This is a genomic window from Streptomyces sp. NPDC037100 (genome assembly GCF_055606225.1).
In genome coordinates, this window is record NZ_JBVJSX010000003.1 from 247,360 (window position 1) to 362,702 (window position 115,343).

At 70.3% G+C, this 115,343-nt stretch carries 93 protein-coding genes and 3 tRNA genes (2 of these 96 only partly in view); 59 read left to right on the top strand and 37 right to left on the bottom strand.

Annotation, left to right across the window (positions count from 1 at the left end; all coding sequences use genetic code 11):
- Positions 1-44, bottom strand: the beginning of a protein-coding gene (locus ACZ7EG_RS11205; RefSeq protein ID WP_471075482.1) for a CCA tRNA nucleotidyltransferase. Its footprint begins 1,402 nt before the window's first position; the window shows 44 of its 1,446 coding nt (coding positions 1-44); it begins with the start codon at positions 42-44; its stop codon lies beyond the left edge, outside the window.
- 264 nt (positions 45-308) lie between these two features.
- On the opposite strand from ACZ7EG_RS11205, the gene ACZ7EG_RS11210 reads away from it, so the two are divergent.
- From ACZ7EG_RS11210 to trxA, 7 genes are all read left to right on the top strand, one after another.
- Entirely contained in the window at positions 309-2,714 is a 2,406-nt protein-coding gene (locus ACZ7EG_RS11210) for a DUF6049 family protein (protein WP_471075484.1), read from the top strand.
- A gap of 43 nt (positions 2,715-2,757) precedes the next feature.
- On the top strand, positions 2,758-5,052 hold the full coding sequence (gene murJ, locus ACZ7EG_RS11215) for a murein biosynthesis integral membrane protein MurJ (RefSeq protein WP_471075486.1): 2,295 nt from the start codon (positions 2,758-2,760) through the stop codon (positions 5,050-5,052).
- 140 nt (positions 5,053-5,192) lie between these two features.
- Entirely contained in the window at positions 5,193-6,908 is a 1,716-nt protein-coding gene (locus ACZ7EG_RS11220) for a protein kinase family protein (protein WP_471075489.1), read from the top strand.
- Positions 6,909-6,932: 24 nt separating this feature from the next.
- Positions 6,933-7,658, top strand: a complete 726-nt coding sequence (sigM, locus tag ACZ7EG_RS11225) for an RNA polymerase sigma factor SigM (protein ID WP_471075492.1) — start codon at positions 6,933-6,935, stop codon at positions 7,656-7,658.
- Positions 7,655-8,623, top strand: coding sequence for an anti-sigma factor family protein (locus tag ACZ7EG_RS11230; protein WP_471075495.1), 969 nt, complete (start codon positions 7,655-7,657; stop codon positions 8,621-8,623). The genes sigM and ACZ7EG_RS11230 overlap by 4 nt, the downstream gene beginning before the upstream one ends.
- A 166-nt stretch (positions 8,624-8,789) precedes the next feature.
- A complete protein-coding gene (trxB, locus tag ACZ7EG_RS11235) occupies positions 8,790-9,758 on the top strand; it encodes a thioredoxin-disulfide reductase (RefSeq protein WP_471075498.1) in 969 nt (322 codons plus the stop codon).
- A gap of 55 nt (positions 9,759-9,813) precedes the next feature.
- Positions 9,814-10,146: a thioredoxin gene (trxA, locus tag ACZ7EG_RS11240; RefSeq protein WP_030847066.1), complete on the top strand. Its 333-nt coding sequence runs from the start codon at positions 9,814-9,816 to the stop codon at positions 10,144-10,146.
- Between the two features lie 89 nt (positions 10,147-10,235).
- On the opposite strand, the gene ACZ7EG_RS11245 is transcribed toward trxA, so the two are convergent.
- From ACZ7EG_RS11245 to rpmH, 9 genes are all read right to left on the bottom strand, one after another.
- Positions 10,236-10,853 (bottom strand): GNAT family N-acetyltransferase, encoded by a 618-nt coding sequence (locus tag ACZ7EG_RS11245; protein WP_471075501.1) that lies wholly within the window; start codon positions 10,851-10,853, stop codon positions 10,236-10,238.
- A gap of 324 nt (positions 10,854-11,177) precedes the next feature.
- Positions 11,178-12,278: a ParB/RepB/Spo0J family partition protein gene (locus ACZ7EG_RS11250; protein WP_471075504.1), complete on the bottom strand. Its 1,101-nt coding sequence runs from the start codon at positions 12,276-12,278 to the stop codon at positions 11,178-11,180.
- Entirely contained in the window at positions 12,275-13,351 is a 1,077-nt protein-coding gene (locus ACZ7EG_RS11255; protein WP_344460899.1) for a ParA family protein, read from the bottom strand. Before ACZ7EG_RS11255 ends, ACZ7EG_RS11250 begins: the two co-directional genes overlap by 4 nt.
- A 347-nt stretch (positions 13,352-13,698) precedes the next feature.
- Positions 13,699-14,415, bottom strand: a complete 717-nt coding sequence (gene rsmG / locus ACZ7EG_RS11260) for a 16S rRNA (guanine(527)-N(7))-methyltransferase RsmG (RefSeq protein WP_471075507.1) — start codon at positions 14,413-14,415, stop codon at positions 13,699-13,701.
- A gap of 125 nt (positions 14,416-14,540) precedes the next feature.
- Positions 14,541-15,053 (bottom strand): Jag family protein, encoded by a 513-nt coding sequence (locus tag ACZ7EG_RS11265; protein WP_471075510.1) that lies wholly within the window; start codon positions 15,051-15,053, stop codon positions 14,541-14,543.
- Positions 15,054-15,068: 15 nt separating this feature from the next.
- Positions 15,069-16,358, bottom strand: a complete 1,290-nt coding sequence (gene yidC, locus ACZ7EG_RS11270) for a membrane protein insertase YidC (protein WP_471075513.1) — start codon at positions 16,356-16,358, stop codon at positions 15,069-15,071.
- A 3-nt stretch (positions 16,359-16,361) separates the two neighbouring features.
- Positions 16,362-16,736, bottom strand: coding sequence for a membrane protein insertion efficiency factor YidD (gene yidD / locus ACZ7EG_RS11275; protein WP_471075515.1), 375 nt, complete (start codon positions 16,734-16,736; stop codon positions 16,362-16,364).
- Positions 16,733-17,104, bottom strand: a complete 372-nt coding sequence (gene rnpA, locus ACZ7EG_RS11280; protein ID WP_078615240.1) for a ribonuclease P protein component — start codon at positions 17,102-17,104, stop codon at positions 16,733-16,735. The genes yidD and rnpA overlap by 4 nt, the downstream gene beginning before the upstream one ends.
- Positions 17,105-17,125: 21 nt before the next feature.
- The gene (gene rpmH / locus ACZ7EG_RS11285) at positions 17,126-17,263 is read right to left on the bottom strand and encodes a 50S ribosomal protein L34 (RefSeq protein WP_005482975.1); all 138 of its coding nucleotides are present in this window, start codon (positions 17,261-17,263) and stop codon (positions 17,126-17,128) included.
- A gap of 374 nt (positions 17,264-17,637) precedes the next feature.
- On the opposite strand from rpmH, the gene dnaA reads away from it, so the two are divergent.
- The 10 genes from dnaA to ACZ7EG_RS11335 all read left to right on the top strand — a co-directional run bounded on the left by dnaA (position 17,638) and on the right by ACZ7EG_RS11335 (position 31,934).
- Complete coding sequence (gene dnaA, locus ACZ7EG_RS11290) at positions 17,638-19,755, top strand: chromosomal replication initiator protein DnaA (protein ID WP_471075519.1); 2,118 nt, start codon at positions 17,638-17,640, stop codon at positions 19,753-19,755.
- 1,060 nt (positions 19,756-20,815) lie between these two features.
- Positions 20,816-21,946, top strand: coding sequence for a DNA polymerase III subunit beta (dnaN, locus tag ACZ7EG_RS11295; protein ID WP_388166514.1), 1,131 nt, complete (start codon positions 20,816-20,818; stop codon positions 21,944-21,946).
- Positions 21,947-22,154: 208 nt separating this feature from the next.
- Positions 22,155-23,030 (top strand): phosphogluconate dehydrogenase (NAD(+)-dependent, decarboxylating), encoded by an 876-nt coding sequence (gene gnd, locus ACZ7EG_RS11300; protein WP_471075523.1) that lies wholly within the window; start codon positions 22,155-22,157, stop codon positions 23,028-23,030.
- 54 nt (positions 23,031-23,084) lie between these two features.
- Positions 23,085-24,206 carry a DNA replication/repair protein RecF gene (gene recF, locus ACZ7EG_RS11305; protein ID WP_352097338.1) on the top strand — a complete coding sequence of 374 codons (1,122 nt, stop codon included), beginning with the start codon at positions 23,085-23,087 and terminating at the stop codon, positions 24,204-24,206.
- Complete coding sequence (locus tag ACZ7EG_RS11310) at positions 24,203-24,799, top strand: DciA family protein (protein WP_471075527.1); 597 nt, start codon at positions 24,203-24,205, stop codon at positions 24,797-24,799. Before recF ends, ACZ7EG_RS11310 begins: the two co-directional genes overlap by 4 nt.
- A gap of 432 nt (positions 24,800-25,231) precedes the next feature.
- Entirely contained in the window at positions 25,232-27,292 is a 2,061-nt protein-coding gene (gene gyrB / locus ACZ7EG_RS11315; protein WP_471075530.1) for a DNA topoisomerase (ATP-hydrolyzing) subunit B, read from the top strand.
- A 42-nt stretch (positions 27,293-27,334) separates the two neighbouring features.
- Positions 27,335-29,929 carry a DNA gyrase subunit A gene (gene gyrA, locus ACZ7EG_RS11320; protein WP_471075532.1) on the top strand — a complete coding sequence of 865 codons (2,595 nt, stop codon included), beginning with the start codon at positions 27,335-27,337 and terminating at the stop codon, positions 29,927-29,929.
- Between the two features lie 19 nt (positions 29,930-29,948).
- Positions 29,949-30,743 carry a DUF3566 domain-containing protein gene (locus ACZ7EG_RS11325; protein ID WP_471075535.1) on the top strand — a complete coding sequence of 265 codons (795 nt, stop codon included), beginning with the start codon at positions 29,949-29,951 and terminating at the stop codon, positions 30,741-30,743.
- 112 nt (positions 30,744-30,855) lie between these two features.
- A tRNA-Ile gene (locus ACZ7EG_RS11330) sits at positions 30,856-30,932 on the top strand.
- Between the two features lie 249 nt (positions 30,933-31,181).
- The gene (locus tag ACZ7EG_RS11335) at positions 31,182-31,934 is read left to right on the top strand and encodes an SCO4651 family lipoprotein (protein ID WP_471075538.1); all 753 of its coding nucleotides are present in this window, start codon (positions 31,182-31,184) and stop codon (positions 31,932-31,934) included.
- A gap of 405 nt (positions 31,935-32,339) precedes the next feature.
- On the opposite strand, the gene ACZ7EG_RS11340 is transcribed toward ACZ7EG_RS11335, so the two are convergent.
- On the bottom strand, positions 32,340-32,702 hold the full coding sequence (locus ACZ7EG_RS11340) for a DUF6344 domain-containing protein (RefSeq protein ID WP_471075541.1): 363 nt from the start codon (positions 32,700-32,702) through the stop codon (positions 32,340-32,342).
- A 338-nt stretch (positions 32,703-33,040) separates the two neighbouring features.
- Here ACZ7EG_RS11340 and ACZ7EG_RS11345 point away from each other — a divergent pair, with 338 nt between their 5' ends.
- Positions 33,041-33,169, top strand: coding sequence for a DLW-39 family protein (locus ACZ7EG_RS11345; RefSeq protein ID WP_003999697.1), 129 nt, complete (start codon positions 33,041-33,043; stop codon positions 33,167-33,169).
- A gap of 231 nt (positions 33,170-33,400) precedes the next feature.
- The gene (locus ACZ7EG_RS11350; protein ID WP_471075544.1) at positions 33,401-34,684 is read left to right on the top strand and encodes a hypothetical protein; all 1,284 of its coding nucleotides are present in this window, start codon (positions 33,401-33,403) and stop codon (positions 34,682-34,684) included.
- Between the two features lie 243 nt (positions 34,685-34,927).
- Here the strand turns inward: ACZ7EG_RS11350 and ACZ7EG_RS11355 are convergent, their stop codons facing one another.
- The gene (locus tag ACZ7EG_RS11355) at positions 34,928-36,400 is read right to left on the bottom strand and encodes a serine/threonine-protein kinase (protein WP_471075547.1); all 1,473 of its coding nucleotides are present in this window, start codon (positions 36,398-36,400) and stop codon (positions 34,928-34,930) included.
- A gap of 362 nt (positions 36,401-36,762) precedes the next feature.
- Positions 36,763-37,311, bottom strand: a complete 549-nt coding sequence (locus ACZ7EG_RS11360; RefSeq protein ID WP_030846998.1) for a helix-turn-helix domain-containing protein — start codon at positions 37,309-37,311, stop codon at positions 36,763-36,765.
- Positions 37,312-37,492: 181 nt separating this feature from the next.
- Here ACZ7EG_RS11360 and ACZ7EG_RS11365 point away from each other — a divergent pair.
- Positions 37,493-37,565: transfer RNA gene (locus ACZ7EG_RS11365), tRNA-Ala, on the top strand.
- A 204-nt stretch (positions 37,566-37,769) separates the two neighbouring features.
- Here the strand turns inward: ACZ7EG_RS11365 and ACZ7EG_RS11370 are convergent.
- Positions 37,770-38,471: a DUF5324 family protein gene (locus ACZ7EG_RS11370; protein ID WP_471075552.1), complete on the bottom strand. Its 702-nt coding sequence runs from the start codon at positions 38,469-38,471 to the stop codon at positions 37,770-37,772.
- A gap of 338 nt (positions 38,472-38,809) precedes the next feature.
- On the opposite strand from ACZ7EG_RS11370, the gene ACZ7EG_RS11375 reads away from it, so the two are divergent.
- Entirely contained in the window at positions 38,810-39,337 is a 528-nt protein-coding gene (locus ACZ7EG_RS11375; RefSeq protein WP_344460668.1) for a peptidylprolyl isomerase, read from the top strand.
- A gap of 112 nt (positions 39,338-39,449) precedes the next feature.
- Positions 39,450-40,340, top strand: a complete 891-nt coding sequence (locus tag ACZ7EG_RS11380) for a rhomboid family intramembrane serine protease (RefSeq protein ID WP_471075555.1) — start codon at positions 39,450-39,452, stop codon at positions 40,338-40,340.
- Between the two features lie 254 nt (positions 40,341-40,594).
- Here ACZ7EG_RS11380 and crgA read toward each other — a convergent pair whose 3' ends face one another.
- Positions 40,595-40,849: a cell division protein CrgA gene (gene crgA, locus ACZ7EG_RS11385; protein WP_030846986.1), complete on the bottom strand. Its 255-nt coding sequence runs from the start codon at positions 40,847-40,849 to the stop codon at positions 40,595-40,597.
- A 139-nt stretch (positions 40,850-40,988) separates the two neighbouring features.
- Here crgA and ACZ7EG_RS11390 point away from each other — a divergent pair, with 139 nt between their 5' ends.
- Genes ACZ7EG_RS11390 through ACZ7EG_RS11415 form a run of 6 tightly spaced genes read left to right on the top strand, consistent with a single transcriptional unit; the run spans position 40,989 to position 45,251 of the window.
- Positions 40,989-41,771 carry a DUF881 domain-containing protein gene (locus ACZ7EG_RS11390; RefSeq protein ID WP_471075560.1) on the top strand — a complete coding sequence of 261 codons (783 nt, stop codon included), beginning with the start codon at positions 40,989-40,991 and terminating at the stop codon, positions 41,769-41,771.
- Positions 41,772-41,791: 20 nt separating this feature from the next.
- Positions 41,792-42,469, top strand: coding sequence for a class E sortase (locus tag ACZ7EG_RS11395; protein WP_471075563.1), 678 nt, complete (start codon positions 41,792-41,794; stop codon positions 42,467-42,469).
- Between the two features lie 17 nt (positions 42,470-42,486).
- A complete protein-coding gene (locus ACZ7EG_RS11400; protein ID WP_033309918.1) occupies positions 42,487-42,684 on the top strand; it encodes a hypothetical protein in 198 nt (65 codons plus the stop codon).
- Positions 42,681-43,319 (top strand): aminodeoxychorismate/anthranilate synthase component II, encoded by a 639-nt coding sequence (locus tag ACZ7EG_RS11405; protein ID WP_471075566.1) that lies wholly within the window; start codon positions 42,681-42,683, stop codon positions 43,317-43,319. The genes ACZ7EG_RS11400 and ACZ7EG_RS11405 overlap by 4 nt, the downstream gene beginning before the upstream one ends.
- Positions 43,316-44,488: a class E sortase gene (locus tag ACZ7EG_RS11410; protein ID WP_471075569.1), complete on the top strand. Its 1,173-nt coding sequence runs from the start codon at positions 43,316-43,318 to the stop codon at positions 44,486-44,488. Before ACZ7EG_RS11405 ends, ACZ7EG_RS11410 begins: the two co-directional genes overlap by 4 nt.
- Before the next feature lie 13 nt (positions 44,489-44,501).
- Positions 44,502-45,251 (top strand): class E sortase, encoded by a 750-nt coding sequence (locus tag ACZ7EG_RS11415; RefSeq protein WP_471075572.1) that lies wholly within the window; start codon positions 44,502-44,504, stop codon positions 45,249-45,251.
- Positions 45,252-45,345: 94 nt separating this feature from the next.
- Here the strand turns inward: ACZ7EG_RS11415 and ACZ7EG_RS11420 are convergent, their stop codons facing one another.
- The 7 genes from ACZ7EG_RS11420 to ACZ7EG_RS11450 form a co-directional block, all read right to left on the bottom strand.
- Positions 45,346-46,377, bottom strand: a complete 1,032-nt coding sequence (locus ACZ7EG_RS11420) for a restriction endonuclease (RefSeq protein WP_471075575.1) — start codon at positions 46,375-46,377, stop codon at positions 45,346-45,348.
- Positions 46,378-46,566: 189 nt separating this feature from the next.
- Positions 46,567-48,597, bottom strand: coding sequence for a Stk1 family PASTA domain-containing Ser/Thr kinase (gene pknB / locus ACZ7EG_RS11425; RefSeq protein ID WP_471075578.1), 2,031 nt, complete (start codon positions 48,595-48,597; stop codon positions 46,567-46,569).
- Positions 48,598-48,766: 169 nt separating this feature from the next.
- Positions 48,767-50,245 carry a peptidoglycan D,D-transpeptidase FtsI family protein gene (locus tag ACZ7EG_RS11430; RefSeq protein ID WP_471075581.1) on the bottom strand — a complete coding sequence of 493 codons (1,479 nt, stop codon included), beginning with the start codon at positions 50,243-50,245 and terminating at the stop codon, positions 48,767-48,769.
- Positions 50,242-51,699 carry an FtsW/RodA/SpoVE family cell cycle protein gene (locus tag ACZ7EG_RS11435; protein ID WP_471075584.1) on the bottom strand — a complete coding sequence of 486 codons (1,458 nt, stop codon included), beginning with the start codon at positions 51,697-51,699 and terminating at the stop codon, positions 50,242-50,244. The genes ACZ7EG_RS11430 and ACZ7EG_RS11435 overlap by 4 nt, the downstream gene beginning before the upstream one ends.
- 22 nt (positions 51,700-51,721) lie before the next feature.
- Positions 51,722-53,284 carry a Stp1/IreP family PP2C-type Ser/Thr phosphatase gene (locus ACZ7EG_RS11440; RefSeq protein ID WP_471075587.1) on the bottom strand — a complete coding sequence of 521 codons (1,563 nt, stop codon included), beginning with the start codon at positions 53,282-53,284 and terminating at the stop codon, positions 51,722-51,724.
- Positions 53,285-53,424: 140 nt separating this feature from the next.
- Complete coding sequence (locus ACZ7EG_RS11445) at positions 53,425-53,937, bottom strand: FHA domain-containing protein FhaB/FipA (protein WP_033309926.1); 513 nt, start codon at positions 53,935-53,937, stop codon at positions 53,425-53,427.
- 10 nt (positions 53,938-53,947) lie between these two features.
- Complete coding sequence (locus tag ACZ7EG_RS11450) at positions 53,948-54,814, bottom strand: FhaA domain-containing protein (RefSeq protein WP_471075591.1); 867 nt, start codon at positions 54,812-54,814, stop codon at positions 53,948-53,950.
- Between the two features lie 472 nt (positions 54,815-55,286).
- Here ACZ7EG_RS11450 and ACZ7EG_RS11455 point away from each other — a divergent pair.
- Positions 55,287-55,373 (top strand) — tRNA-Leu (locus ACZ7EG_RS11455).
- 331 nt (positions 55,374-55,704) lie between these two features.
- On the opposite strand, the gene ACZ7EG_RS11460 is transcribed toward ACZ7EG_RS11455, so the two are convergent.
- The gene (locus ACZ7EG_RS11460) at positions 55,705-56,649 is read right to left on the bottom strand and encodes a ScbA/BarX family gamma-butyrolactone biosynthesis protein (protein ID WP_471075594.1); all 945 of its coding nucleotides are present in this window, start codon (positions 56,647-56,649) and stop codon (positions 55,705-55,707) included.
- A 173-nt stretch (positions 56,650-56,822) separates the two neighbouring features.
- Between ACZ7EG_RS11460 and ACZ7EG_RS11465 the strand changes: the two genes are divergently transcribed.
- The 4 genes from ACZ7EG_RS11465 (at position 56,823) to ACZ7EG_RS11480 (ending at position 60,635) form a co-directional block, all read left to right on the top strand.
- Positions 56,823-57,488, top strand: a complete 666-nt coding sequence (locus ACZ7EG_RS11465; protein ID WP_471075597.1) for a ScbR family autoregulator-binding transcription factor — start codon at positions 56,823-56,825, stop codon at positions 57,486-57,488.
- Entirely contained in the window at positions 57,485-58,474 is a 990-nt protein-coding gene (locus ACZ7EG_RS11470; RefSeq protein WP_471075600.1) for an NAD-dependent epimerase/dehydratase family protein, read from the top strand. Before ACZ7EG_RS11465 ends, ACZ7EG_RS11470 begins: the two co-directional genes overlap by 4 nt.
- A 165-nt stretch (positions 58,475-58,639) precedes the next feature.
- Positions 58,640-59,290 (top strand): TetR family transcriptional regulator, encoded by a 651-nt coding sequence (locus ACZ7EG_RS11475; RefSeq protein ID WP_471075603.1) that lies wholly within the window; start codon positions 58,640-58,642, stop codon positions 59,288-59,290.
- 139 nt (positions 59,291-59,429) lie between these two features.
- Positions 59,430-60,635, top strand: coding sequence for an IS701 family transposase (locus ACZ7EG_RS11480; RefSeq protein ID WP_471075606.1), 1,206 nt, complete (start codon positions 59,430-59,432; stop codon positions 60,633-60,635).
- 159 nt (positions 60,636-60,794) lie between these two features.
- Here ACZ7EG_RS11480 and ACZ7EG_RS11485 read toward each other — a convergent pair whose 3' ends face one another.
- The 4 genes from ACZ7EG_RS11485 to ACZ7EG_RS11500 are packed head-to-tail and all read right to left on the bottom strand — an operon-like array spanning position 60,795 to position 67,430.
- On the bottom strand, positions 60,795-63,845 hold the full coding sequence (locus ACZ7EG_RS11485; protein WP_471075609.1) for a condensation domain-containing protein: 3,051 nt from the start codon (positions 63,843-63,845) through the stop codon (positions 60,795-60,797).
- The gene (locus ACZ7EG_RS11490) at positions 63,842-65,506 is read right to left on the bottom strand and encodes a condensation domain-containing protein (protein WP_471075612.1); all 1,665 of its coding nucleotides are present in this window, start codon (positions 65,504-65,506) and stop codon (positions 63,842-63,844) included. Before ACZ7EG_RS11490 ends, ACZ7EG_RS11485 begins: the two co-directional genes overlap by 4 nt.
- Complete coding sequence (locus ACZ7EG_RS11495) at positions 65,503-66,600, bottom strand: MupA/Atu3671 family FMN-dependent luciferase-like monooxygenase (RefSeq protein ID WP_471075615.1); 1,098 nt, start codon at positions 66,598-66,600, stop codon at positions 65,503-65,505. Before ACZ7EG_RS11495 ends, ACZ7EG_RS11490 begins: the two co-directional genes overlap by 4 nt.
- Positions 66,601-66,626: 26 nt before the next feature.
- Positions 66,627-67,430, bottom strand: a complete 804-nt coding sequence (locus tag ACZ7EG_RS11500; protein WP_471075618.1) for a class-II aminoacyl-tRNA synthetase family protein — start codon at positions 67,428-67,430, stop codon at positions 66,627-66,629.
- Between the two features lie 228 nt (positions 67,431-67,658).
- Here ACZ7EG_RS11500 and ACZ7EG_RS11505 point away from each other — a divergent pair, with 228 nt between their 5' ends.
- The gene (locus ACZ7EG_RS11505) at positions 67,659-69,047 is read left to right on the top strand and encodes a condensation domain-containing protein (protein ID WP_471075621.1); all 1,389 of its coding nucleotides are present in this window, start codon (positions 67,659-67,661) and stop codon (positions 69,045-69,047) included.
- A gap of 92 nt (positions 69,048-69,139) precedes the next feature.
- On the opposite strand, the gene ACZ7EG_RS11510 is transcribed toward ACZ7EG_RS11505, so the two are convergent.
- Entirely contained in the window at positions 69,140-70,336 is a 1,197-nt protein-coding gene (locus tag ACZ7EG_RS11510) for an FAD-dependent oxidoreductase (protein WP_471075624.1), read from the bottom strand.
- 138 nt (positions 70,337-70,474) lie between these two features.
- On the opposite strand from ACZ7EG_RS11510, the gene ACZ7EG_RS11515 reads away from it, so the two are divergent.
- From ACZ7EG_RS11515 to ACZ7EG_RS11550, 8 genes are all read left to right on the top strand, one after another.
- On the top strand, positions 70,475-71,941 hold the full coding sequence (locus tag ACZ7EG_RS11515; protein WP_471075627.1) for a class I SAM-dependent methyltransferase: 1,467 nt from the start codon (positions 70,475-70,477) through the stop codon (positions 71,939-71,941).
- Between the two features lie 55 nt (positions 71,942-71,996).
- Positions 71,997-72,911 (top strand): VOC family protein, encoded by a 915-nt coding sequence (locus ACZ7EG_RS11520; protein ID WP_471075630.1) that lies wholly within the window; start codon positions 71,997-71,999, stop codon positions 72,909-72,911.
- The gene (locus ACZ7EG_RS11525; RefSeq protein WP_471075633.1) at positions 72,908-73,702 is read left to right on the top strand and encodes an SDR family oxidoreductase; all 795 of its coding nucleotides are present in this window, start codon (positions 72,908-72,910) and stop codon (positions 73,700-73,702) included. The genes ACZ7EG_RS11520 and ACZ7EG_RS11525 overlap by 4 nt, the downstream gene beginning before the upstream one ends.
- 202 nt (positions 73,703-73,904) lie before the next feature.
- A complete protein-coding gene (locus ACZ7EG_RS11530; RefSeq protein ID WP_471075636.1) occupies positions 73,905-74,897 on the top strand; it encodes a ParB/RepB/Spo0J family partition protein in 993 nt (330 codons plus the stop codon).
- A gap of 88 nt (positions 74,898-74,985) precedes the next feature.
- Entirely contained in the window at positions 74,986-76,059 is a 1,074-nt protein-coding gene (locus tag ACZ7EG_RS11535; RefSeq protein ID WP_471075639.1) for a substrate-binding domain-containing protein, read from the top strand.
- A complete protein-coding gene (locus ACZ7EG_RS11540; RefSeq protein WP_471075642.1) occupies positions 76,053-76,952 on the top strand; it encodes an HAD family hydrolase in 900 nt (299 codons plus the stop codon). The genes ACZ7EG_RS11535 and ACZ7EG_RS11540 overlap by 7 nt, the downstream gene beginning before the upstream one ends.
- Positions 76,934-78,166, top strand: coding sequence for a glycogen synthase (gene glgA, locus ACZ7EG_RS11545; protein WP_471075645.1), 1,233 nt, complete (start codon positions 76,934-76,936; stop codon positions 78,164-78,166). The genes ACZ7EG_RS11540 and glgA overlap by 19 nt, the downstream gene beginning before the upstream one ends.
- 232 nt (positions 78,167-78,398) lie before the next feature.
- Entirely contained in the window at positions 78,399-79,175 is a 777-nt protein-coding gene (locus ACZ7EG_RS11550) for a thioesterase II family protein (protein ID WP_471075648.1), read from the top strand.
- Between the two features lie 74 nt (positions 79,176-79,249).
- Here the strand turns inward: ACZ7EG_RS11550 and ACZ7EG_RS11555 are convergent, their stop codons facing one another.
- Complete coding sequence (locus ACZ7EG_RS11555) at positions 79,250-80,674, bottom strand: aminobutyraldehyde dehydrogenase (protein WP_471075651.1); 1,425 nt, start codon at positions 80,672-80,674, stop codon at positions 79,250-79,252.
- A gap of 68 nt (positions 80,675-80,742) precedes the next feature.
- Entirely contained in the window at positions 80,743-82,020 is a 1,278-nt protein-coding gene (locus ACZ7EG_RS11560; protein ID WP_471075654.1) for a cytochrome P450, read from the bottom strand.
- 227 nt (positions 82,021-82,247) lie between these two features.
- Here ACZ7EG_RS11560 and ACZ7EG_RS11565 point away from each other — a divergent pair, with 227 nt between their 5' ends.
- From ACZ7EG_RS11565 to ACZ7EG_RS11615, 11 genes are all read left to right on the top strand, one after another.
- Complete coding sequence (locus tag ACZ7EG_RS11565; RefSeq protein ID WP_471075657.1) at positions 82,248-83,606, top strand: aromatic ring-hydroxylating oxygenase subunit alpha; 1,359 nt, start codon at positions 82,248-82,250, stop codon at positions 83,604-83,606.
- Positions 83,599-84,180, top strand: coding sequence for an aromatic-ring-hydroxylating dioxygenase subunit beta (locus tag ACZ7EG_RS11570; RefSeq protein WP_471075660.1), 582 nt, complete (start codon positions 83,599-83,601; stop codon positions 84,178-84,180). Before ACZ7EG_RS11565 ends, ACZ7EG_RS11570 begins: the two co-directional genes overlap by 8 nt.
- Before the next feature lie 24 nt (positions 84,181-84,204).
- Complete coding sequence (locus ACZ7EG_RS11575; RefSeq protein WP_471075663.1) at positions 84,205-84,474, top strand: hypothetical protein; 270 nt, start codon at positions 84,205-84,207, stop codon at positions 84,472-84,474.
- On the top strand, positions 84,471-85,331 hold the full coding sequence (locus ACZ7EG_RS11580) for an FAD binding domain-containing protein (RefSeq protein ID WP_471075666.1): 861 nt from the start codon (positions 84,471-84,473) through the stop codon (positions 85,329-85,331). The genes ACZ7EG_RS11575 and ACZ7EG_RS11580 overlap by 4 nt, the downstream gene beginning before the upstream one ends.
- Positions 85,328-85,804, top strand: coding sequence for a (2Fe-2S)-binding protein (locus tag ACZ7EG_RS11585; RefSeq protein ID WP_471075669.1), 477 nt, complete (start codon positions 85,328-85,330; stop codon positions 85,802-85,804). The genes ACZ7EG_RS11580 and ACZ7EG_RS11585 overlap by 4 nt, the downstream gene beginning before the upstream one ends.
- Positions 85,801-88,143 carry a xanthine dehydrogenase family protein molybdopterin-binding subunit gene (locus tag ACZ7EG_RS11590; protein WP_471075672.1) on the top strand — a complete coding sequence of 781 codons (2,343 nt, stop codon included), beginning with the start codon at positions 85,801-85,803 and terminating at the stop codon, positions 88,141-88,143. Before ACZ7EG_RS11585 ends, ACZ7EG_RS11590 begins: the two co-directional genes overlap by 4 nt.
- Before the next feature lie 45 nt (positions 88,144-88,188).
- Positions 88,189-89,757 carry a benzoylformate decarboxylase gene (gene mdlC, locus ACZ7EG_RS11595; protein WP_471075675.1) on the top strand — a complete coding sequence of 523 codons (1,569 nt, stop codon included), beginning with the start codon at positions 88,189-88,191 and terminating at the stop codon, positions 89,755-89,757.
- Positions 89,758-89,875: 118 nt separating this feature from the next.
- Positions 89,876-90,157, top strand: a complete 282-nt coding sequence (locus tag ACZ7EG_RS11600; RefSeq protein ID WP_471075678.1) for a hypothetical protein — start codon at positions 89,876-89,878, stop codon at positions 90,155-90,157.
- Complete coding sequence (locus ACZ7EG_RS11605; protein WP_471075681.1) at positions 90,154-96,588, top strand: condensation domain-containing protein; 6,435 nt, start codon at positions 90,154-90,156, stop codon at positions 96,586-96,588. Before ACZ7EG_RS11600 ends, ACZ7EG_RS11605 begins: the two co-directional genes overlap by 4 nt.
- 44 nt (positions 96,589-96,632) lie before the next feature.
- A complete protein-coding gene (locus ACZ7EG_RS11610; RefSeq protein WP_471075684.1) occupies positions 96,633-96,917 on the top strand; it encodes an acyl carrier protein in 285 nt (94 codons plus the stop codon).
- Complete coding sequence (locus tag ACZ7EG_RS11615; RefSeq protein ID WP_471075687.1) at positions 96,914-99,238, top strand: amino acid adenylation domain-containing protein; 2,325 nt, start codon at positions 96,914-96,916, stop codon at positions 99,236-99,238. The genes ACZ7EG_RS11610 and ACZ7EG_RS11615 overlap by 4 nt, the downstream gene beginning before the upstream one ends.
- A gap of 64 nt (positions 99,239-99,302) precedes the next feature.
- Here the strand turns inward: ACZ7EG_RS11615 and ACZ7EG_RS11620 are convergent, their stop codons facing one another.
- A complete protein-coding gene (locus ACZ7EG_RS11620; protein WP_471075690.1) occupies positions 99,303-101,216 on the bottom strand; it encodes a KedN5 family methylcobalamin-dependent radical SAM C-methyltransferase in 1,914 nt (637 codons plus the stop codon).
- 127 nt (positions 101,217-101,343) lie between these two features.
- On the opposite strand from ACZ7EG_RS11620, the gene ACZ7EG_RS11625 reads away from it, so the two are divergent.
- Complete coding sequence (locus ACZ7EG_RS11625; protein ID WP_471075693.1) at positions 101,344-102,069, top strand: thioesterase II family protein; 726 nt, start codon at positions 101,344-101,346, stop codon at positions 102,067-102,069.
- A 26-nt stretch (positions 102,070-102,095) separates the two neighbouring features.
- Here ACZ7EG_RS11625 and ACZ7EG_RS11630 read toward each other — a convergent pair whose 3' ends face one another.
- The 6 genes from ACZ7EG_RS11630 to ACZ7EG_RS11655 form a co-directional block, all read right to left on the bottom strand.
- Positions 102,096-103,109 carry a ferritin-like domain-containing protein gene (locus ACZ7EG_RS11630; RefSeq protein ID WP_471075696.1) on the bottom strand — a complete coding sequence of 338 codons (1,014 nt, stop codon included), beginning with the start codon at positions 103,107-103,109 and terminating at the stop codon, positions 102,096-102,098.
- Positions 103,106-104,440, bottom strand: a complete 1,335-nt coding sequence (locus tag ACZ7EG_RS11635) for a condensation domain-containing protein (protein WP_471075699.1) — start codon at positions 104,438-104,440, stop codon at positions 103,106-103,108. Before ACZ7EG_RS11635 ends, ACZ7EG_RS11630 begins: the two co-directional genes overlap by 4 nt.
- Positions 104,441-104,444: 4 nt before the next feature.
- Positions 104,445-104,768: an MbtH family protein gene (locus ACZ7EG_RS11640; protein WP_471075702.1), complete on the bottom strand. Its 324-nt coding sequence runs from the start codon at positions 104,766-104,768 to the stop codon at positions 104,445-104,447.
- A 38-nt stretch (positions 104,769-104,806) separates the two neighbouring features.
- Entirely contained in the window at positions 104,807-106,531 is a 1,725-nt protein-coding gene (locus ACZ7EG_RS11645) for an AMP-binding protein (protein ID WP_471075705.1), read from the bottom strand.
- Between the two features lie 30 nt (positions 106,532-106,561).
- Entirely contained in the window at positions 106,562-107,827 is a 1,266-nt protein-coding gene (locus ACZ7EG_RS11650; protein ID WP_471075708.1) for an MFS transporter, read from the bottom strand.
- Positions 107,828-107,934: 107 nt separating this feature from the next.
- Positions 107,935-108,633: a 4'-phosphopantetheinyl transferase family protein gene (locus ACZ7EG_RS11655; protein ID WP_471075711.1), complete on the bottom strand. Its 699-nt coding sequence runs from the start codon at positions 108,631-108,633 to the stop codon at positions 107,935-107,937.
- Positions 108,634-108,913: 280 nt separating this feature from the next.
- On the opposite strand from ACZ7EG_RS11655, the gene ACZ7EG_RS11660 reads away from it, so the two are divergent.
- The 5 genes from ACZ7EG_RS11660 to ACZ7EG_RS11680 all read left to right on the top strand — a co-directional run.
- On the top strand, positions 108,914-110,359 hold the full coding sequence (locus ACZ7EG_RS11660; protein WP_471075714.1) for an MFS transporter: 1,446 nt from the start codon (positions 108,914-108,916) through the stop codon (positions 110,357-110,359).
- Positions 110,356-111,912, top strand: coding sequence for a glycogen synthase (locus tag ACZ7EG_RS11665; protein ID WP_471075717.1), 1,557 nt, complete (start codon positions 110,356-110,358; stop codon positions 111,910-111,912). The genes ACZ7EG_RS11660 and ACZ7EG_RS11665 overlap by 4 nt, the downstream gene beginning before the upstream one ends.
- Before the next feature lie 28 nt (positions 111,913-111,940).
- Positions 111,941-113,062: an XdhC family protein gene (locus ACZ7EG_RS11670; RefSeq protein WP_471075720.1), complete on the top strand. Its 1,122-nt coding sequence runs from the start codon at positions 111,941-111,943 to the stop codon at positions 113,060-113,062.
- Between the two features lie 111 nt (positions 113,063-113,173).
- Entirely contained in the window at positions 113,174-114,412 is a 1,239-nt protein-coding gene (locus ACZ7EG_RS11675) for an aspartate aminotransferase family protein (RefSeq protein ID WP_471075723.1), read from the top strand.
- 4 nt (positions 114,413-114,416) lie between these two features.
- Positions 114,417-115,343: the 5' portion of a zinc-dependent alcohol dehydrogenase gene (locus ACZ7EG_RS11680; RefSeq protein ID WP_471075726.1), read on the top strand. It continues 144 nt past the right edge of the window; 927 of the gene's 1,071 nt are visible here — the first part of the coding sequence; its start codon is at positions 114,417-114,419; its stop codon lies off the right edge, out of view.

Genomic DNA, 115,343 nt, shown 5'->3' on the forward strand with positions numbered 1-115,343 from the left:
ACCTGGCTCAGGGCACTGGACGTTTCTTCGTTGGCGTTCGGCACAACAGAAGAGGGTACGTGGCTCGGGCCACCGTGAGCTCCTCCTATTCCTCGTGCGCAGCCATGGGGACCCGCCCGCTTTACGCGCACAAGTGGAACTTTTGGTCCGTAAAGAAGCGTCCTCCTCTTCAGCCCTGTACCGGACTGTGTGGTGCCCATACGCGATCTTGTGGAGCGGACCGCGGCACTTCCCCTCAGCGGGCATCGTTACCATGCGTGGACGCACATTCCGACGACCACTGACGACGACGAGGGACGGACGAGCGCGTGGCCGAGGCGGCAGACTTCCAGGGGGCCAGTGCCTCACCTGCCCGCCGCTGGCTGCGGCGCACCGGGGCACTGCTCGCCGGCGCGCCGCTGCTGGCCGGACTCCTCCAGCTGCCCGCCGCGACGACGGCGGAAGCGGCCGGGCAGGAGTCCTCGCAGACTGCCGCCGGCACCGGCTCGGTGTCGGTCGCGGTCAATTCACTCAGCCCCAGTGCCCCCTCCGAGGGGGACACGGTGACCGTGTCGGGGACGGTCACCAACAACGGCAAGCAGACGGTGACCGGCGCCCACGTCGACCTGCGGGTGGGGCCGCCGCTCGGCACCCGTGCGGCGATCGACACCCTGGCCAAGAAGAGCGACGACCTCCAGGGGCCCTCCGGCGAAAAGGTCGGCGGCAAGTCCACCGAGAAGTTCTCCGCGCTCACCCCCGGCGTCGCGGAGCCCTTCAGCATCTCCGTGCCGGCCGACAAGCTGGACCTCGGCCGGGACGGCGTCTACCAGCTGGCCGTCACGCTCTCCGGGGAGACCGCGGCACAGCCCTGGGACCAGGTTCTCGGCGTCCAGCGCACGTTCCTGCCGTGGCAGCCGGAAGAGGCCGGCACCAGGACGAAGACCACGTTCCTGTGGCCCCTCGTCTCCGGCGCCCACATGGCGGCCGAGACGGGATCGAACGAACAGCAGACCCCGGTCTTCCGTGACGACGAGCTCGCTGAGGAGATCGCCCCGGGCGGCCGCCTCGACCAGATGGTGTCGCTGGGCAAGGGCCTCGACGTCACCTGGGTGATCGACCCGGACCTGCTGGCGTCCGTGGACGCGATGACGCGGAGCTACGAGGTCCGCGACGCGGACGGCACCACTACCCCTGGCAAGAACCAGGAGCTCGCCAAGCACTGGCTGGCCGAGCTCCAGCAGGCGGTGACGGGCGAGGAGATCGCCGCCCTGCCGTTCGGCGACCCGGACCTGGCCTCCCTCGCCCACAACGGCACGAACGTCACCGGCTCACTGAACCACCTCAAGGAGGCCACCGACGTCGCCGACGACACGGTGAACACGATCCTCCACGTGAAACCGTCCACGGACTTCGTGTGGCCGGTGGACGGCGCCATCGACCCGTCGATCGTGAAGGTCGCCACATCCGCGGGAGCCGACAAGGTGATCACCCGCAGCGACAGTCTCCAGGACAACCTGTCGTACACGCCCTCCGCCGCCCGGCCGATCGGCGGCGGCACCACGGCCGTCGTCGCGGACTCCCGGATGTCCGCGGCGTTCCAGGGCGATCTGACCAAGGCCTCCGCCTCCACGCTCGCCGTACAGCGTTTTCTGGCCCAGAGCCTGACGCTCGGCCTGCAGACCGGCAAGCAGCGCAGCGTGGTCGTCGCCCCGCAGCGCATGCCGTCCGTGAGCCAGGCACAGGCCATGGCCGAGGCGCTGGGGGCCCTCCAGGTCGGGAACTGGTCCGAGTCGCAGGACCTCACGGCCGCCGCCAAGGCCAAGCCGGACCCGTCCGCCAACACGAAGGTGCCGTCGGCGTCCGCGTACCCCTCCTCGTTGCGCAAGCAGGAGCTGCCGCGGGCCGCCTTCGAGCAGATCGCCGAGACGCAGGGCAAGCTCGACAAGTTCCAGGTGATCCTCACCCGCCAGTCCCGGGTGGTGACCCCGTTCGGGCGGGCCATGAACCGCGAGATGTCCACGTCGTGGCGCGGCCGGGGCGTAGCGGCGGGGGGGTACCGCGACGGCATCGAGTCGTACCTCAACGGACTCATCGACGGGGTCAAGCTGATCCAGAAGTCGGAGACCAAGCTCTCCGGCCGCAGCGCCACGATCCCCGTGACCGTCCAGAACAACCTGGTGCAGGGCGTCGAGCACCTGGAGCTGCGGCTCACGTCGAAGAACCCCACGCGGCTCAAGATCGGCGGCGACGCCTACGAGGAGCAGCGCGTCGCCGTCAACGGCGGCCACGCCCAGTCGGTGAAGTTCACCACGTCGGCCAACGCCAACGGCCGGGCGGAAGTCGTCGCCCAGCTGTACACGGAGGACGGCCAGAAGTACGGCGCCCCGGTCACCTTCGACGTTCGGGTCACCGAGGTCACGCCCACCGTGATGCTGGTCATCGGCGGTGGTGTCCTGCTCCTGGTCCTCGCGGGCTTCCGGATGTACACCCAGCGCAAGCGTGCCGCCGCACGTGAGGCCGCCGAGGAAGAGACCACGGAGGCGGACGACGAGGTCGACGAGCCGCAGAGCCGGGCCGACGCTTCGCGGAACCCGGAGACCTCCGGCGCTCGTCTCGAGGAGGAGTCCGGAGCCGGCTCGCGGGCGGACACCCCCGAGCAGCCGAGTGACCCGGCCCCGGACACCGCAGCGGAAAGCGCCGACCCGTCCGGCACGGGTGAGAGAGTGGACCGTTGAGAAATCGTGGCCGGTGGGCCCGGGACGATGAGGTGGGGTAACCATGAACGCGCCGTACGACGGTGACCGCGGCCGTGCCGCGGGCAGCTCGGGCTACCCCGATGCGGGCGGGCCCGAGGGCTCACCGCCCGAGCACGGCCAGGTGCCGCCGCAGCCGCCCACGGACATCTACCTCCAGGACGCCTACGGCCAGGACCCCTACCACGCGCAGGACCTCGCCGCGCAGGACCCGGTCGGCGAGGCGCTCTACGACCGTTCCGCGCACCCGCCGCCCGCTCCCGGCACCTACCAGCCGCAGCAGCAGCTGTACGGGCCGCCCGCGCAGTCGCCGTACGCTCCCGACCCGCAGGTGTGGGCGCAGACGCCCGCCCCGGAGCCGGAGGGCCCGACGCGGCATCTGCCGTACGGCGACGACCCCCGCACCACCCAGTTCGTGGGCGTGGACGACCTCGTCTCCCAGGCGGGCGAGCCGCGCCAGGAACCGGACGCGTTCGCGCATCTCTTCCGGGACCAGCAGCAGAGCAGCGGTCACCCGTCCTACGAGTCGCCGTCCGTCCCCGGCCCGTCCCCGGCACCGGGGCAGACGGCACAGGGCCCCTACGCGCCGCAGGGCGCGTACGCGGCCGCCGACCAGACCGTGGCGGTACCGCCCCTCGTGGACGAGACGCAGGAACCTGAGCCCGATACCTCGCCCGCTCCGAAGAAGAGCGGCCGCGCGGCGGGCCTGATGAAGTCCAGCGCCGTGATGGCCGCGGGCACGATGGTCTCCCGCCTCACGGGCTTCATCCGCTCCGCGCTGATCGTGTCGGCGCTGGGCGTCGGCCTCCTCGGTGACACCTTCCAGGTCGCCTACCAGCTGCCGACGATGATCTACATCCTCACCGTCGGCGGTGGTCTCAACTCCGTCTTCGTGCCGCAGCTCGTGCGTGCCATGAAGGAGGACGACGACGGCGGCGAAGCGTACGCCAACCGCCTGCTCACCCTGGTCATCGTGACGCTCGGCGCACTCACGGCGCTCTCGGTCATCGGCGCGCCGCTCCTGATCCGCGTGCTGTCCGACCCGGTCGCCAGCGACCCGGCGGCGAACCGGGTGGCCGTCACCTTCGCCCAGTACTTCCTGCCCACGATCTTCTTCATGGGCATCCACGTGGTGATGGGCCAGATCCTCAACGCCCGCGGCAAGTTCGGCGCGATGATGTGGACGCCGGTCCTGAACAACATCGTCATCATCGTGACGCTGGGCATGTTCATCTACGTCTACGGCACCGCGGCCGACTCCGGGATGAAGACCGCGAACATCCCGCCGGAGGGCCAGCGCCTGCTCGGCATCGGCGTGCTGCTCGGTCTCGTGGTCCAGGCGCTCGCGATGATCCCCTACCTGCGCGAGACCGGCTTCCGGCTGCGGCTGCGCTTCGACTGGAAGGGCCAGGGCCTCGGCAAGGCCGTCACGCTCGCCAAGTGGACGGTGCTGTTCGTCCTCGCGAACCAGGCCGGCGCCATGATCGTCATCCAGCTGTCCACCGCGGCGGGCAAGGCCTCGCCGGTCGACGGCACCGGCTTCGCCGCCTACGCCAACGCACAACTGATCTGGGGCCTGCCGCAGGCCATCATCACGGTCTCCCTCATGGCCGCCCTGCTGCCGCGCCTGTCGCGCTCGGCGGCGGAGGGCGACGGGGGAGCCGTCCGCGACGACATCTCCCAGGGCCTGCGCACCACGGCGGTCGCGATCGTGCCGATCGCGTTCGGATTCCTCTCCCTCGGCATCCCGATGTGCACGCTGATGTTCGGCTCCTCGGGCACCAGCGAGGCCACCAACATGGGCTTCATGCTGATGGCGTTCGGCCTCGGCCTGATCCCGTACTCCGTGCAGTACGTGGTCCTGCGTGCCTTCTACGCCTACGAGGACACCCGAACTCCCTTCTACAACACGGTCATCGTGGCCGCGGTCAACGCCGGCGCCTCGGCGATCTGCTTCTTCGTCATCCCGTCCCGCTGGGCCGTGGTCGGCATGGCCGCCTCGTACGGCCTGGCCTACGCGATCGGCGTCGGCGTCGCCTGGCAACGGCTGCGCAAGCGCCTGGGCGGGGACCTCGACGGCGCCCGGGTCCTGCGGACTTACGCCCGGCTGTGCATCGCGTCCGTCCCGGCCGCCCTGCTCAGCGGCGCGGCCTGCTACGGCATCGGCCACGCGCTCGGCCAAGGCCCCGGCGGCTCGCTCGTCGCGGTCCTGGCAGGCGGCGCCGTGCTGCTCGGGATCTTCTTCGTCGCCGCCCGCCGCATGCGGATCGAGGAGCTCAACTCCCTGGTCGGCATGGTCCGCGGACGCCTGGGACGCTGAGTCGGGGGGTAGGCGCACAACCATCGTCAGCCACCGCGTGTCGTGCATAGCGGCGGACTGTGGGCACAATTGGTTTCGGTGTCGCTCGGCGCGCATGGGACGCCGGCCGGCGCGTAATGGATGGGGAGGCAGGAACGACGGTGGCGGAACGGAGTACGGCTGCCGTCGACGTGGCAGACAACAGCGACGAGGCGTCGCTGACCGCACAGGCGGACCAGTCCACGGCCGACGGGGTGGCCAAGAACCGGGAGCGGGACACGGACAGCGACGAGGTACAGGAGAGCACCAGGTCCGACGGTGCCGGAACGACCTCGCCTCCCGAACTGCACAGTGGTCACAAGCTCGCCAGACGCTACCGCCTCGAGGAGTGCGTCACCCGTCTGGACGGTTTCAGCAGTTGGCGGGCCGTGGACGAGAAGCTCCGCCGTGCCGTCGGCGTGCACATCCTGCCCGCGGACCACTCGCGGGCCCGCTCCGTCCTGGCGGCCGCCCGCTCCTCCGCCCTCCTGGGTGACCCGCGTTTCGTCCAGGTGCTGGACGCGGTGGAGGAGAACGACGTCGTCTACGTCGTCCACGAGTGGCTCCCCGACGCTACGGAACTGACCACGCTCCTCGCCTCCGGTCCCCTGGAGCCCTACGACGCCTACCAGATGGTCAGTCAGGTCTCCTCCGCCATGGCGGCCGCCCACCGCGAGGGCCTTGCCCATCTGCGACTGAATCCCAACGCCGTGTTGCGCGCCTCGACCGGCCAGTGGCGCATCCGCGGCCTCGCGGTCAACGCCGCCCTGCGCGGCGTCTCCTCCGACACCCCGCAGCGCACAGACACCGAGGCCATCGGCGCCCTGCTGTACGCGGCGCTCACTCAGCGCTGGCCGTACGAGAGCGACGCCTACGGTTTGTCGGGCCTGCCGAAGGACATCGGCCTGATCGCGCCCGACCAGGTGCGGGCCGGTGTGCACCGCGGTCTGTCCGAGCTCTCCATGCGCGCGCTCGTCAACGACGGCGCCACCGCGTCCCGGCACGAATCGCCGTGCACCACTCCGGAGGAGCTGGTGAAGGCGATCGGCGAGATGCCCCGCATCCGCCCGCCGGAGCCGGCGTTCACCGCCCCGCCCGAGTACCAGCGCACGACGTACCAACAGGGCACCTACGGCCGTCAGGCCCCGCACGCCGGTGCCACCCCGATCGCGACCCCACCGCCCCCGCTCCAGAGCCGCACGGGCAAGGCCCTGAAGTGGGCCGTCTCCGCACTCCTGATCGCAGCGCTGGGCCTCGGCAGCTGGCAGCTGGCAGACGCGCTGATGGACCAGGGCGGCAAGAACGACGAGCCGACCAAGACGCAGAACCACGAGGGCGGCGACAAGAACAAGAACGCAGCGCCCTCGAGGCCGATCCCCATCAAGGGCGCCGAGGAGTACGTCGCCAAGGGTGACGCCCAGCACCCCGCCGATGTGGGCGAGACCTATGACGGCAACCCCTCCACGGGCTGGCGGACCAGCAGCTACCTGGACGGTCCCGAAATCGTGATAAAGCCGGGTGTCGGCATCGTCTACGACCTCGGATCCGAGCAGAAGGTCTCAGCCGCGACCCTGTCGCTGCGGTACGGCAACGACCACACCACGGCCGAGCTGTACGCGACGGATTCCCTGGGCTCGTCGACGCCGCTGAGCTCCATGCGGAAGCTCGGCACAGCGACGACAAGCGGCACATCCCTCAAAGTGAGCGTCGACAAGCCTGTGAAGAGCCGGTACGTCCTCGTGTGGCTTACTGCCCTGCCGTACTCGGGCGACGACCCGGCCAACTACAGCAACAAGGGATACAAGCAGGCCATCACCGAAGTGAAGTTCACTGGCTGAGCGCCGACCGAGGGAGGGGGTCCGATGGCAGACAGCACCGAGCACAGCGGTGCCAGTGATCAGGATCTCCTCGCACGGCACGTCGAAGGCGACCCCGATGCCTTCGGCGAGATCGTGCGGCGGCATCGCGACCGGCTCTGGGCCGTGGCCCTGCGGACGCTCGGTGACCGCGAGGAGGCCGCTGACGCCGTGCAGGACGCCCTCGTGTCCGCCTACCGGGCCGCCCACACCTTCCGGGGCCAGTCGGCCGTCACGACCTGGCTGCACAGGATCACGGTGAACGCCTGCCTGGACCGCGCCCGCAAAGCGGCCTCCCGGAAGACCTCCCCCGTGGACGACACCGAGCGCCTGGAGCAGCTGCTGGAGCCGCACGAGTCGGCCTCGGCCCCCGCCGAGCGCAACGATCTCCACCGGCAGCTCATCGAAGCCCTGGGGACCCTGCCGGCCGACCAGCGTGCCGCGCTCGTCCTGGTGGACATGCAGGGCTACCCGGTCGCGGAGGCGGCCCGGGTTCTGGATGTGCCCACCGGCACGGTGAAGAGCAGATGTGCGCGTGGAAGGGCCAGACTTCTGCCGCTGCTCACCCATCTGCGGCCGGACAGCGGCGGTGAGGGCAAGAACCCGGGCGGAGAACGGAACCGGACGCAGGAGCCAGCCGTCCCACCCGCAGCGGGCCCGCGCACGGCGGGATCCCCGGACACAGGACCGACCGACTCAGCTGCCGTGAAGGGCGGAGGTGGACGAGCGTGACGTCGACGACAGACATGGCCGGGCACCCGGACGTCGCGGAGATCTCCGACCTCGCCGAGGGGCTTCTCCCACCGGCCCGAACCACCGATCTTCGCGGGCACCTCGACGAGTGCGAGCTCTGCGCGGACGTCTACGCCTCCCTGGAGGAGATTCGCGGACTGCTCGGCACGCTGCCGGGTCCGCCGCGTATGCCCGCCGATGTCGCGGGCCGCATTGACGCCGCTCTCGCCGCCGAGGCCCTGCTGAACGCCAACGGTCCGGAGTCCGCGGAGAGCCCCGACCCGATGAGTGCTCCCCGTTCCGGCGCTGCCGCTTCCCCCTCCGGGGACGACAGCACTGCCGGTTCCCCCTCCAGGGACGACAGCGGTGCGCATGTTTCACGTGAAACGCCGACGCCCGCCGACCGGCCTGCCGGCCGCCCGCGCTCCTCCACCACCGGTCCGGGCCGCAAGGGCCGCACACGCATGGGACGCCGCAGGGTCGCCGTCCTGGGAACCGTCTTCACCGTGGCCGCCCTGGGACTGGGCTCCGTCCTGCTGTCATCCCTCGGCGACAACAAGCCCTCTCATGAGACGGCAGGCGGACGGCAGACCACCGCGGCGGACACCTTCTCCGAAGGAAAGCTGCAGAAGCAGGTCACCGATCTCCTGGCCCAGGACAAGACCAAGGGTGGCGGCTCCCGCACCCCCTTCGGCGCGGCGACGGCCCCCGGCACCAATCAGCCCAAGGTCTTCAAGGAACCCGTGGTGCCCGGCTGCGTCCGCGACGGCATCGGGCGGGACGATCCGGCACTGGCCACCGAGAACGGCGTCTACCAGGGGCAGAAGGCCATGCTCGTGCTGCTTCCCGACGCTTCCGACGCCACTCGGGTCACCGCCTACATCGTCGACGCGACGTGTGTGGATCACGCGGCGTCCACTGCCACCGGCGAAGTGCTCTTGGAGCGCACCTACCCCTCCGTCTGAGCGAGCGCTCGTCTTCTCTCCCCTCGGGGTCACCGCTTGGTGCCGTATCTCCGTGTGCCCGGACACAGTGGGAATGCGCGCCCCTTAGGATCCGTTGGGTGGGTGAGAGGTCCTAGAGACGCTCCCACCGGTCGAACGACGCAGTCCAGAGACGAGGAATCAAGCCGTGAGCGACGTCCGTAACGTGATCATCATCGGCTCCGGGCCCGCCGGCTACACGGCGGCGCTCTACACCGCGCGCGCGTCGCTGAAGCCCCTGGTGTTCGAGGGCGCTGTCACCGCTGGTGGTGCGCTCATGAACACCACCGACGTCGAGAACTTCCCGGGCTTCCAGGACGGCATCATGGGCCCCGAGCTCATGGACAACATGCGCGCCCAGTCGGAGCGCTTCGGAGCCGAACTCGTCCCGGACGACATCGTGGCCGTCGACCTGAGCGGTGAGATCAAGACCGTCACGGACACGGCGGGCACCGTGCACCGGGCGAAGGCCGTCATCGTCGCCACCGGCTCGCAGCACCGCAAGCTCGGCCTGCCGAACGAGGACGCCCTCTCCGGCCGTGGCGTGTCCTGGTGCGCCACCTGTGACGGGTTCTTCTTCAAGGACCAGGACATCGCTGTGATCGGTGGCGGTGACACCGCGATGGAGGAGGCGACCTTCCTCTCGCGGTTCGCCAAGTCCGTGACCATCGTCCACCGTCGTGACACCCTGCGCGCCTCCAAGGCCATGCAGGAGCGCGCCTTCGCCGACCAGAAGATCTCCTTCGTCTGGGACAGCGAGGTCGCCGAGATCCAGGGCGACCCGAAGCTCTCGGGTCTGAAGCTGCGGAACCTCAAGACCGGTGAGCTCTCGGACCTGCCCGTCACCGGACTGTTCATCGCCATCGGCCACGACCCGCGCACCGAACTCTTCAAGGGTCAGCTCGACCTGGACGAAGAGGGGTACCTGAAGGTGCAGGCACCGTCGACACACACGAACCTGACCGGTGTCTTCGGTGCCGGTGACGTGGTCGACCACACTTACCGTCAGGCGATCACCGCGGCCGGGACCGGCTGCTCCGCAGCTCTTGACGCCGAGCGTTACCTCGCCGCCCTGGCGGACGAGGAGCAGCCCGAGCCCGAGAAGACCTCTGTCTGACCTCTGTCTGACCTCCCCCTACCCGCCCCACGCACCAACAGTTAAGGAGCCCGCCGTGGCCGGCACCCTGAAGAACGTGACCGACGACTCCTTCGAGCAGGACGTCCTCAAGAGCGACAAGCCTGTTCTGGTGGACTTCTGGGCCGCCTGGTGCGGTCCGTGCCGCCAGATCGCCCCCTCCCTCGAGGCGATCGCCTCCGAGTACGGCGACAAGATCGAGATCGTCAAGCTGAACATCGACGAGAACCCGGGTACGGCCGCCAAGTACGGCGTCATGTCCATCCCGACCCTGAACGTCTACCAGGGTGGCGAGGTCGCCAAGACCATCGTGGGCGCGAAGCCGAAGGCCGCGATCGTTCGCGACCTCGAGGAGTTCATCGCCGAGTGACTCGGCTGAGCCGTCGCACCGACGGAGCATGTTTCACGTGAAACACGAAGGGGCCAACCCGGCAGGGTTGGCCCCTTCGTCTGACTGCACTACAACGGTCGCAGCGCCGGCTCCTTCTGCACGGCTCCCAGGAGCCGGTCCAGTGCCATCTCGACGTCTTCCTTCCAGGAGAGCGTCGACCTCAGTTCCAGCCTCAGCCGGGGGTGGGTGGGGTGCTGGCGGACCGTCTTGAAGCCCACAGCCAGAAGATGATCGGCAGGCAGGACGCAGGCAGGTTCTTTCCAGCGCGCGTCCCCGAAGGCTTCGATCGCCTTGAAGCCGCGCCGCAGAAGATCCTTGGCGACCGTCTGCACCATCACCCGCCCGAGTCCCTGCCCCTGGTAGCCGGGAACGATGAAAGCGGTCATCAACTGCACCGCGTCGGGCGCGACAGGACTCGTGGGAAACGCCGTGGAGCGGGGAACGTAGGCGGGCGGGGCGTAGAGCACGAAGCCCACTGGCACGTCGTCGACATACACGACCCGCCCGCAGGAGCCCCAGTCGAGCAGAACCGCCGAGATCCAGGCTTCCTTCTCCGAAGCGGACGTGCCGGCCTCTACCGCGGCCTCACCGCTGACTGGGTCGAGTTCCCAGAAGACACACGAGCGACAACGCTTGGGAAGGTCCTGGAGGTTGTCCAGCGTGAGCGGTACGAGCCGGCGGCCCATGAAGGCTGATCCTCGCTTCCTTCGCCCGCCGCCACGTCGCGGGCGGCTGTCAGAGCACTCCGTTCCCTGAGGAGGCTGCCGATGAACCCACCGACTGCTCCCAGCCCCAAGCCGGCGCTCACCAATCCGGTGCGCCTCGTGGTTCGCATGGCCCCTGCCTCCCTCTCAGAGGTGCTGCCAAGTGGTTGCGCCGTACCCAACGCATCGTATCCACGATGCGATTCCATCGATACCGCCAGAAAGGAACAGAGCGGGCCACGTTCCGGCACACACCGGACATGGCCCGCTCCGTCTCCCGTACTGCGGAGGTTCCTTGCCGGAGGCTCAGGACTCGTTCTCCTCGGAGTCACCCTCCAGGAGACTCTTCTGCAGGACTGGCCCCTCGCCAGGAGCGAGTGAGCCGAGGATGCGCTCAAGGTCCTCCATCGAGGCGAACTCGACGGTGATCTTGCCCTTCTTCTGGCCCAGGTCGACCTTCACCCGTGTCTCGAAGCGGTCGGAGAGCCGCGTGGCGAGGTCGGACAGCGCGGGAGAGACTCGCGCCCCGGCACGCGGGCCCTTGGGCTTCTGAGCCTTCTGGGGCCGTGACCCCATCAGGGTCACGATCTCCTCGACGGCCCGCACGGAGAGCCCTTCGGCCACAATCCGGTGAGCGAGCCGGTCCTGCTCCTCCGAGTCCTCGACGGAGAGCAGGGCCCGCGCATGGCCGGCGGAAAGCACCCCGGCAGCGACCCTGCGCTGCACGGCCGGGGAGAGCTTCAGCAGACGCAGGGTGTTGGAGACCTGAGGACGGGATCGGCCGATGCGGTCCGCCAGCTGGTCATGTGTGCAGTTGAAGTCCCTCAGCAACTGGTCGTAGGCGGCCGCCTCTTCCAGCGGATTCAGCTGGGCGCGGTGCAGGTTCTCCAGCAGGGCGTCCAGGAGGAGCTTCTCGTCCTCCGTGGCGCGCACGATGGCCGGGATCGCCTCCAGCCCCGCCTCACGACAGGCCCGCCAGCGGCGCTCACCCATGATGAGCTCGTATCGGCCGGGACCCGCCTGCCGTACGACGACCGGCTGGAGGAGCCCCACTTCCTTGATGGAAGTGATGAGCTCGGACAGCGCGTCCTCGTCGAAGACGTCACGTGGCTGGCGCGGGTTCGGCGTGATGGAGTCGAGGGGGATCTCGGCGAAGTGCGCACCGATGGGTGCCGCAGGCGCGGCAGGAGCAGTCGACTGCGCCGGCTCCTCTGTTTCACGTGAAACAGGCGGCAGCGTTGCCACCTTCGCCGCGGCCACCCCACGATCGTTCGGCAGCACAGGCACTGCCGCGGGGGACGTGGACACAGCGTTCCCCGCCGCGGCCTGGGCCACCGACTTCTCCGTCGGTGCGGCAGGGATCAGTGCGCCGAGACCACGGCCCAGCCCCCTCCGTCGCTCGCTCACTGGATGCCCTCCACCATGCTCGGGTCGTTCTGCTGTACGCCGATATGGGCGTGCGTCGCGTCATAGCTGATGCCGACGCCCTTCAGCGCGATCTCTCGTGCCGCCTCAAGATAGGAGAGGGCACCACTCGATCCAGGATCGTAGGTCAGTACCGTCTGCCCGTAACTCGGCGCCTCCGAGATACGGACGGAGCGGGGGATGCTCGTCCGCAGTACCTCGTCGCCGAAGTGGGTGCGCACCTCTTCCGCGACCTGGGACGCGAGGCGCGTCCGGCCGTCGTACATGGTGAGCAGGATGGTCGACACATGCAGGGCGGGGTTGAGGTGCCCCCGCACCAGGTCGACGTTACGCAGCAGCTGCCCGAGGCCTTCCAGCGCGTAGTACTCGCACTGGATGGGAATCAGAACTTCCTGGCCCGCCACGAGGGCATTGACCGTCAGAAGACCGAGCGACGGCGGGCAGTCGATGAGGATGTAGTCCAGCGGCTGTTCGTACGCCTGGATCGCGCGCTGCAGCCTGCTCTCCCGTGCCACCAGGGACACGAGCTCGATCTCCGCACCGGCGAGATCGATCGTGGCGGGGGCGCAGAAGAGTCCCTCGACATCGGGGACCGGCTGAACGACCTCGGAGAGCGGCTTGCTGTCGACCAACACGTCGTAGATGGACGGAACTTCGGCGTGATGATCGATGCCCAGGGCGGTCGACGCATTGCCCTGTGGGTCGAGGTCGACCACTAGGACCCGGCCACCGTGCAGCGCCAGCGATGCGGCGAGGTTGACGGTCGTCGTCGTCTTCCCCACACCGCCCTTCTGATTGGCGACCACGATGATGCGCGTCTGCTCGGGCCGTGGCAGGCCTTCGCCGGCACGCCCCAGAGCCTCCACCGCCAGTTGGGCAGCACGACCGATGGGAGTGTCGTCCATCGGAGGCGGTGTTTCACGTGAAACATCCGCCCCCATCGACTCGGTACGGGGACCGGGGACCGGATCGGTCATCGGTCCCGCGATGTTGGCGTCGGACCGCAAGGATTCACTCTCCTCGACTTCAGGCTCGCAATGAACAGAGCCTCCCATGTCTTCGGGGTCGTGAACCAGTGAGGCCTGGCGTTCTGTGGAGAAATCCACCTCTGTGGATACCTCAGGTCCCTCATCGAGGGAACCAAGAGGCTTTCGGTCGCGGGGTTCGGCCGCAGCGCGGCCACGACTGATGATGCCGTGCAGCAGTGAGCGACGTTTCACGTGAAACACGATGCACAGCAGCCGTGGCCGGACTGTCGCGACACTCCGGCATGCATGGGTTTGGCAGCTTGTGTGGAGTACGTCTCTTCCTCAGGACGGATCAGCGTCGCGAGGGTCCACCAGCACCGCATGGACGAATCAGCATCGCAAGGACGGGTCAACACCGCCCACACGAAATCGGCTCAGCGCCGACGGCGCGTCCGCCCTGTGCGAGCCGCTTTCGCGCGCTTCGCAGCGAAGCGCACACCGCCGGGGCTCTCCCCGACCTCGACCCGTACGACGGTGGAGGTCGGATCCACTACGCCCTCACCCACATGCAGGATGGACGTCTCCACCGCACCCAGCTTGCTCAGCGCCGCCGACGCGCTCTTCAGCTCCTCCTCGGCGGTGTCACCCTTGAGCGCGAGCATCTCCCCGTACGGCCGCAGCAGCGGAATGCCCCAGGTGGCAAGCCGGTCGAGGGGCGCGACGGCTCGGGCCGTCACGACGTGGACGGGCTGAATCTTCCCCATGACCTCTTCGGCCCGGCCGCGCACGACCGTCACATGGTCGAGGCCGAGCAGCTCCACGACCTCGTTGAGGAAGTTGGTACGCCGCAGCAGCGGCTCCAGGAGCGTGATCTTCAGGTCGGTGCGGACCAGCGCCAGCGGAATGCCGGGAAGCCCGGCGCCGGAGCCCACGTCGCACACGGTCACGCTGTCCGGCACGACCTCCGAGAGCACCGCGCAGTTCAGCAGGTGCCGCTCCCACAGGCGGGGCACCTCTCGCGGGCCGATGAGACCGCGCTGCACGCCCGCCTCTGCGAGCAGCTCGGCATACCGCACCGCATCCGCGAAGCGATCACCGAACACCTCGCGCGCCTGCTCGGGCGCGGGGGGAAGCTCCGCTGCCTCCGTCACGGGGGACCGTCCTTCCGTACCGCGTCAGCGCACCCGGCGCCGACACCAGAACCACCAGAACTATCAGGCTGACAAAGTTCGGCCCCGCCTGCGCAACAGACGGGGCCGGGGAACGTTAGGGCCGATCAGGCAGGCAGCACGACGACGAAGCGCTGGGGCTCCTCGCCCTCGGACTCGCTGCGCAGACCCGCGGCCTTGACCGCGTCGTGCACGACCTTGCGCTCGAAGGGCGTCATCGGCTTCAGCTTGACCGCCTCACCGCTGCTCTTGGCCTCCGCGGCGGCCTTGGCACCGAGCTCGGACAGCTCGGAGCGCTTCTGTGCCCGGTACCCAGCGATGTCGAGCATCAGGCGGCTGCGGTCACCGGTCTCCCGGTGCACAGCCAGACGGGTGAGCTCCTGGAGCGCTTCCAGCACCTCGCCGTCCCGGCCGACCAGCTTATGCAGATCGCGGCCGCCCGTGTCACTGATGATCGAAACGGAGGCGCGGTCGGCCTCGACGTCCATGTCGATATCGCCGTCGAGGTCGGCGATGTCGAGCAGACCCTCCAGGTAGTCCGCCGCGATCTCGCCTTCCTGCTCCAGGCGAGTCAGGGTGTCTGCACCCTCGGCAGCGGCGGAGGTGGTGCCTTCCGTCACGGGATGGACTCCTTCTTACTTCTTGGACGGGGACTTGGGCCGCTGCGGACCCTTGCGCTGTCCGGACTGGGCCTTGCTGCGAGTACCGCCGGCGGGCTTCGCGCCGCCCTTCTTGGCAGCGGCGGCGGGCTTGGCGTCCTCGGGCTCGTCGGACTTGGTCAGCGACGTCTTCGGCTCGTTCTCACCGGCCGCCTTCGGAACGACGGCGGCGCCGTGCTGCCGCTGCGACTTGCTCTGCCGCTTGGGCTGCTGACGCTTCGGGGTGCCGGCGGCGGTCGTCGGCGTACCGTCCTCGGCCTGGGCTGCGGCCGCGGTGTCGCTCTTGATCACGGTGCCGTCGGCCTGAGCGGCCAGTCCGGCCTTGCTCAGGCCGTTGATGAACTTGCGCTCGTACTCGTTGCGGTCGCGGCCCTTGGCGACGATCGCCTTCACGATGGCACGGTCGCGGCGCCGACCCACCTTCTCGTGCTGCGTGACGTGCTTGGTGAGGCGGTCGAGGTACGAGGCCTGGGCCTTGGAACCCGGGGTCGGGTTGTTGTGAATGACGTACATCTGCTGGCCCATGGTCCACACGTTGGTGGTCAGCCAGTAGACGAGGACACCGACCGGGAAGTTGATGCCGAAGACGGCGAACATGACCGGGAAGACGTACATCAGCATCTTCTGCTGCTGCATGAACGGGGTCTTCACCGTGGTGTCGACGTTCTTCGTCATCAGCTGGCGCTGGGTGAAGAACTGCGACGCCGACATCAGGACGATCATGATGGCGGTGACGACGCGGACGTCGGTGAGGGAGGCACCGAGTGCTTCCACCTTCGACGAGCTGTCGGTGAACTTCGCCGCCAGCGGCGCACCGACGATGTGGGCCTTCTGAGCGCTCTGCAGCAGGCTGTCGTTGATGACGCCGATGGTGTCGTTCGACGCGATGCTGTTGAGCACGTGGTACAGGGCGAAGAAGAACGGGGACTGCGCCAGGATGGGAAGGCACGAGGAGAGCGGGTTGGTGCCCGTCTCCTTGTACAGCTTCATCATCTCTTCGGACTGACGCTGCTTGTCGTTCTTGTAGCGCTCCTGGATCTTCTTCATCTCGGGCTGCAGCGTCTGCATGGCCCGGGTCGCCTTGATCTGCTTCACGAAGAGCGGGATCAGGCAGATGCGGATCAAGATCACCAGGGACACGATCGACAGGCCCCAGGCCCAGCCGGTGTCAGGGCCGAAGAGGGCGCCGTACACCGAGTGGAACTGGACGATGACCCAGGAGACGGGTGTGGTGATAAAGCTGAAGAGGCTGGCAATCGTGTCCACTAATCATGCTCCTTGGGCATGGGACGGTGTCTCTGCGGCCGGGCTCGAAGGACTCGACGGACTGGTGGGAGAAGTCCGTCCCTCGGCGGCCGGTCCGACGGCGGAGGGCCCGCCCTTGCGTGCATGCCACGCGTTGCGCAGCATTTCGTGCCACCGCGGGCGCTTGCGCGGGGGGACATGGTCCACACCGCCCAGCGACCACGGATTGCACCGCAGGATGCGCCAGGCCGTGAGTGCCGTTCCCTTGATGGCACCATGCCGGTCGATGGCCGTGAAGCCGTAGTGGGAGCACGACGGGTAGTACTTGCAGACCGGCCCGAGCAGCGGACTGATCGTCCACTGGTAGAGCTTGATCAGAGCCAGCAGCGGGTACTTCATCGCGCGCCCCCTCCCAGCAACCGCTGAAGGGCGGCATCCAGGTCTCGGGCCAGCTGTGCATGGTCGGCGTCACCCGATCCGGGCAGCGCTCGTACGACTACCAGGCTACCGGGGGGCAGCTGGGCGACTCGCTCGCGCATCAGGTGGCGAAGCCTGCGCTTCACTTTGTTGCGCACGACCGCGCCACCCACGGCTTTGCTCACGACGAAACCCGCACGCGTCGGGGGAGCGCTCTCCCCAGGCGCATGCGGGTCCGTGGAACCGCTACGTAGGTGGACGACGAGGAGCGGGCGTCCGGCCCGGCGTCCTCGTCGTACCGCGGTCGCGAAGTCCTCGCGCCGCCTCAGCCGATGCTCGGTAGGCAGCACGACGTCATGACCTGATCGGGATCAGGCGGACAGGCTGGCGCGACCCTTGCTGCGGCGGTTCGCGAGAATCGCGCGACCGGCACGGGTACGCATCCGCAGGCGGAAGCCGTGGGTCTTCGCGCGACGACGGTTGTTCGGCTGGAAGGTGCGCTTGCTCACTCGGGGGCTCCAGAAGAAATCGGTAGTTGCGGGGTGCCGTCCTGGCTGTCACCGTGCGCCCACGAGTAGCTCGCAGTTACGCCCGAGTGCACCGCTGACCGATCACCCAAATGATCTGTGCCCATCGGAGGCAGGCGGCAGCAGCCATCGACAACTCGACCTGGTTACGGTACGCGCGGCTACGCCATCCGGTCAAACCGGGAGTCGCCGGGAGACACTTGTCCACAGGCTGGGGACAACAACTTGAACCGTACCGGCCGCGCTGACTACCGTGACGGAACTCCGATTCGTTCCCTTATCCCTGCCCCACCCGATTTACATCCCGAGCCGTCCCAGAACCACACGTTCGTGGGACCTGTGAGAGAGCGTGCCCTGTGGCTGACGTACCTGCCGATCTTGCCGCAGTGTGGCCACGCGTATTGGAGCAACTCCTCGGAGAGGACCGCGGCCAGGGGGTCGAAGGGAAGGACGAGCACTGGATCCGGCGCTGCCAGCCGCTCGCGCTGGTCGCGGACACCGCGCTGCTCGCCGTACCGAACGAGTTCGCGAAGGGCGTACTGGAGGGCCGGCTGGCGCCGATCGTCAGCGAGACGCTGAGCCGTGAGTGCGGACGCCCGATCCGGATCGCGATCACCGTCGACGACTCCGCGGGCGACCCCCCGGCCACGCCGGCGCCCCCGGCCCGCCCCCAGCAGCGCTATGAGGAGCCCGAACTCCCCTCCGCGCGCCAGGACCGCGACGGGTACGACCGTCCGGAGCGCGACGGGTACGACCGTCCGGACCGTGACGGATACGACCGCCCCGACCGCGATGGCTACGACCGTCCGGACCGTGACGGATACGACCGCCCCGACCGCGACGGGTACGAGGGGTACGGCCGTCACCGCGCCGACCAGGGGCCCGGGTCGGCCGGCGACCACCTGCCGCCTACGCGCGCAGACCAGCTTCCGACGCCCCGCCCCGCGTACCCCTCCGAGTACCAGCGCCCCGAGCCCGGCGCCTGGCCGCGGCCGGCGCAGCAGGAGGAGTACGGCTGGCAGCAGCAGCGCCTCGGCTTCCCCGAGCGTGACCCGTACGCGTCACCCGCGCAGGACTCGTACAGCTCCCAGGACGCCTACAACCCACAGGATCCCTACGGCTCCGGCTCCCAGAGCCCTTACGGATCCAAGGGGCCCAAGGACTCCTACGGCCCGCCCTCCCAGGACTCCTACGGCACCCCCTCACAGGACTACCGCCCGCAGCCCAAGGAGCGCCCCTCCTACGAGCAGCCGCGCTCCGACTACGAAACGTCACGCGGCGACTACGACCAGCGCGACGCGGGGCGCCGGGAGCCGCCCGAGCCGCCCGTCGGCTCGGGCCACGTGCACCGGGGCGGCCCGGTCGGCCCGCACCTGCCGACGACCGGTGCGCCCGGCCCGCTGGCCGCGCAGCCCGCACCGGCGACCGGCCCGGGTGAGCCGACCGCCCGCCTGAACCCGAAGTACCTCTTCGACACCTTCGTCATCGGCGCCTCCAACCGCTTCGCGCACGCGGCCGCGGTCGCTGTGGCCGAGGCGCCGGCGAAGGCGTACAACCCCTTGTTCATCTACGGGGAGTCCGGACTCGGCAAGACCCACCTGCTGCACGCGATCGGGCACTACGCACGCAGCCTCTACCCGGGCACGCGCGTGCGGTACGTGAGCTCGGAGGAGTTCACCAACGAGTTCATCAACTCCATCCGCGACGGCAAGGGCGACAGCTTCCGCAAGCGGTACCGGGAGATGGACATCCTGCTCGTCGACGACATCCAGTTCCTCGCGGACAAGGAGTCGACGCAGGAGGAGTTCTTCCACACCTTCAACACCCTGCACAACGCCAACAAGCAGATCGTGCTGTCCTCCGACCGGCCGCCGAAGCAGCTGGTGACGCTGGAGGACCGGCTGCGGAACCGTTTCGAGTGGGGCCTGATCACGGACGTCCAGCCGCCCGAGCTGGAGACGCGGATCGCGATCCTCCGCAAGAAGGCCGTGCAGGAGCAGCTGAACGCGCCGCCGGAGGTGCTGGAGTTCATCGCGTCCCGGATCTCGCGGAACATCCGCGAGCTGGAGGGCGCGCTGATCCGGGTCACGGCATTCGCCTCGCTCAACCGGCAGCCGGTGGACCTGGGACTGACGGAGATCGTCCTGAAGGACCTCATCCCCGGCGGCGAGGACTCGGCCCCCGAGATCACCTCGACAGCCATCATGGGCGCGACAGCGGACTACTTCGGGCTGACCGTCGAGGACCTGTGCGGTACCTCGCGCGGCCGCGCCCTCGTCACCGCCCGGCAGATCGCCATGTATCTGTGCCGTGAGCTGACGGACCTGTCTCTGCCCAAGATCGGCGCGCTGTTCGGCGGGCGTGACCACACCACGGTGATGCACGCGGACCGCAAGATCCGCAACCTGATGGCCGAGCGTCGCTCCATTTACAACCAGGTCACGGAGCTGACCAACCGCATCAAGAACGGCTGACGGCGACGGCAGAACGCCGACGACAGGCCACGTCCACGGCCGAACGCCGACGGCAGGTCACAGCGACGGCAGAACGCCGCAAGAAGCCACCGTGACGGCGGAGCGTCGCGAGAAGTCACCGTGACGGCAGAACACCACGAAAGGCCAAGGGCCACTGAGGGCGCCCCCTGAGGCTTCGGGGGGCGCCCTTCTCCATGTGCCAGGGGGCCGCCGAGCCTTCCGAGCCCCCGCGAGAGGCGGCTCTCCGGCCTTGTCCCCGGACACCCGCTCGCAATCCGCTGTTCGATTACTCGCAGGGTTACGGCCTCTCTCCACAGATTCGGGGACTTTCTGCCGTCCACATCCTGGGGACCGGGGAGTTGTCCAGATCGTGTCCACAGCGGCCGCTGTTGAAAGACCATCAGACCAGTTCAGGTGCCTGTGGATTGGTGGACGAAGGATCTCCACAGACTGTGGACGACGAGATGATCCACAGGCTGTGCATCGAGTTGTCCACCGGCCACCCACAGGCTGGGGGCGGTTGTCCCCAGCGATCGGTCGCTTCTCCACATGCCTGTCCACTGTTCGGCAACGCGACGCGCCTCCTCACCGGGTCGAGTGAAAGGCGTCACACGAAGGTGCCGGATTGGGCTGTGGGAAAGGTGGGTAAACCTGGGGACGGCGCTGGGGAGAACTCGCCTCACCCTGTGCACGGCGTGTGCAGAACTTTCTGTTCTCCACAGATACGCCCGGTTGTCCACCGCCTCCGCCCACAGGGCCCGTGGATAAAATTCCCGCCCTGAGCTGGGAAAACGAGGTTATCCACGGTATCCACAGGCCCTACTACTACTCCCAACTAGAGAGAGCTGGGAATCCGTTTCGAAGGGGGCCCTGTGCACAACTCGCTCTTCGGTGCCCGGCCGCCCCTCGTCACGACTTGACCCCGAGAGGCACCTACTGTCAGTGCGGTGCGTCAGACTGGTCCCCGGTGTCCTCCCCCTCACAGGGACCGTCGACACCGCGACAGACGACGAGGGCCAGGCAGAGCGAGAAGCGCCGGCAACAGCAGGAGGCGGCAACAGTGAAGATCCGGGTGGAACGCGACGTACTCGCGGAGGCAGTGGCCTGGGCGGCACGCAGCCTCCCGGCCCGTCCGCCGGCGCCTGTCCTCGCCGGCCTGCTGCTGAAGGCCGAGGAAGGCCAGCTGAGCCTGTCCAGCTTCGACTACGAGGTCTCGGCGCGGGTCTCCGTGGAGGCCGAGGTCGACGAAGAGGGCACGGTCCTGGTCTCCGGCCGCCTGCTCGCGGACATCTGCCGCGCGCTCCCCAACCGACCGGTCGAGATTTCCACAGACGGTGTACGGGCGACCGTGGTCTGCGGCTCCTCCCGGTTCACACTCCACACCCTGCCTGTGGAGGAGTACCCGGCCCTGCCGCAGATGCCGAACGCGACGGGCACGGTCCCCGGCGAGGTCTTCGCCTCCGCCGCCGCCCAGGTCGCCATCGCGGCCGGCCGTGACGACACGCTGCCCGTCCTCACCGGTGTCCGCATCGAGATCGAGGGCGACACCGTCACGCTGGCGTCCACCGACCGCTACCGCTTCGCGGTCCGCGAGTTCCTGTGGAAGCCGGAGAACCCGGAGGCCTCCGCGGTCGCCCTGGTGCCCGCCAAGACGCTCTTGGACACCGCCAAGGCCCTGACCAGCGGTGACCAGGTGATCCTGGCGCTGTCCGGCTCGGGCTCCGGCGAGGGCCTGATCGGCTTCGAGGGCGCCGGCCGCCGTACGACGACCCGCCTGCTCGAGGGCGACCTCCCGAAGTACCGCACGCTGTTCCCGACGGAGTTCAACAGCGTCGCCGTCATCGAGACCGCCCCCTTCGTGGAGGCCGTCAAGCGCGTGGCCCTGGTCGCCGAGCGCAACACGCCGGTGCGGCTCAGCTTCGAGCAGGGCGTGCTCATCCTGGAGGCCGGTTCCAGCGACGACGCACAGGCTGTGGAAAGGGTTGACGCCCAGCTCGAGGGCGACGACATCTCGATCGCCTTCAACCCGACGTTCCTGCTGGACGGCCTGAGCGCCATCGACTCCCCGGTGGCCCAGCTGTCGTTCACGACGTCCACCAAGCCCGCGCTGCTCAGCGGCAAGCCGGCGCTGGACGCCGAGGCGGACGACGCCTACAAGTACCTGATCATGCCGGTCCGCCTCAGCGGCTGAGCCGGCACCGCGGCTCGGAGCCAGGCTGGGGATCACCGGGGTTTGTCCACAGGGTGAGGACAAACCCGCAGGTGAGGGCGTACGACTGAGCGCGTATGCCCACAGATGTGCGCGAGCGTCCGGGTTTAGGCTCGGACGCGGGTACGAAAGTGCCTCGCGGTACGCACGTGCCGCCACGCCACGTCGCAGAACCTAAGGAAAACAACTGATGGAGCTCGGTCTCGTCGGCCTCGGCAAGATGGGCGGCAACATGCGCGAGCGGATCCGCCGCGCAGGTCACACCGTCCTCGGATACGACCGCAACCCGGACCTCGCCGATGTCCACAGCCTGGAAGAGCTTGTGGGCAAGCTCAGCGGACCGCGCGTGATCTGGGTGATGGTCCCCGCGGGTGAGGCCACGCAGACCACGATCGACCGGCTCGCCGAGCTGCTGGAGCCGGGCGACGTGGTCGTGGACGGCGGCAACTCCCGCTGGACCGACGACGAGAAGCACGCGCAGGAGCTGGCGGCCAAGGGCATCGGTTTCGTCGACTGCGGCGTCTCCGGCGGCGTCTGGGGCCTGGAGAACGGCTACGCGCTGATGTACGGCGGCGACAAGGCGGATGTCGCCAAGGTGCAGCCGGTCTTCGACGCCCTCAAGCCGGAGGGCGACTCCGGCTCGGTGCACGCCGGCAAGGTCGGCGCGGGCCACTTCGCGAAGATGGTCCACAACGGCATCGAGTACGCGATGATGCAGGCTTACGCCGAGGGCTGGGAGCTCCTGGAGAAGGTCGACTCCGTGACCGACGTCCGGGAGGTCTTCCGCTCCTGGCAGGAGGGCACGGTCATCCGCTCCTGGCTGCTCGACCTCGCGGTCAACGCGCTCGACGAGGACGAGCACCTCGACGAGCTGCGGGGTTATGCACAGGACTCCGGCGAGGGACGCTGGACTGTGGAGGCCGCCATCGACAACGCGGTGCCGCTGCCGGCGATCACCGCGTCGCTGTTCGCGCGGTTCGCCTCCCGCCAGGAGGACTCGCCCCAGATGAAGATGATCGCGGCGCTGCGGAACCAGTTCGGCGGCCACGCGGTAGAGAAGAAGTAGTCCACAGGGCTGCACGGCAGTCCACAACCGTCCGGGGAGGTCGGCGAAACGACCATGCACGTCACGCATCTGTCGCTGGCCGACTTCCGCTCGTACCCCCGGGTCGAGGTCCCGCTCGACCCCGGGGTGACGGCCTTCGTCGGGCCGAACGGGCAGGGCAAGACCAACCTCGTCGAGGCCGTCGGCTATCTCGCCACCCTCGGCAGCCACCGGGTCTCCTCCGATGCCCCTCTGGTCCGCATGGGCGCCGAGCGCGCGATCATCCGGGCCCAGGTCCGGCAGGGCGAACGGCAGCAGCTGGTCGAGCTGGAGCTGAACCCCGGGCGCGCCAACCGGGCCCGTATCAACAGGTCCTCGCAGGTCAGGCCGCGTGATGTGCTGGGAATCGTGCGGACCGTGCTGTTCGCGCCCGAGGATCTCGCGCTGGTCAAGGGCGACCCCGGTGAGCGGCGCCGTTTCCTCGACGAGCTGATCACCGCGCGTTCCCCGCGGATGGCCGGGGTCCGCTCCGACTACGACCGGGTCCTCAAGCAGCGCAACACCCTGCTGAAGTCGGCCGCGCTGGCCCGCAGACACGGCGGTCGCACGATGGACATGTCCACTCTGGACGTGTGGGACCAGCATCTCGCGCGCGCGGGAGCCGAGTTGCTCGCCCAGCGGCTGGACCTGATCGCGACGATCCAGCCGCTGGCCGACAAGGCCTACGAGCAACTCGCGCCCGGCGGCGGCCCGATCGCGCTGGAGTACAAGCCGTCCGCGCCCGGCGAGGCGCACACCCGCGAGGACCTCTTCGAGCAGCTGATGGCGGCGCTCGCCGAGGCCCGCAAGCAGGAGATCGAGCGCGGCGTCACCCTGATCGGCCCGCACCGGGACGACCTGCAGCTCAAGCTCGGCCAGCTCCCCGCCAAGGGCTACGCCTCCCACGGCGAGTCCTGGTCCTACGCGCTGGCGCTGCGGCTGGCCTCGTACGACCTGCTCAGAGCGGAGGGCAACGAGCCGGTGCTGGTGCTCGACGACGTCTTCGCCGAGCTGGACACCCGTCGCCGTGAGCGCCTGGCCGAGCTGGTCGCGCCGGGCGAGCAGGTCCTGGTGACGGCCGCGGTCGACGACGACGTACCGCATGTGCTGTCCGGGACGCGGTTCGCCGTGTCCGAGGGGGCGGTGGAGCGCGTATGACGGAGAACACATCGGGCGGGGCCCCGAGTCCCTCTCAGGGCTCCGGCGGGGCCCCGAGCCCCTCTCAGGGCTCCGGCGGAGCCCCGAAGCCTCCCGAGCCGTCCGGTGTCGACCTCGCGCGTGTGGCGCTGCGCGCGGCCAAGGAAGCCGCACGCGCGCGGGGGGACGCGGCGCAGCAGAAGAAGCAGGCGCGCCGCGGCGGTCTGCGCTCCGGAGCGCGCGCCGACGGACGCGACCCCATGGCACTCGGTTCCGCGATCAACCGGCTGATCACCGAACGCGGCTGGGAGGCGCCGGCCGCCGTGGGCGGTGTGATGGGCCGCTGGCCGCAGATCGTCGGCGAGGACGTGGCCAAGCACTGTGTGCCGGAGAAGTACGACGAGGACGAGCGTGTGCTGAGCGTGCGCTGCGACTCGACGGCCTGGGCGACGAACCTCCGGCTGCTGGCGCCCACCCTGGTCGCGCGTCTGAACGAGGACCTGGGCCACGGCCGGGTGAAGCTGATCAAGGTGCAGGGCCCCGGTGGCCCCCCCCGCCGCTACGGCCCGTTGCGCGCCCCCGGCAGTACCGGTCCGGGCGACACCTACGGCTGATCGGCACCGGTTTCCCACCTGTTGACAGCACGTGACTGACATCACATCAAGGGCTTCCGGCGGCTCTTTCGGAGCGTCGGCGCCATCCGTGTCGTATGCCCGCACAGGGTTGCGAATCACGACCTGACTCCGAAGTAGCCAAGGGTTGACGGCCGGAAGCGCTGAGTGCCTCCGTGAGCCTCTTGGAGCCCCCATCCGCATATCGGGAGTCGGACAAGACCCGTCGAGGGCGGCACATGCGGACTCAGGTACCGGCAAACCCCCATCAGTGTCAGTGCTACCGGTAGACTGGAAGCAATCCCGCCCCACTCGCTGGGGACCGTCCGGGAAAAGCTGAGCAACGCTGATCAAGGCTTACCAACGCAACATGCCGCAGCCGCTCCGGCAACCCGCCGACGAGCCTGGCTCGTGCTGTGCCAGAAAGGGCGCTTCGTGGCCGATTCCGGCAACCCCAACGAGAACATTCCGTCCACCGACGCCGGCACCACCGGCGCGGTCTCCTCGTCGAACGGCGAGGTGACCGCCTCGTACGACGCCAGCGCCATCACCGTCCTCGAGGGTCTGGACGCGGTCCGCAAGCGACCCGGTATGTACATCGGCTCGACCGGTGAGCGCGGACTCCACCACCTGGTGCAGGAGGTCGTCGACAACTCCGTCGACGAGGCGCTCGCCGGGCACGCGGACACCATCGACGTCACGATCCTCGCCGACGGTGGCGTGCGGGTCGTCGACAACGGCCGTGGCATCCCGGTCGGCATCGTCCCCTCCGAGGGCAAGCCGGCCGTCGAGGTCGTGCTGACGGTCCTGCACGCGGGCGGCAAGTTCGGCGGCGGCGGCTACGCGGTCTCCGGCGGTCTGCACGGCGTGGGTGTCTCCGTCGTCAACGCCCTGTCCACCAGGGTCGCGGTGGAGGTCAAGACCGACGGCCACCGCTGGACGCAGGACTACAAGTTGGGCGTCCCGACGGCCCCGCTCGCCAAGCACGAGGCCACGGACGAGCACGGCACCTCGGTCACCTTCTGGGCCGACCCGGACATCTTCGAGACCACCGACTACTCCTTCGAGACGCTGTCGCGGCGTTTCCAGGAGATGGCGTTCCTCAACAAGGGCCTGCGCATCAACCTCACCGACGAGCGCGAGTCGGCGAAGGCCACCGCCGGCGCGGACGAGGCGGGCGAGGACGAGAAGCACGAGGTCAAGAGCGTCTCGTACCACTACGAGGGCGGCATCGTCGACTTCGTGACGTACCTCAACTCCCGCAAGGGAGACCTGGTGCACCCCACCGTGATCGACCTCGAGGCCGAGGACAAGGACAAGAGCCTGTCCCTCGAGGTCGCGATGCAGTGGAACGGCGGCTACACCGAGGGTGTGTACTCGTTCGCCAACATCATCCACACCCACGAGGGCGGTACGCACGAAGAGGGCTTCCGCTCCGCGCTGACCTCGCTGATCAACAAGTACGCGCGCGACAAGCGGCTGCTGCGCGAGAAGGACGACAACCTCACGGGTGACGACATCCGCGAGGGTCTGACGGCGATCATCTCGGTCAAGCTGAGCGAGCCCCAGTTCGAGGGCCAGACGAAGACCAAGCTGGGCAACACCGAGGTCAAGACCTTCGTGCAGAAGGTCGTCTACGAGCACCTCACGGACTGGCTGGACCGCAACCCGAACGAGGCCGCGGACATCATCCGCAAGGGCATCCAGGCGGCCACCGCGCGCGTGGCGGCCCGCAAGGCCCGTGACCTCACCCGGCGCAAGGGCCTGCTGGAGACCGCGTCCCTGCCGGGCAAGCTCTCCGACTGCCAGTCGAACGACCCCACCAAGTGCGAGATCTTCATCGTCGAGGGTGACTCCGCCGGCGGCTCGGCCAAGTCCGGCCGCAACCCGCAGTACCAGGCGATCCTCCCGATCCGCGGCAAGATCCTGAACGTCGAGAAGGCGCGGATCGACAAGATCCTGCAGAACCAGGAGATCCAGGCACTGATCTCGGCCTTCGGCACCGGAGTCCACGAGGACTTCGACATCGAGAAGCTGCGCTATCACAAGATCATCCTGATGGCCGACGCCGACGTCGACGGCCAGCACATCAACACCCTGCTGCTGACCTTCCTGTTCCGCTTCATGCGGCCCCTGGTCGAGGCCGGGCACGTGTACCTCTCCCGCCCGCCGCTCTACAAGATCAAGTGGGGCAAGGACGACTTCGAGTACGCGTACTCCGACCGCGAGCGCGACGCCCTGATCGAGATGGGCCGCAACGCGGGCAAGCGCATCAAGGACGACTCGGTGCAGCGCTTCAAGGGTCTCGGTGAGATGAACGCCGAGGAACTGCGCATCACGACCATGGACCAGGAGCACCGCGTCCTCGGCCAGGTCACCCTCGACGACGCCGCCCAGGCCGACGACCTGTTCTCGGTCCTCATGGGCGAGGACGTCGAGGCCCGCCGCGCGTTCATCCAGCGCAACGCCAAGGACGTCCGCTTCCTCGACATCTGAGTCGGTCTCAGCTGACCGCATCAGGAAGGATCTTCACCAGCAATGACCGACGAGAACACTCCCGTGACGACGCCCGAGGGTGACGCCCTGGCCATGCGCGTCGAGCCCGTCGGGCTCGAGACGGAGATGCAGCGCTCGTACCTCGACTACGCGATGTCCGTCATCGTGTCGCGTGCGCTGCCGGACGTCCGTGACGGCCTCAAGCCCGTCCACCGCCGTGTGCTGTACGCCATGTACGACGGCGGCTACCGCCCCGAGCGCGGCTTCTACAAGTGCGCGCGCGTCGTCGGCGACGTCATGGGCAACTACCACCCGCACGGCGACTCCTCCATCTACGACGCGCTCGTGCGCCTCGCCCAGCCCTGGTCGATGCGCATGCCGCTCGTCGACTCCAACGGCAACTTCGGCTCCCCGGGCAACGACCCGGCCGCGGCCATGCGGTACACCGAGTGCAAGATGGCGCCGCTGTCGATGGAGATGGTCCGCGACATCGACGAGGAGACCGTCGACTTCACGGACAACTACGACGGTCGCTCCCAGGAGCCGACCGTCCTGCCGGCCCGCTTCCCGAACCTGCTGATCAACGGTTCGGCCGGTATCGCGGTCGGTATGGCGACCAACATCCCGCCGCACAACCTGCGCGAGGTCGCCGCCGGCGCCCAGTGGTACCTGGAGAACCCCGAGGCCTCGCACGAGGAGCTGCTCGACGCGCTCATCGAGCGCATCAAGGGCCCGGACTTCCCGACCGGCGCGCTCGTCGTCGGCCGCCGGGGCATCGAGGAGGCCTACCGCACCGGTCGCGGCTCCATCACGATGCGCGCGGTCGTCGAGGTCGAAGAGATCCAGAACCGCCAGTGCCTGGTGGTCACGGAGCTGCCGTACCAGGTCAACCCGGACAACCTCGCCCAGAAGATTGCCGACCTAGTCAAGGACGGCAAGATCGGCGGCATCGCGGACGTCCGTGACGAGACCTCCTCGCGCACGGGCCAGCGCCTGGTCATCGTGCTGAAGCGGGACGCGGTCGCCAAGGTCGTGCTGAACAACCTCTACAAGCACACCGACCTGCAGACGAACTTCGGCGCCAACATGCTGGCGCTGGTGGACGGCGTGCCGCGCACGCTCTCCCTGGACGCGTTCATCCGCCACTGGGTGACCCACCAGATCGAGGTCATCGTCCGCCGTACGCGCTTCAGGCTGCGCAAGGCCGAGGAGCGGGCGCACATCCTGCGCGGTCTGCTGAAGGCCCTGGACGCCATCGACGAGGTCATCGCGCTGATCCGGCGCAGTGACACCGTCGAGATCGCCCGCGGCGGCCTGATGAGCCTGCTGGAGATCGACGAGATCCAGGCCAACGCCATCCTCGAGATGCAGCTGCGCCGACTGGCCGCCCTGGAGCGCCAGAAGATCGTCCAGGAGCACGACGAGCTCCAGGCGAAGATCAACGAGTACAACGAGATCCTGGCCTCCCCGGTCCGCCAGCGCGGCATCGTCAGCGCGGAGCTGGCCGCGATCGTCGAGAAGTACGGCGACGACCGCAAGACGACGCTGATCCCCTACGAGGGCGACATGTCCATCGAGGACCTGATCGCCGAGGAGGACATCGTCGTCACGGTCACCCGGGGCGGCTACATCAAGCGCACCAAGACCGACGACTACCGCGCCCAGAAGCGCGGCGGCAAGGGCGTGCGCGGCGCGAAGCTCAAGGAAGACGACATCGTCGACCACTTCTTCGTGTCCACCACGCACCACTGGCTGCTGTTCTTCACCAACAAGGGACGCGTCTACCGGGTCAAGGGCTACGAGCTGCCGGACGCCGGCCGGGACGCGCGCGGTCAGCACGTCGCCAACCTGCTCGCCTTCCAGCCGGACGAGGCGATCGCCGAGATCCTGGCGATCCGCGACTACGAGGCGGTCCCCTACCTCGTGCTGGCCACCAAGGCCGGACTTGTGAAGAAGACGCCTCTGAAGGATTACGATTCGCCTCGTTCCGGCGGTGTGATCGCCATCAACCTCCGTGAGGGTCAGGACGGTTCGGACGACGAACTGATCGGCGCCGAACTCGTCTCGTCGGACGACGATCTGCTCCTGATCAGCAAGAAGGCGCAGTCGATCAGGTTCACCGCATCGGACGAAACCCTGCGGCCCATGGGCCGTGCCACCTCGGGCGTCAAGGGCATGAGCTTCCGCGAAGGCGACGAGCTGCTCTCGATGAATGTTGTTCGACCCGGTACGTTCGTGTTCACTGCCACAGACGGCGGGTACGCGAAGCGGACCGCCGTCGACGAGTACCGCGTCCAGGGTCGCGGCGGCCTCGGCATCAAGGCCGCCAAGATCGTCGAGGACCGTGGGTCCCTCGTCGGCGCGCTGGTGGTCGAGGAGACCGACGAGATCCTCGCCATCACGCTGTCGGGCGGTGTGATTCGTACGCGGGTCAACGAGATCAGGGAAACCGGCCGTGACACCATGGGCGTCCAACTGATCAATCTGGGCAAGCGCGATGCCGTCGTGGGCATCGCTCGCAACGCCGAGGCGGGGCGCGAGGCGGAGGAGGTCGACGGCGATGTGGTCGTCGACGAGACCGCCGAGGACGCCGTGACCACCGGCACGGACGAGGGTGAGGCGCCCTCGGCCGAGTAGGCACGAGGAGTGAGTCAGCGTGAGCGGAGCCACGGGCGCCGGACCGGCCGGAACCCCGAGGGGTACGGGAGCGGACGACGGCGGCCGTGGCTCCGCCGCGCGTGCGGCGGACCCGCACACGACCAATCTGAAGGCGATCAAGTCCCCGACCAAGGACGAGCCGTCGCCTGACGCGCATGGATCACAGGGGGGAACTGTGACGGACACCCGAGGTCCGCAGACCAAGCAGGCCAAGGGCGGTGCGGGTTCGTCCGCCTCCGGCGCGCAGCCGCAGCCGGCCGCGCAGGAGCCGGGCACGGCCTCGCCCCTGCCCGGGGAGCGGCAGACGAAGCAGCAGGCCGGGCCGTACCACCCGCCGCAGGCCTACCCGGCGCAGCAGGCGGCGGCCGGGGCCGGTCCCGATGCCGTCCGGCGTCCCCGCACGGGCGTGCGTACCACTCCGCGCGTCCGCAAGGCGCGGCTGCGGGTGGCGAAGGCCGACCCGTGGTCGGTGATGAAGGTCAGCTTCCTGCTCTCCATCGCCCTGGGCATCTGCACGATCGTCGCGGCCGCCGTGCTGTGGATGGTCATGGACGCGATGGGCGTGTTCTCGACGGTCGGCGGCACGATCTCCGAGGCCACCGGCTCGAACGAGTCCAACGGGTTCGACCTGCAGGCTTTCCTGTCGCTGCCCAACGTCCTGCTGTTCACGTCGGTCATCGCGGTCATCGACGTGGTCCTGGCGACCGCCCTCGCGACGCTCGGCGCGTTCATCTACAACCTGTCCGCGGGCTTCGTGGGCGGCGTGGAGCTGACGCTCGCCGAGGACGAGTGACGTCACCCCCGTCGTTGTCCTGACGGTGCCCCGACAACCGATTTTGGGACTGCCCATGTCGTGCGCTAATCTTCAGGAGTCAGCGCGCGGGACACACCCCGCAGAGCGCGGCGGGGCTATAGCTCAGTTGGTTAGAGCGCATCCCTGATAAGGATGAGGCCACAGGTTCAAATCCTGTTAGCCCCACCAGCGAGAAGACCCCCAGTCGATACCGGCTGGGGGTCTTTGACATCCATGGCTGACATCAGCCGATGAGTGGATCTTCCAGGAGTTCGGCGAGCATGCCGACCGCTTCCCTCCGTGCCCCTGTCCTTGATGACTTTGGGCATGACGGGTGGGAGCTGGGGAGGGTGTTGGGTTGGGGAAAGGCGGAGTGCTTCAGGTTGTGCCCATGACAGACTCAGCGGCCTGTCAGCCACACTGAGGGAGTTCCCTGCCATGCGCCACTTGGCCACCGTGGCGGCCGGTATCGCGGCCGTCGTTTTGATCACCGGGTGTGGCGCCGGGGAGGCCGAGAAAGCATCCGCACCGACGTCGAAGAGCGGAGCATCGGCCACGCCGGGGTCCGACAGTTCGTTCGAAGTCGAGGTGGCGCTCAAGAACGCCGATCCAGCGCCTTACTCGGCTGAGATCAGGACGGAGACCTATACGGGCTCCACGCTGACGGTCGTCATGGCCGGTCGGATGAACTTCAACGGATCAGGCCCTACGGGCAAACTGACCTTGACGACCTCCGACAGTGTCCCAGAGGACCAAGCGTTCAATACGGAGACGATCCTGCTGGAGGACGCCACCTACACGCGGACACTTGATGACGACGGAGCAGTTGGGGAGTGGCAGCGTACGGGACTGGACTCCTCGAGGGCGGGCATAGCTGACTACGGTGCTTACGCACAGCTGCTCTTGGATCTTGGGCCGAAGGCCCGAAAGGGTCAGGAGGAGACAGGCGGAGTCCTGGCGTACCGGCTTTCCGGGAGCCTCACCCAGGACCAGCTCCGGACGGTGGACCGTCGGCTGTACGACAGGATGCGTGCCACGGGTACCAAGGAGTTCGCCTGCGACGTGTGGGTCAACGAAGCCGGCCGAGTCGTGCGCTTCGAGCAGTGGCTGGAGATGTCCGGCAACTCGGCGCGCAACGTCGTGACGTTCAAGAACTTCAGGGACCCGGTGGCTGTGAGCGCACCCGAGTAGCCCCGTCCCGGCCGTCGCGCGTTGTCAAGACGGCATACGTCGGCTGACATCAGTGGCTGACACCGACAATGGCGAACAGCGACGGTCGGCGCCGGACCTCAGGGGACGATTGACCAAAGCACATAGCCGGTTGGCCGACGTCGCAGGCCGGGCATGATCGACCTGAGAAGGATGAGGCCACAGGTTCAAATCCTGTTAGCCCCACCAGCGAGAAGACCCACAGTCGAATGCGACTGGGGGTCTTTGACGTCTTGCGACCGGGCCCATCAAGGGCGTCGCTCGCGCCCGTGACCCGGTCGGGCACGCCCTGAACCCGGGGCCTTGAGGTCGGGGCATGCGTAAGCCCGGCCGCTCTGCCGAGCTGCCGGGCTTTGTACGCAGATCGCTTGGTGTCGTTCCGGGGGTTCAGCGCTGGAGGGGCGCGAGATGGTCCGCCTCGGGGTCGGGGTCCTCGTCGGTGCAGTGGGTGCCGGGGGAGGACGCAGTGTCCGCGGGTGAGCGGTGCCGGCAGCGGGGGGTCTTGCCGTGTGCCTCGGCGCGGATGCGCTGCTTCATCGTGGGGGGCAGGGCTCTCGCAGAGGACCGGGAAAACGTCGTCGGTGCCGCCGTCCGCTGCTGCGGGATGCTCGCGCCGTTGCTGTTGCTCTTCTGCTCGGTCTGCGGTACGGCCGCGGCGGCGGTCGTGGTGACGAGTCCGAGCGCCGTGCACAGCGCGAGGAAGGCGGTGACGATGGTGGTCCACAGCTTCATGACCTTGTTCCTGGCCATGGCCCCTCACTTTCGGGTTGGGCGATTTGCGTACTTTCCTCATCATGTGTATGGGGGTCGAGAAGTGGTGGACCTTCGCCCGTGGCGCGTCGATGTTCTGATGAACACCACCCGGATGGGCGCAAGAGGGGTGAAAAGGTGAGCAGAGCACCGAAGGGAGGTCAAAAGTAACCGTCCGTCGGGGTGTGATCACCCTCCGATCGGAGCGGTGCACTCCGCTTCTATCCCGCTTCCCGGGACGGGAGTTGAGGGCCGACTCAGGTCACCGATCGGTATCGGCCGGTGTGTATAGTCGGGCGCCAGAGGTCCCCTACGTCAAGGAAAGACGAGGTCGCGCGGTGAAGAAGCTTCTCCTGGTCGCACTGGCCGCCATCGGCGGGCTCCTCGTGTACCGCCAGATCCAGGCGGATCGCGCCGAGCAGGATCTGTGGACGGAGGCGACTGACTCCGTTCCCACGGGTTCGTGAGTCACGACAACCCAGACCGAGCACACCCCGGCCGCCTCGCGGTCGGGGTTTTGTGTGCAGAGGGCCGGTCGTGAAGCCCGCCGGCGCGGCAGGATGGGCCACGGATCACGGATCACGGCTTAGCGGTCCGGAGACGGAGAGCGGTCCGGCGACGGTGAGGGGTGGCGCGTGAGGGGACGGTGCCGTACGGCGTGGAGGCGGCCCGCGGGAGCGAGGCGCGGCCGTCCGGCCGTGGCTGTGCGCGTCGGCGCCGCGGCCGTGGTCCTGGGGACGACAGCGGCCATGGGGCCGGGACAGGCCGCCGCCGCGGGGCTGGCCTCCGGCACGCCCAGCCCGTACGCCTTCGCCCACGGCGCGCAGCGTGTCCAGGGAGCGAGGAGCACCGGGGACGCCGACCTCCTGAAGCCCGGCGAGGCCTACAAGAGCTCCCTGCCGGGCGACGGCAAGGTCAACTACCGCCTCGACCTCGACGCCACGTCCGACGCGTACGTCTCCGTCACCGCCGTCCCCTCCCCCGACAGCACCGTCTCCGTCATCGACGGGATCAGGGTGACCGTGCAGGACGCCGAGGGCAACACCTGCTCCGGCGACAGCACGAGCTTCGGGGCAGCTCGCAGCCCCCACCCCATCGCGGCGTGGGGCATGCGCGAGATCTCGCCCAACCGGCCGCTGTGCAAGAAGCCCGGGGCGTACTACGTGTCCGTCGAGCGTGTCGACCCGAACGGCGAGGGCGCCTCACCGGACGCCTGGGACCTGGAACTCGTCGCCATGACGGAACCGCGGACCGTGAGGACCGGGGCGACCAGCGCGCCCGAAGTGTGGAACTCCGCCACCCCCCAGCCGCTCCAGGGCGAGGCCGAGCACCGCAAGGGCGGCGCGGGGTTCACCGGGGCGACCCCCCTCGACCAGGGAATCTGGCGGGACGACATCCGGCCCGGCCAGACCCTCTTCTACGCGGTGCCCGTCGACTGGGGACAGCAGATCTCCGTCACCGCGGACCTCGGCAGCTCGGACACCGGCGCCACCGGCTACACGTCCGACGCGCTGGACCTGGCCCTCTACAACCCCGCGCGCGGCGATGTCGCCGATGTGGGCGTCGGCTACAACGGCGGCCAGAGGTCCGGAAGCCTGCCTCCCCTGCCACCGGTCGACCACGCCAACCGCCACTCCGCCACCGCGCAGGTGAGCGCGATGCGTTTCGCCGGCTCCTACTACCTCGTCGCCCACCTCTCGGAAGGCGTCGCCGACACCTTCGGCGACGGGCCGTTCAAGATGACGCTGCGCGTGAAGGTGAGCGGGCAGCCGCAGGGCGGCCCCGAGTACGCGGGGGAGTCCTCACCGAAGGGTGCCTTCGAGGTCTCGGACGAGGACCGGGAGGCGGCCGCGGAGGGCGTGGCCGCGGGCGATGACACCGCCATGAGGGCGCTCGCCGTGGGCGGCATCGGCACCGGGAGCGCACTGCTCGTGGGGCTCGGGGTGTGGAGCCTCGTGGCCCGACGCAGGAGTGTCGCGTAGGGGGAGCGCCGGCCGCGCGCGCCCCGGGCCCGTCCGCTGCCCGATCGCTCTGATGCCGGTCAGGGCTGCTCGATCGCTCTGATGCGGGTAGGACTGCTCGATCGCTTTGATGCCGGTCAGGCCTGCTCGATCGCTCTGATGCGGGTAGGACTGCTCGATCGCTTTGATGCCGGTCAGGCCTGCTCGATCGCTCTGATGCGGGGGACTCCCGATCACTCGGATGCGGTCAGTGCTGCCGATCGCTCAGATGCGGGTCAACGCCCAGAAACCCACGGCATAGCAGGCCAGCGCGAGGAGCAGCAGCGGTACCGCCACCTTGGCCGGCGGCCCCGGTCGGGCGGGCCTGTGTGCCCGGTGCCGTGAAGTGGCCTGGCCGCTCGGCGGTGCGGTCGGTGTCCGGGTGGTGTACGAGGCTGTGGAGGCGTCCGTGCGGTAGTGCCCCGCAGGGGGCAGAGAAGGGCCCGAGTACACCGGGGGGAGTGGCTGTGCGGAGGACAACCGGTGTGTGGGGTCGTAGGGGGAGACGGGCGCCTGCTGGTGCGGGGTGTGGACCGGGGAGGGCTGGGGCGGTCCGGCCGTGGGGGATGAGGTGACAGTGGGCTGGGACGGCGGCGGCAGATGGAAGCTGCCGGTGTCCGACATGGAGGGCGGCCGCGCCGGGTCGGCGGTGTGGCGCGGGTCGGACGGCACCGACTGGGCGCGTTGCCGATGGAGCTCGGAGCGCTGCTCGCCCGGGGCCGGCAGCCCGCCCTCGTCGCGCCCGTGCCGAGACTGCTCCCCTCTCGTCCCCGAGTGCTCGGACGGCGCCTTTCTCGGGCCCAGCCCCTTCGCCCTCTCCAGCGGCCCCTCGGGCGCGAACCCCTGCGGCAGCGGGCCCAGTTGGTCGAAGATCTCGATCAGCTCGTCGTCCGGGCCCGGCTCCGGAAGCAGCTCCGCGGCGGCGGCGAGTGCCTTGCGCGCGCCCATGGCCGTGCGGAACCGCGCCTGCGGATCCGGCTGGAGCAGCATGGCCACCACCTGCCACAACGGCTCAGGAATGCCCTTGGGCGCGCCGGGCGTCCCGTGCTCGGCGAAGTACTGGATGAGCGCCTTGCTGTCCGGCTTGGCGCCCTCCAGCAGATACAGCGCGACCAGTCCCACGGCGAACAGGTCGGCGGGAAAGTCGGGTTCGGCGCCCATCATCTGCTCTGGCGCGAGATAACCGGGCGTCCCCACCACGAGGTTGGTCTCGGTCAGGCGGGGCTCGCCCAGCCGCATCGCGATGCCGAAGTCCGACAGCCGCAGCCGCGGCCGGCCCGTGCCGGTGGCCTCCAGCAGCACGTTGGCGGGCTTCACGTCACGATGGACGACGTCCTCCGCGTGCACCGCCGACAGGCCCGACAGCAGCTGGTCGAGCAGCGTGCAGACGAATGCCGGCGGGAGGGGGCCGTAGTCCCCGACGAGGTGCACGAGTGATCCGCCCGCGACCAGGTCCATGGTGAACAGGACCTTGTCGTCGTCTGCGGCCCAGCTGGTAGGGGCGAGTACATGCGGGTGGTCGATCCGCAGGGCCTGTTCCCGCACGAAGCGCAGCAGTGAGTGCGCGTCGCTCTGGAGCAGGACCTTGGCGGCCACATAGCGACGGCGGCGGTGGTCCCAGGCACGCCAGACGGCACCGACGCCTCCGCGTCCGATCGGGTCGACCAGTTCGTACCGGCCGGCGAAGACCTCACCCATGGCTGTACGTCACTCCTCCCCCTGCGGCTTCCCCCCTTGCTTCCCCCTCGGCGAGCACTACGACTCCCCGACAGGCGAAACGGCTCCCCTGAAACCTGGCTCCCCCGAACCCTCGGCTCCCCTGAAACCTGGCTCCCCCGAACCCTCGGCTCCCCTGAAACCTGGCTCCCCCGAACCCTCGGCTCCCCCGAACCCTCGGCTCCCCCGAACCCTCGGCTCCCCCGATGAGCGATACGTCGCCCTTGCGTCGACCGGTCCCCCGTACGGAACACGCCCCCTCGTGTCCGCCCGTACCGCGACACGTCCCCCGTCACCTCACCCACGCCCGCTGCCGAACCCCCTTCGGCGGCCGGGCGGTGGGATCAGCTCTGGTGGGACTGGTAGTGCGAGACCGCGTCCGAGGTGCGGCCGGCCCCGTAGACCCGGAGGAACTCTGCCAGCTCCGGATGGGTCGGGGCGAGGGTGTCGGCGGCGTCGATGATGTCGCCCGCCGCCGCGACCGACCGCAGCAGCGACTGGATCTCGCGCACGACGCGCTTGACCGTGGGCGCCCCCGAACTGCTCGTCGTCTGTGTGGTGTTGCTCAGCACCGAGCCCCCCTGTGACTTCTTGATCTCCTCCATCCGCTCGGTGGCCTCGGCCGCACTCACGCTGCCGTCCGCGACCTGCCCCGCCAGGTCCTGCAGCAGCTGAACCCGCTGCACCACGGCGGGATTGCCGATCTTCGCGCGCTGACCGCTCATCAGCTGCGACAGCATCGGTGCGGACAGTCCCAGAACCCCCGCGAGACGAGCCTGGTTGAGACCAAGATCGTCGATGAGCCTACGGAAGAGCGCCCCCAGTGGCTCCCCGTACCAGTTCCGCTGCAGTTCCCGCGCTCTCGCGGTCGCTTCCTGCTGTGCGGCGTCCATTGCGTCTCCCCATCGCTTCCCCATGTACGGCGGTTCGCGGTAGCGAACCACGCCGAGCATCTTACGGAGAGTGGTCGACGACGGGGACCCCCAATCTTTTTGCGAAACCACGGGGGTGACCCGGTACTCTGGTCTCCGACGCCCGCCGGGACACGGTTTCTCCGGTCGAACGTCCCCTTCCGGGGCCTTAGCTCAGTTGGTAGAGCGCTGTCTTTGCATGGCAGATGTCAGGGGTTCGACTCCCCTAGGCTCCACTCTTGAAAAGCCCTCCGAACTGCGGAAACGTGGTCTCGGAGGGCATTTCGCGTTCTTGGCCGGATGCCGGATGCCGGATGCCGGATGCCGGATGCCGGATGCCGGATGCCGGATGCCGGGAGCGCGTGTTTCACGTGAAACAGCCCGGCGGGGCGGAAGACTCTCAAGTCTTCCGCCCCGCCGGGCTGTTGAATCGGACGCCCTCAGGAACGGTCGTCGCGCCGGGCGGCCTCGTCCTCGGCCTGCTTGGCTTCGACCTCCGGGTCCAGGACCGACGGGCCGGTGCCGTCCACGGACGACAGGCGCCCCGACTCGGGGACCTCCGTCGCGGCCGGTGGCTCCACCAGCCAGTCCGGATTGGCCTGCTTGTCCCACCACTTCCACGCGGCGAAAGCACCGCCCGCGACCGCACCCAGGATCACCAGCGTCTTCACGGCCTTACCGGCCTTGGCCCGCCGTTCGTGCTTGCGGACCAGCTTCTGGATCTCCTTGGGCGAGACCTGCCCGCGCAGCGCGGACATGGCAGCCGCGCTCCGGGCCGCGGCCTCGGTGGTGACAGGCACGGCCGCAGCCATCGCCTGCTCGATCCTCGGCCGCGAGTACTCCGCCGCCTGGCGGGCAGCCTTGCGGGTACGTTCGGCGGCTTCCTGGGCGGCCTGGTCGACCTTCGGCGGCACATGCGTGCGGGCCTGCTCCAGATACGGCTGCACATGCGTGCCGTACTGGACGCGCGCCTGCCCTGCGGCCTGCGTCACCTTGGGCGCTAGCCGTACGCGTGCCTCGTGTGCGTAGTGCGCGGCCCTGTCCTTGGCCGTGTCGGCGTAGGGCGCCACCACTTCCGCGGCGTGCAGCACGCTGTCCTTCGCCGAACCAGTCGCGGCGCGCACGCTGTCGATGCGGGTCACGGGTTCCTCCTCCTCGGTGGCGTACGGTATTTCGACTTTCCACCCTTTTACGGATCATGCCTCCCGACGCACGACCAGGCATGCGCGGAGGGGCATCCGGGTCACGGAAACCGGCATCCGGAGCCGATCACGTGCGATAGCGGATGAATAGGGGACAACAGGAGCTTGTCGTCGACAATGCCACGGATCGCTGCCGAGCGCTCCCGCCCCGGGACTACTCGACTGGTTTTCTGCGGACGCCCGCCGAGGGTTTCCCCCCGCTGCACCGAGCTCGGGCGACGCGGAGGCCCGTCCGTGCGAGGATCGGGGAGTCACGGAAAGACAACGGAAGGCAGATCGTGGCCGAGCAGCTCTACGCCACCCTGAAGACCAATCACGGCGACATCGAGGTCCGGCTGCTGCCGAACCACGCGCCCAAGACGGTCAAGAACTTCGTCGAGCTCGCCCAGGGCGAGCGGGAGTGGACGCACCCGGAGACGGGCGCGAAGTCCACGGACAGGCTCTACGACGGCACGGTCTTCCACCGGGTGATCAGTGGCTTCATGATCCAGGGCGGTGACCCGCTGGGCAACGGCACCGGCGGTCCCGGCTACCAGTTCGAGGACGAGTTCCACCCTGACCTGCGCTTCGACAAGCCCTACCTGCTGGCGATGGCCAACGCCGGCCCGGGCACCAACGGCTCGCAGTTCTTCATCACCGTCTCCCCGACGGCCTGGCTGAACCGCAAGCACACCATCTTCGGCGAGGTCACCGACGCGGCGAGCCAGAAGGTCGTGGACACCATCGCCACGGCCCAGACGAACCCGCGCACCGACCGTCCGCTCAACGACGTGGTCATCGAGTCGGTCGTCATCGAAACCCGCTGAGCGCGAAAGCTTCCACCGGGACCACGCGAAGGCTCCCGCAGGGAACCAATCGCCCCGCTCATCCGTAAGGATGAGCGGGGCGGGCTTTTCTCACCACGACCTAGGGGAGACCATGGACGACCAGGCTGCGGGCAGCCCGCAGGACGCCCACAGCGTCCCCATGTGCTACCGCCACCCGGACCGCGAGACCGGCATCCGCTGCACACGCTGCGAGCGCCCGATCTGCCCCGAGTGCATGGTCAACGCCTCCGTCGGCTTCCAGTGCCCCGAGTGCGTCCGCACCGGTTCCGGCACGGGCCACTCGCCCACGGCCGCCCTGCCCCGGACGATCGCGGGCGGCTCCATCGCCGCCGATCCCCGGCTGCTGACCAAGATCCTCATCGGCATCAACCTGGCCGTGTTCATCGCCGTCCAGGTCCACGAGTCGCTGCTGAACGACATCGTCCTGCTCGGTGCCTGGCCACCGGCGCCCTTCACGCCCACGCAGGGCGTGGCGGGAGGCGAGTGGTACCGCATGGTGACGTCGACGTTCACGCACCAGGAGATCTGGCACATCGCGTTCAACATGCTCAGTCTCTGGTGGCTGGGCGGACCGCTCGAGGCGGCACTCGGCCGCGCCCGTTATCTGGCGCTCTACTTCATCTCCGGCCTCGCGGGCAGCGCCCTGGCCTACCTGCTGGCGTCCCCTACCACGGCGACCCTGGGCGCCTCGGGCGCGATCTTCGGCCTCTTCGGCGCGACAGCCGTGCTGATGCGCCGGCTCGACTACGACATGCGGCCGATCATCGCCCTGCTGGTGATCAACCTGATCTTCACCTTCAGCCCCGGCTTCAACATCTCCTGGCAGGCCCACATCGGGGGCCTGGTCGCCGGTGTCGTCGTCGGATACGCCATGGTCCACGCCCCCCGCGAGCGCCGCGCGATCGTGCAGTACGGCACCTGCGCCCTGGCCCTGGGTGTGATCGTGCTCATGACCGTTCTGAGGACGGCGCAGCTCGCCTGAGCAGGCGTTGTCCACAGCGGGTGTCGGATCTTGTGCATACTGTGCGGGAACACATGTGCCCCCTGTCACCGACCTGCGTACCCGCAGGTCAGACAGGGGGCGAACAAGTTTTCGAGTGCCGGTACTTCCGTCATACCGGCGTCAATGCCCAACGGGTTATCCACAGATCGTCTTCATTATCCCCATGTGGAAAACTGCTGTGGATAACTCAGCGAACACCCCTGGGCAGAGCTGCGTTCACCGTGCGGTGACCGTTACTTCCACTGGGTCGACACACCGAATCCGGCGGCGATGAAGCCGAAGCCCACCACGATGTTCCAGTTGCCCAGCGAGTCGATGGGCAGGGATCCGTCGGTGACGTAGAAGACGACGATCCAGGCCAGGCCGATGAGGAACATGGCCAGCATGACGGGCGCGACCCAGGCACGGTTGCTGAGCTTGATGGCGGTCGTCTGCTTCGCAGGCGGCGGCGTGTAGTCGGCCTTCTTGCGGATACGTGACTTCGGCACGAGGGTCTCTCCTGTCGATGCGCTGCGTGGCCGCGCAGGTAACTGGGTCGGTCTCGGGGCAGCGTAAGGGGACTCCGATTGCTCCCCCGGGCGTCCGTTAGCGTAGTGCTTCCGCCGCGCCGAAGGAGATAAGGGTACGTTGAGCAATTCTGCCGACTCCCCCGGGACGGGATCCACCCCTGAGCGCGCGCGTCGTTTCCGGCCTGTGCGCATCCTCACGGCGGCCGTGTTCGCTCTCGCGGGGCTCATTTTCTTCACCAGCTTCAACACGGCCAAGGGCACCAACATCCGCACGGACAGTTCCCTGCTGAAGCTGTCCGACCTCATCCACGAGCGCAGCCGTGAGAACGGTCAGCTGGACGAGACCAACGGCACTCTGCGCCAGGAGATAGAGGCCCTCGCCGAGCGTGACGACGGCAGCACCAAGGCGGAGGACGACAAGCTGACCGCGCTGGAGAAGCGTGCGGGCACGCAGAAGCTCACGGGCGAGTCGCTCTCGGTCACCCTCAACGACGCCCCGCCGGACGCCACCGCCAAGCTCCCGGGCTATCCCGAGCCCCAGCCCGACTACCTGGTCATCCACCAGCAGGACCTCCAGGCCGTGGTGAACGCGCTGTGGCAGGGCGGGGCCAAGGGCATCAAGGTCATGGACCAGCGGCTGATCTCCACCAGCGCGGTGCGCTGCGTGGGCAACACCCTGATCCTCCAGGGCCGCGTCTACTCGCCGCCGTACAAGATCACGGCGGTCGGGGATCCGGGCAAGCTGCAGAGGGCGCTCGCGGCCTCGCCGGCGATCCAGAACTACATGGTCTACGTCAATGTCTACGGGCTCGGATGGAAAGTCGAGGAGAACGGCCCGGTGACTCTGCCCGGCTACTCGGGCACAGTGGATCTGCATTACGCGAAGCCCGTGGAGCAGTAACCGGACCGGGGGAGCTGTCGGTGCGCGTGATCGTCAGGACCGTCAGCGAACTGTGCATCACCGTCGGCAGCGTGATCGTGCTGTTCGTCGTCTATGTACTCTTCTGGACCGGTGTGCGGGCCGACGGTGTCATGGACGACCAGATCGACCTGCTCCGGAAGGAGTGGTCGAAGCCCCGTCCGCCGGTCGGCGGCTCCTCCGCGGGCCCGGTGAGACCCGCGCCCTACGCCAAGGGCAGGCCTTTCGCGATCATGTACATCCCGCGGCTCGGTTTCACGTGGAACAAGCCCGTGCTCGAAGGCACCGCCACCGGCGTCCTGAAGAAGGGCCTGGGCCACTATGCCGAGACCGCACAGCTCGGGCAGAAGGGGAACTTCGCGGTCGCCGGCCACCGCCGTACCTACGGGGACCCCTTCAAGGACTTCCCCGAGCTCAGGCGGGGTGACGCGGTGGTGCTGACCGACGGTACGACCTGGTTCACCTATCGGATCGACAAAGGCCCTTACAAAACAGTCCCGTCCGACATCGAGGTGATCGACCCTGTCCCCCGTACTTCCGGGTACACGCGTTCGGGCCGGTATCTGACGCTGACCACGTGCGAACCGGAATGGGGTCACAGTCATCGGCTGATCGTCTGGGCGCACCTGGACTCCACTCAGCCTGTGGAGGCCGGGAAACCAGAGGCGCTGCGCCGCTAGTCTGGTGGCTGTACGGCGTGGGTCTGGTGCCGTGGTACGACGGAAGGGACGGCATGTACGGCTGGATCTGGCGGCATCTGCCGGGGAACACGTGGGTGAAGGCAGTGATCTCACTCGTCCTGGTCGTGGCCGTGGTCTACGTCCTCTTCCAGTACGTCTTCCCGTGGGCGGAGCCGCTGCTGCCCTTCAACGATGTGACGGTGGACAACCAGTGAGTGCGCGCATTCTCGTCGTCGACAACTACGACAGCTTCGTCTTCAACCTGGTCCAGTACCTGTACCAGCTGGGCGCCGAGTGCGAGGTCCTGCGCAACGACGAGGTGTCGACGGCGCACGCCCAGGACGGCTTCGACGGTGTGCTGCTCTCCCCGGGCCCCGGCACGCCCGAGCAGGCCGGCGTGTGCGTGGACATGGTCCGGCACTGCGCCGGCACGGGTGTCCCGGTCTTCGGCGTGTGCCTCGGCATGCAGTCGATGCAGGTGGCGTACGGCGGTGTGGTGGACCGCGCGCCCGAGTTGCTGCACGGCAAGACGTCGTTGGTCGAGCACGGCGGCGGCGGTGTGTTCGCAGGTCTGCCCTCCCCCTTCACGGCGACGCGTTACCACTCGCTGGCCGCCGAGCCGGCGACGGTACCGGCGGAGCTGGAGGTCACGGCGCGTACGCACGACGGCATCGTGATGGGTCTCAGGCATCGCGAACTGCCGGTGGAGGGAGTGCAGTTCCACCCCGAGTCGGTGCTGACCGAGCACGGGCACCGGATGCTGGCCAACTGGCTGGTGGAGTGCGGCGACCAGGGCGCGGTGGCGAGGTCGGCCGGGCTCGCCCCGGTGGTGGGCAGGGCCACGGCGTGACCGCGCTGCGCCCCGAGCGTGAGTCCGACACCTCGTACGGGCAGCAGTCGTACGGGGCGTCGGGTGCGTTCGAGGACTGGTCGGGCGGGGGGTACGGGGGGTCCTCGCAGCAGGAGCCGTATCCGCCGGGGCCGGGAGCGCGGCCGCAGTCCGGTGTGCGGCATCCGGGGCAGTACGCGTCGTACGAGCCCGTCCCGGACGAGCCCTGTCTGCCGCCCGTCGACGAGGAGACGGTGGCGCTGCGGATCCCGGACCCTCCTGCGAAGGGCGGCGATCCCACAGCGGGTTCTCCGGCTTCTTCCGGTGCCCGGCAGGACGGATCCGCCCCTGGCGGCCGTGCGGCCCGCAGAAAGGCCGCCAAACGCCGTCACGGGCGTCATTCAGGCGCGGCGGACACTCCGGCGGCGGCCCATGAGGGCAGCGGCTCCGATTCCGGGAGCCGGGCGCGGGCGCCGCTGTCGCGGGTCGAGGCGCGGCGGCAGGCGAGGGCGCGCAAGCCCGGTGCGGCGGTCGTCGCGAGCCGGGCCATTGGCGAGGTGTTCATCACCACCGGCGTGCTGATGCTGCTGTTCGTCACCTATCAGCTGTGGTGGACGAACGTCCGGGCGCATGCCCAGGCGGGCCAGGAGGCCAGCAGCCTCCAGGACGACTGGGCGAGCGGCAAACGCAATCCGGGGGCCTTCGAGCCGGGGCAGGGTTTCGCCATCCTGCACATTCCGAAGCTGGACGTGGTGGTGCCGATCGCCGAGGGCACCAACAGCAAGGGCGTGCTCGACCGGGGGATGGTCGGCCACTACGCCGAGGGTGCGCTGAAGACGGCGATGCCCGGTGACAAGACCGGCAACTTCGGGCTCGCGGGCCATCGCAACACCCACGGAGAACCGTTCCGGTACATCAACAAGCTCGCTCCGGGCGATCCGATCGTCGTGGAGACGCAGGACGAGTACTTCGTCTACAAGATGGCGTCGATCCTTCCGGTGACGCCGCCGAGCAACACGAGCGTGCTGAATCCCGTGCCCACGGGGTCCGGATTCACCAAGCCCGGCCGTTACATCACGCTGACCACGTGCACGCCGGAGTTCACCAGCAAGTACCGGATGATCGTCTGGGGCAAGATGGTCGAGGAACGGCCGCGCAGCAAGGGCAAGCCGGATGCGCTCGTCAGTTAAGGGCAGATGACCAGTGGCAGCGACCACCGACACGGACCACGAGAAGCACACCGGCGGGGCGTCCCGGCCGACTGCGGCACGTCGCAGGCCCGGCCCGATCGCCTTGGCGGTGAGTTTCTTCGGGGAACTCCTCATCACGACGGGCCTGGTCCTCGGCCTGTTCGTCGTCTACTCGCTGTGGTGGACGAACGTGGTCGCCGACCGGGCGGCCGGCAAGCAGGCCGACAAGGTCCGTGAGGGCTGGGCGCACGGCCGCGGCGGTCCCGGGGCGCTGGACACCAAGAACGGCATCGGTTTCCTGCACGTGCCGGCGATGAAGAGCGGCGAGGTCCTGGTCGAGAAGGGCACGTCGAGCAAGATCCTGAACGACGGGGTCGCCGGTTACTACACCGATCCCGTGAAGGCGACCCTTCCGATGTCGGGCAAGGACGGCAACTTCTCCCTCGCCGCCCACCGTGACGGCCATGGCGCCAAGTTCCACAACATCGACAAGATCGAGAAGGGCGACCCGATCGTCTTCGAGACGAAGGACAAGTGGTACGTCTACAAGGTCTTCGACATCCTTCCGGAGACCTCGAAGTTCAACGTCAAGGTCCTCTCCCAGGTCCCGGAGGAGTCCGGCAGGAAGAAGCCGGGGCGCTACATCACGCTGACGACCTGCACGCCGGTGTACACGAGCACGTACCGGTACGTCGTGTGGGGGGAGCTGGAGCGGGTGGAGAAGGTGGACGCGGACCGGACACCGCCGGAGGAACTGGGCTGACCGCCTGCTTCGTGGAAGGTGGGCCGCTACCATGACGGAGGCCCGAAGCCGCAACTTACTCTTGCGACTTCGGGCCTTTGTGAGGATCGGGTCGTCACTCCAGGACGGCCAGAGCCGCCCCGGCGCTCCACTCCTCCACCAGTCCACGATGTACGGCGGTGATGCCGCTCTCGGCTGCGATGTTGAGGGCGTCGCGGGTGAAGGGGCATGTCGCCACGAACAGGGCCACCTCGGAGACGTGCAGGACCTTGGCCGCCCCGAGGAACTTCTGGATTTCGGGGCTGGTGATGGAGAGGTGGGGCGCGAACCTCTTGCACTGGACGACGATGCGCCGCCCGTCGGCCGTGAGCGCGGTGATGTCGATGCCCCGGTCCCTTCCGCCGCCTTGCACGACGACGTCGGTGCAGCCGTCGCGGCGCAGCAGCCCGGCGACGTGTTCTTCGAACTCGCGCCCGTTCATGGCGTCCATGGCGGCCATGACTCCGGCGAGGGGGCGGTCCTTTCGGGGGGCTTCCAGCCGCTGCAGCCGGGTGTGGTGCTGGTGGAGCCGTTTCTCGATGCGCTGGACGCCTGCCCGGAGGGCGGTGAGCTCTCGCCGGTGCTCGCCGGAGGTTTCGATCAGGGCGTTGAACAAGGGGACGACGGTCCTGCCCAGGATGTGGGTGATGCGCTGGTCGATGCGGGCGTCGAGGGAGGTCGTGTCGGTGGGGGCAGGGTTTTCCACAGGTTGTGTGCGGGCCAGGTACTCCATGTCGAGGAGGTACACACGCACCTGACGTGCGACTTCGCTGTCTCGGAGCAGCATGGCGATGTTGAGGACGGCGCGTCGGGGAAAGAGTGCCAGGGAGCGGGTGCGTGACTGGATTCCACTGAGTTGCTTGAAGTCACTCAGTTCCCTCCCTGTCAGAACTCGGTATCCGCTCGTTTCGAGTTCCGTACGGTGGTCGTGCACGAGGGCACGGATGACTTCCACCGTCACCGAGAAGTACGACGCCACCATGGCGGTCGTCACGTGCATCCCGTCAGGCAGCAGCGACAGGGCCTTGACCCTGTCGAGTACGTCCGTGCGGTCGAGGACGCTGCCGCGCAGGGTCTGCGATTCCAGCAAAGCCGTTTCGTTGATCACGTTCTGCCCTTCGGCTCGTGTGGCCGGGGCGGTTCCGACTCCCCACCCCATCTGGCGAACGAGTCAGGACATATGAAGACACGATCGATGGGCGCACGCTTTTGCGGGCATGTCGTTCGGTCGTGCACGCGACGGAGCCCCCGGCCTTGGTGGGCCGGGGGCTCCGTGGTGTGACGGTGTGGGGCGGGGTCAGTCGTCTTCGTTGCTGCCGTTGAGGCCGCCGAAGATGCCGCCGTTTCCGCCGCCGCCGTTGTTGTTGCCGCCGCTGTTTCCGAAGCCGACCGTCTGGAGGATGATCGTCGTCCCTGCCGGGTCGTCGACCTCCTGGTTGGCGCCGGGGTTCTGGCCGGCGACGAGGGCGTTGTCGCTCTGGTCGCTGCCCTCGGCGAACTGGATGTTGGTGAAGCCCTGCTGCGCGAGGGTCTGCTTGGCCTGGCCGACCGTCTGGCCGACGACCTGCGGGACCTTGACCTTCTGTTGCTGCTTCTTCTTGCCGATCTGGATGTTGACCGACGAGTTCTTGTCGACCGACGTGCCGGCCTGCGGGGTGGTCTGGATGACCTTGCCGACCTGGCTGTCGTCGTCGGTCTCCACCTCGGTGCAGTTGCCGATCAGGTTGCTGGCCTGCATCTGCTGCTTGGCCGCGTCACAGCTCTGGCCGAGGACGTCCGGGACGGTGGACTTCTCCTCAGCCTTGGCGATGGTGAGGGTGATCGTCGACCCCTTCTCCACCTCTTCGCCCGTGGTCGGATTCTGGTCGAGGACGATGCCCGGGTCCTCCGGGGACGTCCGGGTCTTGGTCTCGATCTTGAACTCGTACTTGTCGCCGGCCAGCTTTTCCTTGGCCTCGTCGACACTCAGGCCGGTGACGCTGGGAACCGTCACCTTCGGCGCGCCCGTCGACACCACTACCTCGATGGTGGAGAACTTCTCGACCTTGGTCGTGGGGGTCGGGTTCTGCTCGCAGATCTTGCCCTTGCTCTGGCTCGCGCAGGGCTTTTCGGTGGGGTTCAGCTTCAGGTCGCTGTTCTTCGCCAGTTTCTTGGCGTCAGCCAGCGTCTCACCGACGAGGTTCGGAGCCGGGACGGTGTCGTTGGCGACCCCGTCGCCACTGAACGCCCACCTGCCGATCAGGATCGCCCCGACCAGGACCAGGATGCCCGCCACCACCAGCAGGATCGTGGAGGTGTTGGACTTGCGCTGCTGCCCGCGGCGGCGGTCGGGGCGGTCGTCGTAGCCGTAGCCGCCGTCGTCCGGGTTCATGGGGGGCAGCATGGACGTGGCGCCCGCGCCGGAGTCCGCGCGCAGGGCTGTCGTCGGCTGGTCGTCGGGGTAGCCGCCGTAGCCCACCGCGCCCATCGCGGCTGTGGCGGCGACCGGCTGGCCGTCGAGGCAGGCCTCGATGTCGGCACGCATCTCGTCGGCCGACTGGTAGCGGTAGTCCGGGTCCTTGACGAGCGCCTTCAGCACGATCGCGTCCATCTCGGGCGTGATCTCGGGATCGAAGACGCTCGGCGACTGCGGCTCCTCGCGGACGTGCTGGTAGGCCACGGCCACCGGGGAGTCGCCGACGAACGGCGGGCGGACGGTCAGCAGTTCGTAGAGCAGACAGCCGGTGGAGTACAGGTCGGAGCGGGCGTCGACCTGCTCGCCCTTGGCCTGCTCCGGGGAGAGGTACTGGGCGGTGCCGATGACCGCGGAGGTCTGCGTCATCGTCATGCCGGAGTCGCCCATGGCCCGGGCGATGCCGAAGTCCATGACCTTGACCTGGCCGTTGCGCGTCAGCATGACGTTGGCCGGCTTGATGTCGCGGTGGACGATGCCGGCACGGTGGGAGTACTCCAGGGCCTGGAGGATGCCGATGGTCATCTCCATGGCCCGCTCCGGCAGCAGCTTGCGGCCGGAGTGCAGCAGCTCACGCAGGGTCGAGCCGTCCACGTACTCCATGACGATGTACGGGATCGACACGTTGTCGATGTAGTCCTCGCCCGTGTCGTAGACCGCGACGATCGCGGGATGGTTGAGCGAGGCGGCCGACTGGGCCTCCCGGCGGAACCGGGCCTGGAAGGAAGGGTCACGCGCGAGATCCGCGCGCAGCGTCTTCACCGCCACGGTGCGGCCGAGGCGGGTGTCATGCGCGAGGTAGACCTCCGCCATGCCACCACGCCCGAGCACCTGGCCCAGTTCGTACCGGCCGCCGAGGCGACGCGGCTCTTCCATAGCTACCTACCAGCCCTCTCCGTCGGTCCCGACCGGCATGTTTGTACGGTCGGAGGCTGCCGTCCGGGCCTACCGTACCCGGCTCGCTTTGTGTGACCTGGCCAAGCCCGTCAGCCGATACAGGACCGGTATCGCAACGTGCACCGATGTGAAGCAGGCGTGAGCGGGGTCACTTCTTGCTGTCGATGACCGCCTCCATCACGCTCCTCGCGATCGGGGCCGCGAGGCCGCCGCCGGAGATGTCGTCGCGGACGGCGTTGTCGTCCTCGACGACGACCGCCACGGCGACCGGCGAGCTGTCGTCGTCGCCCTTGGCGTAGGAGATGAACCACGCGTAGGGGTTCTCGCTGTTGTCGACGCCGTGCTGGGCGGTACCGGTCTTGCCGCCCACCTTGACGCCGGGGATCTTGGCGTTGGAGCCCGTGCCCTTCTCGACGACCGTCTCCATCATCGACTGGAGCTTCTGGGCGTTGTCCGGCGACAGCGGCTGGCTCAGCTCCTCGGGGTCGGTCCTCTCGATCGGGTCGAGGCCGGGCGACTGCAGTGCGTCGACCATGTAGGGCTTCATGAGCTTGCCGTCGTTGGCGACGGCCGAGGCGACCATGGCCATCTGCAGCGGGGTGGCGGCGGTGTTGTACTGACCGATCGAGGACAGCGCGGTCTGCGACGGGTTCATGTTGTCGGAGAAGACCGAGGCGTTGGCGCGGACCGGCGTGAACTGCTCCTCGTCGAAGCCGAACTTCTTGGCCATGTCCAGCATCTTGTCGTTGCCGAGGTCGGAGCCGATCTTGCCGAAGACGGTGTTGCAGGAGTACTGGAGGGCCACCCGCAGCGTCGCGTTCTTGCAGGGGATGTTGCCCTCGTTGGGCAGCTTGGTGGTGGTGCCCTTCATGATCCACGGGTCCGGCGAGTCCGTCTTGGCGTCGGGGTCCGTGTAGATACCGTCCTCGAGGGCGGCGGCCGCGGTGACGACCTTGAAGGTGGAGCCCGGCGGGTAGGTCTCGCGCAGCGCCCGGTTGAGCATCGGGTCGTTCGGGTTGTTCTTCTTCTGCAGCTTCTGCCAGGCCTTGCTGTCCGTCGTGGTGGAGTTCCCGGCGAAGGACGACGGGTCGTACGACGGGAAGGAGGCCAGGGCCAGGATCTTGCCCGTGGACGGCTCCAGGGCGACGACGGAACCCTTGCCGCCCTGCTTCTTGAGACCGTTGTAGGCGGCCTTCTGGGCGGCTGCGTTCAGGGTGGTGACGACGTTGCCGCCCTGCTGCTTCTTGCCCGTGAGCATGTCGAGGGTGTTGCGGAAGAACAGCCGGTCGTCGTTGCCGGTGAGGATGCCGTCCTCGATGGACTCGAGCTGGGTGGCGCCGAAGGCCTGTGAGGCGTAGCCGGTGACCGGCGCCCACATGGGGCCGTCCTTGTAGGTGCGCTTGAACTTGAAGTCGCTGCCCGACGACTCGGCGGAACCGGTGATCGGCTTGCCGTCGACGATGATGTTGCCGCGGGGAGAGGCGTAGCGCTCGATGGTGACGCGGCGGTTGTTCTTGTCGGTCCGGAGCTCGTCGGCCTGGACGTACTGGATCCAGTTGTCGCGGATCAGCAGGGCCAGAACGAGCAGGCCGCAGAAGATCGCGATCCGGCGCAGGGGCTTGTTCATGACGGGCGGACCACCTGGGTCATCTCGGCGTCGGGGTTGGCGGCGGGGGCGGGGGCCGGGCGTCGGGCGGTGTCGCTGATGCGCAACAGGATTCCGATCAGTGCCCAGTTGGCGATCACGGAGGAACCGCCGTACGCCACGAACGGCAGGGTCATGCCGGTCAGCGGGATGAGGCCCATGACACCGCCGGCCACGACGAAGACCTGGAGGGCGAAGGCGCCGGACAGGCCGACGGCCAGCAGCTTGCCGAAGGGGTCGCGGGCCGCGAGGGCGGTGCGCACGCCCCGCTCGACGATCAGACCGTAGAGCAGCACGATCGCCATGACGCCGGCCAGTCCCAGCTCCTCGCCGAAGGTGGCGAGGATGAAGTCGGAGTTGGCGGCGAAGCCGATGAGGTCGGAGTTGCCCTGTCCGAGGCCGGTGCCGAGGGTGCCGCCGGAGCCGAAGGCCCACAGGGCCTGCATGGCCTGCTCGGAGTGGACGATGCCGTCCTGGACGGCGGCCCGGCTGAGCTCGTACTCACGCATGGGGTCGAGCCAGGCCTGCACACGGGTCTGGATGTGCGGCTCGAAGCTCGCCACACCGACGGCGCCGACCGCGGACATCAGCAGACCGAAGACGATCCAGCTGGTCCGCTCGGTGGCGACGTACAGCATGATGATGAACATCCCGAAGAACAGCAGCGACGTACCGAGGTCGGTCTCGAAGACCAGGATGAGGATCGACATCACCCAGACGACGAGGATCGGGCCCAGGTCGCGGCCGCGCGGCAGGTACAGGCCCATGAAGCGGCGGCTGGCCAGGGCCAGGGCGTCCCTCTTGACCATGAGGTAGCCGGCGAAGAACACCGCCAGGGCGATCTTCGCGAACTCACCGGGCTGGAGCGTGCCGAGGCCCGGAATCTTGATCCAGATCTTGGCGCCGTACGTCGGGGCGCTGAGGCCGGGGATCAGCGGCATCACGAGCAGGAGCAGGGCCGCTGCCATGGAGATGTAGGTGTACCGCTGGAGGACCCGGTGGTCTTTGAGGAAGATCAGCACGGCCACCAGCAGCGCGACGCCCATCGCCGAGTACAGCAGCTGGCGCGGTGCCGCCTCGACGAAGGTCTTGCTCGCCTGCAGCTTTTCCGACTGGTCCAGCCGCCAGATCACCACCAGACCGAGCCCATTGAGCAGGGTCGCCAGCGGCAGCATCAACGGGTCGGCGTACGGCGCGAACTTCCGGACGACGAGATGCCCGACGCCCGCGAGCAGACCGAGCCCGAGCCCGTAGCTCAGCAGGCCCGGCGGCACCGAGTCGTGGAGGGCCAGGCCGACGTTGGCGTAGGCGAACACCGGGATGACGACGGCGAACACCAGCAGTGCGAGCTCGGTGTTGCGCCGGCTCGGCGCGCCGATGGCGCCGATCGTGGACGTGTGGTGCGTCGCCGAGGGCGACGTATTCGTACCGCTCATCGTGTGACAGGGCCTCTCACGGCTACTGCTTACCGCACAGCGAGACGACCTTCTGCTCTTCCTCCGAGAGGCTGGGGCCGGGGCTGGGGGTGGGTGCGGTCGTGGTCGGGGGCGTGGACTTCTCCGGGGCCGACGGTGAACCCGACGGGCTGGACGGGTTGGGCGTCGGTGTGGCCTTGGACGTGAAGGAGGCGGGAGTGGTTCCCGTGGTGCCCCCGGCCTCGCCTTCGCCGGTCTTGGAGTTGTTCTTGCTCTCGGCTTCGCGCCGCTGCGCCTCCTTCTTGCACGCGGAGGCCTGTACCGACAGTTCCTGGATCTTCGCCTGGGCGTCCTGCAGACCGCCCTCGGGGATGGTCGCCTCGACCAGCTTCTGCTGGTAGGGCGGCAGGTACTTGAGTTCGATCTCGGGGTGGTCCTTCTCGACCTTCGAGAGCGAGACCCAGGCGAGGTCCTGGCTGATGCCCCGGTACAGCGCGACGTGTTCGTCCTCGGTGCCGACGTAGTACTGCGTCTGCGTCCAGCGGTATCCGCCGTACATGCCGCCGCCGATGACGGCCAGGGCGAGGATGCCGTAGAGGGATCTCTTCAGCCAGCGGCCCTTCTTGCGGGGCTTGGTGAAGTCGTCGTCGTCGTAGTCGAAGCCGGCCGCCGGGATGTAGCCGGTGGTGTCGCCGGAGCCGGGCGGGCCGAACTCGCCGCCGCCTCCGCCGCCTCCGCCGCCGCGGCCGTGGCGGCCGAGCCCGGAGGCGCGGCCCGCGGGGGTCTGCATGATCCCGTTGTCGTGCAGCTGGTGCTGGTTCTCGGCGACGGCGCCGACCACGACGGGGGTGTCGGACAGCTGCCCCGCGAGGGTGTCACCGGTGTCGAGGTCGAGGACGTCGGCGATGATGACCGTGATGTTGTCGGGGCCGCCGCCGCGCAGCGCCAGCTCGATCAGGTTCTGGACGGTCTCGTGGGGCCCCTGGTAGCTGGCGAGGGTGTCCTCGAGGGTCTGGTGGGACACCACGCCGGACAGGCCGTCGGAGCAGATCAGGTAGCGGTCGCCGGCGCGGACCTCGCGGATGGACAGGTCCGGCTCGACGTGGTCGCCGGACCCGAGGGCGCGCATCAGCAGCGAGCGCTGCGGGTGCGTGGTCGCCTCCTCCTCGGTGATGCGGCCCTCGTCGACCAGGCGCTGCACCCAGGTGTGGTCCTGGGTGATCTGGGTGAGGACGCCGTCGCGGAGCAGGTAGGCGCGCGAGTCGCCGACGTGGACCAGTCCGAGGCGCTGGCCCGTCCACAGCAGGGCGGTCAGGGTCGTCCCCATGCCCTCCAGCTGGGGGTCTTCCTCGACCATCGAGCGCAGCTGGTCGTTGGCGCGCTGTACGGCCGTGCCGAGGGAGGTGAGGATGTCGGAGCCGGGGACGTCGTCGTCGAGCGCGACGATGGTGGAGATGGCCTCGGAGGAGGCGACCTCACCGGCCGCCGCGCCGCCCATGCCGTCGGCGATGGCGAGCAGGCGCGGGCCGGCGTATCCGGAGTCCTCGTTGCCCTCCCGGATCATGCCCTTGTGCGATCCGGCCGCGAAGCGCAGTGACAGACTCATGCGCACCTCGCCTGTCGGCTCCGGGTACAGCCGGTCGTGTCGAGCCACACTGCCCACCCTCCGGTCGGGAGCGCGCGGGGGGCCGGGGTGGGGCCCGCCACTGCGTGCTCGCTCCGCTCGCGCCTATCCATGATGTAGCACTACTTCCGCAGCTCGATGACGGTCTTGCCGATGCGGATCGGCGCGCCCAGCGCAATCGGTGTGGGAGTCGTCAGCCGGGACCGGTCCAGGTATGTGCCGTTGGTGGAGCCGAGGTCCTCGACGATCCACTGGCCGTCGCGGTCCGGGTAGATCCTGGCATGGCGGCTGGAGGCGTAGTCGTCGTCCAGCACGATCGTCGAGTCGTGCGCGCGGCCCAGGGTGATGGTCTGGCCCTGGAGCGCGACCGTGGTGCCGGTGAGGGTGCCTTCGGTCACGACCAGCTTGGTGGGGGCGTTGCGGCCCCGGCGGCCGCCGGCGGGTTGCTGGCGCTGCTGCGGCGGCGCCTGGCGGGCGGCGGCCTGCTGCTGGCGGCCTGCCTCGCGGCGCGAACCGCGCTGGGTGACACGCGTACCGAAAAGGTCGCTGCGGATGACCTGCACGGCCACGATCACGAACAGCCACAGTACGGCCAGGAAACCCAGCCGCATGACCGTGAGGGTCAGCTCTGACATTGCCCCCGCTTCACCCTTCGGCTTGCCGGTAAATGATGGTGGTGCTGCCCACGACGATCCGCGAGCCGTCGCGGAGCGTAGCGCGGGTGGTGTGCTGCCCGTCCACCACGATGCCGTTGGTGGATCCGAGATCCTGGATCGTCGAGGGCGTTCCGGTCCGGATCTCGCAGTGCCGGCGGGAGACGCCGGGGTCGTCGATCCGCACGTCGGCGTCGGTGCTGCGGCCCAGTACGAGCGTCGCGCGGGAGATCTGATGGCGGGTGCCGTTGATCTCGATCCAGTGGCGGGTGCGTCCGCCGGCGGCCGGGGCGGCCGGGGACCGCTGGCCGCTCGCGGCGGGTGGGTAGCCGTAGCCGCCGGGGCGTCCGCCGGGCGGCGGCGCGGCCGGCATGGGCGGGGCGCCTGCGGGCGAGGCGGACGGCGGGTAGCCGTAGCCACCGGGGCGTCCGCCCTGCGGGGCGGCGGGCGCGCCGCCGGCTCCCGGGCCGCCCTGCTGGCTGCTGGAGGAGGCGAGCGTACGGCTGCGCACCCGGTACAGGCCGGTGTCGAGGTCGTCCGCCTTCTCCAGGTGCACCTTGATCGGGCCCATGAAGGTGTAGCGCTGCTGCTTGGCGTAGTCGCGCACCATGCCGGCGAGCTCGTCGCCGAGCTGGCCGGAGTAGGGGCTGAGCCGCTCGAAGTCGGGCGTGCTCAGTTCGACGATGAAGTCGTTGGGTACGACCGTCCGGTCGCGGTTCCAGATCGTGGCGTTGTTGTCGCACTCGCGCTGGAGCGCTCCGGCGATCTCCACGGGTTGGACCTCGGACTTGAACACCTTGGCGAAGGTGCCGTTGACCAGACCTTCGAGACGCTGCTCGAATTTCTTCAGGACTCCCATGAGGCACCTCCTCCGTAGCTGCCGTCCTGTGTACTGCCTTGCGGGCCGCTTGGCTGGTACTGCTTACTGATCGTATCCACGCGCCGCTCGATCGGCTGGTTCCCCCTGTAAGCCCCGCCGACGGGTGTCGACGCAGGACGAAGTTCCCTGTGGAGCTCCTCTTCGAACTCCTCCGGTGGTACTGCTGCGCGTATCCGCCTCCGGTATGCCTGACAAGGATCGTAGAGGCGGCTGAAGACCAGTGTCCCGCACCTGACTGTGGACCCCGACCCCTCCTGCGGAGACGGCGGGTACCGGTACGAGGTTGATACGTGAACCGGTACGCGTTGATACGTGGCAGGGACATCGAAGGTTCGGCAGGGGGTCTGCCTGCGGGGATAAGGGATGTGAACCCACCCCTTCCAGCGTGCTAATGTTCTGGGTGTCGGAAGGCGCCGGCCCCCAAGGGGCAGACGCCCAGGACACACCCAATGCGCGGGTGGCGGAATAGGCAGACGCGCTGGATTCAGGTTCCAGTGCCCGCAAGGGCGTGGGGGTTCAACTCCCCCCTCGCGCACCAGAGATACGAGTGATCGGGCCTCTGCCGGTGACGGAAGTCACCGGCAGAGGCCCGATTCTCGTTTCTGTGATCGCTGTGAGGCACTCCACAGCCCGGCGGTCGAGTCGGAGGGCACGTCGGGCCCCCGCGCGTGAGCAATGTCACGGGCGGGGGCCGACTCGGCCGGGCGGTCGTCCCGGAGGTCTGATCGTCGCGGTTCCGCTCGGGTCTCCGCGCGTTGATCCCGGAGGCCTCACACTGTGGCGATCATGTCGCGATGATCAAGACGGGACGTCTCGGAGCGGGTCTCGATGATCGCGCCCGGACGATCACGGCTCGGCGGTTGCGCGGCTCAGAGCTGAGAGTGGGCGCGGAGAGTGCTGCGCAGGGCGGTGACGGTTGCGCCGAACACCTCGGTGTCGTGCTGGGTGATCGTCACGCGGCAGGAGGCGTGGGTGGGGAGCTGCGAGGGGAGGATCTCGACCTCGACCCAGCAGGGGGCGTCGAATTCGACGTAGCGGTGGAACGTGCTGTCCATGCCGGTGATGACGGCGAAGTGGGGGTAGGTCAGGGTCTGGGCGGCCTGGCGGGCCGCCTCGAGGAGCAGCATGCCGGGGGCGTGGTCCACCCGGTGGTCGAACAGGGCGGGGTGGCTCAGGTCGACGCGGAGCTGGTACCGGTGTGGGGTGTCCGTCGGTGCGAGGACCACGTCCCGGGACCGGTCACGGCCGACGTGCTGCGGCGCGATCGGGGGCGGGGGCGGGGTGGCCAGGGAGGCGGCGTGGTCGAGATCGGCGTACGGGCCGCGCAGGCGCCGGTAGACCGCCGGGGCCTGGTTCGTGAAGTGGGTGTGGGCGGTGGCCACGACCGTGCCGCCGCGCGTGAGGTCGACCTCCATCGTCAGGGCCGCCAGGCGTCTGCCGCGGCGCGCCACGTCGAGACATCTGATCTGAGCGGTGATCTCGGCGGGCGTTCCCTCGCAGGTCAGGGCAGCCATGTCGGCGGTCCAGGTGAGGTGGTCCCAGATCTGCCGGTGATCGAAGGGGGCGTCGTAGCCGAGGTGGCTGAGCAGGGGGACCGTCTGGCGAATGGTTTCGGCGAGCAGAAGGGGATCGTGCATGCCGTGGGCGGAGTCGTAGAAGCTGTGCGCTCGCGGCCACTGGGCGGTGACGGTGAAGGTGTCGTCACCGCCTGCGTCGTAACCCGTCAGCAGCACTTCGCTCTGGGCTGCCTTGTGCACATACTGCCGAGGGACGGTCGAGGTGAAGAGTGGCTGGTGCGCAGCGAGGACAGTCATCTGGGTATCTCCCGAACGGCGTGACAGTGGCCTGTTGGTACGAGGAGCTGCGTGCGTCTCGCGGACCGGTGAGGTCTGCGGGGAGTGCGGACGGATGATGTCCGCGGAGTGTCGCTGGTGGCGTCGCGGTAGATAAGATAAAGGACGTTCATTTTTTTTGTCGAGAGGTTCACGTGAGTCCCAAAGCAAAGACCGAACGAGCCCCGCAGGAACGGGCGTTGCGTACCCGCGCGGTCATCCTGAGGGCCGCTGCGGAAGTGTTCGACGAGTTCGGCTTCAGCGGCGCCTCCATCAGCAAGATCATGAACCGTGCCGAAGTCACCCAAGGCGCGATGTACTTCCACTTCGACTCGAAGGAAGAACTCGCCCACGCGGTGATGGTCGGCCAGGGCGACGGGCTGGAGTTCCCGGAGGGGGAGGACGGCCTGCAGCGGCTGATCGACATCACGATCTACCTGGCACACGAGCTGCAGACCAACCCCGTGCTACGCGGAGGCGTGCGACTCGCCGTGGAGCAGAGCGAGTTCGGCATGCGCGACGCCAAGCCCTACCAGCAGTGGGTGGACACCTTCCGCGACCAGCTGTGCGCGGCCCGGGAACGCGGAGAACTCAACCCGGACGCCGAGGAGGACGAGCTGGCGGTTCTGCTGGTGAGTTCGTTCTCGGGGACGCAGTTGTTCACTCAGGTCACCACGGGCCGCGCGGACCTGCCCGAGCGGATCTGCACCATGTGGCGGTACCTGTTGCCGGCGGTCACGTCGGCGGAGTTGCGCGGCTCCCTGAGGGTCGATCCGGCGAAGCCGGGCGCGCCCGGTCACCGCGCCTCCCCGGGGCGGTGAGGGCGACCGTTCTCGGTGCGACGGGTTTCGTGGGTCGTGCCGTGATCAGGGAACTGCGCTTGCGGGGCGTAGCGGTGCGGGTGGCCGGCCGGCGCGCCGAAGCCCGCTCCGGTGTGGACGGACACGACTGCGAGGGGCCGGGCGGCGAGGAGCGGGTGCACGCCGACCTCCTGGATCCCGTTTCCCTGCGGGGCATGTGCGACGGCAGTGATGTGCTGCTTCAGCTGGCCTCGTACATCGGTCCCGACGAGGGGCTGGCGCGGGCGGTGAACGAGCACGGTACGCGCGCGGCCGTCGCCGAGGCGCGGCGTGCCGGGGTCGGGCACGTGATGCTGCTGTCGACCGCGGCCGTGTACGGTGCCGGGCCGCACCGCGGCATCGCGGTGGGCGAGATCGAACCGCAGCCGGTGTCGGCGGTCAGCCGCACCCGGCTGGCCGGGGAGCGGTACGTGCTGGAGGCCGGCGGTACGGTGCTCAGGCCCGGGCTCGTGCTGGGCCGGGGCGACCGCTGGGTGGTGCCCGCGCTCGCGGACATGCTGCGCCGCGTTCCCTTCCGCTGGGACGCCGGCCGGGCGCTGCTCTCCGTCGTCGACGTCGATGACCTCGCCCGGTTGGTCGCCGGGATCAGTGTGCGCGGCGACGGGCTGGGGGTGCGGCACGCGAGCCATCCGGACCCGGTTTCGGTCGGTGAGCTGATCGACGGGCTTGCGTCGCACGGCGTCCTCGACGCGCCCTCCGATCCGTGTCCGCTCGACCGCTGTCTGGAACGGCTGAGGGCCACCGAGGGTTGGGTGAGTGAGCGTCAGTTCCGTCTGGTCGCCGAGGATCACTGGTATGCCGACTCGCACGTGTGGTCGTGTGCCGGCGTGCCGCCGGCGGCGCATCCGCTGTCCGGCCTGGCCGGGGCGGCGGCCTGGTACCGCGGGCATCTGATCGCGGCGGCCGGGGAGCGTGAGGGGCAAGGTGCCAAATTCGTACGCACCTGATGGCGAAGGCGGGTTCGATCCGCCCATCCCGGTTACATTCCGGAGTATCCGGTCTCGCGCGAGTGCGTCGTGCGGCCACAGGACGGCCGCGTGAGGGTGCTCGCTCCCGCCGGGCCGGATGTCCGTTGAGCAACCCTCCTCAATTTCATACCGGGAGTGAACGTGGTGAGACAGGAGAGAGCCGAGCGGACCCGCCAAGCCCTCGTCGTCGCCGCCGCCGGCGAGTTCGACCGGCACGGCTTCTCCGGCACACCGCTGTCCCAGATCAGCAAGTCGGCACAGGTGACCATGGGAGCCCTGTCCTTCCACTTCCCTTCGAAGATGGCTCTGGCAGCCGAAGTGTGCGCGCAGGGTTCCGTCGCCACCCGTGAGGTGCTCGACCGGGTGATGGCCGCGCCGCGGCCGGGTCTGCTGGCCGTGGTCGATCTGACGGTGGAGCTTGTGCGGCTGCTGGAGCAGGACGTGCGCCCGCGGGCGGGTGCGCGGCTGTCGCGCGAGGTGGTGTCGGAGCTGCCGAGCTGGAACTCGCTGTGGCTCACGGCGATGCGCGAACTGCTCCACCGGACCAAGCCCGATCACCGTCCCGCGTCGGACCTGCGGGGCCTGGAACTGCTGATGCGGTATCTGATGGCCGGGGCCGAGACGTCGATCCGGGCAGGCGGCGCCTCGGGGGCGGTGGTGGACGAACTGAGGGACGTGTGGGGGGTGATCGCCCGCGGTCTGGACCTCGACGCTCTCGCCGAGGTGCCGGCCTGCGAACTCCCCGGGCGGGAGACGGTCCTCCCGGCGGCGCGACGGCCCTCCGGGACCAGCTGACCTTCGGCACGGTGACACCGCCGAACACGTTCACCGCGTTCGACCAGGGGCGACTCGGACGTAGAAAAAATAGAGATCGTTATCTATTCTTTTGCTTCGGCATTGAGGAGGACAACCTCGCGAGTGGAGGAGGAGCCACGTGCTTGCGCAGCGCTCGCACCAGGCCCCGTTGGACGTCACCGGCTTCGCGGAGCACCTGTTCGCCCTGCTGCCACGCACGGATCAGCGCCAGTGGGCCGAGGCCTACCTGCGGGGCCTGCTGACCGTGTCGGGGCGCAAGTCGCTCCCACGGCTGGCATCGGCCGTGGCCTCCCCCACCGCCTCGCAGTGCCTGCAGCAGTTCATCAATGCCAGTCCCTGGGACTGGACGCCGGTACGCCGGGAACTGGCACGCACCGTTGCGGCCACGCGACCGGTGACGGCCCTGGCCATCGGCACCGCCGTCATTCCGAAGCGGGGTGAGCACTCCGCGGGTGTGCACCGCCGGTTCGTCCCCGCGGCCGGGCGCACGCTCAGCTGCCAGGTGGGCCTCGGGCTGTTCCTGTCGGACGAGGAGTGCGCCGTGCCGGTGGACTGGGAGCTCGTCCTCGACGGGAGCTGGCGGGAGGACGCCCAGCGGCTGCGCCGTGCCAGGATCCCGGACGAGGCGGCCCGGCGGCCCGAGTGGGCCCAGGTGCTCGACCTGGTGGAGCGGCGGCCGGCCGGCTCGCTGCCCGGCGGGACACCACTGGTCGCCGATCTTCCCGACCTCCACGGCATGGACCGCCTGCCGGCCGCGCTGCGCGAGCGGGGCATCGACTACCTGCTGCGGCTCCCGGCAGGCCGTCCGCTCGCTCCCGCCCACAGGGCCTCTGCCCGCCCAGCGGCGACGCGCAGTCCGGAATCCCTCCTGCCCCCCGACGGCGCCCGGAACCGGCTCCTGACCCTCGTCTCCGTGCCGGTCGAGATCTCCGGCGCCGGCTGCGCACACCGGCTCTGGGCCCATCGGCCTTCGGCGGAGACCCGCGAGGTGCGCTACTACCTCACCAGCATGGCCGACACCGGGGCGGACCGGATCGCCGCACTGCTGCGTCACGTGGAGCGCGCCCGGGGCGCGGTGTCTGCCCTGGGCGACGGTTTCGGCATGCTCCACTTCGCCGGGCGCTCCTTCCCGGGCTGGCACCACCACATGACGATGGCGTCCGCCGCGTACGCGTACAGCAGGCTGACCGGCGGATCATCCGCTGCTGAGCGCACCGCTCCCGCGCCCCGGCACGGCGCGGACACTCGCCCGGCGGCGATCGGACCCACAGTCCCGGCTCTCGCCGGCGGGCGGGGTGTGCCGTCCGGCTCCGGCCGGCGTTGAGGAACAGGTGGTGAGCGCCTCCCGGACCCGCGCCGTCGGCACGACCGGGCTCCTGGCGGCGCGCGTGCGCGGCCGACGTCCGTGCGGCCCCTCGTGACGGGCTCGCAGGACGTCGGCCGCCCACCGGCAAGGCGGCGGGGTGCCGTCACGCGGGCCGCCTCAGCCGTGCACGCTCCGTGTGGCGTGCAGGAGCCCCGCCACCGTCGGGGTCTCGAACAGCGCGTCCAGCGGCACTTCGACGCCCAGTGCCTCGGTGGCTTGGGTGATCATCCGCAGCGCATCCAGTGACCTGCCGCCCAGGTCGAAGAACGAGTCGTGCAGACCGACCGTCGGCACCCCCAGGATCTCGGTGAATATCCCGGCGAGCACGATCTCTTCCTCGCTCCTCGGCTCGTCCGCCGCAGCGTCGTCTCCCGCCTGCGGATCCATCGCCGCGAGTGCCGCCGAGTCCACCTGACCGGACCGGGTCAGGGGGATCCGCTCGACGGTGACGAAGAGGACCGGAGCACCGGAGACCGGCAGCAACGAACCGATCCAGCGCTGCAGATCCTCTTCCCGCGCTGCGTCGTTCGCATCGCTTCCGGAACCCGGGACGACGTAGGCGACCAGAAGGTCGCGTCCGTCGGCCGAACGGGCCTTCACCACGGCGTCCGCCACCCGGTGGTGGGCACGGAGCCGGGCGGCGATGGCCGCCGGATCGACCCGCCGTCCGCCGAGCACGACCTGGTCGGCCGCGCGTCCCAGGACCGTGACCGTTCCGTCGGGCAGAGGCCGGCCGACATCACCCGTACGGCACAACCCGGAACCGGGCACGCCGTGCGCACGGTCCGGCAGGCCGGTTTCCGCGCCGGCCGGTTCCCCGCCGTACGGTGAGGCAAGCCCTACGCCGCCCACGTACACCTCGCCCACGCCGTGCACCGGGACCGGATTGCGGTCGCCGTCGAGGACCAGGAGACGGTCCCCGGGGGAGGGGCGGACAGCGCCCCGATGGCGCACGAGCGGCCTGACGGACCACGGGGAGGGCAGGTAGCGGTCCACCACGCGCGTGTGCGGGCCGAACAGGGCGCTCACGAGGCCGGTGTCGGCGTCGTCCAGACCGTCGCCGTCGCAGACCACGACCCGAACGGTGTCGACTTGCGCTGCCGCACCGCTGCCGAGGGACCAGCTGCGCAGGTCGTGCGCGGTGGCGCCGAGGACGCAGGTGACCTTGTGGCGGTCCAGCGCCGCGACGACCGCTGCGGTGTCGCTCCGTTCCCCCGGAGGGAGGAACACGACCGTCGCCCCGGCGGCGAGGCTGCCCATCAGGTACCCCACGGCCACGGGTGACTCCGGAGGGCTGAGCAGCAGCACGACGTCCGGAGCCGCCATCGCGCAGTTGCCGACGACGTCCGCGGCGGACTGGGCGACGGCGTGTTGGAGGGCGACGGCCAGGCCCGCCCCGGACCCAGGCAGGGCCGGCCAGACGCAGACGGGGGTGTCCGGGCGCACCTTCACGTCCGGTGGTGTCGTCGGCTGCCCGGCGCTCACCGCCGGGTTCGTGAGCCACAGCGTTCCGGAATCCGTCGTGCCGGTGTGCGTGCCGGCCGGTGCGGGGCCGGCACAGGCGAGCGGACGGCCCGACCTGAGTACCCCGAGCACGGCGGCGACGGTGTCGGCTGAGCACGGAAGGCTCACCGCCACCGGCATGCCGGTCGGGACCTCACGCGTCGACACCCAGTGAGCGAACTGGTTGGCGCGCGCGTCGAGTTCTGTGTGGGTGAGCCGGCGGTGCCCGCAGACCACGGCGGCCTCGGTGGCGCCCTGCCCGGTGAGCGGCAGGTCCGGCAGGGTGAGGTCGCGCTGTTCGGGTGCCGCTCCGGGACTGGCGCTCAGCAGCACCTGCCGCTCCGCGGTCGGGACGGTGGCCAGTTCGGCCGTCGTGCGGTCCCCTCCCAGCGTCAGCGTGTCGAGGGTGTGGGCGACGTGGTCCAGCAGCCGCTCGGCGTAGTCGTCGGTGTACCGGTCCCGGTCGTGCGTGAGGACGAACTCCAGGCCGGGCCCTTCCACGGCCATGAGGGTGAGCGGGTCGTTCGTACGCTGGAAGTACTCGATCTGCTCGATCGCCGTCGACTCACGCGCCCAGCCCGACTGGTCGATCGGGTAGTTCTGCATCACCGTCGACGTCTCGAAGAGAGCCTGCCCCCCCGACAGGCCGGTGGTGGCCAGTGCGGCGGGCAACGGGAGGTATCCGAACTGCTGGAGTTCGAGCTGCCCGGCGTGGACGTGGGACAGCCAGCTCCGGACGCTCTGCCCCGGCGAGGTGCGGATACGCGTGGGCAGGGTGTTGAGCAGGACACCGGCCATTTTGTCCGCGCCCGACAGCTGGGGAGGCCGTACCGCCAGCGTGGTGCCGAAGACGACGTCGGCCCTGCCGCTGAACCGGCACACCGTCAGCCCCCAAGCGGCCTGGACCAGGGTGTTGAGGGTGACCCGGGCGTGCTGTGCGGCCGTGCGCCAGTCTGCGGCGCGCCCGGGCGGGACGCTGAGCCGCCGGTCCGCGTAGCGCTCCTGCCCCGGGTCGCGCGCAGTACCCGCCGGCCCCGGCAGGACCGTCGCCTCCCGTACGTCACCCAGCCGGTACTGGAAGGCCTCCTCGGCCTCGACCTGGTCCTGTCGGCCCAGCCACGCCACGTAGTCGCGGTAGGGACGGCGGCGGGTGAGCCGCACGGGGCGTCCCCGGCTCGCGGCGTCATAGGCGTCCAGGAGGTCGTTCAGGACCAGGTGCGTGCTCCACCCGTCGAGCAGCAGGTGGTGAAGCGTCCACACCAGGACGTCGTGCCGACCCGGCAGCCGGACGTGCGTGAACCGGGTGAGGGAGGGCCGGTCCAGGGCGAAGCCCCGCCGGCGGTCGGACCGGGCGACCTCCGACAGAGCCGCTTCAGGGTTGTCGTGCTCCGAGAGATCATGCGAGCCGACCGTCACCGGTGAGCTGCTGTGCACCACCTGCAGTGGATTGTCGGCCGCCTTCGCGTGGAACGAGGTGCGCAGTACGGGGTGCGCCTCGACCACGGACGTGACGGCCTGCCGCAGGGCTGTGAGGTGGAGGGGACCGGAGAACCTGCACACCAGCTGGTTGACGAAGAGTTCGGGATCCCGGTCGCGCAGGCAGTGCAGCAGCATGCCCTCTTGCAGGGAGGTCAGACGGTAGACGTCTGCTACAGCGGGGTTCATCGTGGCGTCGTGTCCTCGTCGGTGTTCAGGCCGCTCAGCAGCTTGGTGAGCTGTTCCGAGTCGAGGCCGGACAGCGGGAAGTCGTGCGGTGTCCAGGGGTGCGCCCCACCACGCATCAGTTCGCCGACGGCCTCCTCCATCCGCGCCACGGTCTCGTCCGCGAGCCGGGCGGTGACCTTCTCGCACGCCAGGTCGCGGCGGCCGGTGACGGACACCCGCAGCCGCCCGGAGTCGATCCGGCCGGTCACCTCAAGAGCATGGCGGCCCGCGGGTTGCGCGGTCGCGACCTCACGGAACAGCGGAGGAGGCGCCGACCGGAAGCGCACAGCGATCTCCGCCTCGGGCAGCGCCGCCACCTGTTCCCGGACGGCCGGGTCGAGACTGAGCCGGTGCAGTGCACCGAAGCCCACTCCGCCGTGGGGGACCGCTCGCCGGGCGGTTCGCACCGACCGCACCAGATCACCGGCGGACCCGGCGCCGCTGAGGTCGGCGACGAAGGGGAACGACGCCGTGCAGGCACCGATCGTCGTCGAGAAGTCGTCGTCCGCGGCCAGTCCGAGCCGGCCGTCGCACTCCAGGTCCACGAGGACCCGAGGGGCGCCGGTCCAGCTCCCGACCGCTCCGGCGACACCCGCGAGCAGCGCGTCCAGGATCTCGGCCGGCGACTGGAACGCCGGCGTGTCGAGCAAGGCGGAGGTCCGTTTCTCGCTGAACTCGGCCCAGGCGGTCACCTGCGCGTCAGGCTGCGGATCCGACGGCCCGGTGCCCCACGGCTCGCAGACCTCCCGGGGAAGGCCCAGCCAGTACGGGAGCTCGCGGGCGGCCTCCGCACTGCCCAGCCAGTCGTTGAGATGTCCGATCCAGCGGCTGAACGGCGTGGCCGGATCGGGCGGGGTGAGCACGCCGTCGTTCTCCAGCTGCTCGTAGGCGATCGTGATCTCGCCCAGGAGCAGCTCCTGGGCGTGGCGGTCGGCGGCCAGGGGGTGCACGGCCAGGAAGAGGTGACAGGCCTCGTCGGTGTCGAGCAGGGCCGCGGCGAGCAGGGGGCCGGATTCCGTGTCGAGGGCGGCTGCCAGGTCCAGGCGCAGTCGGCGCGCGCCCGCGGCGGGTGTCGGTGTCGCCGAGCCCCGGATGTCGAGATGGGTGAAGGTGGCCGTCCCCCCGGGCTCGGCGAGGCTCTGGACCCATCCCGCCGGACCGTGGGCGAACCGGAGCCCGAAGGCTTCATGGCGTTCGGCCACGGCGGTCAGCGCCGTGCCCAGGAGGTGCGGGTCGAGCCGGCGCGCCGCACGCAGCTCGATCACGTCCGGACCGGACTGCCGCTCCAGGAGGAGGTGTTGGGACGGAGCGAGGGAGAGGGACCGTCCCGCGGCCCGTCCAGGGACGACCAGAGTGGGTTCCGCATCGAGCAGCGCGGTGCTCAGCGCCCGGACCGTCGGGTTCTCGAAAACCAGGCGGGTCGTCACCGGGATGCCGAGATCTCGGGCGCGGCCGCTGATGAGCACGCTGGTGATGGAGTTCCCGCCGAGGTCGAAGAAGTGGTCGTCCAGGCCGACGGAGGCGACGCCGAGGGCCTCCCGCCAGATCTCCGTCAGCGCCGACCGCAGTGGCTCGTACTGCCGGCTGCTGGTGTCGGGCGCGATGCCGTCCGGCACGGTCATGATGTCCCCGTTTCCTGTCGGGCGGCCCGGGAGGACAGAACGCGGCCGCCGGCCTCCTCCCGGACGCGGTTGAGGTGGTGGAGTCCGGCCAGCACCTGGTCCGTGGGCACGCCGAAGTCGATGAAGCAGGCCAATTCGTCGACCCCCGCCGCCCGCACCTGCTCCACGATCGCCCCGGCCTGCTCGACCGTGCCGAACAGCCCGCTGGTGCCGTAGTACCGGTCGAAGGAACGGCGCACCAGGAAGTCCACCTGAGCGTCACTGAGTTTGCCCAGGTCCAGCCCCTGCAGGGTGTCGACGGCCGATCGGGCGATCAGGTTGAAGGAACTCTTGAGGTAGGCGATGAACGGCTCGCGCACGGTCTCGAGGACGGCGTCCGCGTCGTCCCCCACGAAGGCGTGCAGCATCAGCGCGACGTGGCCGGGCCAGCCGTCGTGACCGGGCCGCTCGGCCAGGGCCTTGCGGTAGACAGCGATCTTCTCGGCCAGTTCGTCCGTGCTCTGCCCGAGCAGATGGGTGAGCACGCCCGCCCCGGCCTCACCGGCGGCGCGGAAGGTGTCGGGGCTTCCGGCGCTGGTCAGCCAGACGGGCAGTTCTCGTTGCACCGGCCGCGGGTAGACCTGCAGGTCGGCCGTGTTGCCAGTGCCGTCGAGCGCCTGCATGCCGTCACCCCGCCACAGCGCGCGCACCTGCTGCATGGTCTCGACCACGGTCTTGCGGCGATCCGCGTAGCCGCCCGGATTCAGCACGAAGTCGACCGGGTCCCAGCCGGAGGCGAAGGAGATACCCGCCCGCCCGCCCGAGATGTTGTCGACGACCGCCCACTCCTCGGCGATGCGCAGCGGATGGTGCAGGGCGGGAACGACGCTGCCCGCCCTGACGGAGATGCGATCGGTGACCGCGGCCACGGCGGCGCCGGTGACCGACGGGTTGGGGTACAGAGCGCCGACCGAGTGGAAGTGGCGCTCGGGCGTCCACACCGCGGCGAAATCATTGCGATCCGCGAATTTCGCTCCCTCCAGCAGGAGTTCGTAGCGGTCACCCGCTCCGGTTCCGCAGGTGTTGTCGGCGAAGTAGAAAAGGCTGAATTCCATTCTGCTCCCCAGTCGGCTCGGCCCGTTCAGAGTGCGAGTCGCGCCCGCACCGAAGTCGGCCATTGTGCGGAGTCCGCGCCGTGTTCCTGCCGGAGGGCCAGAACGATGCGGTCCAGACCGAATGCCATGCAAGCGCTGTGTGTTGCGGAACCATCGGTGTTGGTGATGTCGAAAGCCTCACCGAAGTGTTCCTTGTGGTAATTGGCCGAGGCGATGGCCTGCGGCAGGTCGTCGGCCACAAGCGCGGTGATCTCCCATTTGAGCTGCTGTCGGCGTTGCGCCAGGGAGAGGAAGTCACCGGACTGGCCGAAGAACGGGTCACTGGCCGGCACGGTCCGGGTGGACAGCCCCAGGCCGGACAGCCACTCGTCGGCCGACCGCAGTGCGCGGTCCCGCCACCGTTCGACCGCGCCGGGCTGCCCGAAGCGGACCACCTCGTACATGCGGAAGGAGCGCAGGCGCCCCGTCTCGAAGGTCTTCTCCCCCCGGTAGCAAGCCGCTTCGACACTGAGGCAGGCAGGGCCGTCCAGGACGTCGCCGGACAGCAGCGGATAGAGGTGGTGGCACGCCGCGGAGGTCAGCACCAGGTCGGTGGCGGTCGGCTCGCCCCCGTCCTCGGAGCCGTGGACCGAGCCCAGCAGATGGGGGAAGGAGGCCGGATACCCCGCCTTCTCCGACGTTGCGCGGGAGATCACCGGCGGCGCGGTGAAGTGTTCCTGACGCCCCTCGGCGAACAGCGCGCCGATATCGCGGCGCAGTCCGTCCACAATCCTTTCGTTCTCGCCGGAGGAGAGTAAGACGCCCCGCGTCTTGGAGGTTCCTTCCGCCACTTCGCGAATATGCGACAAGGGTGTCATCAACGCCCCCAAGAATCTCGGTCATCTGGCGCACGACACCGTAGGGGGCATGTGTGGTGTCTGGCCAGAGACGGTTTGTCGGCGGGGCCGAGAGTGCCAGAGGCGCGGGGTTGCGGTGTTCAAGTGATTCTGGCTCCAGTTGAACACCGCGGCGTCCAACTTCCGCTTGTCGTCCGGTCCGCTGTCGACTAGCGATATGGCGTGACGAATTCCCGCACTTTTCACGACGTGCATTTCTCCGGACTTCGGGCACGGGTGTCCGACCTCACCTGGGGGCAGCGCTGGATCTGGGACGAGGCGCAGTGGTTCACTCCCCATCACGAGCACCTCAATGTGCCGATGGTCGTCGACGTGCCGGAGGGCACCACGCTGCCCGAGGTGCTGGCCGGTGTGCAGACCCTCGTCGAGAGCAGGGAGGCCCTGCGCACGACCTACCCGCCGCCCGGGGCGGGCGCGCCCCGGCAGCATGTCGCCGGGCAGGGCCGGATCAGGGTGGAGGTGCGCTCAGCGGCTGCCGGTGAAAGCCGGGCCGCGGCCGAGACGTTCGTCGCGCAGTTGCGGCGCGCACCGTTCGCGACGGACGAACTGCCCTTCAGGGTGGGGGTCGTGCAGGACGAGCGCGGGCCCCGGCAGGTGGTCGCCGTCGTCTTCCACCTGTCGGCCGACGGCTGGGACATCGCCCGGATCTCCGCCGAGATGGAGGAGCTTCTCGCCGCCCCCCGTTCGCCGTCCATCCCCTCGGCCGACGAGCGGCTGCACCCGGTGGACCAGGCGGAGCGGGAGCGCGGCGCCGAGGGGGCGCGGACGTCCGAGCGATCGGTCCGGTACTGGGAGGCGCAGCTCGCCCGGGCCCCCGGCGTGATGCTGCCCGACGGGGCGGGCGTTCCCGGCACACCGCGGTTCCAGGAGGTGGTGTGCGAGTCGGAAGCCATGGCGGTCGCGGTGCGCATCCTGGCGCAGCGGCTCCGGGTCAGTGAAACGGCGGTTTTCGTGGCCGTCGCCGCGATGCTCCTCGGCCGCCGCGTGGGCCGCCCCGAGTGCTGCTTCACCGTGTGCTGCCACAACCGCATCGGTCCCGAGGAGGTGGCGGCCACGGGCACGTACGTCCAGGACGTGCCCGTGACGATCGAGGTCGGGGGTACGGCGTTCGCGGAGATCGTGCGGCGGACGTGGCGTGCGCTCCTGCCCGCGTACGCGGCCGGGAAGTACGACCCGGTCCGGGTCGTCGCGGCGGTCGAGGAGGCCGAGCGCCGGCGCGGCACGGACATCGATCTGTCCTGCACGGTCAATGTGATGCTCGGGGCGAACGGTGACGCCCCCGGCCCGGTCGAGGCCGACGGCGCGGCGGCGCGGGAGGCCGTCGAGGCGTTGCGGGCGAGGACGCGGACGAGCGGGAAGCCCGGTCGGGACCGGGACCGCAAGGGCCGGAAGTTCTATCTGAGGGCCCACAACTATTCCGGGGCCGTGCTGATGTCGCTCCGGGTCGACACCCTGGCCATGTCCGCCTCGGACGCCGGTTCGTTCCTGGAGGACTTGGAGCGGACCGCGGTCGAGGCGCTGGCGGACACCGACGGGCCGCAGTCGTCGTAGTCATGGGCGCAGGCCGGTGCGGGCCACGCGTGCCTGCCCGGGAACCCCGCGGCCGTTCGGCGGGCGGGGATTCCCGGGGACTGCTCCGTCGTTCAAGTGCGGCTCGGCCGCAGTTGCCCGGAACGCGCGAGGTGGGTGAGGGGCAGGCTTCCCGCGAAGACGCCCAGAAGCTCTGCCGCGAACCGGTCGTCGGACTCGGCCTCGCGCAGCACGGCGGCGAAGTCGTCGTCCAGCGGGGCCAGTGAGGCCTGCCGGCACACGAACTCGAACATCGCCGCCCGGCCGGCGTCCCGGCGCGCGGCGTACCGGGCCAGAGCCCGCTCCATCGGCAGTTCACCGGCCAGTCCCTGGTGGACGGCGCGTGCGAGCATGTCGGCGTCGGTGAAGGCGTCGGAGATCCCGTGGGCCCCGATCGGGTCCTTGTGCTGTCCGGCGTCCCCCGCCAGGGCCCAGCCCGGCCCGTACGGCTGCCGGAAGTAGTTGCGCAGATGGCCCGCGGCGCGTACCCGCTCCGCCGGGCGCCTGTCCTTCACCAGTGCGGCCAGTGCGGGAATCCGCTGCAGGGTGCTCAAGTACAGCAGCTCGGGGCCGCCCCGGTGCGCGAGGAACTCGGCGCGGGGCAGGGTCAGCGCCACCATGCTCAGCGCGTCGTGGGTGGGCCACACGGCCGCTCCCAGTCCCGGCCGCACGAAGGTGCGCACCTCGTCGACGGGCAGGTCCTCCCAGTAGGCGTAGAGGGTCGCGGCGAGGGGGCCCCGGTCATGGGTGAACGGGGCGTCCACCGCCCGGGCGACCGTGGAGTTGCGCCCGTCGGCGCCGACCACCAGACGGGCCGTGTGGGTGAAGGGGACGCCCTGGCCGTCGTGGCCGCTGACGCCGGTGACGGCATCGCCCTGCCGGGTCACGTCGCGCACCGAGACGCCTTGGCGTACCTCGGCACCCGCAGCCGCCGCGGCTTCCACCAACAAGGCGTCCAGGACGTACCGACGGGGTGCGTAGGTGACGGCCGCCGCGCCCCGGGCGAAGGGCGCACCCTCGAGGACGGTGTCGCCGAAGTCGACCCGCAGCCGTTCGATGGGTGGGCACCCGGTGTCCCTCAAACGCTCCAGCAGGCCCCAGGAGGACAGGAGTTCGACGCCCGGACGCAACACCCAGTGTGTCGAGAGGGTGTCGCTGGGGAACCGCGCGCGGTCCAGGACCAGCACGGAGTGCCCGGCTCGGGCGAGCAGCATGGCCAGCGGCGACCCGGCGCACCGGGCTCCGACCACGATCACGTCGTACGAGGTCATGGCGGGTGACTGTAGAAGCCGTCGGGTGCGGCGGTCGATGTCTGATGCGAACACGGCCACAACGGTGTGTGATGCGCCGACCGCACGTAGCCTCCGTCGGGCTGTCAGGGAAACGGCGGCGGTTCAAGGAGACGCGACATGCCTGAAGTCGAGGAGAGCCCCGCCCTCGGGCAGGGGGAGTGCGATACGGCCGCCGCGGTGCTGCGGTCCCACCCCCGGATCCGAGCGGCGGCTGTGGAGTGTGCGGAGGATCCCGGGGGCGGTGGGTCGGTCCTGGTGGCCCGCGCCGTGCCCGAGTCGGACCCCGTCGCGGTGGGAGCGGGCGCGGCGGACGCGGTCGTGGAGGCCTGGCAGGCGGTCTTCGACGACTGTTACGAGGTGGCGGCGCTGGAGGAGGATCCGGTCATCGCCGGTATCACCGGATGGACGGACAGTCTCACCGGTCAGCCCGTACCCGCCGCGCAGATGGCGGAGTGGGTGGACACGACCGTCACCCGCCTGCGCGGCCTGCCGCACCGCAGGATCCTGGAGATCGGGGCGGGCACGGGCCTGCTGATGAGTCCGCTCGTGCGCGCCCTCGCTCCCGAGGTCTACACGGCCACCGACTTCTCGGCCCGGTCGGTGGATCTGCTGCGTGAACTGGCCGGTGAACTGACCGGCGATGTGCCGGATACCTCGATCACCGTCGAACAGGCGGAGGCCACCACGACACCGCCGGGCGGCCCTTACGACCTCGTGATCGTCAACTCGGTGGTCCAGTACTTCCCGTCGACGTTGTACCTGGACGAAGTGCTGCGGCAGGTGCTCCCGGCGGTCGCGCCCGGCGGACACGTGTTCCTGGGCGACCTGCGGCACGCCGGTCTCCGCGAGGCCTTCGCCGGTCTGAAGCACCACCGCCGGGCCGCGGCCGAGTCCGCCGGGGTGCCGATGCGGGTGCGGGTCGAGCGGGAGCTGCGGCTTGACGGGGAACTCAGCCTGCTGCCCGACCACCTGCACGCGCTGCCCGGCCGGTTCGGCCGGCTCACGGGCGTGGACACCGCTCCGCGCAGGGGCGCGACACCGAGCGAGATGACGCTGTTCCGCTACGACGCCGTCCTCCACGTCGGCTGTCCGTTGCCGGCGGGCGGGGCGCGGTGGGACGAGGGCGGGAACCTCACCCTCGACTCCGCACACGACCGGCTCGTCGGCGCGAGCGAGGCGTTCGGCTTCCGCGGCGTCCCCAACGCACGTCTGGCCGAGGCTCTCGTGCTGCGCGCCGCACACAGGGAGGCCGGCTCGGAGCACGGCCGGGAAAGCCGCCCGGGCGTGGACCCCGAGCGGCTGTCGCGGCTGGTCGAGGCGGCGGGCTGGACGGTGGGGCTGCGGTGGACGCCGGGGGACGACGAGGGGCGGTACGACGTGTGGTGCACGCCGCCCGCCGGGGCGGGCGTGCCCGCGTGCCGGAGCGTGCCGGGTGCCGTGAGCGCCGCGCCGTCCTACCGGCAGCCCGTCTTCTCGCCGCGAGCGGAGCTGAGCTGGTCCCGGGCCGTGCTGTCGGCGGTCAACGACGCGCTGCCGTCCGGCCTCGCCGTGCGGCAGCTGAGCGCGGTCACCGTGCTGCCCTGACCGGGACGCGCACGCGCGGACCGCACCGGCAGCCCAACAGTCCTGGAGGAGAAGCATGGTTGCGCACGTCCGGCACGTGTCGCTCGGGGTCCCCGACCTCGCTGCGGCACGGGAGTTCTACGAGAAGCGCTGGCAGCTGGAGCCGGTCAGCGCCGAGGGCGATCGGCTCTATCTCGGCGCGGGATGCCCGGAGAGCCACGTACTGCGACTGCGGGAGACCGCCGAGCCGCGAGTCGACCTGATCTCGTTCGCCGCCTCGTCGGTGGCGGAGGTCGATGAGATCGCCGAACGCGTGGTCCGCCACCCGCAGGCGCGGATGGTGCGGGAGCCCGGGCTCCGCGAGGACCTCGGCGGCGGTTACGCGCTGTGGTTCCTCGACTGTGACGGCCGCACGGTCGAGGTGTCGGCGGATGTCACAGGCCGTCCCTTCCGGCCGGTGGAGGAGGAGGAGACCCGCCCGATGGGGATCAGCCACGTGGTGCTGAACACCCCCGATCTCCAGGCGGCTCGTCTCTTCTACGAGTCCGTGCTCGGCTTCCGGGTCTCCGACTGGGTCGAGGACATCATGTGCTTCCTGCGCACGGGACGCGCGCACCACGTCATCGCCTTCACCCGGGCCCCGCACACGTCCCTCAACCACGTGGCCTTCGAGATGCGGGGCCTGGACGAGTTCATGCGGGCCACGGGTGCCCTGATGCGCCAGGGTCTCGCGCCGCTGTGGGGGCCGGGCCGGCACGGGGTGGGGCGGAACACGTTCTCGTACTTCCGTGATCCGTCCTCGGGTTTCGTCCTGGAGTACACCACCGCGGCGCAGATGATCGACGACGAGCACGGGTGGACGCCGAAGGTCTACCCGGCGACGGCGCAGACGACCGATGTGTGGGGCACGGCCAACGAACGGGACGAGCTGGTCTCGACGGCCCTGCGTGGCATTCCGGACGCCGGCCTGTGGTCGGCCCCTCCGGTATGAGCGCGCCGCACACCGGCCGGACCGGCTCGTCGGAGGGCGTGGTCCTGGTCACCGGTGGTTGTTCCGGCATCGGACGGGCGGTCGTCGAGGATTTCGCCGCTCATGGACACGATGTCGTCGTCCTCGATCAGGACGCCCCCGTCCGGCCGCTTCCGCAAGGGGTGACGTTCGTCAGGGGTGACGTGTGCAGCGCCGAGGACAACGCGCGCGCGGTGGAGGCCGCCGTCCGGGAACACGGGCGTCTCGACGCCTTCGTGGGCAACGCGGGGATCCATGACGCCGGTGCGGGGCTGCGTGACCTGCCCGCACAGGAACTGGCCGAGGTCGCGCGGCGGGTCCTGGACGTCGACGTCGTCGGGTACGTGCTCGGGGCCAGGGCCGCCGTGGGCGAGTTGGAACGGACCGGCGGCTGCATGGTTTTCACCCTGTCCGACGCGTCGTTCCTCGTGAGCGGCAACGGGGCGGGGCTGGCGTATGCGGCGGCCAAGCACGCGGCCCTGGGGGTGGTGCGCCATCTGGCGGCCGATCTGGCACCGCGGATACGGGTCAACGCCGTGGCCCCCGGCGGCGTCGTCACGGGGCTGCGGGCCGTGCGGGGGGCGGGTGCCGCGCCCCGCGCGGTGTTCGAGGATCCCGAACCCATCGAGCGGACCATCCAGGAGTACAACCCTCTGGGCGTCATACTGACGCCGCACCAGTTGGCGCCTCTCTACCGCATGCTGGCCTCGCCCTTCTCGGCGGGGATGACCGGTGAGGTGCTGCGTCCCGACGGCGGTCTCGCGGTGCGCTGACGCTCGTCCCCTCTCGCCTTCCGTGCCCGTGCCGGTGATCCACCGGCACGGGCACGGTGCGTTGTACGCCCCTTAAAAAAAAGAGAATGAATGGTATTCTTTTCGCCTTGATCGTCGTGTGCATGTCGAACGTCTTCTTCGGGGAGCCGCATTGGATGCCAGCGAGCAGTGTGGGAAGGCAGCTGACGACGCCCTTGCCTACGTGACGCGATGTCAGGCCGAGTCACTGAGTTCCCGCGCGGAACTCGTAGCGATCAACGAACTGGTGACCGTCGGCTCGCCCCGGATCTCGGGCGAGGACCCCGGGTACGTACGGGCCCTGGCGGAGAGTGAATCGGAACTCCCGCCGATCATGGTGCATCGCCGCACCATGCGGGTCATCGACGGCACCCACCGCCTGCGCGCCGCCGAGCTGCGCGGCCAGGAGCACGTGGCGGTCCGCTTCTTCGAAGGTGAGGAGACCGACGCCTTCGTCGTCTCCGTCGCCGCGAACGTGACCCACGGGCTGCCGCTGTCCCGGGAGGACCGGATCGCGGCCGTCCGGCACATCTTCGTCTCGCACCCGCACTGGTCGGACCGTGCCGTCGCCAGCGTGACGGGACTGTCGGCCAAGAAGGTCGCCGAGGTGCGCCGCGGCATGGACGAGGGCGAGTCGGCGTCGGCGGTGCGGGTGGGGCTGGACGGCCGGGCCCGTCCGGTCAACGCAGCACACGGCCGGGAACTGGCCAGCCGGCTCATCCGTGAGAACCCGGAGGCGTCCCTGCGCGAGATAGCCCGCCAGGTGGGCATATCCCCGGCCACGGTGGCCGACGTGCGCGACCGGCTGCGGCAGGGCAGGGACCCGGTGCCGCTGAAGCTGCGCGGTGTGCAGTCCCCACCGGAGCGCGTGCCGCGGACGTTCACCGACGACAGCGTGCCGCTGCTGCGCAATCGCCCCCTGTCGGATCTGATGCCGATCTTCGACACGCTGCGCCGCGACCCGTCGATGCGGTTCAACGACGTCGGCCGCATGGTCCTGCGGCTGTTCGACGCCTGCGCGGTCGCCGTGCGCGAGCAGCAGAAGATCACCGACGCGGTGCCCGTGCACTGCCGTGGGCTGGTCGCCGAACTGCTCGTCGGTTACGCGGAGGTGTGGAGCTACCTCGCGGAAGAGCTCAGAGAGACCGACGAGTTGCCCCACTCGCCGGCCGTATGACCGCCCGGCACGTTCCCCTGTTCAACTGCGTGAGCGCAGCGGTTGAACGGACCTATCGCCCGACCCGAGCACGCAGCGAGGAGAGAACATGGTTCAGGCTGTAGTCGACCCGGTGGCCCGGCCCGTCGGACACGACGACACGGCACGTGTGGCCCGGCCGTTCCGCCCGCATCCGCCGAGCGCCCCTGTCGTGATCGCCCCGGCCCCCGCCGTGAGCGCCCCGGCCCCGGCCGTGAGCGCCCCGGCCCCCGCCGTGAGCGCCCCGGCCCCGGCCGTGAGCGCCCCGGCCCCGGCCGTGAGCGCCCCGGCCCCGGCCGCGCTGACGGCGCTCGTCCTGCCTGACGCGGAGAGCCCCGCCCTGCTGCATCTCGCGGGCCGGCTGACCCATGCACTCCAGCGCCGCGGACTGCTCGCGGTGCTGCACCCCGAGCCGGCCGGTCATGCCGCACGCGACCGGTTCCGCGGCTGGCTGACCGCCCTCGGGGTCGGTGCCCTGGTACAGGTGGGCGAGCCGGCCCGCTCCGAACGGCCTTCACGGCAGCTGAAGATGTCCCTGGCCGGGGGCATACCGTTCTACGGCGTGCGGTTCGGCGCCGAGGAGTCCACGGAGCTCACCTTCTGCATTGACGACGAACTGGCCGCCGACCAGGTTCTCGGCCACCTGCGTGGTCTGGGGCACACCGAGATCGGGTGTCTCCTCGACGCGCCGGGCAACCCGGCGGCCATCGGCAGGGAGTCGACGTACCGGGCCCGGGGCGTCCGGCGGGTGAACCGGACCGCCTCCGCCACTCCGGAGGGCGTGCGCGCGGCGACCGGAGCCTTACTCGAGGCCGGATGCACCGCCGTCGTCTGCGGGAGCGACCTGCTCGCCCTCGGTGCGCTCGCCACACTCCGCGACCGGGGGCTGAGCGCACCGCGCGACGTGTCGCTGATCAGCCTCGCGGACTCGCCGCCCGGCCGCTTCGCCGAACCGACACTGACGGTCCTGCAACCACCGGTGGAGCAGATGGCGGAGAGCGTGGCGGACGTCCTGCGCGAAGCCCTGGTCGACGCCCCGGCACCGCGGTTGCGGCTCCTCGGCGCCTCGGAGCTGCGCTACGCGCCGGACCTTGTGGTCCGCGGCTCCACCGGTCCCGCCCCGGCGGGGGGCCGGGCATGCTGAGGCTCGCGGCCACCGACCTGGACGGCACCCTCCTCAGAAGCGACCTGACCGTCGCCGCGCGGACCCTCGTCACACTGCGTACGGCGAGGCTGCGCGGAGTGGGGCACCTGATCGTCACCGGCCGGCCCGCCGCCGACTGCGCGCCGGTCTTCGCGGCGCTGGACTACGAGGGCATCGCCGTGTGCGGGCAGGGAGCCCAGATGTACGACGTGTCGGCGCGGCGCATGGTCTGGGCCGAGTCGCTCGACCGGGACCTGGCCCGTGCCCTGGTGGCCGAGGTGCGCGAGGAACTGGCCGCACGGGACGTGCGGGGCGAGCTCCACCTCGCGGTCAACGCCGCCGGACCCGACGCCGAGTTCGTGCGGACGCCCGGCTTCACCGTGGGCGTGACGATGTCCGCCGTGCGCACCTGCTCCCCCGCCGAGCTGTGGAACCGGCCCGTCGACCGGGTGTTCCTGCGGCACGACGGGCTCGCCGACGAGGTCCTCGCGGCGGTGGCCGCGGACGTGTGCGGTACGGCGGCCGGTGTCACCCACTCCGACCGGGGCATGGTCGAGATCCTGCCGGCCGGCACGGACAAGGGAACGGGCCTGGCCCGGGCCACCGCTCTGCTGGGCATCGACCTCGCCGACGTGGTGGCGTTCGGTGACATGCCGAACGACATCCCTCTGCTCACCCGGGCCGGTCACGGCGTGGCGATGGCCAACGGCCACCCCTTCCTGAAGGCCGTCGCCGACGAAACCGCGCCGCACCACGACGACGACGGAGTCGCCCGCGTTCTGGAGCGACTGACCGGCTTCGGTGCCCCGGACGACCAGGACGCCGCCGTCCTGACCCTCGCCACCTCCTCGCCCGCCGCGGAAAGGAACTCCGTATGCGTGTCGACCTGCTGACCCGTGAGTATCCGCCGCATGTGTACGGCGGGGCGGGCGTGCACGTGGCCGCTCTCGCCGAACACCTGCATCCGCTGGTGGACCTGCGCGTGCACCGCTACGGGGCCGACTCCGACGCCGATGCCGGACCGGACCCGGACGGGGCCGGCGGCGGGCCGGGGGTCCGCGCCCATCCGGTGCCGGACACCCTGCGCGGAGCCAACCCCGCCCTGCAGGCCGTCGGGGTGGGCGCCGCCATGGCGGACGCGGTGAGCGGGACCTCGCTGGTGCACAGCCACACCTGGTACGCCGCTCTGGCGGGCAGCCTCGCCCAGCGCCTGCACGGTGTGCCGCACGTCGTCACGGCCCACAGCCTGGAGCTGCTGCGCCCGTGGAAGGCCGACCAGCTGGGCGGGGGATACCGGCTGTCCTCCGCTCTGGAGGAGAACGCCCTGCGCACGGCCGACCGGATCATCGCCGTGTCCCGGGCCATGGCCCGGGACATCACCCGCCTGCACCCCGGTCTCGACCCCGGTCGGGTGAGCGTCGTGCACAACGGCATCGACACCGAGGCGTTCGCCCCCGACCACGGCACGGACCAGCTGGAGCGGTTCGGGATACCCACCGACCGTCCCATCGTCGCCTGTGTCGCCCGGATCAGCCGGCAGAAGGGCCTGGAGCATCTCCTGCGCGCCGCACGGCACTTCGTTCCCGGTACCCGTCTGGTCGTCGTCGCGCAGACCGCGGACACGGCACAGCAGCGCGCGGAGTTCGCCGAGGGGGTGGCAGCGCTGCGGGCCCAGGGGCACGCCTGCCACTGGATCAGTGGGCCGTTCCCCCGTCGCGCCCTGGTGCAACTGCTCTCCCACGCCCGGGTCTTCGTGTGCCCGTCGGTCTACGAACCGCTCGGCATCGTGAACCTGGAGGCGATGGCCTGCGGCACCCCCGTCGTGGCGTCCGCCACCGGAGGGATCCCCGAAGTGGTCGGCGAAGGGCAAACCGGCATGCTGGTCCCGTTGCGTTCCGGCGCCACGTCCGGCGGGCAGCCGGACGAGCCGCTCGTCTTCGCCAAGGATCTGGCAGCCCGCGTCAACGCGCTCGTCGAGGATCCCGGCACCGCCCGGCGGATGGGTGAGGAGGGCAGACGGCAGGCCGTCCGGAACTTCTCCTGGCGGCACGCCGCCCGGCAGGTCAGGGACATCTACGTGGACCTGGTCGGCTTCGGCGCCGCCTGAGCCGCGCCCGCGCGGTGCAGGAGCCGGGCGGGTCGCAGAAGGCGCCGGTCACGCCGCCGATGGAGGCCGGCTGCGAAGGGCAGCCTGCTGAACACCCCTTGGGCGTCGTCTCTTGCGCTCGTATGGTCGGGCGGGGCGCGAGCGTCGATCGAGGAGTCGCTCTCGCCCGGATTCGAGGCCCCGCCGGACACGGTTGCCGCGGGGGACACGCGGGTGGACGGGGGACGCTGACATGACGAGACCGGTGACGCCCTCCGAGCAGGCGGCGGCCACGGTGCGCGGTGACGGCTGGCTCACCGTGCCCAGGCCGCGTCCCGCGGCCGCGAGTCGTCTGTACTGTTTGCCCTGGGCCGGGGCCGGAGCGGCGGTGTACCGCGCATGGGCCGAATGGCTGCCGGCCGACGTCGAAGTGATTCCCGTGGCTCTGCCGGGGCGTGAACGGCGGCTGCGGGAAGAGCCGTTGCGCTCGGTGGAGCAGGTGGCCGAGGCCCTGACCCCGGTGCTGCTCCGGGACGCCGACCGGCCCTACGCCCTGTTCGGGCACTCCATGGGGGCGCTCGTCGCCCACGCGACCGCCCTGCGCACGGCCGCGGCCGGCCGGCCACCGCGTCACCTGTTCGTCTCGGGCTCGCGCGCCCCGCACCGCGACCTGCACTACGGCGGGCTGCACACCCTGGAGTCCGGGGCGTTCCTGGCTGCCGTGCGCCGCTTCCAGCCGGAGTCCGGCGGGGCGCTCGACGACGACGAGCTGGTCGAGCTGATCCTGCCCGCGCTGCACGCGGACTTCGCAGCTGCCGAGACCTATCGGGCGCCCGCTGACCGCCGGGTCCCCTGCCCCGTGACGGCGTTCGGCGGGGACCGGGACCCGCTGGTCAGCGGCGCCGACGTGGTCGCGTGGCGTCAGCACAGCGGTGGGGTGTTCACCGAGCACACCATCGAGGGCGGGCACCTGTTCGTGGTCACCGCCGGGCGGCGGATGTGCGAGCTGGTCGCCGAGGACCTGGGATGACACCGGCCGTGCGAAAGGGCGAAGGCGCCGGAGCGGAAGTCCGCTCCGGCGCCTTCGCCCTGTGATTCCCTGCCCTACGCCCCCTGGTGGTGCATCACGTGCTTGATCCGCGTGTACGCCTCGAAGCCGTACGCGGACAGGTCCTTGCCGTAGCCGGAGTGCTTGAACCCGCCGTGCGGCATCTCGGAGGGGAACCCGAGGTGTGTGTTGACCCAGACGGTGCCGAAGTCCAGGCGGGTGGTCAGGCGCATCGCCCGGCCGTGGTCGCGCGTCCACACCGCCGAGGCCAAGCCCTGCTCCACACCGTTGGCGAGCGTCACCGCCTCGTCCTCGGTGCTGAAGGACTGGACGGTGACGACCGGGCCGAACACCTCCGTCTGGACGATCTCGTCGTCCTGCCGGACGCCCCGGATCACGGTCGGTGCGAAGAAGTAGCCCTCATCGCCCACCTGTTCACCGCCGGCGATGACGCGGGCGTGTTCCGGCAGCCGGGCGAGCAGGCCCTTCACCCGCTCCAGCTGGGCCGCGTTGTTCAACGGCCCGTAGCCGGCGTCCGGGTCGGCGGGCGGGCCCGGGCGGACCGCACGTGCGGCAGCGGCCAGGCGCTCCACGAATGCGTCGTGGATCCCCTCCTCCACCAGGACCCGGGTGGCCGCGGTGCAGTCCTGCCCGGCGTTGCCGAAGGCACCCTCGACGATCTTCGCGACGGCCGCGTCCAGCTCGGCGTCGGCGAAGACGAGCACCGGGGTCTTGCCACCCAGCTCCAGGTGCACCCGCTTCAGGCTCTGTGCGGCGGTGCGGGCGACGTCGATGCCCGCGTCGACCGAGCCGGTCAGCGACACCATTGCGGGCACCGCGTGCTCCGTCATCAGCCGGCCGGTGGACGGCCCCCCGCAGAGCACGTTGAGCACACCGGCGGGAAGGACCTCGGCGGCCAGTTCGGCGAGGAGCAGGGCGGTGCGCGGCGTGGTCTCGGCCGGCTTGAGCACCACGGTGTTGCCCGCCGCGATGGCCGGCGCGCTCTTGAGAACGGCCATCAGCAGGGGGAAGTTCCACGGGGCCAGCTGGGCGCAGACACCGACCGGCTCCCGGCGCACGTAGGAGGTGTGGCCCGGGGTGTACTCACCGGCCGCACTGCCCTCCAGGATGCGGGCGGCGCCCGCGAAGAAGCGGAGTTGGTCGACCATCAGGGGCAGCTCACCCGCCGCGGCGGTGCTGCCGGTGTCGAGCAGTTCGGCCGCGGCGAACTCCTCGGCTCGCTCCAGCAGCGCGTCGGCGATGTGCAACAGCGCCTCCTGGCGGGCCACCGGTGCCGTGCGGCGCCAGGTCTCGAAGGCGGCCGCCGCCGCGCGCATGGCGGCGTCGACGTCCTCCGGGCCGCTCAGCGGAACCAGGGCACTCGCAACGCCGGTGCACGGGTCGAGCAGTTCGGCGTACTGGCCCTCGACCGGCTCGGTCCTCTTGCCGTCCACGAAGTTGGAGAGTGCGGGCAGCGTCATCGGGGTCTCCTCGGTGGGGCCCCGGCCGCGATGCGGCCGGGGGTAAGGGCAGGGCTTCGGGCGACAGGTCACGCGGCCCCGGGCACGGCCGCCGTCGCGGTGGTGTCCTCGACGCGGAGCTCGGTGAAGCCGTGGAAGCCCAGGTTGTTGTTGTAGTTCAGGCTCTGCGGCAGCACGCGCAGTCCGGGCATCCGGCGGTAGAGGCTGGTCAGGGCGATGCGCATGGTCTGACGCACCAGCGGGTCCCCGAAGCACAGGTGGCGTCCGGCCCCGAAGGTGAGGTGCCGGTTGGGCGCCGGCCGGTCCAGGACCAGCTCGTCGGCCTGGGAGAAGGCCTGCGGGTCACGGTTGGCGGACGCCACGTAGAGGATCATCGGCCGCCCGGCGGGCAGCACGATCTCCTCGCCGGCCGCGGTGGTGTAGGGGATGTCCTCACGCGCCACCCGGCCGACGAACTGCACCGGGGTGCAGAAGCGCAGCAGTTCCTCGATGGCGTCGGGGATGGCGGCCGGGTCCAGGAGCATGGCCCGCTCGGCGGCGGGGCGCTCGTCCAGCACCTGCACGCTGTTGCCGATCAGGTAGCGGATCGAGGCGACTCCGGCGAACAGCAGCAGGGCCGCCTGGGCGACCACGTCCTCCTCGGAGAACCGGTGCCCGTGCACCTCCGTGGTCCGCAGGGTGTGCAGCAGACCGCCCTCGCGGGCCGCCTGCTCGGCGCATTCGGGGGAGGCCAGGAACTCGGTCAGTTCACGCGTGCTGGCCTGGGTGCGCTTGAGGTGCTCGACGGTGACCTGGGTCGAGCCGAAGAGGTGCGCGATGTCGTCGGTCCATCGCGTCAGTTCCGGGTGGGCGTCGACGGGGACACCGAGCACGTCGGCGATGACCATGGCGGGCAGCGGGAAGGCGAACTCCGACATCAGGTCGAAGCCGGCGGGATCGACCTCGTCGAGCAGTCGGTCCACCAAGCCTTGGATCCGGGGTTCGAGCCACTCGTCGGTGAACGGCCGGTAGCTGTTGTTGGCCTGACGGCGGTTGCGGGTGTGCTCCTTGCCGTCGTGAAACGCCAGCCACCGTTCGTACACGCCGATCATGTCGGCGAATTCCTCGCGCTGTGACTCCGGCAGGAACCAGAGCGGAACGGCTGCCCGGGCGTTCGAAAGGCGCTCGTCCTTCATGAGCCGCAGACAGTCCTCATAGCTGAAGAACAGCCACGCTCCGCCGAAGATGCGGTCCGAACGGAAGGCAGGGCTTTCGTCCCGCATCTTCGTGTAGAAGGAGAACGGGTCCGGAATGTATTCAAAGTCGTTGTGCGTGAATTCTTCCGCGGACAGTCCATGGGTCGGCAACGGTTTTCCTCCGTCTCGAATGAACCGGTGAGGCGGCGCGACGGGGCGCGGCGCGAACCACTAGAACAGGGCAATCGCCCCGCAGGCAATGGCCTCCGGGGAAAGTTGAACGGCGCTGTCTTCACTGCGAACTCGGACACTGGTCAGGGAGGAGTGCCGGGAGCTAATCTGCCGCGGCATCAATGCTGAATCGGTGTGCCATCGGCCCTGAAAAGGCGGAGCAGGAATTGAGTGAAAGAGCGCGCGCAGACGATGCGCAAAACACCTGTCGACTGGACCGTCGGTCGTTCTTCGACGAGAGCATCCTGAAGAAGGAATTGCAGCGGGTCTTCCGCCCGAACTGGCAGTTGATCGGCTTCGAGTCCGAGCTCCCCGACGCCGGGGACTACGTGGTGCGCCGGCTCGGCGCCGACGGCGTCATCGTGGCGCGGGACGAAGAGGGCCGCATCACCGTCATGCTCAACTCGTGCAGCCACCGGGGCACCCAGCTCTGCCGCGCCACCTTCGGCAACGCGGCGCACTTCCGGTGCAGTTACCACGGCTGGACGTACGCCAACGACGGTCGCCTGGTGGGTGTCCCGAGCATCCGGAGCAACTACCCGCCCACGTTCCGCAAGAAGGACTACGACCTGCCGCGCGCCAGGTGCACCGTCTACCGCGGCTTCGTGTTCGCCACCTGGAACGAGCAGGCCCCGCCGTTGGAGGAGTACCTCGGCGACTTCCGCTGGTACCTGGACGCGCTCCTCGACCTCACCGGCGGCGACTGGGAGGTCTACGGGCCGCCCCAGCGCTCCGTCGTGAAGGGCAACTGGAAGATCGCCACGGACAACTTCGCGGGCGACGGATACCACATGCAGACGACCCACCAGGCCGCCTTCGAACAGGGAATCTACGGCAGCAGCCTGGCCGACGGAACCCTGGGCAAGGGCGAACTCGACCTGCTGGGGGTCAACATCAGCACTCCGCAGGGGCACGCGGTGCGGGCCGGTTACGTGGTGGAGAAGGCCGACCCCACCCTCCGCCGTGACCTGTCACAGCCCGCGTACCTCGGTTACCCCCGCGAGGACTGGCCGCGTTTCACCGCCGGGCAGACCGAGGAGCAGGTGCGGTTCAACTCGCACTGCGAGGTCGTCCACGGGGTGGTCTTCCCCAACGCCGCGTTCCTCAGCGTCTCTCACGACCGCGCCGTCGGGCGCGACGACGACCCCTTGACGAAGTACTTCGTCTGGCGCGTGCACCAGCCCATCGACGCACGTCACACCGAGTGCACGTACTGGACGCTCGTGCCGCGGTCGATGAGCGAGGAGTGGAAGAAGCGGTCGTACGCCTTCCAGGCGCGTTCGCAGTCGGCCGGCGGAATCCTCTTCGAAATGGACGACTTCGAGAACTTCGCCCGTATCGACGCGGCCATCGCCGGCTCCGTGGCGGACGGTGCTCCCACCGACCTGTCCCTCGGCATGGGGCTCGGGCGGCACCTGCCCGATTTCCCGGGCCCCGGCCGGGCGGAGTCCATCACCCTCTCGGAACACAACCAGCGTGGTTTCTACCGGCGTTGGTCCGAGCTCATGGAGGACCCTCGTGACTGACCTCGGTACCGAGCCGACAGGCGGGGCGGCGCGTGTGCTGCCGGAACACCAGCCCTTCCCGGCACGCGGCACCCGCCGCCGGGAACTGGACGCCCCGCTGCGGGACTTCCTCACCGAGGAGGCCGCGCTGCTCGACGACCGCGACCACCGGGCCTGGCTCGGCCTGCTGGACGAGGACTTCCTCTACCAGGTTCCGGTGCCGCTGCTGCGCGAGGACCCGGACTTGCCGCGGCACAGCGACCGGGCGATGCTCTTCGAGGCCACCAAGCACGTCCTCGCCATGAAACTCGGCCGCGTCGGCCTGCGCCACGCCTGGTCCGACCGCCCCGGTGGCGTGCTGCGGCACTTCCTCGGCTCCGTGCGGGTGTTCAGCACCGCACAGGAGGGGACGTGGCGCGTCGACACCAGCGTGCTCGCCACCTGGAGCCGTGGCCGGGACGAGGGTGCCCTCGCCACCGCCGACCGCCAGGACATCGTCACGGACCTCGGCGGCGGCCGTTACCGGCTCTTGCGGCGCCGGGTGCTGCTCGACACCGAGGTGCCCACCCATGAACAGCTCTCCATCATCTTCTGACGGCCACGACGGCAGGAAAGTCTCATGAGCGGACTCGCGTGGAGCCCCACGGGGCGGCAGGAAGCGGCAGTGTGCAGGATCGTCTGCGAATCGGCGGCAGTACGGGTGGCCGCCTCTCCGCTGGGCAACGGCATGCGGCTGAGGCTCACGTCGGAACGCACGGGGGCGGAGGTCCTGCTGGACGCCACCGTGCTCGACGCCCTGTGCCACCTCACCCCCTCGAACGCCGTCGAGCTGGTCAGGTCCGTCACCGAGTCCGGCTCACTCGCCGAGGGCGCGGGGGAGCGGCGGTGAAACCGGCGCCCTTCGATTACCAGGCCCCGCGTACCCTCGACGAGGCCCTCGCGCTGCTGGCGGGGAACGACCGACCGGTGACGGCGCTGGCCGGCGGGCAGAGCCTGGTGCCCCAGCTGAACCTGCGCCGGCTGCGTCCCGCCACCGTGGTCGACCTCAACCGGGTCGCCGGGCTCGCGGGGATCCGGGTGGGCACGGACGTCGTACGCATCGGTGCGATGACCCGGCTGCGGTCCCTGGAGACCGACCCCACTGTGCTCCGAGCGCTTCCCGTCCTTGCACAGACCGCTGCCCAGGTGGCACATCGGCAGATACGTCACCGCAGCACGGTCGGCGGGTCGCTGTGCCATGCCGACCCGGCGGCGCAACTGCCCGCGACCGTCCTGGCCCTGGAGGCCCGGCTGACGCTGCACAGCGTCCAGGGATCCCGGACCCTGACGGCCGAGGAGTTCTTCCTCGGCCCACACGTCACCGCCCGGCGACCGACCGAACTGCTCACCGCCATCGAGATCCCCCGTACCGGCCTGCTTCACCACTTCGAAGCGGTGGCCCGGCGAGGCAGCGCCGGCGGCCCGCTCGTCGGGGTGTGTCTCGGCGTCGCCCGGGACGGACCACTGGTCACCCGGGCGCGCATCGCCGCGTCCGGCGTCGCGGACCGTCCGGTACGGCTGCGCGAGGTGGAGCAGGCCCTGGCAGGTCACCGGCTCGACGGTGACCTGGAGCGGGTGCTGGACGCCGCCGGAGCCGTCACTCCCCCCGGCGACCTGCACGGGACCAGCGCCTACCGCGCCGACATGCTGCGCGTCGTACTGCGTCGCGCGGCCTCCCACCTGGCAGCCGTAAGGAGTGGTTCATGAGATCCACGCACATCACACTCACCGTCAACGGAACGGTGCGCTCCGCTCCGACGGAGGCACGCACCCTGCTGAGCGACTTCTTGCGCCATGCCCTCGGACTCACGGGCACTCACGTGGGCTGCGAACAGGGCGCCTGCGGTGCCTGCACCGTGCTGGTCGACGACGAGCCGGTCCGGTCCTGCCTGATGCTCGCGGTGCAGGCCGACGGCCGCCGGGTGGAGACCGTGGAGTCGATCGCCCCCGACGCCGAACTCGACGGACTGCAGCGGGCGATGAGCGCCGAGCACGGACTGCAGTGCGGGTTCTGCACCCCGGGACTGCTCATGGCCCTGCGCCACGCCGAGCGCGTGGGGCTCGGCGCGGCGGAGGCCGTGGCCGACGTCCTGCCCGGCCACGTCTGCCGTTGCACGGGGTACGGCGGCATCCGGTCGGCTGTCCACAAGCACTGGGAGAGCGCGGAGGAGGGCCGGTGAGCGCACGCGAACCCCTGGTAGGCCGCTCCCTGCCCCGTATGAACGATGCCCGTCTGCTGCGCGGCAACGGCCGGTACGTCGACGACATCGACGACACCGGAGCCCTGCACGCGGTCGTCCTGCGCAGTACCGAGGCCCACGGCCGGGTGGTGCGCTTCGACGCCACCGCGGCACGGGCGAGCGGCGAGGCTCGGCTCGTCCTCGGCCCGGACGACATCGCCGAGTGGCTGAGCCCGCTGCCCACCACCTGGCGGCTGCCCGGCCAGCGCGCGCGTCACGTCGACCCGCAGGCCCGCGTGGTGCGGTACGTGGGTCAGCCGATCGGACTGGTGGTCGCCGACAGCCGGGCCCTTGCCGAGGACCTCGCCGAACGCGTCGCCATGGACATCGAACCCCTGCCCGCCGTCATCGGACTCGACGAGGCGCTCGCCGAGGGCGCGCCCCTGGTGCACCCCGATGTCTGCGGCAACGTGGCCGGCCGGATCCACTTCGGCGACCCGGTGGAGGAACTGGAGGAGATCTTCGCGACCGCCGCTCACGTGGTCGAGCGGCGGCTGGGCATCCAGCGTGCCAGCCACAGCCCCCTCGAGCCGCGGGGACTGCTGACCGAGTGGGTCCCGGCGGTGCGCCGGCTCACCGTGTGGAGCAGCACGCAGGCACCCCACGTGGTCCGGCGCGAACTGGCGTCGACCCTCGGACTGCGCGTCGACGAGATCAGGGTGGTGGCGCCCGACGTCGGTGGCTCCTTCGGCGGCAAGGTGACCCTGCACGTCGACGAGGCGCTGGTCTGCCTCGCCGCCGTGCTCCTGGGCGGCCGCGTGAAGTGGATCGAGGACCGTACGGAGAGCCTCACCGCCTCCTACCAGGGGAGGGGGCAGCGGGCCTGGGCGCGACTGGCCCTGGACGACACGGGCCGCTTCCTCGCGCTGCACGCGGACGTCAAGGGCGACCTCGGAGCGTTCTCCATCCAGGCGGGTTCGGGCCCCTTCCAGGTCACCGGACTCGCGCTGGAAGGCCCCTACCGGTTCGAACGGGCCGGTGCCACGGTCACCGGCGTGTACACCAACGCCGTGCCCACCGGCGCCTACCGGGGATACGGCATGCAGGAGGCCGCCTGGATCCGGGAACGGCTCATCGCCGAGGCGGCCCGGGAACAGGGCCTGGACCTCGTCGACCTGCAGCTGCGGAACATGATCGGGCCGCACGAGATGCCGTACACCACCCGCACCGGCATGACGTACGACAACGGCGACTACCCGGCCGTCCTGAAGCGTGCCGCGGACATCGGCGCCCGGCGGAGGCGGGCCTCGACCGACACCGTGCGGCGCGGTGTCGCGGTGAGCGCCGGGGTCGAGATCACCGGCTTCGCGCCGACGGCGCTGCTCGAGGCGTTCGGGATCGACTGGAGCGGCTGGGAGAGCGTCCGGCTGCGCGTCAACCACGACGGCACCGTCGTCGTCTTCTCCGGCGTCGTAGGCATCGGCCAGGGCATCGAGACAGCGCTCGCGCAGATCACCGCCGACCGGCTCGACGTCCCGCTGGAGTCGGTCACGGTCGAGCTGGGCGACACCGCCACCTCCCCCTACTCGGACCTGTCGTCGCAGGCCAGCCGCTCCCTCACGCTGGCCGGCGGGGCGCTGGTGCGAGCCTGCGACCGGATGCGGGAGCGGATGGCCGCCCTGGCCGCGGGCTGTCTGGGCGCCGACCCGGCGGACGTCATCCGGGACGGACCGGTCTTCCGCGTCGCCGGGCGGGACACCACGGCGACCTGGGCCGAGGTCGCCTCCCGCGGCTGGAAGGGCTGGGGACGGCCCGACCCCGACCGGATCCAGCTGGAGGAGTCGGTCGACTTCGACCCGCCCGCCCTCACCTTCTCCTACAGCGCCCACGGGGCGGCGGTGGCCGTCGACACGGAGACCGGACGGATCGCCGTGGAGGACTACTGGACGGTCAACGACAGCGGAGTGGTCGTCAATCCGCTCATCGCGGTCGGCCAGGTCGTCGGCGGGGTCGCCCAGGGCCTGGGCATCGCCCTGCTGGAGGAGGCGCTGCACGACCCCGTGACCGGTCGGCCGCTGACCACCGGGTTCGGCGACTACACACTGCCGTCCTCGGGTGACGTCCCGCCCGTGACCGTCGAGGAGCGGACCACCCCGAGCGAGGTGACCCCCGGCGGGTTCAAGGGGCTCGGCGAGGGCGGCGCCATCCTGCCGCCCGCCGTCGTCGCCAACGCCGTCGCCGACGCCCTGCCCGAAACAGGCGAGGCACTGACGTCGTCGCCGCTGACGCCCTTCCGTATCTGGTCCGCGCTGCGAGCCGTGAAGCCGGAGCAGGACTGACCGCCCGTCGGCAGAGCAACCATCCCCATCCAGTCAGGAGGCGACGTGAGCCGAACCGTGCGCGAAACAACCTTCGACCTGCTCCGGTCGCTGGGCATGACCACCGTCTTCGGCAACCCCGGATCGACGGAACTGCCCATGTTCCGCGACTTCCCCGAGGACTTCCGGTACGTGCTCGGCCTCCAGGAATCCGTCGCGGTCGGCATGGCCGACGGCCACGCCCAGGCCACCCACAACGCGGCGCTGGTCAACCTGCATTCGGCAGCCGGCGTCGGTCACGCCATGGGCGCCCTCTTCACCGCCCATCGCAACCGCACCCCCCTGGTCGTGGTGGCGGGGCAGCAAGCCCGCTCGCTGCTGGCCGGCGGGCCCTACCTGCTCAACGACGACCCGGCGCTGCTGCCCCGGCCCTACGTCAAGTGGAGCCGCGAACCCGGACGTCCACAGGACGTTCCGGCGGCGATCGCCCGCGCCTACCACCTGGCCATGGCGCCGCCGCAGGGGCCGACCCTGGTGTCCGTCCCCGCCGACGACTGGGCCGCGGAGGCCGAGCCGCTGCCCCGCCACGACGTCAGTACCACGGTGCGCGGCGACCCCGGCCTCCTCGGCACGGTCGGCCGGGCCCTGGCGGCGGCTGCCCGCCCGGCCTTCGTCGTAGGTGCCGCGGTCGACCAGGAACGCGCCTTCGCCGACGTGGTCGCCCTCGCGGAGCTCCATCGCGCCCGGGTGTGGGCGGCACCCATGTCGTCACGGTGCAGCTTCCCCGAGGACCACCCGCTCTTCGCAGGCTTCCTGCCGCCGGTGCGTACCGGCATCGTGGAGCAGCTCGCCGGACACGACGTGGTACTGGCCCTCGGAGCACCGGTGTTCACCTTCCACGTCGCGGACAGCGGCCCCGTCCTGCCCCCCGGGACCGCGCTGTTCCAGCTCACGGACGACCCGGAGACGGCTGCCTGGACCCCGGTGGGCACCTCGGTGCTGACCAGCATCGGGCAGGGGGTGCGCGATCTGCTGACGCACCCGCCCCTGACCGAGCGGCTCACCCCTCCCGCACGGACCCTCCCGTCCAGGGTGGCGGAGACGGACGGTGCGATCGGTCAGCCGCTGCTCATGCAGCGACTCGCCGATCTCCGGCCGCCGGACAGTGTGATCGTCGAGGAGGCGCCCAGCAGCCGTCCGGTCATGTGCGAGCACCTGCCCAACACCGGGCCGGAGAGTTTCTACACGTGCGCCAGCGGAGCCCTCGGACACGGATTGCCCGCCGCGGTGGGCATGGCGCTCGGACGCCCCGGACGCAGGGTCGTCGCGGTCGTCGGCGACGGCTCCGCCATGTACTCCGTGCAGGCCCTGTGGTCGGCTGCGGAACTCGGCCTGCCGCTCACCGTGATCATCGTCAACAACCGTTCCTACGCCACGGTGGAGCGGTTCGCCGAGCGTTTCGGCATCGCCAAGCCGGTAGGGACCGCGCTGCCGGGGCTGGACTTCGTGGGGCTCGCCCGTGCGCAGGGGTGCGTCGCGGAGCGCGTCGAGCGGGCCGAACTCCTCACGGACGCCCTGCGCACCGCTCTCACCTCTCCGGGGCCCCACCTCCTGGAGGTCGTCACCACGCCATGAGGGACGGGCCCCAAACCCGTCCCGCTCCCCCTGCGCAGCCCCCACCGCGTCGCGGCGGCGGGGGCTGTGCACCCCGACACGCACGCAGCGGAACACGTCCAGAAGACGGGAAGAGCAGATGACCCAGCGGACCGAGGAAGAAACCCGCCGGCAGATCCGCGAGATCGTGATCAGCATGGCGCCCGACAGCTCCAGCGCCGACGAGCAGGACCCCCATCTCGTGGAGACACTCGGCTACCACTCACTCGCCCTCCTGGAACTCGCCTTCGCGCTGGAGGACGAGTACGCCCTGCCCCCCATCGACCAGGAGAGCGCCCAGAGCATCCGCAGGGTCAGCGACGTGGAGGACTACGTGCTCGCCCAGCTGCGGGCCGCGGCGGCCGACGGGAGCACCCGGTGATCGACGAGCGGCTGCGCACCGTCGTCGCGCGCGCACCCGGCCGCACGGCCGTCGTCTTCGGTGAGCGCCGCCTGAGCTACCGGGAACTCGGGGACCAGGTGGCCCGGTCGGGCGCGGGCCTGCACCGCCTCGGGGTGGGCGCGGGCGACCGCGTCATGATCCTGCTGCCCAACTGCCCCGAATTCGTGATCGGCTACTTCGCCACGGCCGGGCGAGGGGCCCAGGTGCTGGCCCTGGACCCGGACCTGACCGAGCCGGAGATCCTGGCCCGGACCGAGGACCGCGTTCCGGCCGTCGTGATCACCGACGCCCTCCGGCTCCCCCTCGTCGAACGCCTCGGCCGCACCTGGACCCGCCCACCGCGGACGATCGTCGTCGGTGAGGCGCCCGAGGGGTACCTGTCCTTCGACGCCCTGGTCCGCACCCCGGACCGGGCGGCCACCGCACCGGAGCCCGACGACGCCACCTGGGTCGTCATCCACTCCTCCGGGAGCACGGGGGAGCCGAAGCGGATCGAGCGCAGCCGGCGCAATCAGCTCGCCGAGGCGGACCACATCATCGACACCGCCCGGATCGACGGCGACGACGTGATCCTCTGCCCGGTACCGCTGTTCCACGCGCTCGGGCAATTCTGCTGCATGACCGTCGCCGTGCTGGCCGGGGCGACCCTGGTGCTCGTCCCACCGGCCGAGGAGGGCTCCGCCGGGAACTCCGGCCTGGACGTGGGGCAGGTGCTCGGGCTGCTGCGGCGACACCGGGTGACCGTGCTCCCCACCGTGCCCTATCTCCTGGCCGCGCTCTCGGACTGGCCGCGGGACCGGGAGGCCGACCTGTCGTCGGTGCGCCTGTGCCTCTCGGGCAGCAACTTCCTCGGCCCCGGAGTCCGCCGGCGATTCCAGGATCGCTTCGGGGTGCCCGTACGGCAGACGTACGGCAGCTCGGAGGCGGGCAGCGTCTGCTGGGACTGCGACCCCGACACCGTGGTGCCCGACTCCGTGGGCCGCCCGCTGCAGGGGGTCACCGTGGAGATCCTGGACGAAGCGGGCGACCCGCTGCCGCCCGGCGCGACCGGGGAGATCGCCGTCACCAGTGCCGCCGTGATGAGTGCCGGAGCAACACCCGGCGCGCCCGACGGACTTGGCGGGCGCCATCTGACGGGCGATCTCGGCCGCCTCGACGCCGACGGACGGCTCTATGTCAGCGGACGCAAGCGGATCCTGATCGACTCCGGCGGCCACAAGGTCAACCCGGTCGAGGTCGAGGACGTCCTCACACTGCATCCGGACGTCGCCGACGCGGCCGTGGTGGGCGTTGCGCTGCCGGGCGGCGGTGAACTCCTGGTCGCCGCCGTGGTCCCCGCCCCGGGGCCCGGCTCCTCCGGTCCTGCGGCTCCCCGCGAGCCCGGAGAGAGCCCCACACCGGGGGGCGGGGCGGAGCAGCACGGCGGGCGAGGGCACGCCCTCGCGCTCGCCGACCGGCTTGCCGCCCACTGCACGCGGCACCTCGCCCGCTACAAGGTGCCGGCCCGGTTCGTGTGCGTGGACCACATCCCCCGCACCCCGCTCGGCAAGGTGCGCCGTGCCGAACTGGCGGCCGGGCTGGACACGGAGACGACGCCCGGTGTCCCGGCGCTCGACGGGATCTGGGACGAGCCCGATCTCGAGCTGCGCTCCCGCCGGATCGCCGAGCACCTGCTGGCATGCATCGCCGCCCTCGTCCCCCACCCGCCCGCCGAGCCCACCCCGGCGTCGACCGTCCGGGACCTGGGGCTGGACTCCCTGGGCGCGCTGCGGCTGAAGATGATGCTCCAGGACAGCCTGCGCCGCACGGTGGGACTGGCCGAGCTGTTGTCAGGGAGCACCGTCGAACAGCTGGCACGGCGGCTGACCGAGCGGCCGGGCGAGGCTCTGACACCCCTGGCGCCCGAGGCACGCCCGACCGGCGAGTTCCCGCTGTCGGACAACCAGCTGTCGATCTGGCACGCGGACCAGGTCGCCCCCGAGAGCGCCGCCTACAACCAGAGTTTCGCCGCCCGCGTCACCTCCGGCCACGACGCTGAGCTGCTGCGGCGGACCTTCCAGGCGCTGGTGGACCAGCACCCTGTTCTGCGCACCACCTTCGGCGTACGCGCCGGCACGCCCTTCCAGCGGGTCGCCGCCCGCGCCCGGGTCGATTTCGAGACCGTCACCGGCCCGCTCGGACACGATGAGCTGCAGCGGGAGCTGAGCGCCGAGGCCTTCAGGCCCTTCGCCCTCGGGACGGAGTATCCGCTGCGGGTACGGCTGTACGAGAACGCGGCCGGCGGGCCCGTCCTGCTGGTGACGCTCCATCACATCATCACCGACTTCTGGTCACTGGTGACCATGCTGCGGGACCTGGAGACGCACCACACGGCGCTCGCCGCGGGTACGGAGTCCTATCGGCCGCCGCAGCCCTACACCTACGTCGACTACCTGCGCTGGCACGCGCGGGCCGTCGAAGGAGCCGAAGGGGAACGGGACTGGGCGCACTGGCGGGAGGTGCTGGCAGATCTGCCGCCCGCGCTGGAGCTGCCGCTGGACAAGCCCCGCCCCGTCGTCCAGGCCCAGCGCGGTGCCACCCACTTCCACGCCCTCGCCCCCGACTGCGCAGCGCAGCTGGAGGAGTTCGCACGCGCTCACGGCACCACGCCCTATGTCGTCCTTCTCGCCGCCTTCCACGTTCTGCTGCACGGCTGGACGGGCGAACAGGACCTCACGCTGGCGGCCATCACCACCAACCGGCAGCGGCGCGAATTCGAGGACGTCCTCGGCTACTTCGTCAACCCCGTGGTCTGCCGCACCCGGATCGACCCGGCGGAGTCCTTCGGAGAGCTGCTGGAGAAGGTCCGCGGCACGCTGCTGGAGGGGCTCGAGCACCAGACGCTGCCCTTCGCACGGATCGTCGAGCGGCTCGGGCTGCGACGCGAACGCGGACGGGCTCCCCTCGTCGAGGTCGCCTTCGGCCAGAACAAGCCGCAGGATCGGGACCGGCTCGGCGTCAGCCGGTTCCTCAGCGGCGACGGCGGCCAGGTGCTGAGGCTGGGCCGGCTCACCCTGGAGTCGGTGCCGCTGCGGCAACGGGGCGTGGTGTACGACCTGTCCGGTGCCGTCTACGAGGCGGACGACTCGATCTCCATCGCCTGGGAGTACAACACCGACCTGTTCGCCGGGGCCACCGTCGTCCGGCTGGCCGCACAGTTCGAGAGCACACTGCGCGCCGTGCTGCGCGACCCGGGCCGCCCGGTGGGGCGGACGGAGGTGCTGGACCCCGGTACCCGCGAGCTGTTGCTCTCCGCGTCCCGCGGGGGTGACACCCCGGACCCGGGGGCGCCTGAGGCGGTGCCCGCGACGCTCGTCCGACTGGCGGCCGCGGCGCCCGGGGCGCCGGCCGTCGAGACCGACGGGAGGCGGCTCTCCCGTCGTGAACTGGTCGATGAGGCCCGCGCCTTCGCCGTGCGCCTGACCGCCGCGGCCGCTCCGCCCGGGACGGTCTGCCTGCTGTGGCTGCCGCACGGCGCCGATCTCGTGGTCGCCGGCCTCGGCGGGCTGATGGCCGGTCTGGTCCCCGATGCCGTACCGGTGGACAGCACGCCGGAGCAGGTCGCCTCAGCGGCGGCCCGGGACGGCGCCCGCCTGATCGTCACCACGACGGCCGGCCGGGCGCGGCTCGGTGGCAGCGGCCTTCCGGTGGTCTGCGTGGATGAAGCGCCGCCCGGCGGCACGGCGGCACCCCCGTCCGGGTTGTCGCCGGACGCGCGTGGGGTGTACGGCAGCGGCCCCGCTCTGGTCCAGCACACCTCCGGGGTGACCGGCCCGGCCCGCACCGCCCTGCTCGGTCATGAGGCACTGGCCGCGTGGTCGCGTGGGCTCAGGGAGCGCCACGGCCGCCTCGCATGCGTCCTGGTGCACGGCGCCGTGGCCCCCGACCGCGCGCTGGCACGGGTGCTCGCGGTCCTGGCCGCGGGTGGTGACGCCGTCCTCACCGGCGCCGGATCGACCCCGGCGGAACTGACCGCGCTGCTCACCGGCGAGAGACGCTTCGGTCTGGTGTCCTGCACTCCCACCGAGATGTCCGGGGTACTGCCCCTGCTGGACGGGTGCCGGCCGCACGTCGACACCGTCGTCTTCGGGGGTGAGCCGCTGGCCGGCAGCCTGGTGCGGGAGCTGCGAGCGAAGGCCGGACCGGTGCGCGTCCTGAACGAGTACGGCGGCGCCGACACCGTTCCGGTCGTCAGCTGTCACGAGGTTTTGCCGCACGGCCCGGACGACGCTCCGTTCGTCCCGGTCGGCCGCCCGGTGCCCGGCGTCGGCCGATACGTCCTGGACGCCGCGGGGCGGCTGTGCCCGCCCGGAGTCGCGGGCGAGCTGTGCGTGTCCGTGCCGGGTGCCGACGGTCCGCCGCAGCGCACCGGTGACCTCGCCCACTACCGGCCCGACGGCGACGTCGTGATCGTGGGCCGCGTTCGGGAGCGTACGTCGGTCCGCGGCTACCGCGTCGAGCCCGCCCTGCTGGAAGCGGCTCTGCTGGAGCTGCCGGACGTGGCGAGGGCGCTCGTCCGCGCCGAGGCGGACGCCGGGCTCGTGGCGCACGTCGTACCGCGCGGCGCGGATGTCACGGCGGCGGCCGTGCACGACGCCCTGCGCCGGCGGGTGCCCGAGTACATGCTGCCCGCGCGATTCGTCCTGGCCGACGGCCTGCCCGCGGTGGCCAACGGCAAGGCCGCGCGTCGGCCGGTCGCTGAGGACCGCACCGCGGTCGGGGAGGACAGCACCCCCGTCGAGGACATCGGTTCCACCGGCACCGGCGTGACCATGACGCCGTTGGAGGCCCGGCTGGCCGCGATCTGGGCGGAGATACTCGGGGTGCCGGAAGTGCGGCCCGACGACGACTACTTCGACCTGGACGGGGATTCGATCACCAGCCTGCGGATCGTGTCGCGGGCCGCCGACGAAGGCATCGAGATCACGCCCCGGCAGCTCTTCACCAATCCCGTGCTGCGCGACCTCGCGGCCGTCGCCGGGACCGCCGGCACCTCACAGGCCCCGCCGTCCGTGGCCGCCGGCACCGACCCCGACTCCGATTCCGACCCCGGAGCGATCCCTCTCGCTCCCGTCCAGCAGTGGTTCTTCGACCTGATGCCGGCCGAACCGGACTACTGGAACCAAGCCGTACTGCTCCGCACGACCGGCCCCGCCGACCGCGCCACGCTGGTCCGGGCCCTGCGAGCCGTCGCCGGCCACCATCCGGCCTTCCGCCACCGGTTCCATCCGCCCGCCGAGGGCTCCGCCTGGCGTCAGTCCCACGATCCCGAAGCCGAGGCGGTGCGCGTCCTGGAGGACGACACCTTCCGCACCCCTGAGGAGACGGTCGCCGAACTGCACGGTCTGATCGACCTGGAGAAGGGACCGTTGCTCGCGGCGGCGGTCCGGCCGGCCGGCGAGGGGGGCGCGCTGCACGTACTGCTGGTCGCCCATCACCTGGTCGTCGACTTCGTCTCCTGGCAGATCCTCGTCGACGACCTGACCCGCGCCTGCCGGCAGCTCGGTGAGGGGCAGCCCGTACGACTTCCCCCCACCGTCCCCTACGCGCGGTGGACAAAGGCCCTGCGCGGCCACGCCGACTCCGCCGCCGTCCGGGAACAACTCGACCTGTGGGCGCCCCCGGAGGCGATCGCCCCGTCGGTGTCCCGGCCCCCACGACCGGGCCGTGAGGGCGACGCGCGCGTGGCCACGGTCGATGTGTCACCGGAGATCACCGCCCGGCTGCTCGGGCGGGTCGGCAGCGACCCGGGATCCCGGGCGCAGGATCTCGTGCTCGCGGCCGTCGTCTACGCCGTGGCCTGGTGGACCGGGCGGCGCCGGGTCGTCGTCGACGTCGAACGGCACGGCCGCGACGACCTCTTCCCCGGTGTCGATCCCGGCCGCACGGTCGGCTGGTTCACGGTCATGCATCCCGTGCGCGTCGAGTTGTTGACGGCGGTACGGCCCCTCGCCGTGCACCGCGCCGTCAAGGAGGCCCTGGGCGGACTCCCGCCCGACGGACACGGCCACGGCCTGCTCCGGCACGTCACCACGGATCCGGCCGTGAGGGAACGCATGGCCGCTCTTCCGCCCGCCACGGTCAACTTCAACTACCTGGGCCGCCTGGGCGACCTGCTCGGCGCTTCCGGCCGGCAGGTGCGCGAGGGGCAGCTGTTCACCATGGAAAGCCTGGGTTCGGTCCCCGACCGGGGGCCCGGCAACGTCCGTCCCTACGAGCTGGAGATCAGCGCCCTGCAGGCCGGCGACCGGCTGCGGCTGCGCGTCGTGCACGACGACGGAACCGCACGGCCGCCCGTCGGTGAACTGCTCACGAGGGCGACCGCGGCCCTGGAAGCACTCGTCGCCCTGCCGGCGGATCCGGCTCGTTGAGCCGGCCCGCCGTGGAACCGCCCACCGTCACCACAAGGAGATCCATGTCCCCGGGCAGCATCCATAACCCGTCCCCGACCGGCACCGACCTGCGCAAGGAGGTGCGTGCGGCCTGGGCCGCCGCGCTGGAGCACGAGGCATTCACCGACGACGAGGACTTCTTCGACGCGGGCGGCCATTCGCTGCTGGTGGCCCGCATCATGGCCGACCTCGGCAAGGCCGTGGGACAACGGCTCCCACTGCGCCTGTTCTTCGACCACCCCACCGTCTCCGATCTGTCCGCCGCCGTCGAAGCCGTCCTGGCCGCCAACGGAGGAGAAGCCCGATGACCTCGTCGGACGAGCGGCTCCCGCCGCCCGCCTGGAACGCCACCGCGCAGGAGTTCCGGAGCACCGCGACCGTCACACAGCTGCTGCGCGAGGCGGCCACCCGGCACCCACGGCGTCCGGCACTGGTGGCGAGCGACGGCGCGGTGACCGACCATGCCGAGCTCGACGCCCACAGCGACCGCATCGCCCGTCTGCTGCACGACCGGGGTGTGGGCCGCGGCTGCTTCGTGGCGCTGTACCAGGACCGGACCCCGCACGCCGTCGTCTCGCTGCTGGGCGTGCTGAAGTCCGGGGCGGCCTACGTGCCGATCGATCCCGCCTGGCCGCGCAAACGTGTCGTGCGGCTGCTGCGCGACCTCGGCGTGCGGTGCGTCCTCACCGATGCGGCGCACCTGCGCACCATCCAGGAGCTGCGCTGGGAGGCGCCGTCGGTGACCGAGGTCGTCTGCCCGGACCTGAAGTCCGAGACGACCTGGGCGGACGTGCTCGATCCGGAGGTGGTCGAGGAGTTCTTCGACTTCCTGTCCGGTGAGCCGGACCCGCTGGAGGCCGCGGGCTTCAATCTGCGCCGCACCGATCGCCCTTACACCGCCGCCGACGTCGATCGCTATGCACAGCACGTGGCGTCTCTGGCCGGCCGGGTGACCGGCCCCGGAGCGGACATCCTGGAGGTCGGATGCGGTTCCGGTCTCATCACGGAGGCCCTCGCTCCGACGGCGCGGCGCTACGTCGCCACCGACCCGTCGGGCGTCGCGGTGCGCCGCAACCTGGAGGCCGCGGCCGCCGGCGGATTCGACGTCGAGGGGTGCCGGGCCTATGCCCATGAGGTGCACACGGCCGTCCGAGGGCCGTTCGACCTGGTGCTACTGGCCAGCACGGTCCAGTTCCTGCCGGACATGGACTACCTGCTGCACACCCTGGCCTCGCTGACCGGCCTGCTCCGCCCCGGCGGCACGATCCTGCTGGCGGATCTGATCGATCCCGAGGCCGAGTCCCACGCCGGGCTGCGGATACCGGAGGCACTGCTGCGCCGGCTGCCCGAGGTGCTGCCCGGCGTCGCGCAGGTGGAGGTGCTACGGCGGGACGAGGGTTCCTTCACCGGTGAACTGGCCCATCGCTACGATGCGTTGATCCGGGTGGCGGCCCCGACCGCTCCGGACGAGCGCACCTGCCGGGTGTGGACGGCGGCGGACGTCTCGGCCCGCCCCGCGTCCCCCCTGCCGGACGCGGTCACCGCGGACGATCTCGCCTATGCCATCTTCACCTCGGGCTCCACCGGCGTACCGAAGGGCGTCCTCGTCCAGCACCGCTCGGTCGTCAATCTCGTGGAGTGGCTCAACGGCACCTACCGGGTGGGCCCCGAGGACCGGGTGCTCTTCGTGACGTCTTTCTGCTTCGACTTGTCGGTGTACGACATGTTCGGGGTGCTCGCCGCGGGCGGCTCCGTGCGCGTCGCCACCCAGGACGAGATCGCCGAGCCCGAGATCCTGGTGGACATCCTCGAGGCTGAGCCGATCACCCTCTGGGACTCCGCGCCCGCCGCTCTGTCGATGCTCACGCCGTACCTGGGGCTGCGCGAAGCCCGCGGTCGTGACGGATTGAGGCTGGTGCTGCTGAGCGGTGACTGGATTCCGCTCGCCCTGCCGGACGAGGTGCGCGAAGCGTTCCCCGGGGCGCAGGTGGTGGCGCTCGGCGGGGCCACGGAGTGCACTGTGTGGTCCAACCACCATCCCGTCGCGGAGGTGGACCGGGAATGGCCGAGCATCCCGTACGGCAGGCCCATGGCGAACGCCCGCTACTACGTGCTGGACGAGCAGTTGCGGCCGTGTCCCGTGGGGACACCGGGCGACCTGTACATCGCGGGGGAGTGCGTCGCCGTCGGCTACGCCGGAAGCCCGGCGCTCACCGCCCACAAGTTCCTCCCGGACCCCTGGGCGTCCGCGCCCGGTACCCGCATGTATCGCACCGGCGACCGGGCCCGCTGGCTGGAGGAGGGCGTCATGCAGTTCCTCGGCCGGCTCGACGACCAGATCAAGGTGCGTGGCTACCGCATCGAGCTCGGTGAAGTGCACAGCGCGCTGGCCGGCTGCCCGGGCGTCCGCGCGGCCGCCGTGGTCCCGGTGGACGTGCCCGGCGGCAAGGACCTGCAGGCGTTCTACGTACCGGCACGTGAGGACCCGCCCTCCGTGGACGAGGTCCGGCGGTTCCTCACCGCGCTGCTGCCCGTCTACATGGTGCCGAGGCGGATCACCGCGGTGGACGCCCTGCCGCTGACGGCGACCGGCAAGGTCGACCGGGGCCGGTTGACCACTCGGTCCTGAACGCCACGAGGGCCGCCCGGCAGTCTCGGCTGCGGGCGGCCCTTTCGGCGCGGGTGCCGTTCGGTCAGGCGACCGGTGACAGGTCGAAGGAGGCACCGGCCGGCCGTGGTTCCCCCATGAAGTGCACGATCTCCTCGTGGTTGGTGGAGAGCACGGCGTTCAGGGCGCCGGTGCGGTAGTAGAAGTCGACCGGTGTGGGGTCGGGCGTCAGGTCGGCCTGCTCATCGGCCCGGAGCAGCGCGAGCGCCGCCGGCACGTTGTGGGTCAGGACCACCCCTTCGCGGACCGCGTAGGAGCACCCGGCCTCCTCGACCACCGGCAACGAGTCGTCGCAGACCGGCTGGGTGAGCAGGTCGTAGCGGAACACCTCGTCGAGGAAGGCCCGGTGTTCCGGGGGGAGCCCGGGCCGCACCGCCTCCCGCCACCACTGTTCCAGCGCACGCCGGCCGGCGGCCTCGGTGAACAGGTAACCGATGGCGGTGGCGTACGCCGGTGCGCCACCGCCCTCCGCCCGGCTTGCGGCCTCGCGCAGCGGAGCGGCGTCGGGCGACGAGGTGGTCTCCACCCAGTCGGCGAGGCTGTTCAGCACCTGTGACTGCCGCCATCCCGCCAGCACCCGCAAGGGCGTCCAGGAGTGCCGCAGCACCGCGTTCTCCGCGATGACCCGCGCCCAGAACAGGAATCGCTGCATACGGGCGTTGTCCTCGAACGACATCGTGCGGTGCGCCAGCACGTACTCGAAGTCGTCGTCGTTCCCGCGCAGCGCGATGATCCCGTGTACCTCCTTGTTCTCGGCGTAGTCGGTGTTCGGCAGCAGCATGATCGGGTACACCGCGATGCGCGAGACGTGCTGAGCGAGTTCGTCATAGCCGCTGAGGAACGACTCGACCGTCTCGCCGGGCGCCCCCCAGATCAGCTCCGCGTAGCATTCGAGGCCCTCCTTGTTGAGCCACTCCACGAGGTCCCGCCAGTCGTTCACCTTCATGTTGCGGCGTTTCATGGAGGTGAGGGCATCCGCGCTCAGCGACTGCAGCGCCAGGGTGAAGGAGCTGCGCAGTCCGCTCTCCTTCATTCGCTTAACGATGTCGTAGAAGACCTTCGACTTGTTCTTCGCCCAGGACGTCTCGAAAGCCCGCGGAAAACCGTACTTCTCCTTGATCTCCATGAGGTCGTCGACGAACTCCCGGTCGATGGGAAGCATGCCGAAGTTCGCGTCGCAGGCCACAATGGTGTGCACCCCGAGTTGCGCGAACAGCTCCAGTTCAGCTTTCAGCCGGTCCCGGGAGAATGCGCGCACCCGTTGGCCGACGGCTCCGCCCCAATAGCAGAACGCGCATTTGTAGGGGCAGCCACGGTTCGTCTCCACGAGGGCGACGTCGTAACGGAAATTCCCCTCGTCGTCGAGAAGTTCGATGGCGCCGGTGAGGAACGGTGACGGAATGATGTCCAGATCGTCGATGCGGGGGCGTTCGTCGTTGGTGATCGTGGCGCCGTCCGCGCGCCGCCACGAGATCCCCTGGATGGAGCCGAGGCGGGTGCGGGGGACCCCCCGCACTCTGGCACGCACCAGTTCGCGGAAGGTCAGCTCGCCTTCGCCGTTGACGATGACGTCGACATCCGGGTGGAGGCGGAAGAGCCGCTCGGCCTGGCCGGAGGCGTGAGTGCCGCCGAAGACCACCCAGCCGTCGGGGTTGAGCTGCTTGAAGGTCGCGGCGAGCGCGCCGAACGCCCGCACGTTCCAGCCGAGCACCGAGAAGGCGAGCACGTCGGGGACCGGGCCGTCGAACATGCGCTGGGCCATTTCCGCGTGAGTCACTTTGCCGCGGAAATTGCAGATCTCCACCGATGTTTTCTCGCGCAGTTCGGCGTCGTCCAAGATCATCGCCTTGAGATATCCCGACGCCAGTGGCATGGATTCCAGCGGCATGTCCCAGACGCCTTGCTGAACCAGCAGTACTTCGAGTTTCTCCGCAGGCATTCTCGACCTCCTGTGCAGGAGCTGTGACGGGCGGACAGGAAGATGATTGCCGTCGCTCGTCCGTCGAGGAAAGCGGCACATTGAACGCGGGCGGACAACAATGTCCGGCATATTTAATATGGCTTGCATGTCCAGCGCCCGAGAGCTTGTCGAGATATCAGGAAGTCCCGATGCGCACAGAGTGCTCTACGCCATTCCGCACGCCGGTGCGGGAGTCGCGGCGGTCAAGCGGATGTGCCGCTCCCTGCCGGACCGGTGGCTCGCCGTGGGTGTCCGGTTGCCCGGCCGCGAGTCCCGCACCCAGGAGGAGCCCCTCACCGACCTGGACCGGCTCGCCTCCGGGCTCGCGGAGAACATCGGCCGGCACGCCGGTGACCGGGACATCCACCTCTACGGCCACTGCGCCGGCGCCATCATCGCCTACGAGGTGGCCCGGCGGCTGCCCGCCGCCCGCCTGAGCGGGCTGGTCGTCTCCGCGCAGGAGTCCCCGGACCGCGTGCCGGTCGGCGACGTCTGGAAGTGGCCGAGGGAGGAGTTCCTCGCCCGGGTCAGGGCGGACGGCTACCTCCCCGACGAACTCGTCGGCAACGCGGAGCTGTTGTCCCTCGTCGAACCCGCCCTGCGCGCCGACTACCGGGCCATCGAATGCCACCACCACGACCCGGAGGTCATCGATGTGCCCGTCCTGGCGCTGCTGGGCACGCGGGAACACGCGGTGCCGGTCGAGGACATCCGGTCCTGGGAGCGGTGGACCTCGGCGGGGTTCCGCCTGGACGTGGTGCCCGGGGGGCACAACCTGCTCCTCGACAGTCCCGTCGAAGTGGCCGAGGCCATCGACCGGAACCACGGCTGACACCGGGCGGCGGCGCGGTGCCGGCCTCAGCGGGTGGGGTGGTCCCCGTGCCGCCGCACCCGCTCGACGGTGCGGAGCGCCGCACGGTCCAGCAGGTCGAGCCGCTGCAACCCGTCCACGACTGCGGACGTCAGCAATCCGACCTGCGCCAGCAGCGGGACCACCCGGGAGAACAACGACCGCCGGTAGGCCGCCAGTCCGGGGTCCTCCAGTGCGAACCGGGCCCCGTCACGGGCGTTCACCCCGAGCCGTTCCCACACGTCGGCCAGCAGGAACCGCCGGCGCAGCAGCGCCACCGACTCCAGGACGAACTCCTCGCGGTCCGCTCTTTCCGCGGACGTCAGCTCCGGCAGGACCTTGTTCAGCATCAGGACGCCGAAGGACACGTGACGGGCCTCGTCCCGGGCGACCTTGACCATCAGCTGCTTGATCAGGTCGTCGTGGAACGTGACTTCGGCCATCCGGAAGCCGGCCAGTGCCACCGGCTCCACCAGGCACTGGACCGCCAGTGCCGTGTAGTCCCACTCGTGGGCCACCAGGGCGTCCGTGAACAGCGACCGCAGCGCCATCGTCACCGGGTAGGGCTGCGGTACGTGCTCCCGCACGTACCGTGAGAACGCCTCCACATGTCGGGCCTCGTCCCCGGCCTGGCTGATGGCGCACAGTTTCGCCTCCACATCGGGCAGCGTCTCGGCCAGCCGGGCGCACGACACCAGCGCGGCCTGCTCGCCGTGCAGGAACTGGCAGACCATCCACGCCTGCACCTCCCAGCGGAACGCGTCCCAGCCGGCCCTGCCCCGCTTGGCCAGCGGTGAGGACGTGAAGGTGCCCAGGGCATGGGCGGAGCCCTCCGGGAGCGGGGCGCCGAACGGAACCGGGACGGACCAGTCGATGTCGGTCGACGCGTTCCACTGGGCGAGCTTGGCCGATTCGTACAGGTGGGACAGCCGGGTGGGGGGTGTGTCGTACTCCCAGCTGAGCACCGCGCTGACAGGGACGTCGACGCGGAGCCGCGCGTCCCCGTCCGGCGGCGCGCTCACGGCTGCCCGAGGTCGCTCACCGGCCGGTCGGGGGCCTCGGCCACGCGTACCGTCATCCGGGCGAAGTCGTCGACGAGCCGGTGCACCCACGCCGTCTCGAACCTGCGCCGGTCGTACCACACGATGCCCTGGGTGCCCGTACGGGTGGGAATGAGGGCGAACTCCAGGTCGAAGCGGGTGCCGCCCCCGCTGGGCGGTCCGACCTGGCTCACCTGAAGACCGTCGAGGGACAGCGCGTACTCGGGACCGGCCATCACCTGGAACAGGATGTTCTCCAGGCCCGGGCCGCGCTCACCCTGCGCCTGCGGTACCAGGTGGTAGGGGATCTCCTGGTTACCCAGCGCGTCGTACACGATGTCCCGGCCGGCCTCCAGGACGTCCTCGAACGTCGGCCGCTCGGGCATGGTCAGCCGGAGCACGAGCAGGTTCGTCAGGAACCCGACGGTCTCCACGAGTTCGGGGCGGATGCGGTTGGCGAACATCGAGGCGACGGCCACGTCGGTGTCGCCCGTGTAGGAGTGCAGCACGGAGGCGAAGACCGCGAGCCCCGCGACGAAGGTCGTCAGGCGCCGGGACCCGCAGAGCTGCGCCAGGGCGTCGACCGCCTCCTGCGGCAGCTCGAAGGTGTGGGTGCCGGGCAGCTGGGGACCGTCGGCGCGCCCTCCGGGCCCTCCCTGCAACGCGGGAGGTCTGGCCCCGGCCAGCCGGGTCCGCCAGAACTCCTGCTGTGCCGCGAGCGCGCCGGATTCGAACCGCGTGCGCTGCCATTCGCTGAAGTCCAGGTACTGCATCGCCGGCGGTTCGCCGGGGGCCACGTCGCCCGAGTGCCCGGGCCGGTAGAAGCGGCCGAGGTCACCGGCCAGGACGCCGCCGGACCAGCCGTCGGTGGAGAGGTGGTGGATGTTGAGCATCAGCACCGACTCCTCGGGTGCCACCTCCAGCAACGCCGCGCGCACCGGGGACACCCCGAGGTCGAACGGGGTGCGCACCAGCTCGCGCATGGCCCGTTCGAGGGCTTCGGGTTCGTCGCCGAGCCGACGGGTCTCCAGGGGCACCGGACGGGGCTCGCACACCTGCTGCGTCAGGCGCCGGCGCTCCGTGCGGTATGTGGTGCGCAGGGCCTCGTGCCGGACCACGAGGGCGTCGAGCGCGGCCTGCAGGGCGGCCCGGTCGAGGGCCCCCTTGACGCGGTAGAAGACCGGTACGGCGAGCGGTGACTCCGGCCCTCGGTAGTGCTCCATGAGTCCCAGCAGCCGCTGGCCGAGGGAGGCGGGCGCGCTGCGCTCGACGGCGGTCCCGGTCGTACGGACGAGGTCGGTCATGTCGTTCATCGCGTCATCCCCGGGCAGTGAGCGGATCGTCGGCGGTGGCGGTGGCGGTGGCGGTGGCGGTGGCGGTGGCGGTGGTGGTGCTGGCGGTGGTGGCGGCGGTGCTGGCGGTGGCGATGGTGGCGGCCGGTGCGGTGGGCAGCAGGCGCAGGTCGAGCGGGCGGATGTCGTGCCACACCTCCTCCACCCGGCGCAGGCACTCCTCCTGGGTCCCGGAGGTGCCCTCCCGCGCCCAGCCGTCGGGAACGGTGCGTCCCGCAGGCCACAGGGCGTACTGCTGCTGTGCGTTGATCACCACGTGGTACCGGCGGGGAACGCTGTCGTCTGCCATCGGTGGTCCCTTCGTGAGTGGGGCGGTGCGGTCGTGCGTCAGGGGACCCGGCTCGCCGGTACGGGCGTCCGGGGTGGGGCGGCTGTGGCCGGTGCATCGCAGGGGGCGGGTGCGCACACCGTGCCCAGCCGGCCGGCGAGGTGGGCCTCCCACATCGCCCGGCGCCGCGGTTTCGCGCTGGAGGTGCGCAGCACGGTGCCGCGCGGGCCGGTCACCACGACCACCTGGACGCCGGGTGCCCGGCGCCGCAGCAGCTCCGTCAGCTCCGTGACCCACGGCCCGGGGCGGCGCTCGACGACCGCCACCGCGGTGTCCACGCCGCGGTCCGTGCCCAGCAGGACGGCGGCACCGGCCGTCCGCAGCGACGGCAGTTCCGCCAGGCACGCCTCCAGGTCCTCAGCGAACACCGTGGTTCCCCGGCACTTGATGCTGTCACCGAGGCGTCCGACCACGTAGAGGTCGCCGTCGTGCAGAAAACCCGAGTCGCCGGTGCGGAACTGGCGTCCGCTGAAGCCACCGCGCCCGGGTTGGTCCCGACCGCCGTCGGTGTATCCGTCGGCCACCGATGGACCGGACACCACGATCTCGCCGACGTGTTCCTCGGGCAGCGGTCGGCCGAGCCGGTCGGTGATCACTACCCTGCCGCCGGTCACCACGGGGCGGCCGCACGAGACGAGGGGTACCGCGCGGTCTGCGTCGCCGGCCGCCCGGATCCGGTGGCCGACGGTCAGCGAGTCACGGTCGGCGAGCAGCCTGCGCGGTTCCTCGGCGAGCGGCGATCCGGTGACGGCGAGCGTCGCCTCCGCGAGACCGTACGCGGGCAGCAGCGCCCTGGACGCGAAGCCGTGGGGGGCGAGCAGGGCGGCGAACTCCGTCAGCACCTGTGGCGCGATGCGTTCGGCGCCCACGATGACGGCCCGCCACGCGGCGAAGTCCATGCCGTCGAGCGCCTCTTGAGACACCCGCCGGGTGACGTGCCGGAGCCCGAAGGCGGGGGACGCGGTGAGCCTGGCGCCCCGTGTGCCGAAGCAGCGCAGCCACTCGGCGGGGGAGCGCAGGAAGTCCTCGGGGCGCATGACCCACAGGTCGCCACAACTCGACACCGGGGTCAGCAGGCAACCGATCAGCCCCATGTCGTGGTGGAACGGCAACCAGGACGCCGTGGCGTCCTCCGCTCCCATCCCCAGCCAGCGGCGGATGCCCCGGAGGTTCGCGGCCAGGGCCCCGGCCGACACCGCCACGGCCTTGGCCGGGCCGGACGACCCGGAGGTGAACTGTACGAGGGCCCGGTCCGCGGAGGGGCGTGTCACCTGGCGTCCGCCCGGGGCCGCGGCCAACTCCCCCATGGTGACCGCGAGTACCCCCGGCCGGTGCCCGAAGGTGTCCGCCGCCCGGAACGCGTCGGCCCACTCCGGGCGCGTGACCACGACGGACGGCCGCACGGCCGCGAACATCCGCTCGGTACGGCGCCGGTGGTCCTGCCGGTCCTCGAACAGGGCCGGGGGAGCGTACGGGCTGAAGGCGGCGCCGACGGCCGTCGCAGCAAGGACGGCCGCCACGAACTCGGGTGCCGAACCGGTGGCCACGACGACGACGTCCCCGGGAACCACTCCCTCCTCCCGCAGCCGGTCGGACAGGGCGAACGCGGCCCCCGCCAGTGCGGGGTAGGGATGGAAGTCCCAGCCGCCGCGTCCGTCATAGAACCTGATGCCGCGTCGGGGGTCGGGGTCGGTGAGGGGGGTCAGCAAGGGGTGGCCGGTCATGGCACGCAGCTCCAGTCGGCGTCCGGTGGGTCAGCTGCCCGTGCGGACCGGGGGGTCGGCGGGCTTGGCGAGCGCGGCCAGCGGTGCCGTGCGCACGGCTTTGTTGGCCGAGGTGAGGACCGCCAGGACCACCATCCACGCCGAGAGCAGGAGGACGACCCGGTCGGCGCCGAGTGCGGTGATGAGCATGCCGCTGAGCAGCGTTCCCAGGGACAGGGCGCCCGTGGTCAGCGTGGACTTGGCGCTGCTGACCCGGCCGCGCAGCTCGTCCGGGGTGATGGCCATCCGGTAGGTCGACATGGCCACCGCGTACACGGGCGCCACCAGGGACTCGACCGCCGCGACGACGCCCAGTGCCGTGGGGTTGGGGGCGACCGCGTACAGCGGGAAGCCCAGGGCCTCCACCCAGAGCATCGTCACCGCGATCTTCCCGAGCGGGTAGCGCTTGACGATGCGGTCCGACACGAGCGCGCCGAGCAGAGCACCGACTGCGGCACCGCTGAAGATCAACCCGATCTCCACGGAGGAGGCCCCGAGCTGCTGGGCGAGGATGACGATCACCAGATAGCCCGCCCCGTACCGGAGGTTGTCGGCGGCGCTCGTCAGGGTCAGGAACCGGATCACCGGCTGATGCCACAGCCAGGTCAGTCCCAGGCGGATCTCCGCGGTCAACCGGGGCGGCTTCCCGGTGCGCCGCTCCTGCTGGAAGTCGCGCCGGATGAGCCGCAGGCTCGCCGCGGACACCAGGAAGGACACCGCGTTCAGGGCGAACGGCAGGACCCGGCTGAGGGAGTACATCGCTCCCGCCGCGACGGCCCCGAAGATGCGGACGGTGTTGTTGACCGTCTCCGTGTAGCCGAGCGCGGTCGACAGCTGGCTCCTGTCGACGACATTGGGCAGGGCGGCGCTGTTCGCCGACAGGAACAGGGTGCTGAGCACGCCGTTGAGCGCGGCGACCAGGTAGAGGTGGGGCAGCGTGAGCCGGTCGAGGGCCAGCGCGAGGGCCACCGTCCCGATGAGCACGGCGCGCCCGGACTCGCACCAGATCATGGTGGCCTTGCGCGGCCAGCGATCGGCCAGCGCCCCGCCGACCAGACCGAACAGCAGGAACGACGCGGTGCCCAGACTGGTGACCACACCGGCCTGGGTCGCGGAGCCCGAGACGGCCAGGACGACGAGGGGGAGGGCGAAGAACTGGGCCTGGTCGCCGACGAAGGAGACGACCTGCCCGCTGAGCAGCAGACGGAAGTCCCGGTTGCGCCAGACCGAGGACGTACCGGGACCGGGCTCGGCCATCGGTGCATGCCCCTTTCGGGAGTCTCATCGGAAGAGGGGTGGTCAACGGCCGGTGACCGTAGCCGGGCGCCGGACCGTCCGACAAGGAACGTCGTGAGCAGGGGTGTTCAACCGCGGCCGGGCCGCAGTTGGCCGGCACCGGAGGCGCGGCGCCGGGTCACTGCGGTGACCACCAGTCCGTGGCCCACGCGCCAGTGCCCCGCGAAACTTCTCGGGGCCCCGTCCGGGGCCGGGGTGAGGAGGATGTCCGCGGTGAACGTGCCGTCCCGGTACAGCGTGACCTCGGCGTCCGGAAAGCCGAGCCACGAGCGCGTCACCGGGAACCACGCCTTGTAGACGGACTCCTTGGCGCTGAACAGCACCCGGTCCCAGCAGATCCGGGGCGAGGCCCGCCTCAGCAGCCGCAGTCTCCTGCGCTCGGCGGCGAGCGTCACCTCCGGGAGCACGCGGGGCGGCAGCGGCCGGTGGGGCTCGGCGTCGATGCCGAGGACGGCGAGGGGCCGGGCGTGGGCGACCGCGGCCGCCCGGTAGCCGGGGCAGTGCGTGAGGCTGCCGATCACTCCGGACGGCCAGACAGGTGCCCGGAGTTCGTCGTTGAGCACGGGCTCCGGCGGCAGCCCCAGTCGGGCCAGCGCGCGGTGGGCGCAGTCGCGTGTGGTGGCGAACTCCCTTCGTCTGCTGGACACGGAGTTCGCCACGGCTGCCTCCTCCTGGGGGAAGAGCAGCGTGTGCCCGGCGTCGCCGAATGATTCCGTTCCCACCGCGCCCGGCGGCAGGACGTCCTTCAGCAGTGACGATCGTTCCATGGAGCGCACAGGATCGGCGATGCGCGGGTCCTTGGCCAGCCACCGCTCACCCGGGCCTTCTCAGTCCGGCGATCACCGGTCTTGCGAAAAAAACAAACGTTCTGTTTGATGAGGCTCCCGGTTGGCGGACGATCCCCTCCGGCCTCCCCCGTGGCGCGGGCCACCGCGCCGGGGTCGCCCGCCCCGGCGCTCTTCCTCCCTTTCCCGCTCGCCCGCCGACGGGTTCGCCTGCCCCTTCCTGTCCGTCGTCGCCCTGCCGCGCCTATTCGCGAGGAACCACGTGTCACTGACAGAGAACCGCTTCAGCCCGCCCTGGGCTCCAAGACCGTCGGCCGGCCGTGCCACGAACCCCGCGGCGGCCCTGGCGCTGCTGGTGAGCAGCCACTTCATGCTCAACCTGGACTCGGCGATCGTGGAGGTCGCCCTGCCCACCATCAAGAACTCGCTGGGCGTGGGGCTCTCCGAGCTGTCCTGGGTGGTCAACGCCTATGTCCTGGCGTTCGGCGGCTTCCTGCTGCTCGGTGGCCGGCTGGGGGACATCCTCGGGCGCCGCCGGATGTTCACCGGCGGGCTGGTGCTGTTCGCCCTCGCCTCGCTGCTCGGAGGCCTCGCCACCGTCCCGGAGCTGGTCGTCGTCGCTCGCGGTGCGCAGGGGCTCGCCGCCGCGGTCATCTCACCGGCCGCACTCTCGCTGCTCGTGCAGATCTTCCCCAACGGCACGCCCGCCGAGCGGGCCCGGCGCAACAAGGCCCTCGGCACTCTGGGCGCCGTCGCCGCCACCGGAGGATCCGCCGGTTACTTCCTCGGCGGCCTCCTGACGGACACGCTGGGCTGGGAGTCGACCTTCCTCGTCAACGTTCCGCTCGCGGCGGGCGCCGCCCTGTGCGCGGGGCGCCTGCTGCCCCGCGACAGGCCCGGCACGCGGCCGGCCCGCATCGACCTGGTGAGCGCGCTCACCGGCTGCACCGGCATGACGCTCCTGGTGTACACGCTTCTCGGTGCGGACGCCGCCGGGGCGTTCAGCCCGCGCACCCTCGGCTTCGGCGCGCTCGCCCTGGTTCTGCTGTGCCTCTTCGTGCTCCGTCAGCAGCGCAGCCCTGACCCGCTGTTCCCGCTGCGCATCCTGCGGCACTCCGCCGTGCGCGGCGCCAACGCCGTGGCCGCCCTGATCAACATGGCGATCGGTCCGGTCATCTTCTTCCTCAGCCTCTACATCCAGCAGACGCTCGCCTACTCGCCGTTCGCCGCCGGCATCGCCATCCTGCCGATCGTCGTTTCGATCACCGTGGCCTCGAGCCTGGCCGGCCGGCTCCTGGGCCGGCACGGTCAGCGCGCCGTCGCCGTCACCGGCCTCACCCTGTTCGCATTGGGCCTCCTCTGGCTCTCCCAGGTCTCCGGAGACGCCTACTGGACGCAGGTGCTCGGTCCCGAGTGCCTCATCGGTTTCGGCGGCGGCCTCGTCTTCGTCACCTTCACCGTGTGCGGCACCAGCGGCCCGGACGAGCGCGACTCGGGTGCTGCCTCCGGTGTGCTGACGACCTCTCAGAAGATCGGCAGCGCCACCGGCCTGGCCGTGCTCACCGGTGTCGCGTCGGTTGCCCCGGGCGGCACCTCGTCCCCCTCCGGCTACGGCTCCGTGTTCCTCGTCGCCGCGGTGCCGGTGCTGCTCGCCGTGGCGGCGAGCGTCCGATGGATCCCGTCCCGTTCCGAGCAGGAAGGCAGGTGAATGCCGTGAAGTGTCTGTTCATCACTCAGGAGTACGCCCCTCTCTTCGCCGAAGGCGGACTCGCCCTGACCAGCAACGCCCTCCCCACGGCGCTGCACGCCCGGCACGGCGTCGAGCACGATCTCGTACTGCCCTACTACCCGTGGCTGGTGGAACGGCACGGCCTGCGCACCGAGGTGGTGTGCCGGCTGCCGGAAATGGAGGTCGCGGGCCGGCGGGCGGCGGCTTCGGTGGTACGGCTGCTCGACCCGGGCGCTCCCTGCCCCGTCTACCTCGTGCGGTGCGATGCCTGGTACGCGCGGAACGGCATCTACTGCGACGACGACTACGTGCCCTTCACCGACGAGGGCGAGCGCGCCGCCTTCTTCGGCGCCTGCGTGGCCGCATGGGTCCGGCGGGACGGGCGCGGCTACGACCTCGTCCACGGCAACGACTGGCAGTCGGGTGCCGCCCTCGCCGCGCTGCGGGCCCAGGACCGGGACCTGCCCATCCTGCTGACCGTGCACAACGGCATGTACCAGGGCAGCCTGAGGGGGACCGCGCCGGACCGGCTCGCGCTTCCCGAGTACGCGGTGCGGCTCCTGGACCGGTTCGGCGCCGACGATCCGAGCCTGCTGCTGCTCGGTCTGCTGTCCGCGGACTCCGTCGCGACGTGCAGCCCCGGCTACGCACGTGAGATGACCCACGAGTTCAGCGGCACCCCGGTGGGCGCCGCGCTGGCACAGGCGCGCACACGAGGCATCGTGTTCGGCGTCGACCTGCGGGTGTGGGACCCGGCCGCCGAGGGCCGCTCCACCGTGCCGTACGGAACGGTCGACGTCCACACCGGCAAGGCGCGTAACAAAGAGGCACTCCAACGCCGGCTGGGTCTCGAGCCCGACGCGGACATCCCGGTGATCGGGGTGTGTTCACGTCTGGTGCACGCGAAGGGGACGGACCTCCTGCTGGCGGCCCTCGCCCCGCTGACCCGGGCCGGCCTGGCACAACTGGCCCTGGTCGGCCCGGCCACGGCCGAACTGCGGCCGGCGCTGGCCCGGATGATCGAGCAGTCCCCCGGGAACGTCGCGCACCTGCCCGGGTTCGACCAGGACGCGGCCTGGCTGGTCTACGCCGGTTCCGACTTCACGATCATGCCGTCGCGGACCGAGCCCTGCGGGCTCAACCAGCTCATCTCCTACCGCTACGGCACCCTTCCCCTCGTGAGCCCGGTGGGCGGGTTGCGCGACACCGTCGTGGACCTGCGTACCGACCCCGAGCACGGCACGGGCATGTTCATCCCACGCCACACGGTGGACAGCGTCCGGGACACCGTGTGCGAGGCCCTCGCCTGGCGGACCGAGTGGCCCGACGCTTTCGCCGCGGCCCGGCTGCGGGTGATGAACCAGGACTGGTCGTGGAACCGGACCGCCGACCACTACGCGGAGCTCTACCGCTCCCTGACGGCACGCCACGCGCAGGCGCCCGCCGCGGGCACCCGTCGTCCGCTGCGCCGCGTCGTCGCCCACAGCGGTTCCGAACTCCTCGCCACGGCCGGGCCGGTGAGCGCTTCGTGACGCCGGCACCGCGGACGAGGAGCACGGCATGCTGACACTCGCCGCCGAGCTGCGCCGATGGCGTGCGGAGGGACGGGACTTCGCCGTGGCGACCGTCATCGCGACGCAGGGCAGCGCGCCCCGGGAGCCCGGAGCGGCCCTCGCCGTGGACCGGGACGGGCAGGTGATCGGCTCCGTGTCAGGAGGCTGCGTGGAGGCCGCGGTCTACGACCTGTGCCGACAGGCCCTGGCGGACGACACCGGCACCACGGCTCGCTTCGGCTACAGCGCCGCCGACGCCTTCGAGGTCGGCCTCACCTGCGGTGGCTCGATCGACGTGCTGGTCACACCGATGACCGGGGGGCGGCAGGCGCACGTTCTGGACACGGCATTGGACGCCGTCGACGCGGGTGACCCCGTGGCGCTGGTCCGTGCCACGGATCCCGCGCCGGGCGCGTCGGGCGGCGGCCTCCTCGCGGTGCGCCCCGACGGGTCGTACCACGGCTCGCTCGGCGGCACGCCGACCCGGGAGGGCGCCGTCGCCGAAGAGGCCGCCGCACTGCTCTCCGCCGGCCGCACCCGCCTGCTGGGCGCGGACACCGACAGCCGTGCCGCCGGCCGGCTGTTCGTCGAGACCTCGGTGCCCGCACCGCGGCTCATCGTGTTCGGCGCGACGGACATCGCTGCCGCGGTGGTGCGCATCGGTGCCTTCCTGGGTTACCGGGTCACGGTGTGCGACGCACGACCGGCGTTCGCCACCGCGGCCCGCTTCCCCGAGGCGGACGACATCGTCGTGGAATGGCCGCACACCTACCTCGCGCGGACCGAGGTGGACGGGCGCACCGCACTGTGCGTGCTGACCCACGACCCGAAGTTCGACATCCCGCTGCTGTCGGTGGCGCTGCGCATGCCCGTCGCCTACGTGGGTGCGATGGGATCGCGCCGCACCCATGAGGAACGCGTGACCCACCTGCGCGGGGAGGGCGTGGACGAGGCGGCCCTCGCCCGGCTCCGCTCCCCTGTCGGCCTGCACCTCGGCGGACGAACTCCCGAGGAGATCGCCGTCTCCGTCGCCGCGGAACTGGTCGCGGTGCGCAGGGGCGGCAGCGGCCTTCCGCTCAGCGGACTCTCCGGGCCCCTCCACGGCCCGCGGGAGACCGTGACGCTGTGAACCGGGGCCGGCCGCTCCGTCCGGCCGGCGCCGAGCCCTGGTACCCGACGGCTCGCAGTTCCCCAGACACCCGGCCGCCGGCCGGTATCGCCCAGAAGTTCGGAGGACGCCGTGACATCGACTGCAGAAACAGCACTCGTCCCGCTGGAGTCCCATGTGGGCAGAGGCGTTCACCTCTACATCGACGGCAGGAAGTACCTCGACTGCGCGTCGGGGACCTTCAACCTCTCCCTGGGATACGCCCTCCCCGAGGTGACCGACGCACTCCACGCCCAGCTGGACCGGTGCGCCCACCTTTCATCCGAACTGACCAGACCCAAGTCCCGCGAGATCTTCGGGCTGCTGCGCCCGTACCTGCCCGATCACATCGAGAGCTACTGGTTCCGGGACCTCATCGGGTCGACCGCCAACGAATGCGCCGTCCGCATCGCCCAGAAGGCGACGGGCAGGACGGACGTCGTCTCGCTGTTCCTCTCCCACCACGGTCAGAGCATCACGGCCACCGGGATGTCCGGAAACGCCTTCCGGCAGCGGAGCTTCACCCTGCCGTTCGCCGGGTCGCTGAAGATACCCGCCCCCGACTGCGCCAACTGCTTCTACCGGCAGACACCGGACAGTTGCGGGATGCTGTGCGCGAGGCGTCTGGACGACTTCGTCGAATTCGCGTCGAGCGGCCGGGTGGCCGCCCTCATCGTCGAGCCCGTCCTCGGCAACGGCGGCAACATCACACCTCCGGCCGGGTACTTTTCCGTGCTGCGGGAGATCTGCGACCGTCACGGCATCCTCGTCATCGCGGACGAGGTGCAGACCGGCTTCGGCAGGACCGGCACTTTCTTCGCCTCCACCGGGTTCGCCAAGGACCTCAGGCCGGACATCATCACCTTCGCCAAGGGAGCGGGCGGCGTGGGAATTCCCGTTGCCGGCGTCCTGATGCGCAAGGAACTGGACGTCCTCGAACCCTGGGAGCACTCCACCACCTCCGGGGCGAACCCGCTGGCCCTGGTCGCCCTGGAAGCCACGGTCAAGTACATCAGGGACCACGACGTCCTGGACAACGTGGCCCTCGCGTCCAAGCTCCTCAAGGACGGGCTCGACGAACTCGCCGCGGACTTCGCCTGCGTCGGCGAGGTCAAGGGCCTCGGCCTGATGCTCGGCTTCGACCTGCCTTCGTCCGCCGCCGTGTCGCGGTTCATCGCGATCGCCCGGGACAACGGCCTGCTCGTCCGCGGAAGCCGGTACGGGTTCGGCCGAACGATCAAGGTCAGGCCCGCCCTCACCGTCTCGGAGGACGAAGTGCACGACGTCCTCCGCACCCTGCGAAAGTCCCTCGAACAACTGGAAAGCGAGTGACCCCGTGCGCGCTCTGAAGTACCACGGTGCCTGGAACGTCTCCCTCGAAGAGGTACCCGACCTGCACGCCACCGGCCCCGACGACGTCGTCGTCGACATCAAGTACTGCGGCATCTGCGGCACGGACCTCGGCATCGTCGCGGGGTCCTACCCGATCGCCGTCCCCGGAGTCACCCTCGGACACGAGGCCACGGGCGTGGTCGCCGAGTGCGGGCCCGCCGTCACCGGCGTCAAGGTGGGCGACCGGGTGGTCATCAATCCCACGCCGTACTGCGGCACGTGCCGCATGTGCCGGACGCAGCGCATCAACCACTGCGCCAACAAGATGGGCACCGAGAGCGGGGTCAGCTACGACGGCGCTTTCGCCGAGCGCTTCCTGACCACGTCGGAGTTCGTCCACGTCCTGCCCGATCACGTGTCCCTCCGGGCAGCGGCCCTGACCGAGCCGCTGAGCTGCGTGCTGTCCGGCGTCCGCAAGATCCAGCCTCCGACCATGGCCGCGCACACCTATGTCTTCGGCGCGGGCCCGCTGGGGCTGCTCTACGCATGGGCGCTGAGCCTGAAGGGACTGGTGCCCGCGGTGGTCGAGACGTCGCCCGAGCGGCTGGCGTTCGCCCACGGCCGGCTTCCGCAGGGAGCCCGTGCCTACGGCTCCCTCGACGCGGCGCGGGCCGGCCACTTCGGCGATGCCGAGGCCCCGCTCGACGTCGTGGTCGACACCACCTCGGGGCTCCTGGAGGAGCTGTACCCGATGATGGCCTGCGGCGGCACCTTCATGTCGGTCGGCTTGAAGGAGAAGCGGTTCACGATCGACGGCATGCACCTCGCGGACCGCAGCCTGTCCGTGATCGGCTCGATCGACAGCCTGCACGGCTCCTTCCTGGAGGCCTTCCACCTCATCACCAGCGGCCGGATCCCGGCCGAGCGCCTC

Bases quoted from the DNA above. Each gene is read 5' to 3' on its own strand.
- ACZ7EG_RS11650 (WP_471075708.1), bottom strand. From the start codon at position 107,827: ATGGCCGAGCCCGGTCCCGGTACGTCCTCGGTCTGGCGCAACCGGGAC.
- ACZ7EG_RS11360 (WP_030846998.1), bottom strand. From the start codon at position 37,311: ATGGACGCCGCACAGCAGGAAGCGACCGCGAGAGCGCGGGAACTGCAG.
- ACZ7EG_RS11540 (WP_471075642.1), top strand. From the start codon at position 76,053: ATGCTGAGGCTCGCGGCCACCGACCTGGACGGCACCCTCCTCAGAAGC.
- ACZ7EG_RS11550 (WP_471075648.1), top strand. From the start codon at position 78,399: ATGACGAGACCGGTGACGCCCTCCGAGCAGGCGGCGGCCACGGTGCGC.
- sigM (WP_471075492.1), top strand. From the start codon at position 6,933: ATGGCAGACAGCACCGAGCACAGCGGTGCCAGTGATCAGGATCTCCTC.
- ACZ7EG_RS11635 (WP_471075699.1), bottom strand. From the start codon at position 104,440: ATGAACGACATGACCGACCTCGTCCGTACGACCGGGACCGCCGTCGAG.
- ACZ7EG_RS11655 (WP_471075711.1), bottom strand. From the start codon at position 108,633: ATGGAACGATCGTCACTGCTGAAGGACGTCCTGCCGCCGGGCGCGGTG.
- ACZ7EG_RS11485 (WP_471075609.1), bottom strand. From the start codon at position 63,845: ATGAACCCCGCTGTAGCAGACGTCTACCGTCTGACCTCCCTGCAAGAG.
- ACZ7EG_RS11435 (WP_471075584.1), bottom strand. From the start codon at position 51,699: ATGAGCGGTACGAATACGTCGCCCTCGGCGACGCACCACACGTCCACG.
- pknB (WP_471075578.1), bottom strand. From the start codon at position 48,597: ATGGAAGAGCCGCGTCGCCTCGGCGGCCGGTACGAACTGGGCCAGGTG.
- ACZ7EG_RS11490 (WP_471075612.1), bottom strand. From the start codon at position 65,506: ATGACCGTGCCGGACGGCATCGCGCCCGACACCAGCAGCCGGCAGTAC.
- ACZ7EG_RS11670 (WP_471075720.1), top strand. From the start codon at position 111,941: ATGCTGACACTCGCCGCCGAGCTGCGCCGATGGCGTGCGGAGGGACGG.
- ACZ7EG_RS11340 (WP_471075541.1), bottom strand. From the start codon at position 32,702: ATGGCCAGGAACAAGGTCATGAAGCTGTGGACCACCATCGTCACCGCC.
- ACZ7EG_RS11450 (WP_471075591.1), bottom strand. From the start codon at position 54,814: ATGGGAGTCCTGAAGAAATTCGAGCAGCGTCTCGAAGGTCTGGTCAAC.
- ACZ7EG_RS11585 (WP_471075669.1), top strand. From the start codon at position 85,328: ATGAGATCCACGCACATCACACTCACCGTCAACGGAACGGTGCGCTCC.
- ACZ7EG_RS11555 (WP_471075651.1), bottom strand. From the start codon at position 80,674: ATGACGCTGCCCGCACTCTCCAACTTCGTGGACGGCAAGAGGACCGAG.
- ACZ7EG_RS11495 (WP_471075615.1), bottom strand. From the start codon at position 66,600: ATGGAATTCAGCCTTTTCTACTTCGCCGACAACACCTGCGGAACCGGA.
- yidD (WP_471075515.1), bottom strand. From the start codon at position 16,736: ATGAAGTACCCGCTGCTGGCTCTGATCAAGCTCTACCAGTGGACGATC.
- ACZ7EG_RS11460 (WP_471075594.1), bottom strand. From the start codon at position 56,649: ATGACTGTCCTCGCTGCGCACCAGCCACTCTTCACCTCGACCGTCCCT.
- ACZ7EG_RS11640 (WP_471075702.1), bottom strand. From the start codon at position 104,768: ATGGCAGACGACAGCGTTCCCCGCCGGTACCACGTGGTGATCAACGCA.
- ACZ7EG_RS11610 (WP_471075684.1), top strand. From the start codon at position 96,633: ATGTCCCCGGGCAGCATCCATAACCCGTCCCCGACCGGCACCGACCTG.
- ACZ7EG_RS11620 (WP_471075690.1), bottom strand. From the start codon at position 101,216: ATGCCTGCGGAGAAACTCGAAGTACTGCTGGTTCAGCAAGGCGTCTGG.
- ACZ7EG_RS11430 (WP_471075581.1), bottom strand. From the start codon at position 50,245: ATGAACAAGCCCCTGCGCCGGATCGCGATCTTCTGCGGCCTGCTCGTT.
- ACZ7EG_RS11245 (WP_471075501.1), bottom strand. From the start codon at position 10,853: ATGGGCCGCCGGCTCGTACCGCTCACGCTGGACAACCTCCAGGACCTT.
- ACZ7EG_RS11520 (WP_471075630.1), top strand. From the start codon at position 71,997: ATGGTTGCGCACGTCCGGCACGTGTCGCTCGGGGTCCCCGACCTCGCT.
- recF (WP_352097338.1), top strand. From the start codon at position 23,085: ATGCACGTCACGCATCTGTCGCTGGCCGACTTCCGCTCGTACCCCCGG.
- murJ (WP_471075486.1), top strand. From the start codon at position 2,758: ATGAACGCGCCGTACGACGGTGACCGCGGCCGTGCCGCGGGCAGCTCG.
- gyrA (WP_471075532.1), top strand. From the start codon at position 27,335: ATGACCGACGAGAACACTCCCGTGACGACGCCCGAGGGTGACGCCCTG.
- ACZ7EG_RS11510 (WP_471075624.1), bottom strand. From the start codon at position 70,336: ATGACCTCGTACGACGTGATCGTGGTCGGAGCCCGGTGCGCCGGGTCG.
- ACZ7EG_RS11440 (WP_471075587.1), bottom strand. From the start codon at position 53,284: ATGAGTCTGTCACTGCGCTTCGCGGCCGGATCGCACAAGGGCATGATC.
- ACZ7EG_RS11645 (WP_471075705.1), bottom strand. From the start codon at position 106,531: ATGACCGGCCACCCCTTGCTGACCCCCCTCACCGACCCCGACCCCCGA.
- glgA (WP_471075645.1), top strand. From the start codon at position 76,934: ATGCGTGTCGACCTGCTGACCCGTGAGTATCCGCCGCATGTGTACGGC.
- ACZ7EG_RS11625 (WP_471075693.1), top strand. From the start codon at position 101,344: ATGTCCAGCGCCCGAGAGCTTGTCGAGATATCAGGAAGTCCCGATGCG.
- ACZ7EG_RS11355 (WP_471075547.1), bottom strand. From the start codon at position 36,400: ATGGGTGAGGTCTTCGCCGGCCGGTACGAACTGGTCGACCCGATCGGA.
- ACZ7EG_RS11615 (WP_471075687.1), top strand. From the start codon at position 96,914: ATGACCTCGTCGGACGAGCGGCTCCCGCCGCCCGCCTGGAACGCCACC.
- ACZ7EG_RS11535 (WP_471075639.1), top strand. From the start codon at position 74,986: ATGGTTCAGGCTGTAGTCGACCCGGTGGCCCGGCCCGTCGGACACGAC.
- ACZ7EG_RS11310 (WP_471075527.1), top strand. From the start codon at position 24,203: ATGACGGAGAACACATCGGGCGGGGCCCCGAGTCCCTCTCAGGGCTCC.
- ACZ7EG_RS11515 (WP_471075627.1), top strand. From the start codon at position 70,475: ATGCCTGAAGTCGAGGAGAGCCCCGCCCTCGGGCAGGGGGAGTGCGAT.
- ACZ7EG_RS11255 (WP_344460899.1), bottom strand. From the start codon at position 13,351: ATGGGAGGCTCTGTTCATTGCGAGCCTGAAGTCGAGGAGAGTGAATCC.
- ACZ7EG_RS11445 (WP_033309926.1), bottom strand. From the start codon at position 53,937: ATGTCAGAGCTGACCCTCACGGTCATGCGGCTGGGTTTCCTGGCCGTA.
- gnd (WP_471075523.1), top strand. From the start codon at position 22,155: ATGGAGCTCGGTCTCGTCGGCCTCGGCAAGATGGGCGGCAACATGCGC.
- ACZ7EG_RS11600 (WP_471075678.1), top strand. From the start codon at position 89,876: ATGACCCAGCGGACCGAGGAAGAAACCCGCCGGCAGATCCGCGAGATC.
- ACZ7EG_RS11575 (WP_471075663.1), top strand. From the start codon at position 84,205: ATGAGCGGACTCGCGTGGAGCCCCACGGGGCGGCAGGAAGCGGCAGTG.
- ACZ7EG_RS11380 (WP_471075555.1), top strand. From the start codon at position 39,450: ATGGACGACCAGGCTGCGGGCAGCCCGCAGGACGCCCACAGCGTCCCC.
- ACZ7EG_RS11525 (WP_471075633.1), top strand. From the start codon at position 72,908: ATGAGCGCGCCGCACACCGGCCGGACCGGCTCGTCGGAGGGCGTGGTC.
- ACZ7EG_RS11335 (WP_471075538.1), top strand. From the start codon at position 31,182: ATGCGCCACTTGGCCACCGTGGCGGCCGGTATCGCGGCCGTCGTTTTG.